This is a genomic window from Telluria antibiotica (assembly GCF_011682055.1).
Classification (GTDB): domain Bacteria; phylum Pseudomonadota; class Gammaproteobacteria; order Burkholderiales; family Burkholderiaceae_D; genus Telluria; species Telluria antibiotica.
Map to the genome: position 1 here is coordinate 57,672 of NZ_JAAQOM010000021.1, position 81,737 is coordinate 139,408.

Consider the following 81,737-nt stretch of genomic DNA (forward strand, 5'->3'; position numbering starts at 1 on the left):
AAAGTATGGGACTTCGCGAACACGCCGAAGGAGAACTACCCGCTGCTGCTGCACTACCACCCGCTCGTCATCTATCGCCACCAGGTGTGCAAGCAGGCGGACGTCGTGCTGGCGCTGCTGCTGTTGTCGAAGGAGTTCTCGCTGGACGACAAGCGCCGCGACTTCGAATTCTACGAACGGGTGACGACGCACGATTCCTCGCTGTCCTCGTGCATCTTCAGCATCGTCGCGAGCGAGATCGGGGACAAGCAAAAGGCGTACGCCTACTTCATGGAGACGGCGCGACTGGACCTCGACAACACGCACGCGAACACGCAATACGGCGTGCACACGGCCGCGATGGCCGGCACGTGGCTGGGCGTCGCCTACGGCTTCGCCGGCATGCGCCTCGACGAGGCAGGCCTGCGCTTCGCACCGACCTTGCCCGCGCAGTGGACGGGCTACCGCTTCAAGGTCCAGGTGCGCGGCGCGCTGCTGGACGTCGCGATCGACGCCACCGGCACCGACTACCGCCTGCTGCGCGGCGACCAACTCAACTTCGCGCACGCGGGCACGCCCGTCGCGCTGGACGCGCAGCGCGCGCACATCCGCATGGAGAACCAACAATGAGTACACGATTCAAAGCAGTCATCTTCGACCTCGATGGCGTCATCACCGACACGGCGCATTACCACTACCTGGCGTGGAAGCGCCTCGCGGACAGCGTCGACGCGCCGTTCGACGAAGCGTTCAACGAGCAACTGAAAGGCGTCGACCGCATGGGGTCCCTCGAGCTGATCCTCGCGCGCGCGCCGCGCACGTACAAGCCCGAGGAAAAGCGCGCGCTGGCCGACGCGAAGAACGGCCACTACCAGGAATCGATCGCGACGATGACGCCGGGCGACCTGCTGCCCGGCGCCTTGCGCGCGCTGGAAGAGGTGCGTGCGGCGGGCCTGAAGATCGGACTCGCGTCCGTGAGCCGCAACGCGTTCACGGTACTCGACCGCCTCGGCATCCGCGACCGTTTCGACGACGTCGTCGATGCCGCCACCGTCGTCAACGGCAAGCCGGACCCGGAGATTTTCCTGACGGCCGCCGCGCACCTGGGCGTGGACCCACGCGACTGCCTGGGTGTCGAGGATGCGGCGGCCGGCGTCGCGTCGATCAAGGACGCTGGCATGTTCGCCGTCGGCGTGGGCAGCCCGGACGTGCTGCACCGGGCCGACCGTGTGATACCGTCGATGGCGGCGTTCCGGCTTTCCGATTACTGATGCCAGTATCACGATAACGATAATTAAAAACCAAGCGGAGACAAACGTGAACCAACGACGCATCCTGCTCGCGCTCTTCCTCATCTACTTCGTATTCGCCATCCTGCTCAACAGCGTGGGCACGGTGATCCTGCAGGTCATCCACAACTACGGCGTCGACAAGGGCTCGGCCAGCGTGCTGGAAGGGTTCAAGGACCTGCCGATCGCGATCGTGTCGTTCCTCGTCGCGTCCACCCTGCCGCGCTTCGGCTACAAGAAGGCGATGCTGCTGGCGCTCGCGATCGTCGCCGCCGCGACCTTGGCGATGCCGCTCATCCCCGCATTCGCCACCGCGAAGCTGCTGTTCCTGTGCGTGGGCGTCGCGTTCGCGCTGGCGAAGGTGTCCGTGTACTCGACCATCGGCCTCGTCGCGCGCGACCGCAAGCAGCATGCCGGCATCACGAATCTGCTGGAAGGCTTCTTCATGGTCGGCGTGTTGTCGGCGTACTGGATCTTCGGCTTCTTCATCGATTCCGACCATCCGCAGTCGACGAGCTGGCTGAACGTGTACTGGCTGCTGTCCGGCCTGTGCGCGGCGACGTTTTTACTCGTGCTGTCGACGTCGTTCGATGAAAGCGGCGCCGCGGCACCGCACAGCCGCGGCCCGGCCGCCGACTTCGTCGAGATGCTGCGCCTGTTCGCGCGGCCGCTCGTGTGCGTGTTCGTGCTGACGGCGTTCCTGTACGTGCTGGTCGAGCAGGCCGTCGGCACGTGGCTCCCCACATTCAACAACGAGATCCTGAAGCTGCCCGCCGCGATGAGCGTGCAGGTCACGAGCATCTATGCGGGCTGCCTCGCGATCGGGCGGTTGTCGGCGGGCGTCATCATGCGCCGCCTGAACTGGTATCCCGTGCTGAGCGTGTGCATGCTGGGGATGGGCGCCACCGTGCTGCTGGCGCTGCCCCTCACGCACGGCATCGCGCTCGATCCGCACGTGACGTGGGCGACGGCGCCCGTGGCCGCGTTCCTGTTTCCGCTCATCGGCCTGTTCATGGCGCCGATCTACCCGGGCATCAATTCCGTGATGCTCAGTTCCCTGCCGCGCCACCAGCACGCGCCGATGACGGGACTGCTCGTGATCTTTTCGGCGCTCGGCGGCACGACGGGGTCGCTGATCACGGGCTATGTGTTCGGGCACGTCAACGGCCACTTCGCGTTCTACCTGACGCTCGTGCCGATCGTGCTGATGCTGGGCAGCCTGTACGCGTTCAAGCGGCAGGTGGACCGCACGACCTCTGAGGTGCCGGTCGTCGCGTAGGGTGGGCACCCCTGTGCCCACGCGAACGCTGGCGTTGTGCGAACGTCACGCGTGGGCACGGGGTGCCCACCCTACATGGGCGCCGTGCCCTGTGCCAGCAGCATCGCGCGGAAATCGGTGGCCCGCATCGGCTTGCCGATCAGGTAGCCCTGCAACACGTCGCATCCCGTCGAGCGGATCGCTTCCTTCTGCAGTTCCGTCTCGATGCCTTCGCAGATCACGTCCAGCTTGAGCGACTTGGCAAACGCGATCACGCCGTTGACGATGTCGAGGCAGCGCCGGTCGCGCTCGATTTCGCGCACGAACGAGCGGTCGATCTTGATCGCCGTGATCGGCAACTGGCGCAGGTACGACAGGTTCGAATACCCCGTGCCGAAGTCGTCGAGCGCGATGCGGAAGCCCGCGTTGCGCAGTGAACGCAGGATGAAGGCCGCCTTGTCGATGTCCTGCATCAGCATGCTCTCGGTGACTTCGAGCTTGATGCACTCGGCGTCCAGGCCGTAATGGGCGACGATGTTCTGGAGCAGCGGCGGCAGGTTCTCGTCCATCAACTGGCGCGGCGAGACGTTGACGGCCATGCGCAGCCGGTAGCCCAGCAGCTCCCATTCGCGTGCCTGGCGGCACGCTTCCTCGCACACCCAGGCGCCGACTTCCGTGATCGCGGGCGAGCCTTCCAGCATCGGCAGGAACAGGTCGGGCGCGAGCAGCCCTAGGCGTGGATGTTCCCAGCGCAGCAGCGCTTCCGCACCGACCACGGCGCCGTTGGCGGCGCTGACCTGCGGCTGGTAGAACAGCACGAACTGGCGCCGATCGAGGGCGGAGAACACATCCTGGCGGAGCTCGAGGCGCTGCTTGAGCAGATGGCGCGCGGTCGGCGAGAACACGGCGAACGTGTGGCGGCCATTGTCCTTGGCCTCGTACATGGCGGCGTCCGCGTTGTTGAGCAGTTCGTCGGCCGAGTACTCGCGGCCGGTGCCGATGGCGATGCCGATGCTGCCGCCCACGGTCACGTGATGGCCGTCGATGGCGATGGGCAGCGCCAGCTGCTTCAGCACGTCCGCGGCGAGCGCTTTGGCCGCCTCGACGTCCTTGTCCTCGAGGATGAACACGAATTCGTCGCCGCTGATGCGCGCGACCGTGACGCCGCCGCCGCCGAGCGCGTCCAGGCGGCGGCCGATCTCCACCAGCGCGGTGTCGCCGGCGCGGTGGCCGTGCGCGTCGTTGACTTCCTTGAAGTGGTCGAGGTCGACGAACAGCACGCCCACCGGGCAATTATCCTGGACCGAGCGCGCGAGTGCCTCGTCGAGCGCGCGCAGGCACGACAGGCGGTTGTGCAAGCCGGTCAGGCTGTCGTGCGTGGCCTGGTGCATGAGCCGGCTTTCCGCTTCCTTGCGTGCCGTGACGTCGGCAAAGAACACGGTCAGCCCCTCGCGCGACGGATAGGCGCGCACTTCGATCCAGATGCCCAGCGGCGCGTAATAGCTCTCGCAGGTCGTGAATTCCTGGTCGTCCATCGCACGCTTGTACGTGTCGTGGAACGGGCCGCCGACCGCTTCCGGGAACTCGTCCCACATGCCTTTGCCGATGAGGTCTTCCGGACGGCGGTTGATGGCGGCTGCGCCGCGCGCGTTGATGTAGGTGAACCGCCACTCGCGGTCCACCGAGAAGCAGCCGTCGGCGACGCTTTCCAGTACGGTGCTCAGGCGTTCGCGTGCCTGCACGGCCGCGCGCTGCGCCTCGACCACTTCCGTCACGTCCTGCAGGAACGCGACGAAGTACGTGGGCGAGTCATTGCCTTCGTGCACGGGAAACAGGTGCATGCGGCTCCAGAACAGGCTGCCGTCCTTGCGCTGGAGGGCCGTGCAGATCGCGGCGTTGTCCACGGCGTGATGGAGGAGCCCGACTTCGGGTTGGTCGTGGTCGTCGCCCTGCAGGAAGCGAGCGTTGCGGCCCACGGCTTCGTGGCGGGCATAGCCCGTCAATCGTTCGAAGGCGGAGTTGACGTAGGCGATCGGATTGTCCGGCAGGCTCGCATCGGCAATGATGATGCCCGTATTGCTTGCCTCGATCAGGCGCTTGAAGAACGGCACCGGCAGCTGTTCGATTTTCTCGAGGAGGGACCGTACTTCTTCCGGAGAACAATTCTGCATGATCGTCTACCTTGGCGCTGGATGTGATCAGTGTAACGCCGCGCGCGTTCCGGATGCAGCACGAAAGGTGGCCATGCCCGCCATCGGCTGCCGTTCCATGCATGCCGCATCAAGCCACGCCGAGCGCGGCCATGCGTGACCGCAACGCGCTGCGGTCCGCATCGATCTGCGCGCCGTTCGTGCGGCTCGACAACGTCGCCTTGTCCTTGCGGCCGAGGAAGTAGGCGATACGTTCCGCGTTGAGGCCTGACGGATGCGGGATGCCGTGCAGGATGCGCTCGGGCGCGAGCACGCCGCGCCGCGCGAGCCAGTCGAGCGCGAGGCCGACCTTGGGCCCCAGCGGCACGTACACGGCGTCGGGCAGCGCACCGGCTTCGGCTGCGAAATAGTCGAGCAGCTGGGCCTGTAGCAACGGCGTCGTCAGCATGTTCGGCGACGCGCCGTTGTAGTTCTTGCCGGCGACAAAGACCGGGTGGCGCAGCACGGCCGTCACGTGCATGAGGTGTGCGTGTTCGCCGAACAGCGACGCGCAGCTCGCGATGCCGAGCCAGCGCTGCAGGTCCACGTGGTCGAGCAGGGCGACGAGGTTCGGACGGATCGCGCCGCTGAACGCACCCGTGTACTTGGCCGCGCGCAGCACGTCGTCCTCCGGGGCGCCCAGCGCGACCCGGCGGCGCGCCTCGCGCACGGCGTTCTTCCATTGCACGAAGCCGGGCGAGATGCCGACGAGCACCAGCCGCGCCGTCCGGTTCACGTAGTCGAACGGGATGTAGTGCGCGCAGAGCGTGCCCGCATGCGCCAGCAGGAAGCCGTCGGGTATCTGCGCCGGTGTCGCGATGGCGTCCGGGTCGGTGTCCAGGATGAGGTCGCGAAACGACGAAAACGAGGCGAGTGATGGGGGCGTCATGTCATTGGATAAGTCGGTTTTGCCCATTATGCATTGCGTAATCGTTGTTACATGCGGATGTTGTAATGAATACATATCTAAAACGATATCGGAAGTGCGGAAAAATTGATTGGATCGTTCTCGATGTTGCGCCTAACATTACCGATGAGCATGCCACCTGAACGCCTCTCAGGGCTTTCAGAAACATAACAATACATACAAGAAATTAAACAGGGTGCTGCGCGGGCTGATCCGGGTAGCACCCTCGTCGTTTGGAGGAGGTCCGCATGCAAACCCAGAAATTATCGACCCTCGAAAAAGTGGGCTTCGGCGCCGGCGACATGGCGCTCAACGTGGTGATCTCGTCGATGATGCTGATCATCACGTTCTTCTACACGGACGTCTACGGGCTCAAGACGACAGACCTCGCGCTGCTGTTCGTGCTCGTGAAGGTCATCGGCGCATGCTCGGACCTCGTCGTCGGCCAGATGACGGACAGTTTCCTGTCACGCTGGGGACGCTACCGGCCCTATTTCCTGTTCCTCGCCATTCCGTACGGCTTGTCCGTGTTCGCCGTGTTCAGTACGCCCCCCTGGGGCTATGACGCCAAGCTGGTGTGGGCCTATTCCACGTACATCGTGATGACCGTGATGACGTCGGGCGTGGGCGTGCCGTACATCTCGCTGATCAGCGGCCTGACGAGCGACCCTCAGGAGCGTCTGTCCGCGAACGGTTATCGGCTGTTCCTCGCGAAGGTCGGCGCGTTCATGGTGACGATCGTCGTGCCGATCCTCGCGCAGCGCTGGGGCAACGGCAGCCAGGCCGCCGGCTACCAGGCGGCGATGGCATTGATGGCCTTGCTGGGTGTCGTGCTGTTCCTGTTCACGTTCTTCACGACGACGGAGCGCGTCGTGTACAAGACCAAACGCCAGCCGCTGCTGGAACAGATCGAGGTGCTGGCGCAGAATGACCAGTGGCTGGTCCTGTGCGCCGTCTGCGTGACGGGCACCATCGGCTACGTGATCCGCGGCTCCGTCGCGATCTATTACGCGAAGTATTATCTGCACGGCGACACGGAAACGGTGTCCGCCTTCCTGTCGACGGGCGTCGCGGCCGCCATCATCGCGATGGTCGTCTCCACGTGGGTCACGAAGTTCTATTGCAAGGTCAAGCTGTTCCGCTACACGCAGCTGGTCGTGGCCGTGCTGTCCGTGATGATTTATTTCCTGGTGAAGCCGGGCGACACGGTGCTGGCGTTCGTCCTGTACTTCCTGCTGTCGCTCGTCGTGGACCTGCATGCGCCCGTGTTCTGGTCCGCCATCGCCGAGACCATCGACTATGGCCAGGTGAAGACGGGCAAGCGCGTGTCGGGCTTCGCGTTCGGCGGCATCTCCGTCGCGCAAAAGGCCGGCATGGGGCTCGCGGGCGGCATGGTGGGCCTGCTGCTGAATTATTTCCAGTACCAGCCGAACCAGGAGCAGGGCGCGCTGGCGCTGCAGGGTATCGCGCTGATGCTGTCCGTGATTCCCGGCTTCTTCCATTTCCTGATGGGCGCCCTGATGTTCAAGTACCGCATCAGCGACGAGTACTACTCCACCGTGAAAGAAGAATTAAGAGTAAGCGCGTAAAAAACGACTTTTGGATATGACCATGCAAGACACCGTACTGACACCCCTGATCGAGCAACGCGCCGACCCGTACATCTACAAGCACACGGACGGCTATTACTATTTCACGGCCTCCGTCCCGCAATACGACCGCATCGAGCTGCGCCGCGCAAAGACGATCGCCGAACTGGCGACGGCACCCACCGTCGACGCGTGGATCAAGCCCGACACGGGCCCGTACAGCGAACTGGTCTGGGCGCCGGAACTGCATTTCAACATGGGCGCGTGGTACGTGTACTTCGCCGCCGCGCCCAGCCGCGAGATCAAGTACAAGCTGTTCCAGCACCGCATGTACGCGATCCGCAACACGAATGCAAATCCGCTCGAAGGCACGTGGGAATTCATGGGCCAGGTCGACACGGGCATCGACACGTTCTGCCTCGATGCGACGACGTTCAACCACAACGGCCAGCTGTACTACCTGTGGGCGCAGAAGGACAACGCGATCGAAGGCAACTCGAACCTGTACATCGCGAAGATGAAGACGCCGTGGCAGATCGAGGGCACGCCCGTGCTGCTGTCGAAGCCGGAATTCGATTGGGAAATCCGCGGCTTCTGGGTCAACGAAGGCCCGTCCGTCCTGCGTCGCAACGGCAAGATATTCATCTCGTATTCCGCAAGCGCCACCGACGAGAACTACGCGATGGGCCTGCTGTGGGCGGACGAGGACGCGGACCTGCTCGATCCGGCGTCGTGGACAAAGGCGCGCGAGCCCGTATTCCGTACATGCTACGATCACGGCATCTACGGACCCGGCCACAACAGCTTCACCTATGCTGAAGATGGCGACACCGTCATGCTCGTGTACCACGCGCGCACCTATACCGAAATCGTCGGCGATCCGCTGTGGAACCCGGACCGCCATACCTTCGTCAAACCGCTGCGCTGGGACGAGAACGGCATGCCGGTATTCGGGCGGCCTTCCACCCTCTGAGGACATAACAACGTGCAAAACGGAATCACCTACGCGCCGTTCGGGACCTTGCCCGACGGCAGGGAAGTCACCCAGTACACGCTGAAGAACAACAACGGCATGGTCGTGAAGATCCTCGATTTCGGCGGGATCATCACCGAAATCCACGTCCCGGACCGCGACGGTGTCTTCGCCGACGTGGCGCTCGGCTTCGACACGCTGGGTCCGTACGTCAAGGACAGTCCGTATTTCGGCGCGCTGATCGGACGCTACGGCAACCGCATCGCCAAGGGCCGCTTCACCCTGGACGGCAAGGACGTCCAGCTGACGACCAACGACGGCAACAACCACCTGCACGGCGGCAACCCCGGCTACGACAAGGTGCTGTGGACGGCGGCCGTCGAGGGCGACAGCCTCGTGTTGCGCTACGACAGCCCGGACGGCGAGCAAGGCTATCCCGGCAACCTGGTGGCGACGGCCACTTACCTGCTGACGGACGCAAACGAGATCGTCGTGCGCTTCCACGCCGTCACCGACCGGCCGACGCCCGTGAACCTCACGCAGCACAGCTATTTCAACCTGTGCGGCGCGGGGCAGGGCGACATCCTCGGCCACGAGATGACGATCGACGCCGACAAGTTCGTTCCGATCGACGCGGAATCGATCCCGTTCGGCGAGCTGGCCCCCGTGACGGGCACGCCGTTCGACTTCCGCAAGCCACGCACGATCGGCGAGCGCATCGGCCAGCCGGACAAGCAGCTGCGCCACGGCAAAGGCTACGACCATTGCTGGGTGCTGAACAAGAAGCTGGGCGAAAAGGGCCTGCAGCGTGCCGTGCACGTGGCCGACCCGGTCACGGGCCGCGTGCTGGAACTGTTCACGCAGGAACCGGGCGTCCAGTTCTACAGCGGTAACTTCCTCGACGGCTCGCTGGAAGGCAAGGGCCATCCGTGGACGTTCCGCAGCGGCTTCTGCATCGAGCCCGAGCACTTCCCCGATTCGCCCAACCAGCCGGCGTACCCGAACACGATCCTGCGTCCGGGTGACGTCTACGAAACGGAATCGCGCTTCCGCTTCTCGGTGGCGTAGGGTGGGCGGCCCTCCGCCCACGCGTGACGCCAACGGGCCGCGAACGTCACGCGTGGGCACAGGGGGGGGGCACCAAATGCATGCGGTTCGCGAACGCTTGGTGGGCACAGGGGTGCCCACCAAACGAGACGCAATGATCGACAGGAGACGGTAAAGATGATGGAACTGGTGGTGGACGGCCGGCACGTGCTGGGCGAGGGCATCGTCTGGGACGATCGCGCAGGGTGCCTGTACTGGACCGACATCGAACGCAGCGAGCTGTGGTCGCACGCGCCCGCGACGAACGCGTTGCAGCGCTGGCCGCTGCCCGAGCGCCTGTGCTCGATGGCCCTGACGACGGGCGGCGGCCGCCTGCTGCTGGGCCTTGCGTCCGGCCTCGCGTTCTTCGACCTGGCCAGTGGCGAAATCCGGCGCATCTGCGACGTCGAAGCCGACGTGCCCACCACCCGCCTGAACGACGGCCGCACCGACCGCCAGGGCCGCTTCGTGTTCGGCATGTTCAACCAGGCCGAGGACCCGAAGGATCCGATCGGCGGCTTCTACCGCCTGAACCACGATCTCTCCCTGGAGCGCCTGCCGCTGGGCGGCGTCGCCATCGCCAACAGCATCTGCTTCAGCCCGGACGGCCGCACGATGTATTACGCCGACTCGGGCACGCGCGAGATCCGCTGCTGCGACTACGACCCCGCCACCGGCGCCGTGGCAAACATGCGCCAGTTCGCGCCGGCCGATGCCGCCCCCGGCGACCCGGACGGCTCGACGATCGACGCCGGCGGCTACTTGTGGAGCACGCGCTGGGGCGCCGGCCAGGTCGTGCGCTTCGCGCCGGACGGCACCGTCGACCGGGTGCTCACCTTGCCCGCGCCGCAGCCGACGTGTCCCGCGTTCGGCGGCCCCGGCCTGGACGTTTTGTATGTCACTTCGGCAACAGTCGGGTTGCGCGCCGGCCAGCTGGCGGACGCCCCGAAGTCGGGTGGCGTGTTTGCACAACCCCTGAAAATCCAGGGTTTACCGGAGGTCCGCTTCGGCGGTTAGGGATGGTTGCGATAACATCGATGCCGATATCGATATCGATTGCTGTTAAAAATTGATTGGAAAGTTATCTGATCGGCCTTTAGACTTTCTCCATCGCTGAGCTGGACGACGCGCATATCGCTCAGAACTACAAAAACGACGGAGGAAGGAACCCATGTCCGAGACAAAGAAGAAGCCCACCCTGCGTTCCGCAGCGTGGTTCGGTACCCAGGACAAGAACGGCTTCATGTATCGGAGCTGGATGAAGAACCAGGGTATCCCCGATCACGAATTCCAGGGCAAGCCGATCATCGGTATCTGCAACACCTGGTCCGAACTCACGCCCTGTAACGCCCATTTCCGCAAGCTGGCCGAGCACGTCAAGCGCGGCATCCTGGAGGCGGGCGGCTTCCCCGTCGAATTCCCCGTGTTCTCGAACGGCGAATCGAACCTGCGTCCGACCGCCATGCTGACCCGTAACCTGGCCAGCATGGACGTCGAGGAATCCATTCGCGGCAATCCGATGGACGGCGTCGTGCTGCTCGTCGGCTGCGACAAGACGACGCCCGCGCTGCTGATGGGCGCGGCCAGCGTCGACATCCCGGCCATCGTCGTGACCGGCGGCCCGATGCTGAACGGTAAACTGAACGGCAAGGACATCGGTTCCGGCACTGCCGTGTGGCAGCTGCACGAACAGGCCAAGGGCGGCCAGATCTCGATGCACGACTTCCTCGCCGCCGAAGCCGGCCACTCGCGCTCGGCCGGTACCTGCAACACGATGGGTACGGCATCGACGATGGCCTGCATGGCCGAATCGCTGGGCGTCTCGCTGCCGCACAACGCCGCGATCCCCGCCGTCGACGCGCGCCGCTACGTGCTGGCCCATATGTCCGGCATCCGCATCGTCGAGATGGTCAACGAAGACCTGAAGCTGTCGAAGATCCTGAAGCGCGAGAACTTCGAGAACGCGATCCGCACGAACGCCGCGATCGGCGGTTCGACGAATGCCGTGATCCACCTGAAAGCCATCGCCGGCCGCATCGGCGTGCCGCTGGAGCTGGAAGACTGGACCGCGATCGGCAAGGGCACCCCGACCATCGTCGACCTGCTGCCGTCGGGCCGCTACCTGATGGAAGAGTTTTATTACGCCGGCGGCCTGCCGGGCGTGCTGCGCCGCCTGGGCGAAGCGAATCTGCTGCCGCACAAGGACGCGCTGACCGTCAACGGCAAGACGATCTGGGAAAACGTGCAGGACGCCCCGATTTACAACGATGAAGTGATCCGCAAGATCGACAACCCGCTGATCGACGACGGCGGCATCTGCATCCTGCGCGGCAACCTGGCGCCGCGCGGCGCCGTGCTGAAACCGTCGGCCGCATCGCCGCACCTGATGAAGCACCGCGGCCGCGCCGTCGTGTTCGAGGACTTCGACCATTACAAGGAGCGCATCGTCGATCCGGACCTGGACGTCGATGAGAACTCGGTCCTCGTGATGAAGAACTGCGGCCCGAAAGGCTACCCGGGCATGGCCGAAGTGGGCAATATGGGCCTGCCGCCGAAGCTGCTGGCGAAGGGCATCACCGACATGGTCCGCATCTCGGACGCGCGCATGAGCGGCACCGCCTACGGCACCGTCGTGCTGCACGTGGCGCCGGAAGCGATGGCCGGCGGCCCGCTGGGCATCGTCAAGGACGGCGACTTCATCGAACTCGATTGCAAGAACGGCCGCCTGCACCTGGACGTGCCGGACGACGAGATCAAGACCCGCCTCGCGGACCGCGCCGAGAACCAGAAGGAAGCGCCGCGCACCGGTTACGCGGGCCTGTACCTGGATCACGTGCTGCAGGCGGACGAGGGTTGCGACTTCGACTTCCTCGTCGGTTGCCGCGGTTCGGCCGTGCCCAAGCATTCCCATTAATGTTGAGATTCGCGTGGGCACGGGGTGCCCACCCTACGGACTTCCCGTCGCCGTAGGGTGGGTTCCCCGAGCCCACGCGTTCGACCATTTGAACATCCGCGCATCGCGCCTCGGAGACATCTGACCATGCTGCTCATCCAATACAAAACCGCCACCGGCGACCGCCGCGTCGGCATCCTGAACGGTGACACCGTCACCGCCATCACCGGCTACGCCACCACGCTGGAACTGGCCAACGCCGCCGTCGCGCAGGGCAAGAGCCTTGCCGCGCTGGCCGACGCCGCCGCGACGGGCGACAAGGAATCCTACGAAGCGATCGCGCAATCGGGCCGCGTGCTGCCTCCGCTCGACCACCCGGACGCCGCCCACTGCTACGTCACCGGCACCGGCCTCACGCACCTGGGCAGCGCCGACACGCGCGACGCCATGCACAAGAAGATCGGCGGCGACGTCGAGACCCTGTCCGACTCCATGAAGATGTTCCGCATGGGCGTCGAAGGCGGCAAGCCGGAAGCGGGCAAGGCCGGCGTGCAGCCCGAATGGTTTTATAAAGGCGACGGCTCGATCGTGCGCGCCGGCGGCCAGGACATGGAGATGCCCGACTTCTCGCTGGACGGCGGCGAGGAACCGGAGATCGCCGGCCTGTACGTGATCGGTGCCGACGGCCAGCCGTACCGCGTCGGTTTCGCGCTCGGCAACGAGTTCTCCGACCACGTGACGGAACGCCAGAACTACCTGTACCTCGCACACTCGAAGCTGCGCAACTGCGGCGTCGGCCCGGCGCTGCTCGTCGGCGAACTGCCGGCCCACGTGCAGGGCGTGTCGCGCATCCGCGCCGCGGATGGTTCGGTGCGTTGGGAGAAGGCGTTCGTGTCCGGCGAACAGAATATGTCGCACACGATCGGCAACCTGGAATACCACCACTTCAAATACGGCTTGTTCAACCGCCCGGGCGACGTGCACATCCACTTCTTCGGCACCGCCACCCTGAGCTTCGCCGACAACATCAGCGTGCAGGCCGGCGAGACGTTCGAAGTCGAGTCGCCGCAATTCGGCCCCGCCCTGCGTAACAAGCTTGCCGTTCAATCCACCCAATTCGCGAAAGTGAAGACCTTATGACCATTGCACAAATCACCGGCGAAGCCCTCATCGGCGGCGTCGCCCAGCGCGGCGCCGGCAACTCGTTCAAGGCGTGGAATCCCGCCAAGCGCGAGCACATGGAACCCGCGTTCCACATGGTCGACGTGAACCAGATCGACGAGGCGTGCAGCCTGGCGGGCAAGGCGTTCGACGTCTTCCGCAACACGACCGATGAAGAGCGCGCCGCGTTCCTCGACGCCGTCGCCGAGCAGATCATGGCCCTGGGCGATGCGCTCGTCGAGCGCGCGATGGCGGAAACCGGCCTGCCGCGCGGCCGCATCGAGGGCGAGCGTGGCCGCACGTGCAACCAGCTGAAACTGTTCGGCAGCCTGCTGCGCGAGGGGTCGTGGCAGGATCCGCGCATCGATCCGGCCCTGCCGCAGCGCACGCCGCCGCGTCCGGACCTGCGCAGCCGCCTGATCGGCGTCGGCCCCGTCGCCGTGTTCGCCGCATCGAACTTCCCGCTCGCGTTCTCCGTCGCCGGCGGCGACACCGCGTCCGCGTTCGCGGCCGGCTGCCCGGTCGTGCTGAAGGCCCACTCGGCCCACCCGGGTACGTCGGAACTGGTGGCGCGCGCCATCGTGAAAGCCGTCGAACTGTGCGGCCTGCCGGCCGGCACGTTCGCACTGCTGACCGGCACGGGCAACGGCATCGGCCAGGCGCTCGTCGCGCATCCGGCCATCCAGGCCGTCGGCTTCACCGGTTCGCGTTCGGGCGGCACCGCGCTGATGGCCGTCGCCGCGGGCCGCCAGCAGCCGATCCCGGTCTACGCCGAGATGAGCAGCATTAACCCCGTGTTCCTGCTGCCGCAGGCGCTGGAGCAGCACGCCGAGCGTATCGGCCGCGAATTCGCCGCGTCGCTCACGCTGGGCGTGGGCCAGTTCTGCACCAACCCCGGCCTCGTGCTGGCCATCGACGGTCCGGGCCTGTCCACGTTCTGTGCTGCCGCCACGGCCGCGCTGAACGACACGCAACCGGCGACGATGCTGTCGGCCGGTATCGCGTCGAGCTTCCGCCGCGGCGTCGCCGCGCTGGCAAGCAACGAAGCGGTGAGCACCCTGCTGCGTCTCGACCATGAAGACAACCAGGGCCACGCCGCGCTGTTCCGCGTGGAAGCCGCCGACTTCCTGGCGCGCAAGGAGCTGCACGAAGAAGTGTTCGGCCCCGCGTCGCTGCTGGTCGTGTGCAAGGACGTCGAGCAGATGCGCGCCATCGTCGAGCACCTGGAGGGCCAGCTGACGGCCGCCATCCACCTGGAAGAAGGCGACGTCGCGGCGGCGCAAGTGCTGATGCCGACGCTCGAGCGCAAGGTCGGCCGCATCCTGGCGAACGGCTTCGGCACCGGCGTGGAAGTCGCGCACGCGATGGTGCACGGCGGTCCGTTCCCGGCCACGGCCGATGGCCGCAGCACGTCGGTGGGCACGGGCGCGATCTTCCGCTTCCTGCGCCCCGTGGCGTACCAGAACCTGCCGCAGGCGCTGCTGCCGGCCGTGCTGCGCGACGAGAACCCGCGCGGCATCTGGCGCCGCCGTGATGGCGCGCTGGGCAAGGACTGATACGTTCGCACACGCATACGTAACGCGTGGGCACTGGGTGCCCACCCTACGTCCGCGGCGGACGTGAACCGGCAGCGTGGGCGGTACGAAAATGTAGCGTGGGCTCCCCGAGCCCACGCGCAATGCGAAGCAGGATCCGGCGCGCGGCTTTCGTGGCGCCGCTTAGAATAAGATTATCGGATGGAGACGACGATGGGTACTTTAGCCAGGTACGGTAGCCTTGAAGGCAAACGGGTGTTCGTGACGGGTGGCGGCAGCGGGATCGGCGAAGCGATCGTCGCTGCACTGGTGGAGCAGGGCGCGCTGGTGGGCTTTGTCGACATCATGCGCGACGCCAGCGAGGCGCTCGTTGCACGGCTGGCCGCGGCCGGTCACACCGCACCGATCTACCGCTACTGCGACATCACCGACATCCCAAGCCTGCAGGCCGTGATGGCCGAGATGGCCGCCAAGCTGGGCGACTTCGACGTCGTCGTCAACAACGCCGCCAACGACCAGCGCCACCAGATCGGCGACGTCTCGGTCGAGTACTGGGACGAGCGCATCGCCATCAACCAGCGCCCCATGTTCTTCACCGTGCAGGCCGCCTTGGCCGGCATGAAGCGGCGCGGCGGCGGCTCCGTCATCAATTTCAGCTCGATGTCGTGGCACGCCAAGAACCCGAACTACCCGATCTACGCGACCACGAAGGCGTCCGTCATCGGCCTCACGCGCTGTCTCGCGCGCGACCTGGGCAAGTTCAACATCCGCGTCAACACCGTGACGCCGGGCTGGGTGATGACCCAGCGCCAGATCGACCTGTGGCTGGACGAGGCGGGCGAGGCCGAGATCGCGCGCTCGCAATGCCTGCCGGGCAAGCTCATGCCCGACGATATCGCCGCGATGGTGCTGTTCCTGTCCGCCGACGACAGCAAGATGTGCACGGGCCAGGAATTCATCGTCGACGCCGGCTGGGTGTGACGGGACATCCGTCACGCCGCTGATGGCGCCGCGCCGCCGGCGCCATCGTCGTTTTACCTGCATGACCAGACTACGAACGGGCGTGGCGGCGTCGTCGCGCCCTGGATCGCAAACACTCACCGACCATATAACAAGGGAGACATCATGAAGCCATTCCAACCCACCGTCCTCGCCCTCGGCCTCGCCGCCGCGTTCTGCGCCGGCGCCACGTTCGCGCAGGTGAACGTCACCGTCGACACGACGAAACCGGGCGCGACGATCGACAAGGACGTCTACGGCCAGTTCGCCGAACACCTCGGCACCGGCATCTACGGCGGCCTGTGGGTCGGTCCGGATTCGAAGATCCCGAATACGCGCGGCTGGCGCAACGACGTCGTCGGCGCGCTGAAGGACATGCACGTGCCGCTCGTGCGCTGGCCGGGCGGCTGCTTCGCGGACGAATATCACTGGCGCGAAGGCATCGGCCCGCGCAGCAAGCGTCCGGTGAAGGTCAACACGAACTGGGGCGGCGTGCCGGAATCGAACGCCGTGGGCACGCACGAGTTCTTCGACCTCGTCGAACAGCTGGGCGCCGACGCCTACGTCAACGGCAACCTGGGCACCGGCACCCCGCAGGAAGCCGCGGAGTGGATCGAGTACATGACGTCGGAAGGCAAGTCCACGCTGGCCGAAATGCGCGCGAAGAACGGCCATCCGGCGCCGTTCAAGGTCGCGTATTTCGCGATCGGTAACGAGTCGTGGGGCTGCGGCGGCAATATGCGGCCCGAGTACTACGCCGATTTGTACCGCCAGTGGAACACGTTCCTGAAGGCGCCACAGCACCTGCGTCCGAAGATGATCGCGAGCGGCGGCACGGCTGACGACACCAGCTGGACCGACGTGCTGTCGCGCGACCTGAAGGGCCGCACGGACGGCATCAGCTTCCACTACTACACGCTGCCGACGGGCAGCTGGGAAAAGAAAGGCGCCGCCACGGGCTTCCCGGAATCGGAATGGTTCTCGACGATGTCGCAGACCCTGCGCATGGAAGACTTCATCCGCAAGAACGTCGCCATCCTCGACAAGAACGACCCGGAGAAGAAGATCGGCTTCGACGTGGACGAGTGGGGCACCTGGTACGACGTGGAGAAGGGCACGAACCCGGGCTTCCTGTTCCAGCGTAATACGATCCGCGACGCCGTCGTCGCTGCGCTCAACTTCAACATGTTCCACGCCCACGCCGACCGCGTGCGCATGACGAACATCGCGCAGATGGTCAACGTGCTGCAGGCGATGATCATCACCGACAACGACAAGATGCTGCTGACGCCGACGTACTACGCCTTCAAGATGTACGTGCCGTTCCAGGGTGCGGCGTCGCTGCCGGTCGCGCTGTCGAACAACACGACCTATGGCGAGAACGGCCAGGGCGTGCCGGGCATCAGCGCGTCGGCCGCGAAGGGCAAGGACGGCAAGACGTACGTCGCCCTCGTCAACACGAACCCGCACGACGCGACGGACGTCGTGCTGAACGTCGCGGGCCAGAACGTCGGCGCCGTGCGCGGCCAGCTGCTGACGGCCGATGCGATGGACGCCCACAACACGTTCGAGCACAAGGACGCCGTCAAGCCCGTGCCGTTCAGCGCCAACGCGAACGGCGGCAAGCTGACGATCAAGGTGCCGGCCAAGTCGGTGCTCGTCGTCGCGGTCGAAGGCTGATCGTGGCGCGCGCAGCAGCAGCAGACGCAGCGCGTGCGCTGGCGGCCGCCGTCGCCGCGGCCTGCGTCCTTGCCGGTTGCGGCGGGGGCGGGGGTGGGGGGGCGGCACCTGCCGCATCCGCGCCCGCGGCCAGCACGCCGGTGCAGACCGCGGCGGTCACGTTCGCCAACGTCTCCGTGCATGACCCGGCCGTGCTCAAGGTCGGCGACACGTGGTACGCGTTCGGTTCCCACCTGGCCGCCGCGAAGTCGACGGACCTGATGAACTGGACGAAGATCGCGGACGGCGTCACCGACGCCAATCCACTGTTTTCGAAAGTGACGACGGCGCTGGCCGACACGTTCGCGTGGGCGCAGGTCACGGACCTGTGGGCGCCGGACGTGATCCAGCTTGACGACGGCAAGTTCTACATGTACTACGACGCTTGCAAGGGCGATTCGCCGCGCTCCGCGCTGGGCGTGGCCGTCGCCGACAAGGTCGAGGGACCGTACGTCAGCAAGGGCGTGTTCCTGAAATCCGGCATGTGGAACGAGGTCAGTCCAGACGGCACGATCTACGACGCGCTGAAGCATCCGAACACGGTCGACCCGAATACGTTCCGCGACGCGGCCGGCAAGCTGTGGATGATCTACGGTTCGTACTCCGGCGGCATCTTCATCATGGCGATGGACCCGGCCACGGGCATGCCCGTCGCGGGCCAGGGCTACGGCAAGCACCTCATGGGCGGCAACCATGCGCGCATCGAGGGCGCGTACGTGATGTACAGCCCGGCGACGAAGTACTACTACCTGTTCACGTCGTTCGGCGGCCTCGATGCCGCGGGCGGCTACAACCTGCGCGTGGCGCGTTCGACGAATCCGGATGGGCCGTATCTCGACGCGTCCGGCAAGGACATGGCGGACGTGAAGGCCGATCCGACCAAGCCGCTGTTCGACGACGCGAGCATCGCGCCGTACGGCCAGAAGCTCGTGGGCAGCCACCAGTTCGCGCTGGCGGCTGGCGAGACGGGGGCGCAACTGGGCTACGTGTCGCCGGGCCATAACTCGGCGCGCTACGAAGCGGCGACGAACCAGTACTTCCTGATCTTCCACACCCGCTTCCCCGGCCAGGGCGAATACCACGAAGTGCGCGTGCACGAGATGTTCATCAACGACGACGGCTGGCCGGTGGCGGCGCCGCTGCGCTACGTACCGCTGTCGAAGAGCGCGACGACGATCTCGCCGACCGTCACGAGCGCCGACGTGGCGGGCGCGTACAAGATGGTCAACCACGGCAAGGACATCTCGGCCACCATCAAGCCGTCCGTCGCGATCCGCCTGGATGGCAGCGGCACGGTGAGCGGTGGCGCGAGCGGCACCTGGACGCACAAGGGCAACAACAATGTGTCCATCGTGATCGACGGCGTCACCTACAGCGGCGTGCTGTCGCGCCAGTGGAACCCGAACGCGAACGCCTTCGCGGTGACCTTCACGGCGCAGTCGCAGACCGGCGTGTCGCTGTGGGGCATCCGCACGGGCACGTAATCGAAAGGATGGACCATGCGTAAAGCGGGACTTCTCGGCGCCGCCATGCTGGCGCTGACGGCGCAGGCGGCCCAGGGATCGCAAGTGAGCGTGCACGACCCCGTGATGGCCAAGGACGGCAACACGTACTACCTGTACAGCACCGGTCCCGGCATCACGTTCTATTCCTCGGCGGACATGCGGCACTGGAAGCCGGAAGGCCGCGTGTTCGCGGGCGAGCCGGCGTGGGCGAAGCAGGCGGCGCCCACGTTCAACGACCATATCTGGGCGCCGGACGTCCACAAGCACAACGGCCGCTGGCTGCTGTACTACTCGGTGTCCGGCTTCGGCAAAAATACGTCGGGCATCGGCGTGACGACGAACGCGACGCTCGACCCGCGCGCGCCGAACTACCGCTGGGAAGACCAGGGGATCGTCGTGCAGTCGGTGCCGGGCCGCGACTTGTGGAATGCCATCGACCCGAACGTCGTCGAGGATGACAAGGGCCAGGGCTGGATGACGTTCGGCTCGTTCTGGGGCGGCATCAAGCTCGTGAAGCTGGACGACGGCTGGACGAAGGTCGCCGAGCCGCAGGAATGGCACACGATCGCGCGGCGTGAGCGTCCCGCGTTCACGCCGGACGACCAGGCGGGGCCGGCCGAGGTCGAAGGGCCGTTCATCTTCCGGAAGAACGGCTATTACTACCTGTTCGTCTCGTGGGGCCTGTGCTGCCGCGGGCCAGAGAGCACATACCACGTCGTCGTCGGCCGCGCGCGCAACGTCGAGGGACCGTATCTCGACCGCACCGGCAAGGACATGGCGCAGGGCGGCGGCTCGCTCGTCGTGAAGGGCGACAAGGACTGGAAGGGACTGGGCCATAACAGCGCCTACACGTTCGACGGCAAGGACTATCTCGTGCTGCACGCGTACGAGACGGCCGATCATTACCTGCAGAAGCTGAAGGTCATGGACATCCACTGGGACAAGGACGGCTGGCCCACGGTCGATCCGAAGGACCTCAACAAATACGTGAGCGAACAAGTGAAATGAAACCGACCCGCATCGCCGCACTGTTGTTCACACTGGGTGCGACGTGCGCCCACGCCGCCGACCTGTTCCCGCTGCAGGACGTCCGCCTGGGCCCCAGCCCGTTCCTCGACGCTCAGACGACGGACCTGAACTACCTGATGGCACTCGAGTCGGACCGCCTATTGGCGCCGTTCCTGCGCGAAGCGGGGCTCACACCGAAGCAGCCCAGCTACGGCAACTGGGAGTCGTCCGGGCTGGACGGCCATATGGGCGGCCACTACCTGTCGGCGCTGGCGTTGATGTATGCGTCGACGGGCGATGCGGAAGTCAAGCGGCGTCTCGACTACTTCGTCGCGGAACTGAAGCGCGCGCAGGAGGCCAACAAGGAAGATGAAATGCGCGGCTACGTGGGCGGCGTGCCGGGCGGCCACGCCGCGTGGCGCGACGTCGCCGCGGGTAACCTCCATGCCGACAACTTCTCCGTCAACGGCAAATGGGTCCCGTGGTACAACCTGCACAAGATCTTCGCGGGCCTGCGCGACGCGTACCGCTATGCCGGCAGCGAGGATGCGAAGGCGATGCTGATCGCGATGTCCGACTGGGCGGTACGCCTGACCAGTCACCTGACGGACGCGCAGATGCAGCAGATGCTCAGCGCGGAACACGGCGGCATGAACGAGGTGCTGGCCGACGTCGCCCAGATGACGGGCGACCAGCGTTACATGGACCTCGCACTGCGGTTCTCGCACCAGGCCATCCTGCAGCCGCTCGAGCACCACGAGGACAAGCTCACGGGCCTGCACGCCAACACGCAGATCCCGAAAGTCATCGGCTTCAAGCGCATCGGCGAACTCACGGGCCGCAAGGACATGGCGGATGCCGCCGCGTTCTTCTGGCAGACCGTCGTCGACCACCGCACGGTGGCCATCGGCGGCAACAGCGTCAGGGAGCACTTCCATGACGACAAGGACTTCAGCCCCATGATCAACGAGGTCGAGGGGCCGGAGACCTGCAACACGTACAACATGCTGAAGCTGACGGAGATGCTGTTCGAGACGTCGGACAAGGCCAGCTACGCCGACTATTACGAGCGCGCGCTGTACAACCACATCCTCGCGTCCGAGCATCCGGGCACGGGCGGCTTCGTCTACTTCACGCCCATGCGTCCGAACCACTATCGCGTGTATTCGCAGGTGGACAAGGCGATGTGGTGCTGCGTGGGCTCCGGCATCGAGAGCCATGCGAAGTACGGCGAATTCATCTACGCGCACGAGGGTGATGCCTTGTTCGTCAACCTGTTCATCCCGTCCACGCTGGACTGGCGCGAGAAGAACGTCAAGATCACGCAGGCGAACAACTTCCCGGACCAGGCCAGCACGCGCATCACGGTGGACGGCGATGCGCGCTTCGCCATGAAGATCCGCTATCCGGCCTGGGTCGCGGCGGGCAAGCTGGGTGTGAAAGTGAACGGCAAACCGGTGAAGGTGACGGCGCAGCCGGGCAGCTACGTGAGCATCGAACGTGCGTGGAAGAAGGGCGACCGCGTCGACGTGAGCCTGCCGATGGCGATGAAGCTGGAGCAGATGCCGGACAAGTCGAATTACTACGCAGTGCTGTACGGCCCCATCGTGCTGGCCGCGAAGACGAACCCGTTCCCGACCGAACACCTGAACTTCTTCGCGGACGATTCGCGCATGGGGCACAGCCCGTCCGGCCAGGTGTGTCCGCTCGAAGCGGCGCCGACGTTCGTCTCGGATAGCAAGGATTTCACGCGTCGCTTCAAGCCCGTGAAAGGCAAGCCGCTGACGTTCACGGCACCCGGCGTCGTGCAGGGTGGGGCGGGTGCCGCGACCGAATTCATTCCGTTCTTCCGCCTGCACGACTCGCGCTACATGATGTACTGGCAGCAGAGCACCCCGGCCGAGTACGCGCGCCTGAAGGAAGAAGACGCCGCGAAGGAAGCGGAGCGCCTCGCGCTGGATGCGCAGACCGTCGACCAGGTGGCGCCCGGCGAACAGCAGCCGGAAGTGGACCACGGCTTCAAGGGCGAGGGCGCGGACGCGGGCGTCAACAACGGCCGCCATTGGCGCCACGCGAGCAAGTGGTTCAGCTACCAGTTGAGCGATCCGAAGCACGAAGCGAAGCTGCTGCGCCTGACGTTCGCGCGCGGGGACGCGGGCCGCAAGTTCGACATCGTCGTCAATGGCCAGCGCGTCGCGGAGGTCGAGCTGGCAGGCGACGCGCCGCAGGACTTTTATACGCGCGACGTCGCGCTGCCGCCAGCGCTCGTGCAGGGCGCGGCGGACGGCAGGCTCGAAGTCAAGTTCGTCGCGAAGGAAGGTTCGATGGCGGGCGGGTTGTACGGACTGCGCCTGCTGCGCTGAATAAGATTGAACTCGTCCGGCGGCCTCCGCCCACCAACCGCACGCGGTATGCGGACGTTTGGTGGGCACGGGGTGCCCACCCTACTGCGCTGAACCACTTGGAACCTGTCCGGGCAGGCGCGAACTACTGCGCTGAACGACTTCGCACCTGACTCGCAGGCGCGAATTCGTCGGGTGGGCGGCCCCCGCCCACCAAACGCACGCGGTATGCGGACGTTTGGTGGGCACGGGGTGCCCACCCTACTACTACCGTTTCGCCTGCGCCCGCGCCCGCGCCATGCGGTTCAGCACCTTCCACTTCGACCGCTCCGCGATGCGGTCCAGCGGCGTTGCCGCCGCATGCCGCACTTCGCGCAACAGCTTGTGATAGTTGCGCAGGCGGTCCGCGTCGACGGTGCCGCGCACGGCGCATCCCGGCTCCTCGGCATGCTTGCAGTCGTGGAAGCGGCAGTCCGCGGCCAGCGTCTCGATGTCGTCGAACGCCGCGTTGACGTCGTCCTCGCCGCCATCCGGCTGCCAGCTGCGCAGCCCCGGCGTGTCGATCACGCAGCCGCCTCCAGCGCACAGGTGCAGCGAGCGTGACGTCGTCGTGTGGCGGCCACGGTCGTCGCCCTTGCGCACGCCGCCCGTCGGCTGGTGCGCGCCGGTCAACGTGTTCGTGAGCGTCGACTTGCCCACGCCCGACGTGCCCAGCAGGACGAGCGTCTGCCCCGCGCCCGTCCACGGCGCCAGCACGTCGGCGGCGCCGGCCTCCTGCGCGTGCACGCGCACGATGGGGATCGTGGGCGGCAGGCGCGCGCCGAGCTGCGCGGCCTTGGCGTCCGCGTCGGCGACGAGGTCGCCCTTCGTGAGCACGACGACGGGCGACACGTCGGCAGACCGCGCCAGCATGAGATAGCGTTCCAATCGGCGCGGATTGAAGTCGCCGTCGAGGCCCATCACGAAGAGCGCCGTGTCGACGTTGGCGGCGAGCCGCTGGCGGGTGCCGTCGGCGTCGCGCCGAGCCAGTTCGTTCAGCGGGTCGACGAAGGTGTGCACCCAGGCCTCGCCGAGGTCGTTGTGGTCGGACAGCACCCAGTCGCCGACGGCGGGTGAGCCGTCGAGGCCCGGATGCGGCCGGGCCGGAAATTCATGGGTACCGTCGTGCAGCACGAGTGCGTTGCGGTGCACGGCCGCCACGCGCGCGGGCGTACCGCGGTCGTGGATTGCCAGCCGGGCGGCGATGGCGTGGGTGAGTCCAATGCGGCGCAGGGCCGCGATATCGAAGTCGATCATGATCGTTGTGTTCCTGTTGCGAAGCGCGAACGCGCGGGTACGCAGCCGCACACGATGCGGCTGCGGAGATTCGGTCAGGGAAGTCGGCGCGCCTGGCGCGCCCGGTCACGACGTCGGTGATCGACGGTAGGCGGAGGTCAGGCAGCCGACAGGAAGGCAAGGTCCGGGTGGGTCATGGCACGCTCCTGTCAGGTGGAAGAAGACGCCAAGTATAGCGCGACCGTTGCCGTCCGGGGAGCGTGTTTGTATTGATGTCAAAATGGGTATTGCTTCCGTCAAAAAAATGATTGGATAGATATCCCAGTTCTGTCATAGTATCCGTGCACAACAATTCCGGAGACCAAGTGATGATCATCACCCGCAGAACCCTCCTGGGCGTTGCCGCCGCCATCGCGTGCGCAACCGCCATCCCGGCCTTTGCCGCCAAACCCCTCACGATCGGCTTCTCGCAGGTCGGCGCCGAAAGCGAATGGCGCACCGCGAACACCGCCTCTATCAAAGAGGCCGCCAAGAAGGCCGGCGTCAACCTGAAGTTCGCCGACGCCCAGCAACAGCAGCAGAACCAGGTCAAGGCCATCCGTTCCTTCATCGCCCAGCACGTGGACGTGATCGCGTTCTCGCCGGTCGTGGAAACCGGCTGGGAGACCGTGCTGCGCGAAGCGAAGAACGCCAAGATCCCCGTGATCCTGACCGACCGCGCCGTCAAGGTCACCGATCCGTCGCTGTACGTGAGCTTCATCGGTTCCGACTTCGTGGAAGAGGGCCGCCGCGCCGGACGCTGGCTGCTCGACTACGCCAAGAAGAATGGCGGCAAGCCGCTGAACATCGTCGAGCTGCAGGGCACGACGGGCGCCGCGCCGGCGATCGACCGCAAGACCGGCTTCGCCGAAGTCATCGCCGCGAATCCGAAGCTGAAGGTCATCCGCTCGCAGACGGGCGACTTCACCCGCGCCAAGGGCAAGGAAGTGATGGAAGCCTTCCTGAAATCGGAAGGCAAGAACATCAACGTGCTGTACGCGCACAATGACGACATGGCCATCGGCGCGATCCAGGCCATTGAGGAAGCGGGCCTGAAGCCGGGCAAGGACATCATCATCATCTCGATCGACGGCGTGAAGGGCGCGTTCGAGGCCATGAAGGCCGGTAAACTGAACGTCACCGTCGAATGCAATCCGCTGCTGGGCCCCACGTTGATCCAGACGGCGCAGGACGTCGTCGCGGGCAAGCCTGTGCCGAAGCGCATCGTCGTGAACGAAGGCGTGTTCCCGGCTGAGGTGGCGGCGAAGGAACTCCCGAACCGCAAATACTGATCGGGCGGGGCATGATCGATTCGAAGCAGCCGGTGCTTGAAGTCACCGGCATCCACAAAGCGTTCCCGGGCGTGAAGGCGTTGTCCGACGCGGGACTGCGCCTGTTCCCCGGCGAAGTGCACACGCTGATGGGCCAGAACGGCGCGGGCAAGTCCACGCTGATCAAGGTCCTCACGGGCGTCTACCAGCCGGATGCCGGCAGCATCGTCCTCGAGGGCCGGGCCATCCGCCCGCGCTCCACGCAGGACGCGCAAAACCTCGGCATCAGCACCGTCTACCAGGAAGTCAATCTGTGCCCGAACCTGTCGGTCGCGGAAAACATCTTCATCGGCCGCTATCCCCGCCGCTTCGGCATGGTCGACTGGCGCTCGATGCGGTCGCAGGCCACGGCGCTGCTCGCGCGCCTCGAGATCCACGTCGACGTCAGCCGGCCGCTCGCCGACTATCCGCTGGCGATCCAGCAGATGGTCGCGATCGCGCGCGCGCTGAACACGGAATCGCGCGTGCTGATCCTCGACGAGCCCACGTCCAGCCTGGACGAAGCCGAAGTGCAGATGCTGTTCTCCGTGCTGCGCCGCCTGCGCGAAGAGGGCATGGCGATCCTGTTCGTCACGCACTTCCTCGACCAGACGTATGCGATCTCCGACCGCATCACGGTGATGCGCAACGGCGAGCGCGAAGGCGAGTACGCGTGCTCGGAACTGTCGCGCCTCGCGCTCGTCAACAAGATGATCGGCGCGCCGGCCGACGCGGAACACGCATTGGCGCCGGCGGCCGCCGAAACGAACGAACACGGCGACGTCTTCCTGCGCGCCCGCGGCATCGCGCGCAAGGGTGTGCTGTCCCCGGTCGACCTGGAAATCCGCCGCGGCGAGCTGCTGGGCCTTGCGGGCCTGCTCGGCTCCGGCCGCACGGAAACGGCGCGCCTGCTGTTCGGCGCCGACAAGGCGGACAGCGGCACCTTCGACATCGACGGCAAGCAGGTGAGCTTCTCGAACCCGCGCGACGCGATCCGCGAGGGCATCGGCTTCTGCTCGGAAGACCGCAAGCACGAAGGCGCGATCCTCGCGCTGTCCGTGCGCGAAAACCTGATCCTCGCGCTGCAGGCGCGGCAGGGCATCTTCCGCGCCATTCCATTCAAGCGCCAGCAGCAGCTGGCGACCGACTACGTCAAATGGCTGGGCATCAAGACGGCCAGCATCGAGACGCCCATCGGCACCCTGTCCGGCGGCAACCAGCAGAAGGTCTTGCTGGCGCGCTGGCTCGCGACCGATCCGCGCCTGATGATCCTCGACGAACCGACGCGCGGCATCGACGTGCGCGCCAAGCAGGAAATCATGGATTACGTCAGTAACCTTTGCCGCAAGGGCATGTCCATCCTCTTCATCTCGTCCGAACTGCCGGAAGTGCTGCGCGTGTCGGACCGCATGGTCGTCATGCGCGACCGCAAGGCCTGCGGCGAGTACCGGCGCGGTGAGCTGGACGAGACGTCCGTGCTGCACGTGATCGCGGGAGAGACGGCATGAACGCGCGCGCCACCGAAGCCGCCGTCAAGCCGACGGCGCAGGCAGGCAAGCGCACCACGTGGCTGCAGCATCCGCTCGTGCGCCCGCTCGGCGCGCTCGTCGCGCTGCTGCTCGTCGACGCGTTCCTCGTGCCCGGCTTCTTCCACCTCGAGGTCAAGGAAGGGCATTTGTACGGCGCCATCGTCGACATCCTGAACCGCGCCGCGCCGCTGATGCTGGCGGCGCTGGGCATGACCCTCGTCATCGCCACGCGCGGCATCGACATCTCCGTCGGCGCCGTCGTCGCGCTGTCCGGCACCGTGTCCGCGATGCTCATCGGCGGCAGCACCCCGAACATGCCGATGGCGCTCGCGCTGGCCGCGTCGCTCGGCGTCGCGCTGCTGTGCGGGCTGTGGAACGGCGTGCTCGTCGCCGGCATCAAGCTGCAGCCCATCGTCGCCACCCTGATCCTGATGGTGGCGGGGCGCGGCCTCGCGCAGCTGCTGACGGACGGCCAGATCGTCACCGTGTACTACGAACCGTTCTTCTTCCTCGGCGGCGGCTACCTGGCCGGCCTGCCGTTCTCGCTGTTCGTCGTGGCGGCCGTGTTCGCGGTCACGCTGCTCCTCGTGAAGAAGACGGCGCTGGGCCTGTTCATCCAGGCCGTCGGCATCAACCCGGTCGCGGCGCGCCTCGCGGGCCTGCGCACGGCGACCCTGATCACGTTCGTGTACGTGTTCTGCAGCGCCTGCGCGGGCCTGGCCGGCATGCTGATCACGTCGAACATCAAGAGCGCGGACGCGAACAACGCGGGCCTGCTGCTGGAACTGGACGCGATCCTGGCCGTCACCCTGGGCGGCACGTCGCTCGCCGGCGGCAAGTTCAGCCTCGTGGGCAGCATGATCGGCGCGCTGATCATCCAGACGCTCACGTCCACCATCTACTCGCTGGGCGTGCCGCCCGAAGTGAACATGGTCGTCAAATCCATCGTCGTCTTCGTCGTCTGCATCTCGCAGTCGAGCGAATTCAAGACCATCCTGCGGAGGTCCGCATGAGCGCGGTCGCAACCCAAACGCGCGGCCGCGCCGCCTTCACGGGCGCGCCGTGGTTCACGTCCCTCGTCACCGTGATCCTGCTGGTCGCGATGCTGGGCATCGGCGGGGCCGTGTATCCGGGCTTCCTGTCGCTGCAGGTGATCTTCAACCTCCTCATCGACAACGCGTTCCTGCTCGTGATCGCGGTGGGCATGGGCTTCGTGATCCTGGCCGGCGGCATCGACCTCTCCGTCGGCTCCGTGCTGGCGCTGTCGACGATGATCTCGGCCTGGCTGCTGCAGCACGCGCACTGGCCGCCCGTCGCCGTCATCGCGCTCGTGCTGCTGCTGGGCGCCTGCTTCGGCGGCGCGATGGGCGCGATCATCCACCTGTTCAAGCTGCAGCCGTTCATCGTCACGCTGGCCGGCATGTTCCTCGCGCGTGGGCTGTGCTACCTGATCAGCGTGGAATCGATCACGATCGACGACCCGGTGTTCACGGCGATGTCGCAGACGCAGGTGCCGATCCTGGGCGGCTTCCTGTCGCCGGGCGCCATCATCGCGCTCGTCGTGCTGCTTGTCGCCATCTGGCTCGCGCATTTCACGGCGTTCGGCCGCGCGGTGTACGCCGTCGGCGGCAACGAGCAGTCGGCCGCGATGATGGGCCTGAACGTGGGCCGCACGAAGGTGCTCGTGTATGCGCTGTCGGGCTTCTGCGCGTCGCTGGGCGGCGTGCTGTTCGCCTTCTACATGCTGTCCGGCTACGGCCTGCACGGGCAGGGCACGGAGCTCGACGCCATCGCGGCCGTCGTCATCGGCGGCACCTTGCTGACGGGCGGCTACGGCTATATCGCGGGTGCGCTGTCCGGCGTGCTCGTGCTGGGTGCCATCCAGACGCTGATCGCCTTCGACGGCACGCTCAGCTCGTGGTGGACCAAGATCGTCATCGGGGCGCTGCTGTTCATCTTCTGCGTCGTGCAGCGGGTGATGGGCGGACGTTCCAAGGAATAAAAGGCGGTTCGCGCGCGTCGACCCCCGGCCATAACGGGGGCGGCGCCGCGCCGTGGTACGCCGGTGCCGCCAGCGCCGGCGATTCATAACAATAACGGAGACTGCATGCTGAAACCCATCCTTGCCGCGGCCCTGGCCGCGACGACGGCGCTCGCCGCCGCGGCCAATCCCATCACCAGCAGGATCTTCACCGCGGACCCCGCGGCCCTCGTCGACAACGGCCGCGTGTACCTGTACGTCGGCCACGACGAGGCCCCGGTCGGCGGCAAGGATTACCTGATGAACGAGTGGAAGGTCTTCTCCAGCTGCGACATGCAGCACTGGACGGAGCACCCGGCCGGCGTGCCGTTTTCCACGTTCAAATGGGCGGCGAGGGACGCGTGGGCCAGCGACGTCACGAAGCGGAACGGCAAGTACTACCTGTACGTGACGGTCGAGCACAAGACCATTCCCGGCAAGGCGATCGGCGTCGCGGTGTCCGACAGCCCGACGGGCCCGTTCGTCGACGCGCGCGGTTCGGCCCTCGTCACCAACGACATGACGCACGAGACGGAGATCGGTTGGGACGACATCGACCCCGCCATCTTCGTCGACGACGACGGCCAGGCGTATCTGTACTGGGGCAACACCGTCATGAAGTACGCGAAGCTGAAACCGAATATGACGGAGCTCGACGGCCCGATCCACACGGTGGGCCTGGAAGCGTTCACGGAAGCGTCGTACCTGCACAAGCACGCCGGCAAATACTACCTGTCGTACTCGCGCAAGTGGCCGGAAGAGACCGTGTACATGACGGGGCCGACCGCGACCGGTCCCTGGTCCTACGGCGGCGTGATCATGGAAAAGAACACGAATGTCGGCACGATCCACCACGCGATCGTCGACTTCAACGGCAAGTCCTACATCATCTATCACAACGGCAAGCTGCCGACCGGTGGCGAGTACCGGCGTTCGGTCGCCGTCGAGGAATTGCACTACGGCCCGGACGGCAAGATCCTGCCCGTGCCGCAGACGGCGCAAGGGCCGGCCGCGAACCCGTCGGCCGCCTGCAAGTGATGACGGTTTCGCAGAGAATTCCGCTAAAGCAATATCGATAATGATATGATGCATGTATGGACACGACCAATCCGAACTGGTTTCTCAAGGCCCGCCTGAAGACGCGGCAGCTGCTGCTGCTGATCGCGCTCGACGACTACCGCAACATCCACCGCGCGGCCGACGAACTGCACATGACGCAGCCGGCCGCCTCCAAGCAGATCAAGGATCTCGAGGAGATGCTGGACGTCAAGCTGTTCGAGCGCCTGCCGCGCGGCATGGAGCCGACGATCTACGGCGAGACGATGATCCGCCACGCGCGCATGGCCCTGACGAGCCTCGCGCTGGCGCACGACGACATCGTCACGTTGAAGGCGGGCTTGACGGGCCAGGTCGAGGTCGGCGTGATCATGACCCCTGCGATGGCGCTGCTGCCGCGCGCGATCGCCCGCGTGAAGGAGTCGGCGCCGCTGCTGCGCATCGGCGTGCAGCTGGAGACGAGTAACCTGCTGCTCGACAAGCTGCAGCACGGCATGCTCGACTTCATGATCGGCCGCATCTTCGACACCGGAGACACGTCCGGCCTGATCTACGAAGAGCTGACGGAGGAGCCGGCGTGCGCCGTCGTGCGTCCCGGCCATCCGCTGCTCGAGCGCAAGGACCTGGAGCTGGCGGACATCGCGCCGCTGCCGTGGATCGTGCCGCCGCACGGCAGTGTCCTGCGCTACCGCTTCGACATGATGTTCCGCCGCGCGGGCCTGGAGCCGCCTGCGAACGTCGTCGATACGACGGCGTTGCTGATGATCACGGCGTTGCTGCAGCAGACGGATTCGCTGCACGTGATGCCGATCGAGGTGGCGCAGTACTACGCGTCGCTCAACGTGATGCGCATCCTGCCGATCGAGCTGCCGTGCAAGATGGACGCGTTCGGCATCATCCGGCACCAGGACCATTTGCTGTCGCCGGGTGCGGATCTGCTGCTGCGTGCGGTGCGGGCCGCGGCGAAAGAGATGTACTGAACGAGCCGGCTCCAGTAACGCCAGCACGCGGCATGCGTCACGCGTGGGCACCGGGTGCCCACCCTACGTTCTGTGACGTATGCGGCGTGCCGGCATTATTTGAAATGCCCCACCCGACGCGTCAACCGTAGGGTGGGCTCCCCGAGCCCACGCGGACGTATGCGTGTGTTGGCGTAACGCTTCGCCCCCAACCCGATTGTGTTAGGCTTTCCGATGCTCCCGGCCGTCGTCCGGACGCATTGGACATCGTCAATACAAGGAACCACATGACTGGCTTCGTCATCACGCCACCCGCCGCCCCGGCCCTCGCCGTGGCCGGCTCCGACCAGGTCTTCCCGCTGCGCCGCGTGTTCTGCGTCGGCCGCAACTACGCCGCCCACGCGCGCGAGATGGGGGCGGACCCGAACCGCGAACCGCCATTCTTCTTCACCAAGCCCGCCGACGCCGTCGTGCCGGCCAGCGGCACCGTGCCGTATCCGCCCGCCACGCGCGAGCTGCACCACGAGGTCGAGCTGGTCGTCGCGCTGAAGGGCGGCGGCAGCGACATCGCGCCCGAACACGCGCTGGACCTCGTATGGGGCTATGGCGTCGGCCTGGACCTCACGCGGCGCGACATGCAGGCCATCGCCAAGAAGGACGGCCGCCCGTGGGACATGTCGAAAGGCTTCGACGCTTCCGCGCCGTGCAGCCCGCTCGTTCCCGCCGAACGCACGGGCCATCCACAGGACGCGCGCATCTGGCTCGAAGTGAACGGCCAGCTGAAGCAGCAGGGCAACCTGAACGAGATGATCTGGCCCGTGGCCGACGTGATCGCCGCGCTGTCGCGCCTCGTCGCGCTGGCGCCCGGAGACCTGATCTACACGGGCACGCCGGCCGGCGTCGACGCGCTGAACCCCGGTGACGAGGTGCGCGGCGGCGTCGACGGCGTGACCACGTTCGAGCTGGCCATCGGCGCCTCGGCATGAAGACTGTGCTGCAGATCGGCGGCTTCGCGCCCGAGATCCAGGCCCAGCTCGACGCCGAATTCCGTTGCCTGGACCTCGCGGACCTCGAACGCGAGGCGGGCCTGGCGGACACCGTCTCCGCCATCGTCACACGCAGCAACCAGGACGTGCCGGCCGACGTCGTGCGCCGGCTGCCCGCGCTCGAGATCATCGCCACGTGCGGCGTCGGCCACGACCTGATCCCGCGTGCGCTGGCGGCGGAGCGCGGCATCGTCGTCGCCAACACGCCCGGCGTGCTGAACGCCGCCGTGGCCGAGCTGTGCATCGGCTCCCTGCTGGCGCTGCTGCGCCGCCTGCCGCAGGCCGACCGCTTCGTGCGCGACGGCCGCTGGAAGACCGCCGCATTCCCCCTCGCGACGAGCGTCGCGGGCAAGCACGTGGGCATCGTCGGCATGGGCCGCATCGGCAAGGAGATCGCGCGCAAGCTCGAGATGTTCGGCGTGGCGCTCGCGTACCACGGCCGCACGGACCAGCGGCTGGCGTGGCGCTACGAGGCCGACCTCGCGGCGCTCGCGCGCGACTGTGACATCCTGATCCTGTGCGCACCCGGCGGCGCGGACACGCACCACCTCGTCGATGCACGCGTGCTCGAGGCGCTGGGACCGTACGGCTACCTCGTGAACGTGGCGCGCGGCTCGCTCGTGGACGAGCAGGCGCTGCTCGCTGCGCTCGAAACGGGCGCCATCGCGGGCGCGGCGCTGGACGTGTTCGACAACGAGCCGGACATCGATGCGCGCTTCCTCGCGTTGGACAACGTGCTGCTCACGCCGCATCTCGGCAGCGCCACGCACGAGACGCGCGCGGCGATGGCGCAGCTCATGCTGGACAACGTGCGGTCGTGGTTCCGCAGCGGCCGCGCGCTGACGCCCGTCGACCCGGACTGACCTCGCACCGCCTTCGCTACCTTCGCTATTGTGCGCCGCAACGCGGCCGTGTGGATTACGCTCGGCGGCACGAGCACGCACCATCAGGGTTCCTTAGCCGGAGGTCTTATGCACGTCCACACGCCCGCCTGCACCTGCTTCATCATTCCTTCCTCCATGCTGCGCAAGCTGGCCCTCGAGGCCGACGAGGCGGAACGACGACGCCTGCTGGAGCAGCTGGAACGCTCGGCCTTCCTGCGTGGCCAGCGCGCCGCCAGCGGCCTCGCGGCGCCGGGGCTGCTCGTCGCGCCCGGCCAGAAGCACCGCTCCGTCTACGACGCGCACCACGCCACGCGCCTGCCCGGCAAGCTCGTACGGACGGAGACGGCGGGGCCCGTGGCCGACACGGCCGTCAATGAAGCGTTCGACGGCGCCGGCGCCACCTACGATTTTTACCTGCAGGTCCTGCACCGCAATTCGATCGACGGGCGCGGCATGGGCATCGACTCGAGCGTCCACTACAGCAAGCGCTTCAACAACGCGTTCTGGAACGGCCGCCAGATGGTCTACGGCGATGGCGACGGCAAGCTGTTCACGGGCTTCACGCACGCGCTCGACGTGATCGCGCACGAGTTGACGCACGGCGTCACGCAGTACACGGTGCCGGGTGGTGGCCTCGTCTACGACGGCCAGAGCGGGGCGCTGAACGAATCCATGTCCGACGTGTTCGGCTCCGTCGTCAAGCAATGGCACCTGAAGCAGACGGTGAAAAAGGCCGACTGGCTGATCGGCGCGGGCATCATGACGCCGGCTGTCGGCAAGGCGTTGCGCTCGATGGCCGATCCGGGGAACACGAGTCTCACGTGGTCGGGCGACGACCAGCCGGGCACGATGAAGGGGTATGTGGACGGCGGGGACGTGCACACGAACTCCGGCATCCCCAACCACGCGTTCTACCTCGCCGCGATGAAGCTGGGTGGGCACAGCTGGGACAAGGCGGCGCCGATCTGGTACCAGGCGTTGCCACTGCTGCATCCCGACGCGACGTTCGCCGACGCCGCGCAGGCCACGATGAAGGCGGCCGAGCTGCGCTACGGTACGGGGTCGGCCGAGGCCGCGGCCGTGCAGGGCGCGTGGCACGAGGTGGGGGTCGTCTGATGCACTTGTCGCTGCACAGCGTGGGCGGCTTCACGGGGCCGGCGGGGGCGCAGACGCACAGCGTCGACGTCGAGCGCCTGCCCGCGGCCGACGCGGCGCGCGTGCGCGCGCTCGTGCAGGCGCTCGATCCGGCGCATCTGCCGGCCACGTTGCTGAAGGCGCGGCCGCAGTCGTGGGATTTCACGTACACGCTCACCATCGATAATGGCGCCGAGCGGCAAGTGCGCTTTCACCTCGATGCCGCACCGCCGCCGCTACGCGACCTCGTCGAATTCATCGAGAACACGTAGGGTGGGCACCCTGTGCCCGCGCGGATGTTCGCAAATCGCATACGTCACGCGTGGGCTCGGGGAGCCCACCCTGCGAACAACGGTACATTAGCCGCAGCGGCTTAATTGGCCATGTTTTTCGCGACGATCGCGTCGGTGGCCACCTGCGCCTGCTGCAACGGCTGGTTGAGCACCGTCGTCGCATACGCCGGGGCCGGCGGCGCCACGGCGCCGAGCGCGCCGCCGCCCGGGTGGCTGATGTCCACGTCGACGGTGGCCGACAAGCCCACGCGCAGCGGGTGCGCGGCCAGTTCCTTCGGATCGAGCGAGATGCGCACGGGCACCCGCTGCACGACCTTGATCCAGTTGCCCGTCGCGTTCTGCGCCGGCAGCAGCGAGAACGCGCTGCCCGTGCCCGCGCCGAGGCCCACGACCTTGCCGTGGTAGACGACCTTGCTGCCGTAGATGTCCGCCTCGATCGTCGCGGCCTGGCCCACGCGGATGTCGCGCAGCTCCGATTCCTTGAAGTTGGCATCGACCCACAGCTGGTCCAGCGGCACGATCGACAGCAGCGGCGCGCCCGGTGCGATGCGGCTGCCCACCTGCACGCTGCGCTTCGCGACATAGCCCGTCACGGGCGCCACGATGGCGTTGCGGCGCGCGGCGAGCCATGCCGCGAGATAGTCCGCCTTCGCGGCCAGCACGTTCGGGTGCTCGGCAGGCGAGACACCCGCCACCGTCACGCGCGCCGCGGCAAGCTGCTTCTGCGCGACGTCAAGTGCGGCCTTCGCATCGTCGACGGCGCGGCGGGCATGCGCGACGTCCTCGCCGGAGACGACGTTGTCGGCCGCGAGCGGCGCCCGGCGCGCCAGGTCTTCCTGCTTCGCCTTCAGCTCCACGCGGCGCTGCTCGACGACGGCCTCGTACTGCGCGACGCTCGTGTAGCGCTCGCGCTGCTGGCGCACCGCGGTGCCCAGCCGGGCCTCGGCCTGCGCGAGCGCGACTTCCGCATCGGACGGGTCGAGCCGGACGATCTCCATGCCCGCGTGCACGAGCTGGGTCTCGTCGGCGCGGATCTCGACGACGCTGCCCGTCACCTGCGACGACACGTTCACGAGGTTGCCGCCGACATAGGCGTTGTCCGTCTCGACGCGCTTGGACAGGACCAGTGCGTAATATGCTGCGTAGGCCACGCCGGCGGCGAGGAAGGCGGCCGTGATGCCGGCCAGGACGACGCGGCGTTTCTTGTTGTTCGGTTGGGTGTCGGTGCTCATGGTGTTTTACTTGGTGTCCGATTGGGTGAGGGCGGGTACGTTGGTGTGGTAACCGCCGCCGAGCGCTTTCACGAGGGCGACCTGCGTCTGCAGCCGGGCGTCCGTCAATTGCAGGTCGACGTCGCGCTGGCGCAGCACGGCTTCGCGTGCCTGCAGCACGGCGGCGCGGTCGGCGAGGCCGCGCGCCATGCGCGCCTCGGCGTTCGCCGCCAGCTTGCGGCTCGCGGCCGCCGTGGCGGCGTGCGCCTCCGTTTCCCTGGCGATGCCTTGCAACGTGGCCGCTTCGCGCGCGACGTCGCGTACGGCGTCCAGCACGGCCTCGTTGTACTCGGCCAGCAGTTCGTCGCGGCTGCTGCGTGCCAGGCCCAGCTGGGCGTGCAGGCGGCCGCTGTCGAACAGCGGGAGGTCGAGCGTGGCGCCGATCAGCGGCGTGCGGCTCGGGTAGCGCAGCAGCTTGCCGAGCGACGTCGCGTCGAGGCCGATGGCGGCCGCGAGGTTGATGTCGGGCCGGAAGGCCGCTTCGCTGGCAGCCACGCGTCCCAGCTGCGCTTCCACGCGCCAGCGCGCGGCCTGCAGGTCGGGCCGGCGCGCGAGCAGCTCCATCCCGAGTTCGCGCGGCACGGCATCGATGGCCGGTGCGGGCTGGAAGCGGGCGAGGTCGGTCAATGCGGCGGCGTCGCCGCCGATCAGCGCGCGCAGGCCTTCGCGTTCGCGCGCGGCGTCCGTGTCGTGGCGCGCCGCCTGTTCGCGCAGGCTCGCGAGTTCCTGTTCCGCCGTCTGCAGTGCGTCCACGCTGACGAGGCCATGTGCCATGCGCGCGTTGCGATCGGCGACGAGGTCGCGCTGCACGGCGATGAGGGCGTTCGTGTTGTCCTGGCGCGACCACAGCATCTGCAGCCGCAGATAGCTTTGCACGACGGATGCCGCGAGCACCTGGCGGGCTTGCGCGGCTTCCGCGGCGGCCGCATTCGTCTCGCCCAGCGCGGCCGCGACCAGCGCGCGGTGCTTGCCCCACCAGTCGACGTCGTACGACGCGCGCAGCGCCACGTTCGCGTCGTTGAACCAAGCGCCCCCGATCGGCGGCGGGAAGAAGCCGTTCGACGAATAGCGCTGGCGGTTCAGGCCCGACGCCAGGTCGACGCGGGCGCCTTCGTTGGCCGCCGCGACGCCGAACGCGGCCCGCGCGCTCGCGACGCGCGCGGCGGCCACCGCCAGCGTGGGGCTGTCGCGCAGCGCGCGCGCGACGAGCGCGTTCAGTTGCGGGTCGTGGTAGTCGAGCCACCACTGCTCCGCGGGCCAGGCGTCGGCCGGCAGGCGGATGCTGGCGGCGTGCTGCGCATGCGCGACGTCGGGGCCGTGCGTCTTGTTGGTGTCGGGCGGGACGCTGATGCAGCCGGACAGCAGCGCCAGTGCCGCGGCCGCGATGGGAAGGAGTCGTAGGTGTCGCACGTTGGGGTCTTTCTGTTATTCGAGGGCCGCGTGATCCACCTGCGCGGGCGCGGCGGCGGCCTTGGGCGGGCGGATCAGCAGGAGCATCGGGATCACGGCCAGCGTGAGGAGCATCATCAGGCGGTAGTCGTCCACGTACGCGATCATCGATGCCTGGCGCGTGATCTCGCCGTTGATGAGGGCGGGACCGGCTTGCGTCGCCATGTCGTACAGGCTGGCCGGGTCGCGCACGGCCGGGTTGGCGGGATTGACCTGCGTGGCGAGCGACGCGTGCGCGATCTGCGTGTTGCGCACGAGGAGGGCCTGCACGAGCGCGATGCCGATCGACGAGCCGATGTTGCGCACGAGGCTGTACAGCGCCGTGCCTTCCGCGCGCATCTGCGGCGACAACGTGGCAAACGTGGCGGCCGACAGCGGCACGAACACGAGGCCCAGGCCCACGCCCTGGATCACGCCGGGCCACACGATGTCGGACTGCGACAGCACGAGCGTGTAGTGCATCATCTGCCACAGCGAGAACGCCGTGATGGCGAAGCCAATGCCCAGCAGCAGCCGGAAATCGACCTTGCCGGTGAGGCGCCCGACGACCATCATCGCGGCCATCGTGCCGAGGCCCGACGGCGCCGTCACGAGGCCCGCGAGCTTGGCGGGGTAGCCCATCAGGCCTTGCAGCATCGTGGGCATCAGCGCGCGCGTCGCGAACAGCACCATGCCCACGATGAAGATCAGCAGGAGGCCCGTCACGTAGTTGGCGTTCTTCAGCAGGCGGAAATCGACGAACGACTGGCCGGCGGGCCGCGTCAAGGTGTGGCCGATGAAGTAGGCGAAGGCCAGCGTGGTCAGGATCAGTTCGACCCACGTCTCCGTCGAGCCGAACCAGTCGTTCTGTTCGCCGCGGTCGAGCAGCATCTGCAGCGCGCCGATGGCGATCGACAGGGTGACGAAGCCGAACGTGTCGAAGCGGATGCGGCGCGCCGGGTCGGTGCCGTGGATGTAGCGGAGAATGCCCCAGAAGGCGAGGGCGCCGATCGGCACGTTGATGAAGAAGACCCAGCGCCAGCTGTAGCTGTCCGTCAGCCAGCCGCCCAGGGTGGGGCCGAGGATCGGGCCGATCATGACGCCCATGCCCCATACGGCCATCGCGGAGCCGTGTTTTTCGCGCGGGTTGATGTCGAGGAGGACGGACTGCGACAGCGGCACGAGCGCCGCGCCGAACACGCCTTGCAGCATGCGCGCGACGACGATTTCCGTCAGCGTGGCCGAGATCCCGCACAGCACGGAGGCGGCGGTGAACCCGGCGACGGAGACGAGGAACACGCGCTTCAGGCCGAAGCGGTCAACGAGCCAGCCGTTCAGCGGCGTCGCGATGGCGGCCGCCACGATGAACGACGTCAGCACCCACGTGATCTGGTCCTGCGACGCCGACAGCGACCCCTGCATGTGCGGCAGCGCCACGTTGGCGATGGTGCCGTCGAGGGCCTGGATGATCGTCGCCAGCATGATCGAGATCGTGATCATGGTGCGGTTGATCGGGCGGCCCGGCGGCGCCGCTGCGGCCGTGTTCACAGCGCGTCCTCGATGCGCTTGCGCAGCGTTTCCAGCAAGGTGGTGGCGGCGGCCAGCGCGGCCGGGTCGACGCCGGCCAGCAGGTCGGCGCGGAACGTGGTCGCTTCATTTATCACCTCGGCGTACACGGTGCTGCCGGCGTCCGTCAGCTGCACGAGCTTGACGCGGCGGTCCTGCGCGGACGGGGCGCGCACGACGAAGCCGTCGCGTTCCAGGCGGTCCAGCATCGACACCATCGACGGTCCTTCGACGCCGACCAGGTCGGCCAGCGCGCGTTGCGACATCGGCTCGCCGGACTTGGCGATCATCGCGATCGTCATCCAGCCGGACTGGCCGATGCCGAGGTGCTTGAGGCGCTTGTCCAGCGCCAGCCGCCACAGCCGCGCGCTCGTGTGCAGCGCGGCCGAGAAGCGTTCGCCGGGGGATTCTGATAGGTTGCTCATCATTAGATTCGTAATAGATAGATGTCTATCGATTCTAATTCATGCAACTGGACGGCGCAAGCAACTGTGTTCCCGTGTCCCCGCGGTTTCTGTGCGCGCCCGCTTCCGGGGCGGTCGTCTACCATCGGACGCATGAAGACGACGATTGAACGACAAGTGGACGGCGGCGCCGAGGCGGCACAACGGACCGGTTTCCAAGACCGCGCTGTCGTGCGCCACCGTGGCGCCGGCCAAGGCGCGGCGCGCGACTGCGTGGCGGAGGAAATGCCGCTGGCGCTCGTGGTGAATGGCATCGCGCACGTGGTCATGATGGTCACGCCGCGCGACCTCGAGGCGTTCGCGGTCGGCTTCGCGCTGACCGAGGGCCTGGTCGACAGCCGCAAGCAGATCTACGACGCCGAGGTGCGCATGCATGCGCGCGCGGCCGAGGTGGAGCTGACGATCGCGCAGGAAGCCTTCCTGCGCATGAAGGGGCGGCGCCGCGCGCTGGCCGGACGCACCGGCTGCGGCGTATGCGGCATCGAAAGTCTCGCCTTGCTCGACCTGGCGCCGGAACGGATCGCGCCCGCGCCGCTGCCGCCCGACCTGGGCGCTGCCATCGCGCGCGCATCCCGCGAGTTGCCGGACCACCAGGCGTTGATGCGCTCGACCGGCGGCGTGCACGCGGCGGCATGGTGCGGGTTCGACGGCGCGATCGCGGCCGTGTTCGAGGACGTGGGCCGCCACAATGCCCTGGACAAGCTGGTCGGCCATCTGGCGACGCATGGGGTTGGCCCGGACACGGGTTTCGTCTTCATGTCGAGCCGCGCCAGCTATGAACTGGCGCGCAAGGCCGCGCGGGTGGGCATCCCCATGCTGGCCACGATCTCGGCGCCCAGTTCACTGGCCATCGATATTGCGGACCAGGCCGGGTTGAAGCTGGTGAGCTTTTGCAGGCGCGACGGGTTCGTCGAATACACCTGACGCCGTTCCCGCACGCGCGGGAACGGCGTTCACGCGCTGGCGCTGATCAGCACCGGGATCGACTTCGAGGTCGGCGTACCCGCGCCGTCCGCCACGCTCCCCAGCGGTACCAGCGCGTTCGTCTCCGGATAGTAGGCCCCGAGGCAGCCGCGCGGGATGTCGTATTCGACCAGCAGGAAGCGCTCCGCGCGGCGCTGCACGTCGTCGCTCCAGACGCTCGTGATGTCGACCCACTGGCCGGGTGCCAGGCCGAGCATCTCGATGTCCTGGCGGTTCGCGAACAGCACGCGGCGCATGCCGAACACGCCGCGGTAACGGTCGTCCATGCCATAGATCGTCGTGTTGTACTGGTCGTGCGAACGTGTCGTCATCAGTACCATCAGGCGCGCGCCGTGGCGCGCACGGGCGCGGTGGATGGGCGTGTCCTTGTCGATCCCGTGCACCACGAACTGGGCTTTCCCGCTCGCGGTCACCCATTCGCGTTCGCGCGAGGCGACTTTCAGGTGGAAGCCGCCCGGGACCGCGACTCGCGCATTGTAGTCGTGGAAGCCGTCGATCGAACGTTCGATCGCGTCGCGGATGCGCGCGTAGTCGTCCACATACCCCTTCCAGTCGACCTTTCCGCTGCCCAGCGTGGCGTCGGCCATGCCGGCCACGATGGCGATTTCCGACAGCAGGTTGGGCGAGGCCGGCTTGTTCAGCCCATACGAGATGTGCACCATGCTCATCGAATCCTCCACCGTCACGCCCTGGGCAACGCCCTGCTGCAGGTCGATCTCGGTGCGGCCCAGGGTCGGCAGGATCAGGGCGTCCTTGCCGTGCACGAGGTGGCTGCGGTTCAGCTTGGTCGTCACCTGCACGGTCAGCGCGCACGAGCGCAGGGCGTCGAAGGTGAGCGGGGTGTCGGGCGTGGCGATGGCAAAATTGCCGCCCAGGCCGATGAAGACCTTCACCTTACCCTCGAGCATGGCCCGGATGGTCTCGACGACGTCGTAGCCGTGGCGGCGCGGCGGTTCGAAGTCGAAGGCCTTGCCGAGCCTGTCGAGGAAGGCCTTGGAGGGTTTCTCCTCGATGCCGACGGTGCGGTCGCCCTGCACGTTCGAGTGGCCGCGCACGGGGCACAGGCCGGCGCCGAGGCGGCCGATATTCCCGCGCATCATCATCAGGTTCGACAGCATCTGGACCGCGGCCAGCGAGTTCTTGTGCTGGGTCAGGCCCATGCCCCACGTCGCGATCACGGCCTTGCCCTTGACGTAGACCTGGGCCAGTTGCTCGAGCCGGTCGCGGGCGACGCCGGACTCGGCGAGGATGTCGTCCCAGCTCTCGCGCCGCAGGTCGTCGGCGAAGGTGTCGTAACCGGTCGTGTGCTCCGCGATGAAGGCGACGTCTACGAGCCGGCCTTGTCCGGCGGCGCGCGCGGCGTCGTCCAGTTCGACCAGGCGCTTGGCCAGGCCCTTGATCAGGGCGAAGTCGCCGCCCAGCTTCGGTTGCACGAACATCGAGCTGATCGACGTGCTGGAATTGGTCAGCATCTCGAGCGGCGCCTGCGGGTCGGTGAAGCGTTCCAGGCCACGCTCGCGCAAGGGGTTGATCGAGACGATGGTGGCGCCGCGCTTGGCGCAGGCGCGCAGCTCGCCCAGCATGCGCGGGTGGTTGGTGGCCGGGTTCTGGCCGAAGATCAGCAGGGTGTCGGCATGCTCGAAGTCGTCGAGGGTAACGGTGCCCTTGCCGATGCCGACCGTGCCGGGGAGGCCGCGGCTGGTGGGCTCGTGGCACATGTTCGAACAGTCCGGGAAGTTGTTGGTGCCGACCATGCGCACGAACAGCTGGTACAGGAAGGCGGCTTCGTTGCTGGCGCGGCCGGACGTGTAGAACGCGGCCTCGTTCGGGTCGTCCAGCGCCTGCAAGTGGCGCCCGATCAGCGCGAATGCGTCGGCCCACTCGATCTTGCGGTAGCGGTCGGTGGCGCTGTCGTACACCATCGGGTCGGTCAGGCGGCCGTGCCGCTCCAGTTCATAGTCAGACTGCGCCATCAGCTCGGCGACCGTGTGGCGCGCGAAGAATTCCGGACCGACGCGCTTGCCGGTCGCTTCCGCGGCGACGGCCTTGACGCCGTTCTCGCAGAATTCGAACGTGGACGCGTGCGCGCGGTCGGGCCAGGCGCAGCCGGGGCAGTCGAAACCGTCGGGCTGGTTCTGGGCGAACAAGGTCTTGTAGTTGCTGCCGCTGACTTTTTCCCTGAACAGGTTGATCGCCACCTGCTTGACCGCGCCCCAGCCTGCAGCGGCGTGGGTGTATGGGGCGATGAAACCTTCCTTTTTTTGTGTTTCCACGAGTGACTCCTGTATCGATGCCGTAGCGTACGCCCGGCCGCGGCCAGGTGACATGCACAAAATGCAGCGCGGAAAAGGAGTACAGTTAAGAGCACAGTGCGCCCCTGGGCTATACTGGCGCGCCGTCTTTTGCCGCTCCTCGGGAATCCGTGTCTTGAAACTCTACGAAACACTCGCCGCCGAGATCGAAAGCCAGATCGCGAACGGGGTGCTGCTCGACGGCGAAAAAATCCCGTCCGTACGCCAGACCAGCCAGCATCACAACCTGAGCATCACGACCGTGCTGCGCGCCTACGTGCTGCTCGAGAGCCGCGGCGTCATCGAGAGCCGGCCCCAGTCCGGCTACTTCGTGCGGCCGCGCGCCCAGCGCAGCAGTCCGCCGGCGCCGGCGCGCGCCGCGGCGCCGCTGGTGCTGTCGTCCGAAGTCGACGTCAGCCGGCTGGTGCTCAAGACCCTGCGCTCGATCAGCAAGGACGGCGCCGTGCCGCTCGGCTCGCCGTATGCCGACCCGTCGCGCTATCCATGGAAGCGCCTGAGCCAGTACGCCAGCACGATCGCCCGCCGGCATCAGGAGTGGAGCGTGATGAACGACCTGCCGCCGGGCGACCCGCAGCTGATCCGCCAGATCGCGCGCCGCCACCTGGAGAATGGACTGGCGGTCGACCCGGGCGAGATCATCGTCACTGTCGGCGCGACCGAGGCCATCAACCTGTGCCTGCAGGCGGTGGCGCGGCCGGGTGACACGATCGCGGTCGAGTCGCCGACGTATTATGCGATGCTGCACGCGATCGAGCGGCTCGGCATGCGCGCGGTCGAGGTACGTACCGATCCGACCGAGGGCATCGACGTCAACGCGCTGGCGGCCGTCATCGCCGACCAGAAGATCGCCGCCTGCATGGTGATGCCGAACTTCCAGAACCCGCTCGGTTTCCAGATGAGCGACGAGCGCAAGCGCGCGCTCGTCGAACTGCTGGCCGGGCACGACATTCCGGTGATCGAGAACGACGTCTACCACGAGTTGTACTACGGCGACAGCCACCCGACCTCGCTCAAGACCTACGATACCCGGGGCCTGGTGCTGCATTGTGCGTCGTTTTCGAAGAGCCTGACGGCGGCCTACCGGATCGGCTGGTGCCTGCCCGGACGCTATACCGCGGACGTCGAAAAGCTGAAGTTCCTGAATACGCTGGCGACGTCGGCGCTGCCGCAGATGGCGATCGCCGAGTACCTGCAGAACGACGGCTACGACGCCCACCTGCGCAAGATGCGCAAGGCGTTCGCGCAGCAGGCGCGTATCATGGCGGCGGCCGTGCTGCGCTTCTTCCCGGATGGCACGCGGGTGAGCGAGCCGAAGGGCGGCTACGTGCTGTGGGTGGAATTGCCGGGCCGGGTCAACGCGATGGCCTTGTACGCACGCGCGCTGGAGGAAGGCATCACGGTCGGTCCGGGCAACATGTTTTCGGCGCGCGGCAGCTTCGACCACTTCATCCGGCTGAACTACAGCCATGCGTGGAATGCGCAGATCGAAGGCGCCGTGAAGCGGCTCGGGCGCCTGGTGGCCGAATTGGCCGCCGCGGAGAATTAACGCTCGCGCAGCCGCGCCGCGCCGGCAGCGCCCGGCGCGGGCGCGTGCTGCGACTGGACCCAATAGCCGGCGCCGACCATCAGCATGCCGCCGATCGCGTTGCCCAGCGTGACCCAGGCCAGGTTGGTCAGCACGCTGCCGAGCGTCACGCCGTCGGCATGGCTGAGCAGGGCGAGCGCGAAGGTGAACATATTCGCGATCGAATGCTCGAACCCGCAGGCGGCGAACATCATCACGGGCCAGAACACCAGGCCGAGCCGGGCCGTGTCGCTGGTCGTGCGCGCGCCCATCCACACCGTCAGGCACACCAGCCAGTTGCACAGGATCGCCTTGAACATCAGCGAGAGTGCCGGCGCGTTGGCCTTGGCCGCGGCGGTCTTGTAAAACAGGTCCGCGCCGTCGGTGAGCAGGACGCCGCCGCCGGCCAGCTTGAGGATGACGGCCAGCAGTGCGGCGCCCACAAGGTTGCCGCACCAGCAGCGCGCAAGCGCGGCCAGTACCTCGGCGCCGCTGGTCTTGCGGCAGAGCCAGGCCAGCGCCATCTGCATGGTGTAGCCGGTGAACAGGTGGCCACCGGCGAAGGTGATGAGAATCAGTCCCAGCGCGAACACGGAGCCCATCAGGATGCGCGCCCAGGCCGGATCGGCGTGGGCGCCGACGGTGAACATCAGGATGGCGCCGAAGCCGACGTAGGCGCCGGCCATGGCACTGCCGATCAGGAACGACAAGGGGCGGGTGCGCGCCAGCTGCGCTTTTTGGATGCCGGCATCGGCGAGTTGGTCAATCGTGGCGTCGAACATGCAGAGCTTTCTGGAGCGGCAAAGGGCTACAGTGTAGAGAAGTTGCATTTCGCTAACCGGTACAGAATCGGGCGCGCGCTCAGGGTACAGTCGGGCGACGGTCGCCGCCCGCGGCACGATGCCGTCCCGCGGGCTATGCTTGGGCATGGATACCGTCGACGGCACGATGAACGAGGGCGAGGCGGCGCTGGCCGGCCTCATGGAACAGTTATGGCGAATGGCGCGGGAGGTGCCGCCCAGGCCGTGTTCGCTGGCACGCGTCGGCAAGCGCGCGCAACTTCCGATGAGTACGCTGATGCGGGCGCTGAGCCTGCTGTCCGGCTCAGGCCTGGTCGAAGTCGCAACGCGCGAAGAGGGCGGCGGGCATGTCGTGCTGACGGCCGCCGGCCGCGACCTGTGCACGAACTGGTTCGGCGCTCAACCGCCGACCAGCGACATGCGTACCACCGGGTAGCGCCTGGCGCCGCGGGCGAGCAGGGCGCCGCGGTCGGCCGAATAGCGGTCGGCGCGCGCCCGCCACGCGGTACGGATCGTCCGCTCCAGCGCGCCCGCGTCGCCGCTGCGCAGCACGGCGCGCAGGTCCAGCGAGCGCGTCCCGAACAGGCACAGGAACAGCTTGCCGTCGGCGCTGACCCGGGCGCGTGTGCAATCGCCGCAGAAGGGCGCCGAGACGCTCGCGATGAAGCCGACGTCGCCGCCGCCGTCGGCGTAGCGGAACGTGTCGGCGGTGTCGCTGGCGCGGTCGCCGTCCCGCGGCAGCAGCGCGAACTCGTGGGCTATCTGCGCGCGCATCTCGGCCGCCGACACCACCTCGTCGCGCATCCAGCCATCGGCGCCGCCGACGTCCATGTACTCGATGAACCGCAGATGCACGCCGGTGTGACGGAAATGACGCGCCAGCGGCAGCACCTGGTCGGCGTTGGCCGATTTCTTGATCACCGCGTTCACCTTCAGCGGGGCCAGGCCGGCTGCCGTCGCCGCCTCGATGCCGTCGAGTACCGCCGAGACCGGGAAGCCGACGTCGTTCATGGCGCGGAACACGGCATCGTCGAGGGCGTCGAGGCTGACGGTCGCGCGCGCGAGGCCCGCGTCCTTGAGCGCGCGGGCCTGGGCCGCGAGCAGGGTGCCGTTGGTCGTCAGCGCGATCTCGACCGGCCTGCCGGCCGGGGTTTCCAGCCGGGCCAGCGCTTCGACGAGACGCGGCAGGTCGCGGCGCAGCAGCGGTTCGCCGCCGGTGATCCGGATCTTCTCGACCCCCAGCGCCACGAACGTTTTCGACAGCGCGACCATCTCCTCGAAAGACAGGCGCTCGGCCGCACGGAGGAAGGGGTAGTCGCGCGTGAAGACGTCCTTCGGCATGCAATAGGTGCAGCGGAAGTTGCACTGGTCGATGACGGACAGGCGCAAGTCCTTGAGCGGGCGCTGGAACGTATCGACGCAGGCGTCCGCGACAGTGGAAAGGAACGTTGGTGCGTGCAGGATCATGCCCCGACGATAGCAGGGCCGGGGCGTGCCCGGTGCATACAGTCGGATGCGCGCCGGGCAGGTACAGTTGGCTGCGGATCAGGCGGCTTCCAGCGTGAACACGGCGTGCACGTCGCCCGCGACGATGCCGCGCGCGTTCTTGACCGGGGGCGCGCGGTACGGCTCGAGATGGGCGCGGCGCTTGTCGTCCAGCAGGCCCAGCTGGTCGAGCACGGCGAACGTGGCCGGATGCAGCGCGCGCGCGGCGCCGTCCGCCACCTTGATCGCGATGCCGAGCCCGGCCGAGCGGATGCCGATGGCCTGCACGGCGTCCGCGCCGATCTTCGCCACCCAGTCGCCGCCGCCGGCCTGCATCCAGGCGAGGTCCGTCCGCGCGTCGCCCGACACCATGTCCGGGTGCGCCGTCATCGCGTCGAACAGGTCGCCCAGCGCGCCGCCCAGGCGCGCGTCCGGGCCCGGCTGCGCGAGGCGCGCGTACAGGTGCGCGAGGCGCGCGAGCGGCATCGCGTAGTTCGGCGCCGAGCAGCCGTCGATGCCCATCGGCAGCGTGTCCTCGGCCATCTGCACGCATTCGGCCAACGTGGCGCGGATCGCGCGCTGCAGCGGGTGTCGCGGGTCGACGTAGCCGTCCGTGGGCGCGTCGTGCAGCCGGCACCACGCGAGGAATCCGCTGTGCTTGCCCGAGCAATTGTGGTGGACCGTGCGCCAGCGCCGCTCGGCAGGCACGGGCAGACCGGCGGCGTCGTAGTACAGCGGCGCAGCGCAGCCGCAGGCGAGGTGGGTCTCGTCGAGGCCGATCTTGTCGAGGATGGACGTGACGCCCACGAGGTGTTTTTCCTCGCCCGAGTGGCTGGCGCACAGCAGCGCCAGTTCGGCGCGCGAGAGCCCGAAGCGCGCGGGCCCGTCGTCGAGCACGAACGGCAGCGCCTGGAACGGCTTCAGCGCGGAACGGGTGAAGGTCATGAAGTCGGGATCGCCGGCCGACCACAGCAGGCGGCCGGCCAGGTCGACGACGGCGATCGAACCGTAGTGGATGTTCTCGACCGCGTAGCCGCCCGCGGCATCGGCGTCGGCGTCGGGCGGATAGCCACGCGTCGTGGCGACCAGGGGGACTGGATGCATCGGTCTTCTCCTTCGCTTGGATGGGCGTTCCGAAGCCGACACTGTAACGGATATCGGCCACGCGGCGCGCCCCGAAGACAGCTTGAACGTTGCCAAAAACTATATGCACCCGCAGCAATTCGGGGCGGATTTTCGACAGTTCATCCCGCGTTTTCGACGGTTCGGCGGTTCGCCGATGACGCTGCGGCCGGCCCTTCCTACACTGTCTTCACTCGCCGCACGATCGATGCGGCGATATGAAAAACGGCAGGATCGCTGCGCATCCGACAATTATTTTGATGGCGCGCTCCGTGTCCACTTTATATTTCGTATCTTGATTTCGGAGCAATCATGCGTATCGCACCCCTCCTGGCCTTCATCGGCGCCGCCACCGTGTCGTTGTCCGCGTTTGCCGACTCGTCCATCCCGCCGGCAGTGGCCGCCGGCAGCCTTGCCTCGGTGCAGGTCAGGGCCGCGCACACCTACCTGAGCAAGGATGACGCCGAGCACATGCGCGGGACGTTCGCGCTGACCGACGGCCGCACGATCACGGTGACGAACAAGCAGAACAGGTTGTTCGTCGACCTGGACGGCAAGCGCGAGGAACTGGTCCCCGTCGGCGTGACGCAATTCGTCACGCGCGACACGGGCGCCCGCATCGCGTTCGACCAGGTGCCGTACGCGGCCGAGGTGGTCGTCAACCAGGCCGCGCGCTGATGCGGGGCGCAGCACACGGCCGGCCTGGCCGATGCGGTCCGGGCCGGCGCCTTACACGGCGGCGCGCATGCGCCGCACGTCAGATCGGCGCGCCGAAGCGTCCCGCCTGGTAATCGACGATCGCCTGCTGGATTTCGGCGCGCGTGTTCATTACGAACGGTCCGTGCGCCACGACCGGTTCGCGCAGCGGGAAGGCATGGCCCAGCAGCAGGATGCTGTCGTGGTCGGCGCGGATCTCCAGCTCGTCGCCCGCCGGTTCGAACTCGGCCAGGTGGAACGCGCTGACGGTCTCCGGCGTGCACTCGATCACGCCGCGCACGACGTACAGGAACACGTTGCGGTCCAGCAGGCCATCCACGTGCAGGCGTGCTCCCGCTTTCATCTCGACCGTGCACAACGACACGCCCGTCAGCGATTCGATGGGGCCCGTCACGCCGCCATGCGTGCCCGACACGAGATGCACGCGCACGCCGGCGCCATCGTCGACGACGGGGAGCTCGTCGCGCTGCAGGCCGATGTAGCGCGGCGCCGTCATCTTCAGCGCGGCGGGCAGGTTGACCCACAGCTGCAGGATCTCCAGCGGGCCGCCGCGTTCCACGAATTCGCGCGGCGACACTTCCGCGTGCACGATGCCGCGGCCGGCCGTCATCCACTGCACGCCGCCGGGACCGATCACGCTTTCGTGGCCGGCGCTGTCGCGATGCGCGAGCAGGCCGTCGAGGATGAACGTGACGGTCTCGAAGCCGCGGTGCGGATGCGGCCCGAACGGCAGGCCGCGGTTATGCGGCGGATAGACCTGCGGGCCGTGATGATTGAGGAACAGGAAGGGATCGACCTGGTCGAGATGCGGGCCCGGCACGGGACGCTGCGTGATGAGGTCGCCGATGTCGTCGCGCAGCGCGGGGTGGACCCTGCGGATGATCTTGTACGTCATGCTCGTTTCCTTTGAATGGGCAGCCAATAAGCAGCCGACACGATAACGGATTGCGGGCGGGGAGGGCGCCAGCGCCGTTTGCGCAACCCTGCTAGACTCGTTGCGCATTTGCAATCATGGAGACAAGACAATGACCAAGAAGACTTGCGCACGCAACCTGGTCGCGGCCATCAGCCTCGCCTGGGCAGCCGGCGCGACGGGCGCGCCTACCGCGGCCCCGGCCGTACCCAGCGACACCGCGATCAAGGCGGCGAAGCACGCCGTCACGGCCTACCGCGACGACGTCGTCGAGACGCTCGCCAAGCTCGTCAGCTACAACACGGTGGCCGACAAGGACATCCCGTGCGAACGCAACCCGCGCCACCAGGCGTTCAAGGCCTACCTGCACCAGGAAGCGGACCGCCTGGGCCTGGACTTCACGGACGATGGCTGCGTGGCCATCGTCGGCCTGGGCAAGGGCGATGATCGCGTGGGCCTCGTCGCGCACGGCGACGTCCAGCCCGTCGACCCGACCAAGTGGAAGAAGTCGCCGTTCGAACTGGACCGCACGAGCGAGCCGGGCCGCCTGCTGGCGCGCGGCGCCGAGGACGACAAGGGCCCCATCGCCACGGCGCTGTATGCGATGAAGTCGCTGAAGGATCTACATGTGCCGCTGTCCAGGCGGATCGAGTTGTACGTCTACATGGCCGAGGAATCGGACTGGGGTCCGCTGGAAGCGTTCATGAAGACGCACACGCTGCCGCAGATGAACATCACGCTCGACGCCGAGTACCCGGCCGTCACGGCGGAGAAGGGCTACGGCACCCTCGCCGTCACGATGCCGAAGGCGGCCGTGGCGCCCCCCGCGACGGCGCCGTACGTGAAGGCGTTCAAGGGCGGCTTCTTCGGCAGCCAGATTCCGGAAGATGCGCAGGCGACGGTCGCCAACGCGACGCCGGCACTGGAAGCGCAGATCCGCGCGCGCGCCGGCAAGCAGGCGGGCATGCACTACCAGTTCGAATGGAAAGACCATGACTTCGTCGTGACGGGCAAGGGTTTGTCGGCGCACTCGTCGAAGCCGGAAGACGGCGTCAACGCCATCAGCATGGTCGCCGACGCGCTGGCCATGCAGCCGTGGCCGGACACGACGGCGGGCGCGCTCGTCAATTTCCTCAACGAGATGGTGGGCACCGGTTACTTCGGCGAGAAGTTCGGCAGCATCGCCTACCGCGACGCGTTCATGGGCCCGATGACGTTCGCGCCGACGGTGATCCGCCAGCACGACGACGGCGGCATCGAGGTGGCGATCAACATCCGCCGGCCGCAGGGCAAGACGGCGGAGCAGCTGCAAAACGAGATCAACGCCGCGCTCGCGCAATGGCAGGGCGCGCACGTGCAGCTGGCGGACGTGAAGGCGCAGATCGGCGACCCGTGGGTGCAGCAGGATGCGCCGCAACTGCCCGTGCTGATGAAGACGTTCGCGTACTTCACCGGCATCAAGGATGCGAAGCCGGTCGCCATCGGCGGCGGCACGAATTCGCGCCTGTTCCCGCATGCCGTCAGCTTCGGTCCGGCCATGCCGCACACGGTCTACACGGGCCACTCCGAACACGAGTTCATCACGACGAAACAGTTGCTGCTGAACCTCGAGATGTACACGGCCGTGCTGGCCGAGCTCGCCAAATAAGCTCTTCCGCGGGCACGCCTGCGGTGCCCGCATCCTTCGTTCCCCAAGACACATTTCAGGTCCGGCCGCGCCCGCTCGCGGGGGCGCATCACGCCGTTGGCCGCTCGGCTGTGATGTAGGTCGTCTTCTCGCCGAAGCGTGTAAATTCTTCCATAAGTTTTGTAGGTTTGAGCCTACATGGAGTTGGTCTTCATAGGGGAAAAATGCCTGTTCCACAGCGTTTCCCTGGGAGAGACAGCAGGCCGGGCCACGGCCGCGCCGGACGCTCCCGCGCGCCCCGTTGATTGTCGGAAAAGCTAGACCTGACCACCGGAAAATGTGGCGAAAACGCCATGATAGGATCAGGCCTGACGGCGACCGGTTACCGGAAGTCGTCCATGCGAAGTCCCGCAAAACAGACGATGCCATGCACAGCCAAGACCTGATAAAGCCTGACGGAAGACACATGACGTTGTACAGCGGCCGGCCGATCCCGGACGGCATCGTCGCGACGAGTCCGTTCGCCGAGCCGCAGCACGCCAACCCGCACCTGCGCTGGCATCCGCTGCGCGGCGAGTGGGTCACGTATGCCGCGTTCCGCCAGAACCGCACGTATCAGCCGCCGCCGCAGTACAACCCGCTGGCACCGACGCGCGACCCCGACCATCCCACCGAGATGCCGGCCGGAGACTACGAGATCGCCGTGTTCGACAACCGCTTCCCGTCGCTCGCGCTCGACGCGCACGAGCCCCCGACGTTGACCGTGCCGACCGCGCCCGCGAACGGCAAATGCGAGGTGGTCGTGTTCACGCAGGACCCGCAGACGGCGCTGGGCCGCCTGCCGCTGGCGCGCATCGAATTGCTGCTGGAAGTGTGGGGCGACCGCACGCGCCGCATTGGCGGGCAACACCATATCCAGTACGTGCTGCCGTTCGAGAACCGCGGCGCGGAGGTGGGCGTCACCTTGCACCATCCGCACGGCCAGATCTATGCGTACCCGTTCGTGCCGCCCGTGCCCGCGCGCCAGTTGGCGCAGGAGCGCGAGTATTTCCTGCAGCACGGCACGAACCTGTTGACCGACATGGCACGCGCGGAAGGCCAGGACGGCAAGCGCGTCGTGTACGAGGACGCGCACGCGATCGCGTTCGTGCCCGCGTGCGCCCGCTACCCGTACGAAGTGTGGGTGATGCCGACGGCGCCTTGCCAGGACTTCGCGTCGCTCGCGCCCGCGCAGCGCGAGAGCCTCGCCTGCGCGCTGAAGACGGTGCTGCTGAAGTTCGACTGCCTGTGGGAGCGCCCGTTCCCGTACCTGATGACGTGGTACCAGGCGCCGACGGACGGCGCCGACCATCCGGAGACGCAGCTGCACTGCCAGTTCCATCCGCCGTACCGCACGCGCGACCGGCTGAAATACCTGGCCGGCACGGAGATCGGCGCCGGCATGTTCGCGATGGACGTGCTGCCCGAGACGACGGCGTACGAGCTGCAGCAGGTCGCCGTGCGGCTGGAGGCCGCGGCATGAGCGCGCTTTTTGACGTGCGCGCCGCCGAGGTGGCCGACAAGCTCGGGCTGCTGCGCGCGGCGCTGGCCGAGACGGGCGCCGGCGCCATCCGCCTGCGCGGCACCGACTGGTTCGCGTGGGCGACGGCGGGCGGCGACGCGTCCGTGCTGCTCGCGGCCGATTGCGGCGTGGCCGAGATGCTCGTCACGCGCGACGAGGCCGTGATCCTGACGGACGCCATCGAGGCCGAGCGCCTGCGCATCGAGGAAGTCCCGGCCGGCTTTTCGTTCCACATCGCGCCGTGGGCGGAGACGGACTTGCACGAGACCTATGTGCTGGGCGCGGCACGCGGAGGCGCCGTCCTGTCCGACCGGCCGCGCAGCAACAACGGCTACAGCGAGTCGCCATTGCCCGCGAGCCTGCGCCTGCGCCGCATGGTCTTGCTGCCGTCCGAGCACGACCGCTACCGCGCGCTGGGCCGCGATGCCGGCGCCGCGCTGGCGGAGACGCTGCGCGCCGCACGCCCCGAGTGGACGGAATTCGATCTCGCCGGCGCCGGTGCGCAGGCATTGTGGCGGCGCGGCATCCAGCCCGCGCTCGTGCTGGCCGCGGGCGCGCGGCGCTTGGCGGCGTTCCGCCATCCCGTGCCGACACAAGAACCGCTCGGCGCGCGCGCGATGCTGGTGTTCTGCGCGCGCCGCCACGGCCTCGTCGCGAGCCTGTCGCGTGCCGTCGCGTTCGGCCCGCTGACCGACGACGAGCGCAACGCCGAGGCCGACCTGCTGCAGGTCGAAGCGACGGGGCTCGACGCCGTGCGCCCGGGCCAGTCGCTGGCCGCCGTCTACCACGCGCTGGAAGCGGCGTACCGCCACGTCGACCGGCCGGACGCCATCCGCGAACACCACCAGGGCGGCATCGCGGGCTACCAGGCGCGCGAGATCGTCGCAAGCCCCAGCACCGCGACGGGCGTCGAGACGGGGATGGCGTTCGCGCTGAACCCGAGCTTCGCGGGCATGAAGGTCGAAGACACGTTCCTGCTCGGCGCGAACGGGCTGGAGAACCTGACCCTGGGCGCCGACTGGCCGACGACGACAATCCAGGGCCGCGCGCGGCCCACATGGCTGGAGGTGACATGAACGATCCCGAGACCTTCTTCGGCGGCGCCCCGGAGGCGCACGCATCGGCGCCCGGCCGCGTCAACCTGCTGGGCGAGCACACGGACTACAACGACGGCTACATGCTGCCCGTCGCGACGCCGCAGGCGACCTCCGTCGCGCTCGCGCGCAGCCACGACGACCAGCACCACCTGTACTCCGGCACCCTCGACGGCAACGTGACGTTCGCGGCGAAGGGCGGCAGCGCGCCGCAGGGCTTCGGCAGCTATATCGAAGGCTGCATCCGTCTCGTCGAAGCGACGGGCGTCGCGGTGCCGCCGCTGCGCGTGTTCGTGACGACGAATCTGCCCGTCGGCTCCGGCCTGTCGTCGTCGGCTGCGCTCGAAGTGTCGATGCTGCGCGCGATGCGCAACCTGCTCGGTTTTGCGCTGGACGACGTGAAGCTCGCGCAGATCGCACAGCGCGCCGAGATCGAATACGCACGCGTCAACTGCGGCATCATGGACCAGATGGCGTCGAGCCTGTGCGACGAGAGGAACATGCTGTTCATCGATGCGCGCACGCTGGAGCACCGCCTCGTGCCCATGCCTGCGGGGACGGAGCTGATCGTCGTCGACTCCGGCGTGCCGCGCACGCTGGCGGCCAGCAAGTACAACGAACGCCGCGCCGAATGCGAGGAGGCGTCGCGCAAGCTGGGCGTGAAGGCGCTGCGCGACGTGACCGACCCCGCGGCCGTGGAAGGCCTGCCCGAGCCGCTGCGCCGGCGCGCGCGCCACGTCGTGCTGGAAGACTTGCGCGTGCTGGAAGCGGCAAAAGGCGTATCGGCCGAACGCTTCGGCGAACTGATGAACGCGTCGCACGAGAGCCTGCGCGACGACTACGAAGTTTCGATTCCCGAGCTCGACCAGCTGGTGGCCGCGTTGCGCGCCGCCCCGGGCGTGCTCGGTGCACGCCTGACCGGTGCCGGCTTCGGCGGCGCCACCGTGGCTCTGTGCCGCACAGGTCAGGCACGACAGGCAGCGGAAACTGCACTCTCCACCTACAACAAAGCTGGACGCCAGGGACGCATCCTGATCCCGGTCCCGACCCAAGGAAAGGAAAATAATGAGCCAGTTTGAGTATCCCCGCCCGCAGCTGGTCCGCGACAATTGGATCAACCTGAACGGTAAATGGCGCTTCCGTTTCGACGACGAGCTTGTCAACAAGATGCCGGAAGGCGTGACCGGCTGGACCCACGAGATCAACGTGCCGTTCGCGCCCGAGACGGAAATGTCCGGCATCCAGGACACCGGCTTCCACCGCTTCTGCTGGTACGAGCGCGACTTCGAGCTGAAGCCGTCGGAGGACCGCGTCATCCTGCACTTCGGCGCCGTCGATTATTTCGCGCGCGTCTGGGTCAATGGCCAGCTCGTGGCCGAGCACGAGGGCGGCCACACGCCGTTCCGTGCCGACATCACGCCCGCGCTGAAGGCGGACGGCAAGCAGACCGTGACCGTGTTCGTCGAGGACGACCCGGCCGACCTCGCGAAGCCCCGCGGCAAGCAGGACTGGCTGCTGGAACCGCACTCGATCTGGTACCCGCGCACGACCGGCATCTGGCAGACCGTATGGATCGAGCGGGTATCGCGCACGTTCATCCAGACCCTGCGCTGGACGCCGCTGTTCGAAACCTTCGAGATCGGCTGCGAAGTCTTTGCCGGCGGCGACATCCAGGAAGACATGTTCGTCGAGGTCAAGATCTGGCATGGCAAGCAATTGCTGGCGGACGATAACTACAAGCTGTTGGCCGGCGAGGCGAACCGCAAGATCGCGCTGTCCGACCCCGGCATCGACGATTCCCGCAACGAGCTGCTGTGGAGCCCGGAGCGCCCCACGTTGCTGGACGCGGAGGTCATCCTGCGCTGCGGCGACAGGATCGTCGACCACGTGAAGTCGTACACGGCGCTGCGCTCGTTCCACATCAACCGCGACCGTCTGCTGCTGAATGGAAGGCCGTATCCGCTGCGCCTCGTGCTGGACCAGGGCTACTGGACCGAGTCGTTCATGACGGCCCCGTCCGACGAGCACCTGAGGCGCGACGTCGAACTGGCCAAGCTGATGGGCTTCAACGGCGTGCGCAAGCACCAGAAGATCGAAGACCCGCGCTACCTGTACTGGGCCGACAAGCTGGGCCTGCTCGTGTGGGAAGAGATGCCATCGGCCTACCGCTTCGCCCCGCGCGCGATCACGCGCATGGTCAAGGAGTGGACCGAGGCGATCGAGCGTGACTACAGCCACCCGTGCATCATCGTGTGGGTGCCGTTCAACGAGTCGTGGGGTGTGCCGAACCTGACCTTGACGCAGGCACATCGCAACGCCGTCGAGGCGCTGTACCACCTCACGCGCACGCTCGATTCGACGCGCCCCGTGATCGGCAACGACGGCTGGGAAGCGTCTGCCACCGACATCCTGGGCATCCACGACTACGACTGCAATCCGGACAAGCTGAAGGCGCGCTACGAGGTCAGCGACCCAGTGCGCACGCTGTTCGATCAACGCCGTCCCGGCGGACGCATCCTCACCCTGGACGGCTTCCCGCACCGCGGCCAGCCCATCGTGCTCACCGAATTCGGCGGCATCGCATTCGATCCGAACGCGACGCCGGAAGATGGCACGTGGGGCTATACCCGTGCCCATACGGCCGAGAGTTATCACGCGCTGTACCAACGGCTGCTGAAGGTGGTCAACGAGACCTTCATGTTCAGCGGCTTCTGCTATACCCAGTTCGCCGACACGTTCCAGGAAGCGAACGGCCTGCTCAACGCGGACCGTACGCCCAAGCTGCCGTTCGAAGTGATCAGCGCGGCCACGCGCAACGTCAAGCTCGAACCCAAGGACGTGGAAGAGGAGGGAGACAAACCGGGCCAGGCGTAAGCGCCGCCCGGCGCTCCGAACCCCGACGCGAGCACGGCACCCTCAGGGCGCCCGCCCCATCGCAGCGCTGCCGCGCACGGCAGCGCTGTGGACGGGTTCGCTCGCCTGCTGGGGCGGTCGATCCGGTCCACGCCACCGATCAATCGACCGCCCGCCATGGGCGACAAGGAGCCCATCATGCCTACGATCGTCGTTTTCAGCCACCTGCGCTGGGACTTCGTGTTCCAGCGGCCGCAGCATCTGCTGTCGCGCCTGGCCCAGCATTACCCGGTCCTGTTCGTCGAGGAACCGGTGTACGACGACGGCGCCCCGTTCATGGAGCGGTCCAGCCCGGCACCGAACGTGACCGTGTGCCGCGCACACACTCCCATCCAGGCGAACGGCTTCCACGACGAGCAACTGCGCCTGCTGCAGCCGATGGTGGCGCACCTGGCACCACCGGGAGAGGAAGTCGTCGCGTGGTTCTACACGCCGATGGCGCTGCCTTTGCTGCAATCGCTGCGACCCGCGCTCGTCGTGTACGACTGCATGGATGAACTGGCCGCATTCCGGAATCCGCCCAAGCAATTGCTGCAGCGTGAAAGCGCGCTGCTGTCCGTCGCCGACCTCGTGTTCGCGGGCGGCCCCAGCCTGTACGAGGCGAAGCGCCACCGCCACCCGAACGTCCACTGCTTCTCGTCCAGCGTCGACGTCGTGCACTTCCAGCAGGCGCTGGACCGCTCGCGCGCGCATCCGCATCAGGACGCGATCTCGCATCCGCGCCTCGGCTTCTACGGCGTGCTGGACGAGCGCTTCGACCCGGATCTCGTGGACGCCGTCGCGGCAAGCCATCCGGAATGGCAGGTCGTGCTGGCCGGCCCCGTGGTGAAAATCGATCCGGAGCGCCTGCCGCGCCGTCCCAACATCCACTACCTGGGCCAGCAGCCGTACGGCGCGCTGCCCGACCTGCTGGCCGGCTGGGACGTGTGCCTGATGCCGTTCGCCATCAACGAGGCGACGAAATACATCAGCCCGACGAAGGTGCTCGAATACATGGCGGCGCAGCTGCCCATCGTCAGCACGCCGATCGCCGACGTCGCGAATCCGTATGGCCACGTGGTCGCCATCGCGTCTACCGCCGACGAGTTCATCGCCGCGTGCGAAGCCGCGCTGGCGCAAACGCCGGAACAGCGCCGGCACATGGTCGACGCGATGCGGGCCGTCGTCGCCGCCACGTCGTGGGACAACACGGCCGCGCGCATGCGCGAGCTGATCGACACGGCGCCCCCGCACACGGACCGGCGCGCCACACCGCGCGGCCTCGATGGCGCGGACGATGCGGCCGCTGCGTCGCTGCGTAGCGACGCGCCGCGCGGCTCGAAAGTGAATCCGCTGCGCGCGCACGAGCCGCATGTGGGCACCATCGTCATCGGCGGCGGGCCGACGGGGCTGTCGGCCGCGTACCATCTCGACGCGGACACCTTGCTGCTGGACCGCAACGAGACCGTCGGCGGCTGGTGCCGCTCGATCGAGGACAACGGCTTCACGTTCGATCACGCGGGCCACATCATGTTCTCGAACGACCCGTACGTCCTGAAGATGTACGAGGTCCTGCTGGGCGATAACGTGCACTGGCAGAACCGCGAAGCGTGGGTCTACAGCAAGGGCGTGTACACGCGCTATCCTTTCCAGGGCGCGCTGTACGGCCTGCCGCCGAAGGTCGTCACGGAGTGCATCATGGGCGCCATCGAAGCCCGCTACGAAAGCGCGGAGGCGAAGACCGCGGCCGCGCACGCCGTCGACGATTGCTGCGCCGACGGCACGCTTGACATGTGCAACACGGATCGCGCCGAGGTAAGAACAATGCGGGGCGAGGTGAAGAATTTCGAGCAATTCATCTACAAGGTATGGGGCAAGGGCATCGCGAAACACTTCGCGATTCCTTACAACCGCAAGATCTGGACGGTGCCGCTGGCCGAGATGGAAACGTCATGGCTCGGCGGCCGCGTACCGCTGCCGAACCTGGAGGAAATCATCCAGGGCGCGCTGGAGCCGTCGCCGAAACCGCTGGGCCCGAACGCCCGCTTCGGCTATCCGTTGAAGGGCGGCTTCCAGGCACTGATGAATGGCTTCCTGCCTCACATCAAGGGCAAGATCGAACTGAATGCGGACGTCGTGCAAGTGCTGCCGCGCGAGCATATCGTCGCACTGCGCGACGGCCGCCGCTTCCGCTACGACGACCTCATCTCCACGATGCCGCTCCCCGAGCTGGTAAAGGCCATCGGCGATGAGGCGCCGGCAGCCGTGAAGGCCGCGGCGAGAGGCTTGCGCCACGTGTCGATCCGCTGCGTGAACATCGGCATCGACCGCGTCGCCACGGACAAGCACTGGATCTACTATCCGGAAGACACAATCTTCCACCGCATCTTCGTGCAGGGCAATGCGAGCCCCGGCTGCAATCCGCCCGGCGGCTTCGGCTTCACGTGCGAGATCTCGTACTCGCCGTACAAGCCGTTGCCCATCGACGGCGACGCGCTGATCGCGCGCGCGATCGACGATTGCCGCAAGGTGGGCATGATCCAGGACGGCGACACGATCCTCGCCGCGCACCAGGTCGACATGCCGTATGCCTACGTGCTGTACGACCACGCGCGCGCCCGCAACGTCGAGACGTGCAAGGCCTGGCTGAAGCAGTTCGACATCACGCTCGTCGGCCGCTACAGCGAGTGGGAGTACTACAACTCCGACCACGCGCTGCTGGCCGGCAAGCGCGGTGCGGACATCGTGCGCGCGAAGCGCACGCGCGCGCAACAGGTCGGAGCGGAGTAGGCCGTGCTCAGTGCTGGATCATGCCCCCGGCCAGGCTGACGCGGTCGCCGGTGCGGAAGTCCGGCGTCGTCTGCTGCGTCACAACCTGCGTGCTGCCGTCGTCCATGCGCAGCGTGACGCGATAGATGCGGTCGGCGGAGGAACTGCCCGTGGCGCCGCCGCTGCTGCTCCCCATCGCTGCGCTGGCGCCCGCATTGCCCTCGGTGGCGGAACTGCTGGAGCGGGGCAGGGCTTCGATGGAGGCGACGGTGGCGTTGGGGCTCATGGGCATCGCGCTGGCGCCCTGGTTCTGCATCATGCCGGTGCTCGCGCTGTCGTAGCCGCTCGAGCTGCCCGCAGTGCCCGAACTGCCGGACGACCCGGCCGGTCCGGTGCCGCCGCCGGTGCCCGACATGCCGCCGCTGCTGCCCATGCTGCCGCCGCGCCAGGAACTGCACGCGGACAGCCCGACCGCGAGCGCCAGCAAGCCCGCCAGGCAAATGCTCTGGTGTTTTTGCTTCATGATCAACTCCTTCTGATGGGATGGTAGGTGAGTGACGATGCCGCGTGCCACTTCGGTAAGAGGCCTGTTCGGTACCGGCGTTCAACTGCGTCCCGTTGAGCATGAGCCACGTCAAACTTCTGACGATTCGTGCGGCGCAGCACCGCGGCGTTCAGTACGTCGTGTCGACGGTCGTGCGCGCCGCCAGCCGGGCCAGTACGGTGCTGGCGACGACGGCTGCGGCGACGTCGACGGCCCAGTCGCGCACGTCGGCGCCGCGGTAGGGGAAGAAGCTCTGGATGAACTCGTCGCAGGCGCCCATCACGGCGACCGCCAGCACGGCCTTGCCCGCGCGCGCCAGGGGGCTCCCGGCGCTGCCGGCGAACCACAGCGCGGCGAGCACCGCATAGGCGATCGAGTGCAGCACCGCTCCGGGGGCATAGGCGCCGATGTCCGCGCGTGCGCCGGGGATGTTCCCGGTCGTGATGATGGTCAGGTACATCAGGATCGCGACCGTAAGGCACAGCGCGCGTGCGCGCGGGTTGCGCAGCAGAGAAAACAGGTACGTCGTCATGGCAGGCGAAGCGGAAAAAAGGCTCACCTTACCATGCGTGTCGTGTACTTGCTCAGGCCTCGCGCAACGGCAGCGCACCGCCGGCCGGAGCGTCATGGACGGCCGGCGTCAGATCGTGAGGGCCGGCGCGCCGTCCGGGTAGTGGGCGTCGAAGCAGCTGGCGCAGTCGGCGCAGAACAGGTGGGCCATGCGGACGGCCGATTGGCGCAGGACCAGTTTCAGGTGGCCGCTCTGGCATTTCGGGCAGATTTCGCGGACGGTGCCGAAGGTCATGACTTGAAGGGGCTGGCCCTCATCGTCGAGATGGTCGATCACCATGCGCGGGTTGAGTTCGCTGAGAACCAGGCAATCGTCCGGCTCCGCGTGGCGCCGCCGGCCTGGATGCTCTTGTTGCTCGGGGGGCGACATCGTCTCAGGTACAGGTAAGGTCATTGGACTGGCTCCATTCCATGGTGGATAGTCTCGTCACCACGCGACGATGACGTCGCGAGGTGCAAGTTTCATCATAGCGGAATCTGAAGATGGTTCAAGCACAACAACAAAGAATTGTGCGGTGCGTGGCAGACGCGACAATAAGAATACGGAACAAAAAAAATGCCCGCCGGTGAGGACGGGCACAACCCAAGATCGGGCCAAGAGACGCAGGATCCGGTGCGGTGTGCCGCTCGCGACACACCTTCTACGATCACGCATATCGGTTGCGTGTATGCAGATGGACCCAGTATAGGGACACAATGTGACTTCACCATGACACAAATCAAGCCCGCGTTACTGTTATGGGAACATTCGCGGATGGGATTGGTCGACCAAGGCAAAAAAAAAGCCCGCTGGTTGAGCGGGCTTCAAACTATTTTCTTGGAGGAGAATAGTGGAGACAGGTGCCATTATGTTGCGGCGCGATATATCCGTCCAATGATGAATTTCGATACCTGTCATCACCCGCGCTGATAATGGTCGAGCTCGCCTTCAATCCTTGACGGGGACCGTGTAATTCAGTGCCATGCGGCCGCCGTCCGCGTACAAGGTCTGGCCCGTGATGTACGACGCATCGTCGCTGGCGAGGAAGGCGGCGATACCGGCGATCTCTTCCGGCTCGCCGCAGCGGCCCAGCGGCGTGCGCGACAGGATCTTGTGGCGCGCGTCCGGGCCGGCCAGCACGGCCTGCTTCGCGAGCTCCGTCAGGATCGTGCCCGGGCCGATCGCGTTCACGCGGATGCCGTACTGGGCCAGGCTGACGGACGCCACGCGCGTCAGCTGGTTCACGCCGCCCTTCGACACGACGTACGGCACCTGGTTCGGAATCGCGAGCTCCGCGTTGACGCTCGACATATTGATGATGCAGCCGCCCCGTTGCGTGTCCTCGCGCTTCACCATCTCGCGGGCGACGGCCTGGCTGCACAGGAACATCGACTTCAGGTTGACGCGCAGGACGCGGTCGAAATCGTCCTCCTCGAGATCGAGGAAATCGGCGGCATGCGTCACGCCGGCGTTGTTGACGAGGATGTCGATGCGGCCGAACGCGGCCAGCGTGGCCGCCACCAGCGCGTCGACGTCGGCCTTCGCGCTCACGTCGGCCTGGAAGAAGCGGGCGGCATCGCCGAGCGCGGCCGCGGCCGCGGCGCCGTCCGGCCGCACGTCGGTGAGCATCACGCGCGCGCCCTCGCGCACGAGGCGCTCCGCGCAGGCGAGGCCGATGCCCTGGGCGGCTCCGGTGACGATGGCGACTCTGTCGGTGAGTTTCATGGTGTCCTCGCTGCTGCAATGAAAAGAACAGGCCGCCATTGTAGCGGCCCGTCGTTCACAGCATCACCGGCTGGTCCGGCAATTCGTTCGGCCGCGCGCCACCGGACGGGAAATGGCTGCGCAGCAACTGGTTCACCTGGGCGATCGCGCCCAGCGTGGCCGCGCGGAATTCGCCGCGGGCGAAGCCGCGCGTCATCGTGTCGCACACGGCCTGCCACGTGGCGGCGTCGATTCTGCGGTCGATGCCGCGGTCGGCAATGATATCGACCTTGCGGTCGGCGAGGTTCACGTAGATCAGGACGCCGCAATTGTCCTCGGTGTCCCAGATGCCGTAGTCGGCGAACAGCGCGATGGCGCGCTGGCGGTTCGTCACGCCGGCCCAGGCCAGCGACAGGGGCAGGCCCTTCTCGACGATCAGGCGCACCTCGCCGCGATGCGTCTGCTCGCCGGCCGTGATGGCTTCCGTGATCGCCGTAAGGGCATCGGGCGGAAACGCGCGCTCCGCTTCGTTGCGGGTGCTGAACAGGTGGCGCAGCGCGCGCCGCAAGCGGCTCGGTTCTTCCATCACCAGTCTCCCGAGGCGCCGCCGCCATCGAAGCTGCCGCCCCCGCCGCCGGAAAAGCCGCCACCGCCGCCGTCCGAGAAACCGCCGGAAAAGCCGCCGCCACCGCCGCGCCAACGGTCGTTGTCGTGCTGATGGGCAGCGTTCGCAAGAATGTTGCCGAGGATGAAGCCGGTGGCGCCGCTGCCCCAGCCGCCAGTGCCCGGATAGCCCGGCTGCAGGAGGCGCGTGCGGCGCGGACGGAAGATCGAGCGGACGAGGGCGATGCCGACGATCAGCATGAAGATCGTGACGACGACGCCGGGGCCGCCGTCGTCATCCTGCTGCGCCGGCGTGGTCGTCTGCGCGGGCGGCGCGGGAAATTTTTCCTGGTTGAGCAAGGTCGCGATGGCGCCGACACCGGCGACGAGACCGCCGTACCAGTCCTGCTGGCGGAAGTGCGGGGCGATCGTGTCTTCCAGGATGCGTTTCGACTGCGCATCCGTGAGGACGCCCTGCACGCCGCGTCCCGCCTCGATGCGCAGGCGCCGCAGCGCCTTCGGATTGTCCTTCGCGACGATCAGGAGCACGCCGTCGTCGACGCCCTTGCGGCCCAGCTTCCACGCGTCCGCCACGCGGATGCCGTACTGCTCAATGGCTTCCGGCTCCGTCGAGGACACGAGCAGCACGGCGATCTGGCTGCCCGTCTTCGCCTCGTAGTCGGCCAGCACGCCTTCCAGTTTCTGGCGCTGGTCCGGCGTCAGCATGCCTATCTCGTCGGTGACGCGCGCGCGCAGCGCCGGCACCGGCTTGAATTGTCCCTGCGCATGCGCCGAGCAGGCCAGCAGCAAGGTCAGCATCCAGGCCCACAGCAGACGGGGCAGGGCGTTCATGGCTCGGCCCTATTTGCCGAAGTTGACGGTCGGCGCCGTCGAGATGGCTTTCTCGTTCTCGACGGTGAACGACGGCTTCGCCTGGTAGCCGAACATCATCGCCGTCAAGTTGGTCGGAAAGCTGCGCACCGTGATGTTGTAGTCCTGGACGGCCGCGATATAGCGCTGGCGCGCCACCGTGATGCGGTTCTCCGTGCCCTCCAGCTGCGATTGCAGGTCGCGGAAGCTGGCGTCGGCCTTCAGTTGCGGATAGTTTTCCGACACGGCCATCAGGCGCGACAGCGCGTTCGACAGCTCACCCTGCACCTGCTGGAATTTCTGGAAGGCTTCCGGATTGTTCAGCACTTCCGGGGTGATCTGGAAGCTGGTCGCGGCCGCGCGCGCCCGCGTGACGGCTTCCAGCGTATCCTTTTCGTGCGTCGCATAGCCCTTGACCGTGTTCACGAGGTTCGGAATCAGGTCGGCCCGGCGCTGGTACTGGTTGACGACCTCGGCCCAGGCGGCCTTGACGGCCTCGTCCTTGGCCTGGAACTGGTTGTAGCCGCAGCCCGACAGCAGTGTCGCGGCCAGTACGGCGGCCAGCAGCAAGCCGGCATAACGCGTGAACAAGGATGGTTTCATCTGGCGATCCGTAACAAGTTGTCGAATAGCCAAAATATACCTGAAATGACCAGGGATTGGCGATACGGCCCGGGCAGGGCGCTACAATAGCGGGTTTGCAATCAGATCAGAGAGGCCGCCATGAACTTCATCGACAAACTCAACGCCGCCTGGACCCGCAACGATTCCCTGCTGTGCGTAGGGCTCGACCCGGACACGGCCCGCTTCCCCGCGCACCTGCAGGGACGCCCGGACGGCATCGTGGAGTTCTGCAAGGCCATCATCGACGCGACGGCCGACCTCGCGTGCGCCTTCAAGCCGCAGATCGCGTATTTCGCCGCCCTCGGCGCGGAAGACCAGCTCGAAGCGATCTGCCGCTACCTGCGTGAACAATATCCTCACATCCCGCTGGTCCTGGACGCCAAGCGCGGCGACATCGGCGCCACCGCCCACCAGTACGCCCGCGAAGCGTTCGACCGCTACGGCGCCGACGCCGTCACCGTCAACCCGTACATGGGGTTCGATTCCGTCGAGCCGTACATGGCGTGGACGGACCGTGGCGTGATCGTGCTGTGCCGCACGTCGAACGCGGGCGGCTCCGACCTGCAGTTCCTCGACGTGGGCGGCCGGCCGTTGTACCAGCACGTGGCGCGCCTCGTCGCGGACAAGTGGAACAGGAACGGCCAGTGCGCCCTCGTCGTGGGGGCCACGTTCCCGGAAGAACTCGCGCAGGTGCGCGCCATCGTGGGCGACATGCCGCTGCTCGTGCCGGGCATCGGCGCGCAGGGGGGCGACATCGAAGCGACCGTCAAGTCGGGCCGCACGGCGTCCGGCATGGGCATGATGATCAATTCCTCGCGTGCCATCCTGTACGCGCAGCCGCAAGGCGGCGAGGACTTCGCCGCGGCCGCACGACGCGCGGCACGCGAGACGCGCGACGCGATCAACCGCTACCGGGGCTGAGCCGGGCTACGTGTCGCCAGGTAGCGCAGCCCGACCGCCAGCGCCGCGAAGCCGGACGCGGCGGCCACGCCCAGCGCCCAGCGCGGACCTGCGTGGTCCGCGACCCAGCCGACGATCGGCGCCCCGATCGGCGTCGTGCCCAGTGCGATGCCGAGCCGCAAGGCCATCACGCGCCCCCGCATCGCGGGTTCGGTGGACAGTTGGATCAGGCTGTTCGACGTGTTCGTGAACGTGAGGCCCGCGACGCCGGTGAGCGCCAATGCCGCAGCAAACCAGACATAGCCTGGTGACACGGCTGCCAGCGCGCAGCCGACGCCGAACACGCCGGCCCCGACGACGAGCGCCCTGAACTGCGTGCGTTCGCGGCTCGCGGCGAGCAGGGCGCCGACGACGCTGCCCACGGCCATCGTGGACGACAGCAGGCTGTAGCCGCGCGCATCCGTGTGAAAGACCGCGACGGCCATCGTGCCGATGAAGATCGGGAAATTCAGGCCGAACGTTGCGATGAGGAACAGCATGCCGAGGAGCGCCATCAGGTCCGGCCTTTTCCACACGTAGCGCATCCCGTCCAGCATCCCGCGCCCGCCCGCGCTCCCGTGCCCGCGCGGATGCGCGTGCAGGTCGTCCTTGCGCAGCCACGTCAGCGACGCCAGCACCGCCACGTACGACATGCCGTTGACGACGAACGCCCACCCGGTGCCGACATCGGCGATCAACAGGCCGGCCGCGGCGGGACCGACCATCCTGGCGGCGTTGAACGACGTGGAATTGAGCGCGACCGCGTTGGGCAGATCGGCATCGCCGACGAGCTGCGCGACGAACGTCTGGCGCACGGGCGCATCGAACGCGGCCGCGCAGCCGAACAGGAAGGCGAACACGTACACGTGCCACAGCGCGACGACGCCGGCGACCGTCATGACGCCCAGCGCCAGCGCGAGCACGCCCATCGCGGCCTGCGTGACCATCATGAGCTTGCGCTGGTCGACGTGGTCGGCGACCCAGCCGGTCCAGGGCAGCAGCAGTAATTGCGGACCGAATTGCAGGGCCATCACGGTGCCGACGGCCGACGCGTTATGGTGCGTCAGCTCGGTGAGCACGAGCCAGTCCTGCGCGGTGCGCTGCATCCACGTGCCGACGTTGGAGACCAGGCAGCCGGCGGCCCAGAGCCGGTAGTTGTAGCTTTTAAGGGAACGGAATGCGCTGGCCATCAGTGTTTTTGTAGGGTGGGCGGCTCGCCGCCCACGCGGGGCTACGTGACGGTCGATCCGTCGATAACGCGGTTCGTCCGTGCGCACGCCGGTTGAACGCGTGGGCACGTTTCATTGGATTGATCCCCCCGGCCCCAAATGCGCACCCCACGTGTTCTCGATAAAGCCGGCATTTGGTGGGCACCCTGTGCCCACCAAATGCATGCGTTACGGCTGCGCCATGGTGGGCGGAGGGCCGCCCACCCTACGGGACCGCGACGGGCACGCATCAATACCGGCTTGGCGCAATCATCTCCGCGTAATCATACAGCGCACCCAGGATTTCCTCGGCACGCTCGTCCGCCGTTTCGGACAGCGCGTCGATCTCCGCGAACAGCTGGTCGATCGTGCGCGCGCCCCCGGCACCGTCGAACAGGCGCGCGGCGCGGTGGTCTTCCCACGCCTGCTGTTCCTCGTCGGCCAGCGTGTGCGGGAAGTTGCGGGCGCGGTAGCGGAACAGCAAGTGCCCCAGGCGCTCGTCCTCGAAGGACGGGCGCAGCGCCGCCAGCTGCGGCGGGGCCTCCGTCCGCAAGGACTCCAGCCGGCGCCGGTCGCCGTTCGACACGAAGCCGCCGTACAGGTCTTCGTCGACGTCGACCGTGGCGGGACTCGCCTCGCGCTGGAACACTTTCTGCCACACGGCCGCCATGTCGGGCCCGCTTGCCGCGACGCGCGCGTGCGCGAGGCACTGGTCGACGTCGAGCTCCCACCGCGCCGCCATCTGCGTGCTCAGCGTTTTCAGGTTACCGACCAGCATCGGCGACTTGTTCAGGTGCACGCTCTTGATCGGCAGGCGCGTCATCCCGTCCGGCATCTCGGCGGCGCGGGTGAACAGGCGCTGGCGGATCGTCTCGACGTTCAGGTTGAACAGTTCGGACGGGTCGTGGCGACAATCCCACACGAGGACTTCGTTCTTGTTCGTCGGGTGCGTGGCGAGCGGCCAGACCATGGCGAGGCAGCCGCGCTCGGCCGGGAACATGCCCGATACGTGCAGGAATGGCTGGCGCAGCGCGCGGTCGAGGTGGAGGCCCATCTGTTCCGCGACCTTGTCCTTGCGGCGCAGTTCGAGGCAGAAGTCGAACAGTTTCGGTTGCTTGCTGCGCAGCAGGCGCGCCAGCGCGATGGTGGCACGCACGTCGGACAGCGCGTCGTGCGCGGCCTCGTGCACGAGGCCGTTGTCGCGCGTGAGGTGCTCGAGCTTGAAGCTGGGGCGGCCGTCGTCGTGGCGGGGCCACGTGATGCCGTCGGGACGGAGGGCATACGCCATGCGTACGACGTCGAGCATGTCCCAGCGGCCACAGCCGTTCTGCCACTCGCGGGCATATGGATCCATCAGGTTACGCCACAGCAGGAAGCGCGTGACTTCGTCGTCGAAGCGGATCGTGTTGTAGCCGACACCGATGGTGCCCGGCTCGGAAAACGCGGCGCAGATGCGGGCCGCGAACTCGTGCTCGGGAACGCCGTGCTCCAGGCAGTGCTGCGGTGTGATGCCGGTGATCAGGCACGCTTGCGGATCGGGCAGGTAGTCGGGCGCCGGCTGGCAGTACAGCATGATCGGTTCGCCGATCTCGTTGAGGTCGGCGTCGGTGCGGATCGCGGCGAACTGCGCGGGACGATCGCGCCGCGGTTCCGCGCCGAACGTTTCGTAATCGTGCCAGAGGAAGGTGTGGTTGCTCATTGTGATGCCGGACGGCGCTGATCAGTGACGACGCGCCATTCTAACTTGCATGATTCGCATGGCCTAGCACCGGCTCAATCCGGTGTGCGGAACCAAACAGGCGTTCAGGTGCCGATTCGGTCGCGGCCCGCTTCCTTGGCGCGGTACAGCGCCGCGTCGGCCGCCTCGACGAGGCCCCGCTCGTCCTGGCCGGCGACCAGCGTGGCGACGCCGAGCGAACCGGTGATGTGCGGCAGCGGCAGGCGCATGTCGTCGAACACGATGGTTTCGCGCATGCGCGCACACAGGCGCTCCGCGACCATCACGGCCTGGGCCTGCGGCGTGGCCGGCAGGATCGCCATCATCTCCTCGCCGCCGTAGCGCACGGCGAAATCGGTCGGGCGCAAGGCCGCACGGATCACGCCGGCGGCAGCCACCAGGGCGGCGTCGCCCGCCATGTGGCCGTGCGTGTCGTTGAAGCGCTTGAAGTGGTCGAGGTCGATCATCACGAGCGACAGCGGGCCGCTGTCCTGGCGCGCGCGGGCGACGAGCTTCGGCAGCGCGTCGTTCAGCCAGGCGCGGTTGTACAGGCCCGTGAGGGCGTCGTTGAGCGACAGCTGGCGGTAGAACTCGCCCAGTTTCTGGCGGCGGCGCAGGCGGGCGTTCGTCGCGCGGATGCGGAACGACATCAGCCGCAGCAGGTTGCGCGCCACGCCGTTGTGGCTCTCGATCAGCTGCCACACGAGGTCGGGCTCGATCACCAGGAGTTCGCTGTCTTCCAGCGCGACGATGGCGTCCAGGTTGGCGGCGTCGTCCAGCACGGATTGCTCGCCCACGCTTTCGCCGGGCAGGATGCGGTCGACGTTGCCCTCTCCCAGCGCGGCTTCCACGGCGAGGCTGCCCGCGAGCAGGATGTACAGCCGGGCGCGCAGGCCGTCCTCGAGCGCCTCGCCCCGCGGCAACCGCACGATCCGGCAATCGGCGAGCGCGCGCGCGACGGCGGGATCGTCGATGTCGCGAAAGAGCTGCAGGTCGCGGATACGGTAGGGGGATGCACCGAAGGTGCCGGTCACGATCATCGGATTTGACTGCCAGGCGACAACTTATATTGACAACCTCTCATGATACCTGAAAGAAACACCAACGCCGATGCCTGGCGCCGATAAACAACAGTTCAATGCGCCGCTGTATGCCATACGGATGTCCGCTCCAGCGTGGCGACCAGGCGCGCGCCGCAAGCGATGCCCGGCTGTTCGACCCAGCGCCAGGTAAGGGTGGACAACGCCGCCGTGGCGCTCAGGACGCACAGGAATTCCAGCACGCTCCCCGCATTCGATCCGGCGAACCAGGCGGCGGCACCGGAATGGGAGAATGCATCGAGCACTGCGAAATGCAGCAGGAAAATGCTGAAACTGCGCTTGCCTAGCGCGATCGTCACGCGGTTCACGAACAGCCGCGCGGGCCGCTGCGCGAGCAGCAGCGCGGCGCCGGCAAAGAAGGCGCCGACAGCTGGGGTGCACAAGGGCTGCGGGGCCCGCCACCAGCACACGGCCGCGACGAGCATGCACAGCGCCGCACCGGCGGCGACCCGCCAGTCCGTTGTGCCGTACCGGAACGCCGTCGAGGCGACGACGCCGGCGGCGAATACGGGCAATTGCCCGAAAAAATTGAACCGGATGAAATTTGGCACAAGATAGTGTTGCTCCGCCGGGTAGGTGAACAAATGGGGTACGACGATGGCGTTGAGGATGAACAGGACGAGGCTGGTCCCAAGGAACAGCAGGGTCGATCGGGCCGTGCCGAGGGCGGGCAGGCATAGTGCCAGGCTCGCGTAGAACTCCATCTCGGCGGCGATCGACCAACCGCCTGGTACGACGGCGTTGATCGTTTCCGGATGGAACCCATGCACGAAGAAGATCGTGGCGACGATGCCGGGGATTTGGATGCCGTTCGGCGTCCAGTAGCCGGGCGCCATGCCGTGGAGTCCAAGATACAGCGCGATCGCCAGGTAGAACATCGGCGCAACCCGGGCGACGCGCCTGATCAGGAAGTTGCGTAGCGGACGCGATTCACACCGGCGCCGGCGTACCCACGACAGGCACAACGTCAGTGCGCTGACGACAAAGAACAGGTGGACGCCGGACGCGCCCAGGTTCATCACTGCGCGCAGCATGGCACTTGGAGGCATGGCCTGGCGACCCGTATGGACGAGGACGACGCCAGCGATGGCAAGACCGCGCAGCGCGTCGATGACATCGAACCGCTTCATTCGACCAGTCCGTGCAGGATGGCGTACCGGACCAGGTCCGTATGGTTCATGAAGTTCATCTTCTGCATCAGGTGCGCCTTGTGCGTGCTGACCGTCTTGTTGCTGATCATGAGCTCGGCCGCAATGTCGTTCACGCTACGGCCCCGCGCGAGCAGCGCGAAGATTTGCGCCTCGCGGTCGGACAGTTGTTCGTGCGGCGGGGTGGCCCCTGGCTGTGCGACGTCGAATACGAGTTGCTCGGCCAGTGCGGGGTCGATGAAGCGCCCGCTCGCGACCGTCTTGCGGATTGCCGCGACGAGCATTTCCGGTTCGCTGTCCTTGGTCAGGTAGCCGGACGCGCCGACCTTGAACACCTGGCGCACGATCTGCGGCTCGTTGCGCATGCTCAGCACGAGGATAGCCAGATCCGGGAAGACGCTGCGTATGCGCGCGATGAGGTCTGTGCCGCTCATGCCCGGCATGGTCAGGTCGAGCAGGACCAGGTCGACTGGCGTATGGCGCAGGAACTCGAGTGCTTGCGCGCCGTTGACGGCCTCGCCGGCCACGTCGATATCCTGCACCATCGCGAACAGGTGCTTGAGCCCGCCCCGTACGATGGCGTGATCGTCGGCGATCAGTATGCGGATCATCGTATCTCCAGCGGGCTGGCCACCGGCAGGCGGACGGACAGCGACGTGCCCTCGCCGGGCGCGCTGGAGATGGAAAATTCCCCGCCCAGCATTTCGACGCGTTCGCGCATGCCCACCAGGCCGAACTTGCCCCGCTCGACGCCGTCCGGCACGAAACCGCAGCCGTCGTCGCGCACCTCGAGCAGGCACTGGTTGTCGCTGGCCTGCAACGTCATGCGGACCGAGCTGGCCCGCGCATGGCGCGTGACGTTCGTCAGCGACTCCTGCGCGACGCGGAAGATGGCCAGTTCGATCCCGTCGTCCAGCCCGAGCGATGGTTCCGGCACGACCAGTTCGCAATCGATGTCCGAGCGCGCGCGGAATTCCTTGACCAGCCACTCGAGCGCCGGCACGACGCCCATGTCGAGCGTGGCCGGCCGCAAGGCCGAGGACACGCCGCGCACGACGCCAATGGTACGGTCGATCAGTTCGTTCACCTTGCCGACGTGGTGCGTCAAGGCGGGGTTGTCCTGGCCGAATTCGACACGCAACAGCGCGATCTTCATGCGCAGCGCCGTGAGCGCCTGCCCCAGCTCGTCGTGCAGTTCGCGCGCGATGTGCATGCGTTCCTCGTCCCGCGCCTGCTCCCGGTGCGCGGACAGTTCACGCAGGCGAACGAGGGATTCTTCCAGCCGCTGCTCGCTTTCGCGCAACGCGGCGGTGCGTTCGGCGACCAGCAGTTCGAGCCCTTCGCGGTAGTCCTGCAGCCGGCGCTCGGCGACCTTGCGTTCCTCGATTTCGCGCTGCAGGCACGCGTTGCGCTCGGCCAGCATCGTCTGCATGTTGCGAAGGTTCAGGTGGGTCCGGACGCGCGCCGTCACTTCGTCGATCTGGAACGGCTTGGTCACGTAATCGACGGCACCCGCCCTGAAGGCCGCCACCTTGTTCTCGATATCGAGCAGGGCCGTCATGAAAATCACGGGAATGGCGCGCGTGCACTCGTCCTCCTGCAGGCGCCGGCACACTTCGAAGCCGTCTATGCCGGGGAGCATGATATCGAGCAGGATCAGGTCCGGATGAACGAACGTCGCGCGGCGCAAGCCTTCCTCGCCGTCCTGTGCCACGACGACGCGCACGCCGTCGTGCTCCAGGGCCTTGACGATCACGTCGAGATTGGCCGGGGTGTCGTCGACGATCAGGATCGTCGGCCGGCCCGAATCCAGCGGTTCAATTTGCATCTGCTGCCTCATGAAAACGTTCCACCAAAGCCAGGATCGCCTTGGATTGATAGCTTTCGGCGAGCTCGACGAGCCGGTCCGCGAACGGATGGTAACGGTCGTCGAGGCTGGCCAAGTGCCGTGCGTGATCGACGATGTCGGCCATGTTCCCGACCATCGCCAAGCGGTACAGCAAGTCCATTTCTCCGGGCGGTGGCGGCACGAGGTCGTCGGCACGCGGGCCGCCGGCCGGCGGCACGCCGGCCGGCGCGCGGTCGATCACCGGCAGGTCCAGCTCGAACCAGAACCGGCTGCCCTTGTCGACCCGGCTCTCGACCTGGATGTCGCCACCCATCAGGCGCACGAACTGGCTGCTGATGAACAGGCCCAGGCCGGTGCCGCCGAGCTTGCGCTGGTGGTCGCCCGCCTGCTCGAAGGGCTCGAAGATCGTATCGATCTGTTCGTGCTCGATGCCGATGCCTGTATCCTCGACCTCGAACAGCAGCCGCCCCGGGGGCGTGAAGCGCACGCGCAGGGCGACGCTGCCGCGGTCGGTGAACTTGACCGCGTTCGACAGCAGGTTGAGCAAGGCCTGGCGCAGGCGCTGTTCGTCGGCGCGGACGATGGCCGGCAGGTCCGCCGGCGGCGTGAACAGGAACGCGACCTGCTTGCGTTCGGCGCGCACGCGAATCATCTCGGCGATGGTATGCAGGAATTCCGCCAGTTGCACGTCGGACGGCGCGAGCGCCAGCTTGCCTGCCTCGATCTTGGCGGAATCGAGGAAATCGTCGATCAGCGTCGTCAACTGTCCGCCGCTCTTCTGGATGACGCGCAGGCTCGCCGCGTGCTCCGGCGGCAGCACGGCGTCGCGCTGCAGTAATTGTGCATAGCCGAGGATGGCGTTCAGCGGGGTGCGCAATTCGTGGCTCATCTGCGTCAGGAATTCGCTGCGTTGCCGCGCCAGGCGCTGCAATTCCTCCGTGCGCGCCTGTACGCGCTGCTCGAGGCTGCCGTTCAGCTCCCGTAGTTCGGCCTGCGACTGGCGCAATTTCTGGATTGTCGCCGACAACATCCGGTGCGATTTCCGCAGCCGCACAAGGAAGTAACTCGTGCCCGCCAGGAAGGCCACGCAGGCGCCGAGCACGGTCCACGTCCAGCGCTGTCTCAGTGCGCGCTGCTCCAGTTCGAAAGCCTGCTGCTCGTTGCGGCGCGCAAGGTCGTCGATCGCGCGCTGCTTGGTTTCGGTCTCGAAGCGTTGCGCCAGTTCGAGCATGCGGGCGCCCGACTTCTCGACCGCTCCCTTGGCGCCCATCTCGGCCGCCTCGATCGACAGCTCGTAGGCGCGGCGGTGCTCGCCGCGCGCCGCGTACACGCCGGCCATGCGGCGCGCGCTGTCGCTCATGTAGAGGGGGAAATTGATTTCCTTGGCGATCCGGTAGGCGCTTTCGGCGTCGGCCCACGCCGCCGCCAACTGGCCGGCCTGTTCGTTGGCCTTGCTGCGCGCGTTGTACAGGAACCACAGGCCGATGCGGTTGTGCTGCCCGAGGTAGATCGACTCGACCTCGCCGTACAGGGGCATGGCCGCGGACACCAGTTTGCGGTTGCGTAGCCGCTCGGCCAGGTTCAGCATGCCGAAGCCGAGGCCCGTCGACGTGTGTACGGCGCGGAACGTGTCGATGGCCTTGCGGATATCGGCTTCGCCCCCGGGCGCGTCGCCGAGGTCGCTTTTGGCGTTGCCCATGCCGGTCAGCGCATAGCCTTCCAGCAGGTTCAAGCCTGCGCCATGCGCCGCCTCGTACATCTTCGTATAGTGATCGAGCGCCTCCTTGTGGCGTCCGCTCAGATCGTAGGAGATCGCCATGCACTGGCGGGCGTAAGCCAGCTCGAGCGGATCGGCGAAGCGCCTCGCCGTTTCCATCTCGCGCATGCACAGGGTGACGGATTCGTCGAACTGGCCGATGCGGCGGTACATCATGGCCGTGCGGAGCATGGCTTCGCCCTGCAGGTCGCGCCGGTTCACGCCTTCCAGCACGGTCATGCTGCGCAGTGAGTAGGTGACGATATCGTCGACGCGGCCGCGGAAGATCGCGTTCACGGACAGGTTGAGGTAGGCCTCGGCCTGGCCGGCGCGGTCCTGGACCTGCAGGGCCAGTTGCAAGGCCTGCTCCGCATGCACCTGGGCGTCGTCGGTCCGGGCCTGGTAGACCTCGGCGCGCGCCAGTGCGTTGAGCGCGCGCGCGCGGTCGATCGGCGTGGCGCCCAGCGGCACATCTTCGAGCAGCTGCGTGGCGCGCTGATAGGCTTCCTGCACGTCGCGTTCGGCAAGCAGGCGCATCGTCTCGACCTGGCCGCGCCATTCTTGCAGGGACAGCGCGCGGACCCCGCCGCTGAATGCGAGGCATGCAAGGAGCACGAACAAGTGGCGCTTCATCGTACTGGACTCGTGGTGTCGGACAATAAACGTTCCATGATAGCAGGCTCGGACGAGGTTGCCGCCAGTTCCCGGCGGCCTGGATGCAGGACCTCATCCAGCGCCGCGCCCGGCATCGGCGCACCGAACAGGTATCCCTGCACGAAGCGGCATCCATGCGCTTTCAGGCAATCGACCTGGGCCGCCGTCTCGACCCCTTCGGCGACGACCTGCAGCCTCAGTGCCGAGGCCATCGACAGGATCGCCTTGACCAGTTCGCTCTTGGTGGCATCCTGCGGGATGTCGCTGACGAACGAGCGGTCGATCTTGATTTCGTCGACAGGAAACCGGTTGAGATAGCCGAGCGCCGAATAGCCGGTGCCAAAGTCGTCGATCGAAATCACGAGGCCCAGCGCGTGCAGCCGGTCGAGCGTGCCCGCGATGTCCTCATTATCTTGCAGCAGCACGCGTTCGGTGATTTCCAGCTTCACCCACTCCGGACGGCAGCCGTTGGCGACCAACACGCGCTCGACCGTGGCCACGAAGTCATGGCGGATGAATTGGCGCGCGGAGACGTTGACCGAGACGGCGATCGGCCGGTCCAGCATGGCGTTTCTGGCGACGATGTCGCGGCAGGCGGTAGCGAGGACCCATTCTCCAATGTCGACGATGAGGTTGGATTCCTCGGCGATCGGAATAAATTGGTCCGGCGGGAAGAAACCCTGGCCAGGGCGCTGCCAGCGCAGCAGGGCCTCGACGCTGGCGACCGATCCGTCGCGCAGGTCGATTTGCGGCTGGAAATACAGCTCGAGTTCGCCGCCGCGCACGGCCTTGTGCAAGGCGGCCGCCAGCTCGAGCCGTGCCGCCGAGCGGGCCGTCAGCTGCGCCACGTAGAACTGGACGCTGGTTCGTCCCGCGCGCCGTGCATGATTCAGCGCCGAACCGGCGAAACGGAACAATTCGTCGTCGGCGACGCTGTCGTCCGGGCACAGTGCGATGCCGACGTCGGCCGACACGATGACCTCATGGGTGTCGAGCAGGTAACGGGCGGTCAGCGTGTCGATGAGCTTGCGCGCGACGAGTTCGGCATCGTCCGGCCCGCGCACGCCGGGCAGCAGCACGGCGAATTCGTCCCCGCCCAGCCGCGCCACCGTTTCGCCGGCGCGCAACTGGCATTGAAGCCGCATGCCCGCCTCGCACAGCAGCGCGTCGCGGGCGCCGTGGCCGAATGAATCGTTGACTTCCGCCAGATCGTCCAGTCCAACGATCATCAGCGCGCACCCGGTACCGGTGCGGGCCCCGTCGGCAATTGCCCGGCGCACGCGATCGGCCAGCAGCGTCCGGTTCGGCAACCCGGTCAATTCGTCGAACAGCGACAGTGTGCGGAATGCCTCCTCGCGCCGGCGCAAATCGTTTTCCACTCGCTTTTGCCGGATGAAGGGCTTGCGCAGTCCGATTGCGTAGACGCCGAGGGCAACCGAGCCCGTTAGTCCGGCCGACAGCAAAGCCATCTCCAGTGCCGCGTTCCCACCCATGCTGCCGTCGCGCCTGGCCTGGAGCAAGAACACGAGGAGCGCGCAGGCGAGGGCCAGCACGCTGCCGCCGGCCAGGCTGATGATCCTGATGGTGCGCGCGTCCTGACGCCGTCGCCGAAGCGGCGGCAGCGTCAGGGCGCGGGCCTCCAGGGCGCACCGCCGTGATATTGGCCGCCGCCGGCCTGCCGTACTCTCCATCGTCCCTCCGGTTGCCATCGGTTGTTTGATTGCAAGTTTCGATACCGGTCGAGCATGCCGAAGACAAGGGCGTTTGAAAATCAGGCAGTCTTTATTTTTGGGTAGTCCTTGATGATGGGGGATATAAGGAAATCCTGATATCGAATCGGGATGGGCCGATTTTCCACGCCACTGTTTTCCGGCATCATCATATTTCTATTTGTAAATACGAAAACATTCAATCATGAAACTGTCCATCCGTACGAGATTCTTGGGAGCGATAGGGCTTATTCTCGCTTGTCTCCTTGGCTCGAGCGTGTACTTCCTGGTCAAGCTGGCCCACGTAAATGCCGAGCTCGAGCGCATGTACCGAATCGACTTCCACGACGCCGCGCTCGTTTCGCAAGTCGATGGCCTGCTCACACGCGTCGACATCAATATCCTGCGCATGATCGCGATCGGCACGCCCGACACGATCGCGGTCTGGAAAAAGGAGAACGCCGAGCGCTTCGGCAAGGTCGACGCCATTATGGAAAAGCTGGACGGCGGCGGCGAACGTGGTGCGCCGGCGGCGTTGCGCGATTTGCAGGATGCGTATCGGAAGGTGCGGGCGGGCATGAGCCGCCAGGTCGCACTGATTGAGAAAGGCGATGTCGCAGGCGGTGCGGAAGTCAACCGCCTGGAAGTCAAGGACAACGCGACCCGCGTGTTCACGCTGCTGGCTGGCATGAAGCAGGATCTCGAAACGACGGCGGCCACCCGATTCGTGGAGCAACAGGCGGCGGCGCGGACGACGCGCGTGGTGGCGATCGGCATGGTTGTGTTGATCGCCGCCGTTGCCGCCATCATCGGCTATTGGGTCGTGCGGAATCTCCTTGCCCAGTTGGGCGGCGAACCGGATTACGCTGCTGCCGTCGTCGGTAAAATCGCCGCAGGCAACCTGTGCGCCGATATCGAGGTTCGCGACGGCGACCGATCGAGCCTGTTGTTCGCCATGGCATCGATGCGCGACAGTCTCGCCCGCGTCATCGGGGAAGTCCATGGCGGCACTTCCACCATCTCCTCGGCTGCGCGACAGATTGCCAGCGGCAACGCCGATCTATCCGCGCGCACGGAACAGCAGGCGTCGGCGCTCGAGGAAACTGCATCGTCGCTCGACGAGCTGACCTCGACGGTCGCGCAGAACGCCGACAATGCGCGGCAGGCCAATCAGCTCGCCGTCACGGCATCGGAGGTCGCCGCCCAGGGCGGGGCAGTGGTGGCGGAAGTGGTCGACACCATGGGAGCGATCAATGAGTCGGCCAGGAAAATTGTCGATATCATTTCAGTTATCGACGGTATCGCGTTCCAGACGAATATCCTGGCACTCAATGCAGCCGTCGAGGCGGCGCGCGCCGGCGAACAGGGACGGGGCTTTGCGGTCGTCGCGGCCGAAGTGCGTAATCTCGCGCAACGCAGTGCCAATGCGGCCAAGGAAATCAAGATACTGATCGATGACTCGGTGAAAAAAGTCGACACCGGCAGCAAGCTCGTGTACCGGGCCGGTGCGACGATGGGGGAAGTGGTCGGCGCGATCAGGCGGGTGACCGACATCATGGGGGAAATCAGCACGGCGAGCCAGGAGCAGAAGGCTGGCATCGAGCAGGTCGGCAAGGCCATCGCCCAGATGGATCATGCAACGCAACAGAACGCCGCCCTGGTCGAGGAGACTGCGGCCGGCTCCGAATCGTTGCGCGAACTGGCGGACAACCTCGCGCACGCCGTGGGCATGTTCAAGATTGAAGGCACCCGTCCTGCGCCGGCACGGCCGAAGCCGGCCCCGGCGGTGCGCACGAAGGCGCTTGCCAGCGCCGACCGGGAAGAGGTCTGATCACAATGTCGAGCCGTCACAGGCGCAGGATGGCAACGATGCCGATCTGCCTGTCGTTGAGCCACGCGCTCTGGGGCCGGGTCGCGACGCCGTAATAGGACGAGCGGACGGTGCGCAACAGGTTCGAGCCCTCCAGCGACAGAGTGATGCCGGCGCCGCTCCGGACGCTCAACGACGCGTCGAGCCAACCGTAGCCGCGCATATAGATCGGCAACGAACCGACGCCCACGACATTGGTGTAGCTGCTCAGGAATTTGCTGCGCCAATTGTAGGCGACGCGTGCCGAGACCGCGGCCCTTTCGTATATGCCGACCAGATTGGCGCCGTGCCGGGACAGGTTCGGCAACGGCTGGTTGCCGCCGGTGGCGCTGTTCGGCATGTCGCTGCGGATATAGGTGTAGCTGGCCTGCATACCCAGTCCGCGCATCCAGTCCGGCACGGTGTCGAAGAACTGCTGATAGCCGGCCTCCGCGCCCGCGACGCGGGCCTTGTTGCCGTTGCGTGGGCGGCTGACCTGATACACGACGCCGTCATGCATTTCCGGGCTGCTGACGTTGCTGATGAAACCGTCGATGTGTTTCAGGAACACCGTCGAATACAGCGACGTCACCGGATCGACATAGCGTTCCGCGGCCAGATCCCAATTCGTCGACCGGATGGCCTTCAGGTCCGGATTGCCGGCGTTGCCCTGGTTGAGCGACGGATTCACGGTGTTCGGGGTCAAGGTCAGCGAGGGCGACAACTGGTTGAAATCGGGATGCGTGATCGTATTCGATGCTGCCGCGCGCAGGTAGAGGTCGTCGCGGAGGCGGTAGCGCAAGTTCGCACTGGGCAGGATGTCGGTCGTGCCACTGTCGACGTCGATGGGGACGACCGTCCTTGCGGCCGGCACCGTCCGTGACCCCGACACCTGCTCGCGGGTGTGAACCACGCGCAGGCCGGCGTTCCCGTCGACCGGTGCGTTAGCTCCCTTGAACGTCGTCATTACATACGCGACTCGCGTGTCCTCGCGGATGTCCCACAGCGAGAGCGGATTGGCGGACGGTGGTATCGGCGCGTTGATGCCGAACGCGTTGCGCAGGCCGGTCGCATTGCGGGCGGTGGCCGGATTCCCCACGAGGTAGCTGCCGATGCTGGGCACGCCCTGGCCGCGGAAGAAATCGCTGTACGGGTTCGGCATCACGTAAGCGGGCTTGTCGGATGCCTTGAGCCCGCCGGCGCCGGCATCCGCGACGATTTGCCCCGGCGCGTTGCCGGCGCCGCGCCGGGCCAGGCGCACCCCCGCGGACACGGCCGTGAAGAACGGATGCGCCAGCCGCCAGGTACCGTCCAGCCGAGCTGCCGTCAGGCTGCCGTCGTACGGGCGCGTGCGGTAGGTGACGTCGGTATAGCGGAATCCGGCCGGGTCGAGCAGGTTCGTGCCGGCGACGCTGGTGGCGGGAACCTTCGTCGACATATCCTGCGTGAAGCTGGCGACCGTGCCGGCAAGATCCGGACCGGCGTAGAACAGGTAGTCGCTGCTGGACGTGCGGCTGAGATCGGCCGTGAGCGTCAGCGCGTCGGCGCTCCAACGGCCGCCGACGGCGAACTGGCGCGTGCGGTCCGTCGTATCGCGCGCGAAGCTCAGCACGGAAATGGGCGCATTGGTCCACGTGATGCGCTCCAGGTCGCTTGTCCCGGGAAACAGGCGTGCGCTGCCCGCAGCGAAAGTGTGCGACGGCAGGATATTGATCTGGTACGAATTCTGGGTCGTCTTGAATTCCGCGTAATGACCTTCGGCGTAAACCTCGAGTGCCTCGTCCGGGCGCCATTGCATGACAAAGGCGCCGGCATTGCGTTCGCGGTCGCCGATGCTCGTGGTTTCCGTCGTGCCGTTGGGAACGACGACGCGCTGCCCGGGGACGACGTCGTCGCGCGTGACCGGATTGCCGGCCGACTTCTGGTCTTCGCGCCATGCGCGCTTCTGGTGCGCCAGGCTCACGAGCAGGCCGACGTCGCCGCCGGCTGTCTCGCGGCGGTCGCTCGCGAGGAAGGACAACTGGGACTGCGACCGTCTGGCGAGATCGCCCCGGATCATGCGCACCGAACCGGCGATCCTTCTGCCGCTGAAGTCGAAGGGACGGCGCGTACGCAGGTCGATCGAGCCGCCGACGCCGCCCTCGAGCTGGTCGGCGGAAGACGTTTTGTAGACGTCGATGCCGGCCAGCAGCTCGGCGGGGATGTCCGCGAAATCGAAATTGCGGCCCGTGCCCGCCGTGAAGACTTCGCGTCCGTTCAGCATCGTCTCCATCTGCGTGAGCCCGCGAATCGCCACGCCCGCGCCTTCGCCGCGGTCGCGCAGGATCTGCACGCCCGTGATGCGTTGCAAGGACTCCGTGACGTTGATGTCGGGCAGCCGCGTCATGTCCTGGGTGACGACGGCGTCGACGATGCCGAGCCGCTCGCGCTTGATGTCCTGCGCAGATGCCAGGCTCGCGCGTTTGCCTTCGACGACGACGAGGGGGGACTGCACTCCGGAGGCCTCCTGCGCCCGGGCAGGACCCAACAGCGTCATGGCCAGTGACACGGACGCCGCGATCAGCGATGGTTTGCAATGTATTGACATCATCATATGATACCTTAATGAAATATCAACGCCAATGCTTGGCCCCGACAAACGATAGTGTTTTAATATTGGCATGACATCCACACCCGATTTCCTGGCCGACGCGCTCGGCCACCGCCACGTGCAGGCGCCCGATGCGCGCATCGTCTGCCTTGTGCCCTCGATCACCGAATTGCTGTGCGACCTGGGCCTGGCCGGCAAGCTCGTCGGCCGCACCGGCTTCTGCATCCATCCGCGCGACGTCGTCGCGTCCATCCCCAAGGTGGGCGGCACGAAGGACGTGAACATCGGGAAGATTCGCAAGCTCGCGCCCACGCACGTCGTCGTCAACATCGACGAGAACGAAAAGCCCACCGTTGAGAAACTCGCCGAATTTGTGCCGCACCGCGTCGTCACGCATCCGAACACGCCGCGCGACAACCTGCACCTGGCGCGGCTGATGGGCCGGATCTTCGGGGCGGAGGATGCCGCCGCGCGCTGGTGCGCAGCGTTCGAGGCCGAGTACGCGGCACTGCACGCGTCAGCCAAGGGCCCGGCGCGTACCGTGCTGTACTGCATCTGGCAGGACCCGTGGATGACGGTGTCGAAGGACACGTATATCGCCAGCATGCTGGCCGAACTGGGCTGGCGCGTGCCGGACCTGGGGACGGACCGGTATCCGCGCTTTTCCTGGTCGCAGGCCCTCGTCGACGGGCTCGACGCCGTGCTGCTGTCGACGGAGCCTTACCGCTTCACGGAAGACCACGCGGATGCACTGGAAAAGCAGCTCGGCGTCCCTGTCTATCTCGTCGACGGCGAGATGATGTCGTGGTACGGCAGCCGGGCGCTGGCCGGGCTGCGCTATCTGCGCGCTTTGGGAGCACAGGTCAGGTAAAGGCCGGCGCGCTGCCGCGGCGGGCCCACACGTTGCGCAGCCACTTCGCGACGGGCTGTTCCACGCAGCGGTGCACGACCAGCGCCGCCACGCAGGCCACGGCCACGGCGCCGGTGAGCAGCAGGGCGCCCGGGCCGGCATAGTGGAACTTGTGCGCCACGTCGACGGCGATGCTGATCGCGATGCCGTGCGTGAGATACAGCGGATAGGACAGCGCGCCCAGCAGGGCGGCGCCGCGGCCCACGCGCAGGCTGCCGGCCGTTTTGGCCGCGACGAGACCCAGGAAGATGCAGGTGGAACTCACGCCGTACAGCAGCACCGGCAACAGGCCGTGCTCGGACATGCTCTTGTAGAGACCGGTATCTTCCACGAGGCCCGTGGCCAGGAAGGCGAGGCCGCCCGCGAGCGCGGGCAGCCGCGGGAAGGGGACCGAGCGGTGGCGCACGATCCAGACCACGCCCATGCCGAGGAGGAACAGCAGGTTGTACGGCGAGGCGAGTGTCCTGATCGTGTCGCTGGCCAGGCCCGCCGGCAGGCCCAGGTCGACCACGCGCGCCGTGCAGAACAGGATCGCCCACGCGAGCAGCACCCAGCGGCTCCCGCGCACGCGCCAGATGGCCAGGCCGAACAGCGCGTAGAACAGCACTTCATGGACGAGCGTCCAGGACTGGATGAGCATCGGCAACTGGCTCTGCGGCAGGAGCAGCACGGATTTCAGCCAGAAGATCCACTCGAACGTTCCGGCGAACCAGCTCTTCGCGGTGATCAGCACCATCACGGTAAGCGTGTTCCCAGCACCGTGTTGAGCTATCGAGGTCGATGCGAGATGATACTCGTCACACCGCTGGGAAGCGGAGTTCAGCCGGCCAGGTTGGCGGCACAGTTCCAGGGCAGGAAGTCGTCGAC

67 protein-coding genes (1 of these 67 only partly in view) are annotated in these 81,737 nt (G+C 66.9%); 38 read left to right on the plus strand and 29 right to left on the minus strand.

The window, feature by feature from the left end:
• The 3 genes in view from HAV22_RS27060 to HAV22_RS27070 are tightly spaced (at most 46 nt apart) and all read left to right on the plus strand, a layout consistent with a single transcriptional unit that may run on beyond the window.
• Nucleotides 1-609, plus strand: partial view of a glycoside hydrolase family 65 protein gene (locus HAV22_RS27060; protein ID WP_166863750.1) — the end only. Its footprint begins 1,725 nt before the window's first position; only the last 609 of its 2,334 coding nucleotides appear in the window; its start codon lies off the left edge, out of view; its stop codon occupies nucleotides 607-609.
• Nucleotides 606-1,250 (plus strand): beta-phosphoglucomutase, encoded by a 645-nt coding sequence (gene pgmB, locus HAV22_RS27065; RefSeq protein WP_166863752.1) that lies wholly within the window; start codon nucleotides 606-608, stop codon nucleotides 1,248-1,250. Before HAV22_RS27060 ends, pgmB begins: the two co-directional genes overlap by 4 nt.
• Before the next feature lie 46 nt (nucleotides 1,251-1,296).
• Complete coding sequence (locus HAV22_RS27070) at nucleotides 1,297-2,547, plus strand: MFS transporter (protein WP_166863754.1); 1,251 nt, start codon at nucleotides 1,297-1,299, stop codon at nucleotides 2,545-2,547.
• A 71-nt stretch (nucleotides 2,548-2,618) separates the two neighbouring features.
• Here HAV22_RS27070 and HAV22_RS27075 read toward each other — a convergent pair whose 3' ends face one another.
• Both HAV22_RS27075 and HAV22_RS27080 read right to left on the minus strand, forming a co-directional pair.
• Nucleotides 2,619-4,697 carry a putative bifunctional diguanylate cyclase/phosphodiesterase gene (locus HAV22_RS27075; RefSeq protein ID WP_166863756.1) on the minus strand — a complete coding sequence of 693 codons (2,079 nt, stop codon included), beginning with the start codon at nucleotides 4,695-4,697 and terminating at the stop codon, nucleotides 2,619-2,621.
• A 109-nt stretch (nucleotides 4,698-4,806) separates the two neighbouring features.
• A complete protein-coding gene (locus tag HAV22_RS27080) occupies nucleotides 4,807-5,604 on the minus strand; it encodes a hypothetical protein (protein ID WP_229421447.1) in 798 nt (265 codons plus the stop codon).
• A 266-nt stretch (nucleotides 5,605-5,870) separates the two neighbouring features.
• On the opposite strand from HAV22_RS27080, the gene HAV22_RS27085 reads away from it, so the two are divergent.
• The 12 genes from HAV22_RS27085 (at nucleotide 5,871) to HAV22_RS27140 (ending at nucleotide 22,453) form a co-directional block, all read left to right on the plus strand.
• Complete coding sequence (locus HAV22_RS27085) at nucleotides 5,871-7,211, plus strand: MFS transporter (RefSeq protein ID WP_166863758.1); 1,341 nt, start codon at nucleotides 5,871-5,873, stop codon at nucleotides 7,209-7,211.
• A 22-nt stretch (nucleotides 7,212-7,233) separates the two neighbouring features.
• On the plus strand, nucleotides 7,234-8,184 hold the full coding sequence (locus HAV22_RS27090) for a glycoside hydrolase family 43 protein (RefSeq protein WP_166863760.1): 951 nt from the start codon (nucleotides 7,234-7,236) through the stop codon (nucleotides 8,182-8,184).
• Between the two features lie 12 nt (nucleotides 8,185-8,196).
• Complete coding sequence (locus tag HAV22_RS27095; RefSeq protein WP_166863762.1) at nucleotides 8,197-9,252, plus strand: aldose epimerase family protein; 1,056 nt, start codon at nucleotides 8,197-8,199, stop codon at nucleotides 9,250-9,252.
• 156 nt (nucleotides 9,253-9,408) lie between these two features.
• Complete coding sequence (locus HAV22_RS27100; RefSeq protein WP_166863764.1) at nucleotides 9,409-10,287, plus strand: SMP-30/gluconolactonase/LRE family protein; 879 nt, start codon at nucleotides 9,409-9,411, stop codon at nucleotides 10,285-10,287.
• A gap of 154 nt (nucleotides 10,288-10,441) precedes the next feature.
• On the plus strand, nucleotides 10,442-12,184 hold the full coding sequence (locus HAV22_RS27105) for an IlvD/Edd family dehydratase (protein WP_166863766.1): 1,743 nt from the start codon (nucleotides 10,442-10,444) through the stop codon (nucleotides 12,182-12,184).
• 126 nt (nucleotides 12,185-12,310) lie between these two features.
• The gene (gene araD1 / locus HAV22_RS27110; protein WP_166863768.1) at nucleotides 12,311-13,303 is read left to right on the plus strand and encodes an AraD1 family protein; all 993 of its coding nucleotides are present in this window, start codon (nucleotides 12,311-12,313) and stop codon (nucleotides 13,301-13,303) included.
• Entirely contained in the window at nucleotides 13,300-14,880 is a 1,581-nt protein-coding gene (locus tag HAV22_RS27115; RefSeq protein WP_166863770.1) for an aldehyde dehydrogenase (NADP(+)), read from the plus strand. The genes araD1 and HAV22_RS27115 overlap by 4 nt, the downstream gene beginning before the upstream one ends.
• 192 nt (nucleotides 14,881-15,072) lie before the next feature.
• Nucleotides 15,073-15,840, plus strand: coding sequence for an SDR family NAD(P)-dependent oxidoreductase (locus HAV22_RS27120; RefSeq protein ID WP_166863772.1), 768 nt, complete (start codon nucleotides 15,073-15,075; stop codon nucleotides 15,838-15,840).
• Between the two features lie 144 nt (nucleotides 15,841-15,984).
• A complete protein-coding gene (locus HAV22_RS27125; RefSeq protein WP_166863774.1) occupies nucleotides 15,985-17,538 on the plus strand; it encodes an alpha-N-arabinofuranosidase in 1,554 nt (517 codons plus the stop codon).
• A gap of 2 nt (nucleotides 17,539-17,540) precedes the next feature.
• Nucleotides 17,541-19,061: a glycoside hydrolase family 43 protein gene (locus HAV22_RS27130; RefSeq protein ID WP_371869755.1), complete on the plus strand. Its 1,521-nt coding sequence runs from the start codon at nucleotides 17,541-17,543 to the stop codon at nucleotides 19,059-19,061.
• 15 nt (nucleotides 19,062-19,076) lie between these two features.
• On the plus strand, nucleotides 19,077-20,090 hold the full coding sequence (locus tag HAV22_RS27135; protein WP_166863776.1) for an arabinan endo-1,5-alpha-L-arabinosidase: 1,014 nt from the start codon (nucleotides 19,077-19,079) through the stop codon (nucleotides 20,088-20,090).
• The gene (locus HAV22_RS27140) at nucleotides 20,087-22,453 is read left to right on the plus strand and encodes a glycoside hydrolase family 127 protein (protein ID WP_166863778.1); all 2,367 of its coding nucleotides are present in this window, start codon (nucleotides 20,087-20,089) and stop codon (nucleotides 22,451-22,453) included. The genes HAV22_RS27135 and HAV22_RS27140 overlap by 4 nt, the downstream gene beginning before the upstream one ends.
• A 246-nt stretch (nucleotides 22,454-22,699) precedes the next feature.
• On the opposite strand, the gene rsgA is transcribed toward HAV22_RS27140, so the two are convergent.
• Nucleotides 22,700-23,728: a ribosome small subunit-dependent GTPase A gene (gene rsgA, locus HAV22_RS27145; RefSeq protein ID WP_166863781.1), complete on the minus strand. Its 1,029-nt coding sequence runs from the start codon at nucleotides 23,726-23,728 to the stop codon at nucleotides 22,700-22,702.
• A 347-nt stretch (nucleotides 23,729-24,075) separates the two neighbouring features.
• On the opposite strand from rsgA, the gene HAV22_RS27150 reads away from it, so the two are divergent.
• From HAV22_RS27150 to HAV22_RS27195, 10 genes are all read left to right on the plus strand, one after another.
• Nucleotides 24,076-25,038: an ABC transporter substrate-binding protein gene (locus HAV22_RS27150; RefSeq protein ID WP_166863783.1), complete on the plus strand. Its 963-nt coding sequence runs from the start codon at nucleotides 24,076-24,078 to the stop codon at nucleotides 25,036-25,038.
• A gap of 11 nt (nucleotides 25,039-25,049) precedes the next feature.
• Nucleotides 25,050-26,564 (plus strand): sugar ABC transporter ATP-binding protein, encoded by a 1,515-nt coding sequence (locus HAV22_RS27155; RefSeq protein ID WP_166863784.1) that lies wholly within the window; start codon nucleotides 25,050-25,052, stop codon nucleotides 26,562-26,564.
• A complete protein-coding gene (locus HAV22_RS27160; protein WP_166863786.1) occupies nucleotides 26,561-27,598 on the plus strand; it encodes an ABC transporter permease in 1,038 nt (345 codons plus the stop codon). The genes HAV22_RS27155 and HAV22_RS27160 overlap by 4 nt, the downstream gene beginning before the upstream one ends.
• Nucleotides 27,595-28,587, plus strand: a complete 993-nt coding sequence (gene yjfF / locus HAV22_RS27165; RefSeq protein WP_166863788.1) for a galactofuranose ABC transporter, permease protein YjfF — start codon at nucleotides 27,595-27,597, stop codon at nucleotides 28,585-28,587. Before HAV22_RS27160 ends, yjfF begins: the two co-directional genes overlap by 4 nt.
• Before the next feature lie 105 nt (nucleotides 28,588-28,692).
• Nucleotides 28,693-29,643 carry a glycoside hydrolase family 43 protein gene (locus HAV22_RS27170; RefSeq protein WP_166863790.1) on the plus strand — a complete coding sequence of 317 codons (951 nt, stop codon included), beginning with the start codon at nucleotides 28,693-28,695 and terminating at the stop codon, nucleotides 29,641-29,643.
• Between the two features lie 56 nt (nucleotides 29,644-29,699).
• Nucleotides 29,700-30,641 carry a LysR family transcriptional regulator gene (locus HAV22_RS27175; protein ID WP_166863792.1) on the plus strand — a complete coding sequence of 314 codons (942 nt, stop codon included), beginning with the start codon at nucleotides 29,700-29,702 and terminating at the stop codon, nucleotides 30,639-30,641.
• 266 nt (nucleotides 30,642-30,907) lie between these two features.
• The gene (locus tag HAV22_RS27180; protein WP_166863793.1) at nucleotides 30,908-31,606 is read left to right on the plus strand and encodes a fumarylacetoacetate hydrolase family protein; all 699 of its coding nucleotides are present in this window, start codon (nucleotides 30,908-30,910) and stop codon (nucleotides 31,604-31,606) included.
• Entirely contained in the window at nucleotides 31,603-32,529 is a 927-nt protein-coding gene (locus tag HAV22_RS27185; protein ID WP_166863795.1) for a 2-hydroxyacid dehydrogenase, read from the plus strand. Before HAV22_RS27180 ends, HAV22_RS27185 begins: the two co-directional genes overlap by 4 nt.
• A 108-nt stretch (nucleotides 32,530-32,637) precedes the next feature.
• Nucleotides 32,638-33,666, plus strand: a complete 1,029-nt coding sequence (locus tag HAV22_RS27190) for a M4 family metallopeptidase (RefSeq protein ID WP_166863797.1) — start codon at nucleotides 32,638-32,640, stop codon at nucleotides 33,664-33,666.
• A complete protein-coding gene (locus HAV22_RS27195) occupies nucleotides 33,666-33,956 on the plus strand; it encodes a protealysin inhibitor emfourin (RefSeq protein WP_166863799.1) in 291 nt (96 codons plus the stop codon). The genes HAV22_RS27190 and HAV22_RS27195 overlap by 1 nt, the downstream gene beginning before the upstream one ends.
• Nucleotides 33,957-34,057: 101 nt before the next feature.
• On the opposite strand, the gene HAV22_RS27200 is transcribed toward HAV22_RS27195, so the two are convergent.
• Genes HAV22_RS27200 through HAV22_RS27215 form a run of 4 tightly spaced genes read right to left on the minus strand, consistent with a single transcriptional unit; the run spans nucleotide 34,058 to nucleotide 38,667 of the window.
• Nucleotides 34,058-35,209 (minus strand): HlyD family secretion protein, encoded by a 1,152-nt coding sequence (locus HAV22_RS27200; RefSeq protein ID WP_166863801.1) that lies wholly within the window; start codon nucleotides 35,207-35,209, stop codon nucleotides 34,058-34,060.
• Between the two features lie 6 nt (nucleotides 35,210-35,215).
• A complete protein-coding gene (locus HAV22_RS27205) occupies nucleotides 35,216-36,658 on the minus strand; it encodes an efflux transporter outer membrane subunit (RefSeq protein ID WP_166863803.1) in 1,443 nt (480 codons plus the stop codon).
• 15 nt (nucleotides 36,659-36,673) lie between these two features.
• The gene (locus HAV22_RS27210; RefSeq protein WP_371869757.1) at nucleotides 36,674-38,224 is read right to left on the minus strand and encodes an MDR family MFS transporter; all 1,551 of its coding nucleotides are present in this window, start codon (nucleotides 38,222-38,224) and stop codon (nucleotides 36,674-36,676) included.
• Nucleotides 38,221-38,667, minus strand: coding sequence for a MarR family winged helix-turn-helix transcriptional regulator (locus HAV22_RS27215; RefSeq protein ID WP_166863804.1), 447 nt, complete (start codon nucleotides 38,665-38,667; stop codon nucleotides 38,221-38,223). Before HAV22_RS27215 ends, HAV22_RS27210 begins: the two co-directional genes overlap by 4 nt.
• A 132-nt stretch (nucleotides 38,668-38,799) precedes the next feature.
• Here HAV22_RS27215 and fdhD point away from each other — a divergent pair, with 132 nt between their 5' ends.
• On the plus strand, nucleotides 38,800-39,630 hold the full coding sequence (gene fdhD, locus HAV22_RS27220) for a formate dehydrogenase accessory sulfurtransferase FdhD (protein ID WP_166863806.1): 831 nt from the start codon (nucleotides 38,800-38,802) through the stop codon (nucleotides 39,628-39,630).
• A gap of 29 nt (nucleotides 39,631-39,659) precedes the next feature.
• On the opposite strand, the gene HAV22_RS27225 is transcribed toward fdhD, so the two are convergent.
• The gene (locus HAV22_RS27225; RefSeq protein ID WP_166863808.1) at nucleotides 39,660-42,017 is read right to left on the minus strand and encodes an FdhF/YdeP family oxidoreductase; all 2,358 of its coding nucleotides are present in this window, start codon (nucleotides 42,015-42,017) and stop codon (nucleotides 39,660-39,662) included.
• 100 nt (nucleotides 42,018-42,117) lie between these two features.
• Between HAV22_RS27225 and HAV22_RS27230 the strand changes: the two genes are divergently transcribed.
• Nucleotides 42,118-43,548: an aminotransferase-like domain-containing protein gene (locus HAV22_RS27230; RefSeq protein WP_166863810.1), complete on the plus strand. Its 1,431-nt coding sequence runs from the start codon at nucleotides 42,118-42,120 to the stop codon at nucleotides 43,546-43,548.
• On the opposite strand, the gene HAV22_RS27235 is transcribed toward HAV22_RS27230, so the two are convergent.
• Nucleotides 43,545-44,348 carry a formate/nitrite transporter family protein gene (locus HAV22_RS27235; protein ID WP_166863813.1) on the minus strand — a complete coding sequence of 268 codons (804 nt, stop codon included), beginning with the start codon at nucleotides 44,346-44,348 and terminating at the stop codon, nucleotides 43,545-43,547. The two genes, HAV22_RS27230 and HAV22_RS27235, sit on opposite strands and share 4 nt — an antisense overlap.
• Nucleotides 44,349-44,493: 145 nt before the next feature.
• Between HAV22_RS27235 and HAV22_RS27240 the strand changes: the two genes are divergently transcribed.
• Entirely contained in the window at nucleotides 44,494-44,802 is a 309-nt protein-coding gene (locus HAV22_RS27240; RefSeq protein WP_229421448.1) for an ArsR family transcriptional regulator, read from the plus strand.
• Here the strand turns inward: HAV22_RS27240 and moaA are convergent.
• Entirely contained in the window at nucleotides 44,766-45,833 is a 1,068-nt protein-coding gene (gene moaA / locus HAV22_RS27245; RefSeq protein WP_166863815.1) for a GTP 3',8-cyclase MoaA, read from the minus strand. The genes HAV22_RS27240 and moaA overlap by 37 nt on opposite strands.
• Nucleotides 45,834-45,911: 78 nt before the next feature.
• On the minus strand, nucleotides 45,912-46,955 hold the full coding sequence (locus tag HAV22_RS27250; protein ID WP_166863817.1) for an asparaginase: 1,044 nt from the start codon (nucleotides 46,953-46,955) through the stop codon (nucleotides 45,912-45,914).
• Between the two features lie 330 nt (nucleotides 46,956-47,285).
• Between HAV22_RS27250 and HAV22_RS27255 the strand changes: the two genes are divergently transcribed.
• Complete coding sequence (locus HAV22_RS27255) at nucleotides 47,286-47,651, plus strand: hypothetical protein (protein ID WP_166863819.1); 366 nt, start codon at nucleotides 47,286-47,288, stop codon at nucleotides 47,649-47,651.
• A 79-nt stretch (nucleotides 47,652-47,730) separates the two neighbouring features.
• On the opposite strand, the gene HAV22_RS27260 is transcribed toward HAV22_RS27255, so the two are convergent.
• Nucleotides 47,731-48,585, minus strand: coding sequence for a pirin family protein (locus HAV22_RS27260; RefSeq protein ID WP_166863821.1), 855 nt, complete (start codon nucleotides 48,583-48,585; stop codon nucleotides 47,731-47,733).
• 130 nt (nucleotides 48,586-48,715) lie between these two features.
• On the opposite strand from HAV22_RS27260, the gene HAV22_RS27265 reads away from it, so the two are divergent.
• From HAV22_RS27265 to HAV22_RS27290, 6 genes are all read left to right on the plus strand, one after another.
• Nucleotides 48,716-50,251, plus strand: a complete 1,536-nt coding sequence (locus tag HAV22_RS27265) for a dipeptidase (RefSeq protein WP_166863823.1) — start codon at nucleotides 48,716-48,718, stop codon at nucleotides 50,249-50,251.
• A 445-nt stretch (nucleotides 50,252-50,696) separates the two neighbouring features.
• Nucleotides 50,697-51,752 (plus strand): galactose-1-phosphate uridylyltransferase, encoded by a 1,056-nt coding sequence (galT, locus tag HAV22_RS27270; RefSeq protein ID WP_229421449.1) that lies wholly within the window; start codon nucleotides 50,697-50,699, stop codon nucleotides 51,750-51,752.
• Nucleotides 51,749-52,867 (plus strand): M24 family metallopeptidase, encoded by a 1,119-nt coding sequence (locus HAV22_RS27275; RefSeq protein ID WP_166863827.1) that lies wholly within the window; start codon nucleotides 51,749-51,751, stop codon nucleotides 52,865-52,867. Before galT ends, HAV22_RS27275 begins: the two co-directional genes overlap by 4 nt.
• A complete protein-coding gene (gene galK, locus HAV22_RS27280) occupies nucleotides 52,864-53,964 on the plus strand; it encodes a galactokinase (RefSeq protein ID WP_166863829.1) in 1,101 nt (366 codons plus the stop codon). Before HAV22_RS27275 ends, galK begins: the two co-directional genes overlap by 4 nt.
• Nucleotides 53,951-55,759: a glycoside hydrolase family 2 protein gene (locus HAV22_RS27285; RefSeq protein WP_166863831.1), complete on the plus strand. Its 1,809-nt coding sequence runs from the start codon at nucleotides 53,951-53,953 to the stop codon at nucleotides 55,757-55,759. The genes galK and HAV22_RS27285 overlap by 14 nt, the downstream gene beginning before the upstream one ends.
• A gap of 177 nt (nucleotides 55,760-55,936) precedes the next feature.
• The gene (locus HAV22_RS27290) at nucleotides 55,937-58,567 is read left to right on the plus strand and encodes an NAD(P)-binding protein (protein WP_166863832.1); all 2,631 of its coding nucleotides are present in this window, start codon (nucleotides 55,937-55,939) and stop codon (nucleotides 58,565-58,567) included.
• A 7-nt stretch (nucleotides 58,568-58,574) separates the two neighbouring features.
• On the opposite strand, the gene HAV22_RS27295 is transcribed toward HAV22_RS27290, so the two are convergent.
• From HAV22_RS27295 to HAV22_RS27325, 7 genes are all read right to left on the minus strand, one after another.
• Complete coding sequence (locus HAV22_RS27295) at nucleotides 58,575-59,069, minus strand: hypothetical protein (protein WP_166863834.1); 495 nt, start codon at nucleotides 59,067-59,069, stop codon at nucleotides 58,575-58,577.
• Between the two features lie 151 nt (nucleotides 59,070-59,220).
• On the minus strand, nucleotides 59,221-59,622 hold the full coding sequence (locus tag HAV22_RS27300) for a VanZ family protein (RefSeq protein ID WP_229421450.1): 402 nt from the start codon (nucleotides 59,620-59,622) through the stop codon (nucleotides 59,221-59,223).
• 108 nt (nucleotides 59,623-59,730) lie between these two features.
• Nucleotides 59,731-60,054 carry a hypothetical protein gene (locus tag HAV22_RS27305; protein WP_166863835.1) on the minus strand — a complete coding sequence of 108 codons (324 nt, stop codon included), beginning with the start codon at nucleotides 60,052-60,054 and terminating at the stop codon, nucleotides 59,731-59,733.
• A gap of 534 nt (nucleotides 60,055-60,588) precedes the next feature.
• The gene (locus HAV22_RS27310; protein ID WP_166863837.1) at nucleotides 60,589-61,365 is read right to left on the minus strand and encodes an SDR family NAD(P)-dependent oxidoreductase; all 777 of its coding nucleotides are present in this window, start codon (nucleotides 61,363-61,365) and stop codon (nucleotides 60,589-60,591) included.
• Between the two features lie 55 nt (nucleotides 61,366-61,420).
• Nucleotides 61,421-61,930 (minus strand): TPM domain-containing protein, encoded by a 510-nt coding sequence (locus HAV22_RS27315; protein ID WP_166863839.1) that lies wholly within the window; start codon nucleotides 61,928-61,930, stop codon nucleotides 61,421-61,423.
• Nucleotides 61,930-62,799 (minus strand): TPM domain-containing protein, encoded by an 870-nt coding sequence (locus HAV22_RS27320; protein ID WP_166863841.1) that lies wholly within the window; start codon nucleotides 62,797-62,799, stop codon nucleotides 61,930-61,932. The genes HAV22_RS27315 and HAV22_RS27320 overlap by 1 nt, the downstream gene beginning before the upstream one ends.
• A gap of 9 nt (nucleotides 62,800-62,808) precedes the next feature.
• Nucleotides 62,809-63,420, minus strand: coding sequence for a LemA family protein (locus HAV22_RS27325; RefSeq protein ID WP_166863842.1), 612 nt, complete (start codon nucleotides 63,418-63,420; stop codon nucleotides 62,809-62,811).
• Between the two features lie 120 nt (nucleotides 63,421-63,540).
• On the opposite strand from HAV22_RS27325, the gene pyrF reads away from it, so the two are divergent.
• Nucleotides 63,541-64,362: an orotidine-5'-phosphate decarboxylase gene (gene pyrF / locus HAV22_RS27330; RefSeq protein WP_166863844.1), complete on the plus strand. Its 822-nt coding sequence runs from the start codon at nucleotides 63,541-63,543 to the stop codon at nucleotides 64,360-64,362.
• On the opposite strand, the gene HAV22_RS27335 is transcribed toward pyrF, so the two are convergent.
• From HAV22_RS27335 to HAV22_RS27370, 8 genes are all read right to left on the minus strand, one after another.
• Entirely contained in the window at nucleotides 64,350-65,570 is a 1,221-nt protein-coding gene (locus HAV22_RS27335; protein WP_166863846.1) for an MFS transporter, read from the minus strand. The two genes, pyrF and HAV22_RS27335, sit on opposite strands and share 13 nt — an antisense overlap.
• A gap of 268 nt (nucleotides 65,571-65,838) precedes the next feature.
• Nucleotides 65,839-67,287 carry an exodeoxyribonuclease I gene (gene sbcB, locus HAV22_RS27340; RefSeq protein ID WP_166863848.1) on the minus strand — a complete coding sequence of 483 codons (1,449 nt, stop codon included), beginning with the start codon at nucleotides 67,285-67,287 and terminating at the stop codon, nucleotides 65,839-65,841.
• Between the two features lie 104 nt (nucleotides 67,288-67,391).
• On the minus strand, nucleotides 67,392-68,345 hold the full coding sequence (locus tag HAV22_RS27345; RefSeq protein ID WP_166863850.1) for a GGDEF domain-containing protein: 954 nt from the start codon (nucleotides 68,343-68,345) through the stop codon (nucleotides 67,392-67,394).
• Between the two features lie 95 nt (nucleotides 68,346-68,440).
• Complete coding sequence (locus tag HAV22_RS27350; RefSeq protein ID WP_166863852.1) at nucleotides 68,441-69,535, minus strand: acyltransferase family protein; 1,095 nt, start codon at nucleotides 69,533-69,535, stop codon at nucleotides 68,441-68,443.
• Nucleotides 69,532-70,164, minus strand: a complete 633-nt coding sequence (locus tag HAV22_RS27355; RefSeq protein ID WP_166863854.1) for a response regulator — start codon at nucleotides 70,162-70,164, stop codon at nucleotides 69,532-69,534. Before HAV22_RS27355 ends, HAV22_RS27350 begins: the two co-directional genes overlap by 4 nt.
• A complete protein-coding gene (locus HAV22_RS27360) occupies nucleotides 70,161-71,381 on the minus strand; it encodes an ATP-binding response regulator (protein ID WP_166863856.1) in 1,221 nt (406 codons plus the stop codon). Before HAV22_RS27360 ends, HAV22_RS27355 begins: the two co-directional genes overlap by 4 nt.
• Nucleotides 71,371-73,791 (minus strand): ATP-binding protein, encoded by a 2,421-nt coding sequence (locus HAV22_RS27365; protein WP_166863858.1) that lies wholly within the window; start codon nucleotides 73,789-73,791, stop codon nucleotides 71,371-71,373. Before HAV22_RS27365 ends, HAV22_RS27360 begins: the two co-directional genes overlap by 11 nt.
• Nucleotides 73,788-75,503 carry a putative bifunctional diguanylate cyclase/phosphodiesterase gene (locus HAV22_RS27370; protein ID WP_166863860.1) on the minus strand — a complete coding sequence of 572 codons (1,716 nt, stop codon included), beginning with the start codon at nucleotides 75,501-75,503 and terminating at the stop codon, nucleotides 73,788-73,790. The genes HAV22_RS27365 and HAV22_RS27370 overlap by 4 nt, the downstream gene beginning before the upstream one ends.
• 223 nt (nucleotides 75,504-75,726) lie before the next feature.
• Between HAV22_RS27370 and HAV22_RS31735 the strand changes: the two genes are divergently transcribed.
• Nucleotides 75,727-77,352, plus strand: a complete 1,626-nt coding sequence (locus HAV22_RS31735) for a methyl-accepting chemotaxis protein (protein ID WP_308789244.1) — start codon at nucleotides 75,727-75,729, stop codon at nucleotides 77,350-77,352.
• 16 nt (nucleotides 77,353-77,368) lie between these two features.
• Here the strand turns inward: HAV22_RS31735 and HAV22_RS27380 are convergent, their stop codons facing one another.
• A complete protein-coding gene (locus HAV22_RS27380) occupies nucleotides 77,369-79,864 on the minus strand; it encodes a TonB-dependent receptor (protein WP_371869762.1) in 2,496 nt (831 codons plus the stop codon).
• 166 nt (nucleotides 79,865-80,030) lie between these two features.
• Between HAV22_RS27380 and HAV22_RS27385 the strand changes: the two genes are divergently transcribed.
• Complete coding sequence (locus HAV22_RS27385; RefSeq protein WP_166863864.1) at nucleotides 80,031-80,831, plus strand: helical backbone metal receptor; 801 nt, start codon at nucleotides 80,031-80,033, stop codon at nucleotides 80,829-80,831.
• On the opposite strand, the gene HAV22_RS27390 is transcribed toward HAV22_RS27385, so the two are convergent.
• The coding region (locus tag HAV22_RS27390) for an acyltransferase family protein (RefSeq protein WP_208296388.1) at nucleotides 80,824-81,737 on the minus strand (914 nt) is incomplete at its 5' end. The genes HAV22_RS27385 and HAV22_RS27390 overlap by 8 nt on opposite strands.

Excerpts from the sequence above, each read along its gene's own strand:
- HAV22_RS27170 (WP_166863790.1), top strand. The coding sequence starts at position 28,693 with ATGCTGAAACCCATCCTTGCCGCGGCCCTGGCCGCGACGACGGCGCTC.
- yjfF (WP_166863788.1), top strand. The coding sequence starts at position 27,595 with ATGAGCGCGGTCGCAACCCAAACGCGCGGCCGCGCCGCCTTCACGGGC.
- pyrF (WP_166863844.1), top strand. The coding sequence starts at position 63,541 with ATGAACTTCATCGACAAACTCAACGCCGCCTGGACCCGCAACGATTCC.
- moaA (WP_166863815.1), bottom strand. The coding sequence starts at position 45,833 with ATGATCCTGCACGCACCAACGTTCCTTTCCACTGTCGCGGACGCCTGC.
- rsgA (WP_166863781.1), bottom strand. The coding sequence starts at position 23,728 with ATGATCGACTTCGATATCGCGGCCCTGCGCCGCATTGGACTCACCCAC.
- HAV22_RS27195 (WP_166863799.1), top strand. The coding sequence starts at position 33,666 with ATGCACTTGTCGCTGCACAGCGTGGGCGGCTTCACGGGGCCGGCGGGG.
- HAV22_RS27240 (WP_229421448.1), top strand. The coding sequence starts at position 44,494 with ATGGATACCGTCGACGGCACGATGAACGAGGGCGAGGCGGCGCTGGCC.
- HAV22_RS27160 (WP_166863786.1), top strand. The coding sequence starts at position 26,561 with ATGAACGCGCGCGCCACCGAAGCCGCCGTCAAGCCGACGGCGCAGGCA.
- HAV22_RS27100 (WP_166863764.1), top strand. The coding sequence starts at position 9,409 with ATGATGGAACTGGTGGTGGACGGCCGGCACGTGCTGGGCGAGGGCATC.
- HAV22_RS27350 (WP_166863852.1), bottom strand. The coding sequence starts at position 69,535 with ATGAAGCGGTTCGATGTCATCGACGCGCTGCGCGGTCTTGCCATCGCT.
- HAV22_RS27225 (WP_166863808.1), bottom strand. The coding sequence starts at position 42,017 with ATGTCACCTGGCCGCGGCCGGGCGTACGCTACGGCATCGATACAGGAG.
- HAV22_RS27305 (WP_166863835.1), bottom strand. The coding sequence starts at position 60,054 with ATGACCTTACCTGTACCTGAGACGATGTCGCCCCCCGAGCAACAAGAG.
- HAV22_RS27310 (WP_166863837.1), bottom strand. The coding sequence starts at position 61,365 with ATGAAACTCACCGACAGAGTCGCCATCGTCACCGGAGCCGCCCAGGGC.
- HAV22_RS27075 (WP_166863756.1), bottom strand. The coding sequence starts at position 4,697 with ATGCAGAATTGTTCTCCGGAAGAAGTACGGTCCCTCCTCGAGAAAATC.
- HAV22_RS27105 (WP_166863766.1), top strand. The coding sequence starts at position 10,442 with ATGTCCGAGACAAAGAAGAAGCCCACCCTGCGTTCCGCAGCGTGGTTC.
- HAV22_RS27185 (WP_166863795.1), top strand. The coding sequence starts at position 31,603 with ATGAAGACTGTGCTGCAGATCGGCGGCTTCGCGCCCGAGATCCAGGCC.
- pgmB (WP_166863752.1), top strand. The coding sequence starts at position 606 with ATGAGTACACGATTCAAAGCAGTCATCTTCGACCTCGATGGCGTCATC.
- HAV22_RS27155 (WP_166863784.1), top strand. The coding sequence starts at position 25,050 with ATGATCGATTCGAAGCAGCCGGTGCTTGAAGTCACCGGCATCCACAAA.
- HAV22_RS27345 (WP_166863850.1), bottom strand. The coding sequence starts at position 68,345 with ATGATCGTGACCGGCACCTTCGGTGCATCCCCCTACCGTATCCGCGAC.
- HAV22_RS27200 (WP_166863801.1), bottom strand. The coding sequence starts at position 35,209 with ATGAGCACCGACACCCAACCGAACAACAAGAAACGCCGCGTCGTCCTG.
- HAV22_RS27090 (WP_166863760.1), top strand. The coding sequence starts at position 7,234 with ATGCAAGACACCGTACTGACACCCCTGATCGAGCAACGCGCCGACCCG.
- HAV22_RS27320 (WP_166863841.1), bottom strand. The coding sequence starts at position 62,799 with ATGAACGCCCTGCCCCGTCTGCTGTGGGCCTGGATGCTGACCTTGCTG.
- HAV22_RS27085 (WP_166863758.1), top strand. The coding sequence starts at position 5,871 with ATGCAAACCCAGAAATTATCGACCCTCGAAAAAGTGGGCTTCGGCGCC.
- araD1 (WP_166863768.1), top strand. The coding sequence starts at position 12,311 with ATGCTGCTCATCCAATACAAAACCGCCACCGGCGACCGCCGCGTCGGC.
- sbcB (WP_166863848.1), bottom strand. The coding sequence starts at position 67,287 with ATGAGCAACCACACCTTCCTCTGGCACGATTACGAAACGTTCGGCGCG.
- HAV22_RS27180 (WP_166863793.1), top strand. The coding sequence starts at position 30,908 with ATGACTGGCTTCGTCATCACGCCACCCGCCGCCCCGGCCCTCGCCGTG.
- HAV22_RS27250 (WP_166863817.1), bottom strand. The coding sequence starts at position 46,955 with ATGCATCCAGTCCCCCTGGTCGCCACGACGCGTGGCTATCCGCCCGAC.
- HAV22_RS27285 (WP_166863831.1), top strand. The coding sequence starts at position 53,951 with ATGAGCCAGTTTGAGTATCCCCGCCCGCAGCTGGTCCGCGACAATTGG.
- HAV22_RS27190 (WP_166863797.1), top strand. The coding sequence starts at position 32,638 with ATGCACGTCCACACGCCCGCCTGCACCTGCTTCATCATTCCTTCCTCC.
- galK (WP_166863829.1), top strand. The coding sequence starts at position 52,864 with ATGAACGATCCCGAGACCTTCTTCGGCGGCGCCCCGGAGGCGCACGCA.
- HAV22_RS27125 (WP_166863774.1), top strand. The coding sequence starts at position 15,985 with ATGAAGCCATTCCAACCCACCGTCCTCGCCCTCGGCCTCGCCGCCGCG.
- HAV22_RS27260 (WP_166863821.1), bottom strand. The coding sequence starts at position 48,585 with ATGACGTACAAGATCATCCGCAGGGTCCACCCCGCGCTGCGCGACGAC.
- HAV22_RS27385 (WP_166863864.1), top strand. The coding sequence starts at position 80,031 with ATGACATCCACACCCGATTTCCTGGCCGACGCGCTCGGCCACCGCCAC.
- HAV22_RS27265 (WP_166863823.1), top strand. The coding sequence starts at position 48,716 with ATGACCAAGAAGACTTGCGCACGCAACCTGGTCGCGGCCATCAGCCTC.
- HAV22_RS27325 (WP_166863842.1), bottom strand. The coding sequence starts at position 63,420 with ATGAAACCATCCTTGTTCACGCGTTATGCCGGCTTGCTGCTGGCCGCC.
- HAV22_RS27115 (WP_166863770.1), top strand. The coding sequence starts at position 13,300 with ATGACCATTGCACAAATCACCGGCGAAGCCCTCATCGGCGGCGTCGCC.
- HAV22_RS27275 (WP_166863827.1), top strand. The coding sequence starts at position 51,749 with ATGAGCGCGCTTTTTGACGTGCGCGCCGCCGAGGTGGCCGACAAGCTC.
- HAV22_RS27235 (WP_166863813.1), bottom strand. The coding sequence starts at position 44,348 with ATGTTCGACGCCACGATTGACCAACTCGCCGATGCCGGCATCCAAAAA.
- HAV22_RS27290 (WP_166863832.1), top strand. The coding sequence starts at position 55,937 with ATGCCTACGATCGTCGTTTTCAGCCACCTGCGCTGGGACTTCGTGTTC.
- HAV22_RS27335 (WP_166863846.1), bottom strand. The coding sequence starts at position 65,570 with ATGGCCAGCGCATTCCGTTCCCTTAAAAGCTACAACTACCGGCTCTGG.
- HAV22_RS27135 (WP_166863776.1), top strand. The coding sequence starts at position 19,077 with ATGCGTAAAGCGGGACTTCTCGGCGCCGCCATGCTGGCGCTGACGGCG.
- HAV22_RS31735 (WP_308789244.1), top strand. The coding sequence starts at position 75,727 with ATGAAACTGTCCATCCGTACGAGATTCTTGGGAGCGATAGGGCTTATT.
- HAV22_RS27300 (WP_229421450.1), bottom strand. The coding sequence starts at position 59,622 with ATGACGACGTACCTGTTTTCTCTGCTGCGCAACCCGCGCGCACGCGCG.
- galT (WP_229421449.1), top strand. The coding sequence starts at position 50,697 with ATGACGTTGTACAGCGGCCGGCCGATCCCGGACGGCATCGTCGCGACG.
- HAV22_RS27360 (WP_166863856.1), bottom strand. The coding sequence starts at position 71,381 with ATGCAAATTGAACCGCTGGATTCGGGCCGGCCGACGATCCTGATCGTC.
- HAV22_RS27370 (WP_166863860.1), bottom strand. The coding sequence starts at position 75,503 with ATGGAGAGTACGGCAGGCCGGCGGCGGCCAATATCACGGCGGTGCGCC.
- HAV22_RS27140 (WP_166863778.1), top strand. The coding sequence starts at position 20,087 with ATGAAACCGACCCGCATCGCCGCACTGTTGTTCACACTGGGTGCGACG.
- HAV22_RS27175 (WP_166863792.1), top strand. The coding sequence starts at position 29,700 with ATGGACACGACCAATCCGAACTGGTTTCTCAAGGCCCGCCTGAAGACG.
- HAV22_RS27120 (WP_166863772.1), top strand. The coding sequence starts at position 15,073 with ATGGGTACTTTAGCCAGGTACGGTAGCCTTGAAGGCAAACGGGTGTTC.
- fdhD (WP_166863806.1), top strand. The coding sequence starts at position 38,800 with ATGAAGACGACGATTGAACGACAAGTGGACGGCGGCGCCGAGGCGGCA.
- HAV22_RS27080 (WP_229421447.1), bottom strand. The coding sequence starts at position 5,604 with ATGACGCCCCCATCACTCGCCTCGTTTTCGTCGTTTCGCGACCTCATC.
- HAV22_RS27255 (WP_166863819.1), top strand. The coding sequence starts at position 47,286 with ATGCGTATCGCACCCCTCCTGGCCTTCATCGGCGCCGCCACCGTGTCG.
- HAV22_RS27295 (WP_166863834.1), bottom strand. The coding sequence starts at position 59,069 with ATGAAGCAAAAACACCAGAGCATTTGCCTGGCGGGCTTGCTGGCGCTC.
- HAV22_RS27315 (WP_166863839.1), bottom strand. The coding sequence starts at position 61,930 with ATGGAAGAACCGAGCCGCTTGCGGCGCGCGCTGCGCCACCTGTTCAGC.
- HAV22_RS27215 (WP_166863804.1), bottom strand. The coding sequence starts at position 38,667 with ATGAGCAACCTATCAGAATCCCCCGGCGAACGCTTCTCGGCCGCGCTG.
- HAV22_RS27355 (WP_166863854.1), bottom strand. The coding sequence starts at position 70,164 with ATGATCCGCATACTGATCGCCGACGATCACGCCATCGTACGGGGCGGG.
- HAV22_RS27365 (WP_166863858.1), bottom strand. The coding sequence starts at position 73,791 with ATGAAGCGCCACTTGTTCGTGCTCCTTGCATGCCTCGCATTCAGCGGC.
- HAV22_RS27150 (WP_166863783.1), top strand. The coding sequence starts at position 24,076 with ATGATCATCACCCGCAGAACCCTCCTGGGCGTTGCCGCCGCCATCGCG.